81 protein-coding genes are annotated in these 87,505 nt (G+C 40.0%); 41 read left to right on the top strand and 40 right to left on the bottom strand.

The annotated features are described in order from the left end of the window. The first annotated feature begins 85 nt into the window (after positions 1-85). The 9 genes from istA to B3297_RS21835 all read left to right on the top strand — a co-directional run bounded on the left by istA (position 86) and on the right by B3297_RS21835 (position 10,751). Positions 86-1,147 (top strand): IS21 family transposase, encoded by a 1,062-nt coding sequence (gene istA / locus B3297_RS21875; protein WP_286779500.1) that lies wholly within the window; start codon positions 86-88, stop codon positions 1,145-1,147. Further along, the gene (locus tag B3297_RS21870) at positions 1,113-1,880 is read left to right on the top strand and encodes a PDDEXK nuclease domain-containing protein (RefSeq protein WP_286779499.1); all 768 of its coding nucleotides are present in this window, start codon (positions 1,113-1,115) and stop codon (positions 1,878-1,880) included. The genes istA and B3297_RS21870 overlap by 35 nt, the downstream gene beginning before the upstream one ends. Continuing rightward, the gene (locus B3297_RS21865) at positions 1,877-4,300 is read left to right on the top strand and encodes a DEAD/DEAH box helicase (RefSeq protein WP_286779498.1); all 2,424 of its coding nucleotides are present in this window, start codon (positions 1,877-1,879) and stop codon (positions 4,298-4,300) included. The genes B3297_RS21870 and B3297_RS21865 overlap by 4 nt, the downstream gene beginning before the upstream one ends. After that, a complete protein-coding gene (locus B3297_RS21860) occupies positions 4,293-5,339 on the top strand; it encodes a GIY-YIG nuclease family protein (RefSeq protein WP_286779497.1) in 1,047 nt (348 codons plus the stop codon). Before B3297_RS21865 ends, B3297_RS21860 begins: the two co-directional genes overlap by 8 nt. A 264-nt stretch (positions 5,340-5,603) precedes the next feature. Then, entirely contained in the window at positions 5,604-5,972 is a 369-nt protein-coding gene (locus B3297_RS21855; RefSeq protein ID WP_312906389.1) for an AAA family ATPase, read from the top strand. 386 nt (positions 5,973-6,358) lie between these two features. After that, entirely contained in the window at positions 6,359-7,420 is a 1,062-nt protein-coding gene (locus tag B3297_RS21850; protein ID WP_286779496.1) for a hypothetical protein, read from the top strand. A gap of 45 nt (positions 7,421-7,465) precedes the next feature. Next, complete coding sequence (locus B3297_RS21845; RefSeq protein ID WP_286779495.1) at positions 7,466-8,395, top strand: hypothetical protein; 930 nt, start codon at positions 7,466-7,468, stop codon at positions 8,393-8,395. Positions 8,396-9,141: 746 nt separating this feature from the next. After that, complete coding sequence (locus tag B3297_RS21840) at positions 9,142-9,537, top strand: (deoxy)nucleoside triphosphate pyrophosphohydrolase (protein WP_286779494.1); 396 nt, start codon at positions 9,142-9,144, stop codon at positions 9,535-9,537. Positions 9,538-10,328: 791 nt separating this feature from the next. Beyond that, positions 10,329-10,751: a hypothetical protein gene (locus tag B3297_RS21835; protein ID WP_201639329.1), complete on the top strand. Its 423-nt coding sequence runs from the start codon at positions 10,329-10,331 to the stop codon at positions 10,749-10,751. A gap of 309 nt (positions 10,752-11,060) precedes the next feature. On the opposite strand, the gene B3297_RS21830 is transcribed toward B3297_RS21835, so the two are convergent. From B3297_RS21830 to dinB (B3297_RS21805), 6 genes are all read right to left on the bottom strand, one after another. Further along, positions 11,061-11,858, bottom strand: a complete 798-nt coding sequence (locus tag B3297_RS21830) for an SOS response-associated peptidase (RefSeq protein ID WP_115048276.1) — start codon at positions 11,856-11,858, stop codon at positions 11,061-11,063. A gap of 111 nt (positions 11,859-11,969) precedes the next feature. Continuing rightward, on the bottom strand, positions 11,970-12,443 hold the full coding sequence (locus B3297_RS21825) for a hypothetical protein (protein ID WP_115048274.1): 474 nt from the start codon (positions 12,441-12,443) through the stop codon (positions 11,970-11,972). A 459-nt stretch (positions 12,444-12,902) separates the two neighbouring features. Next, positions 12,903-13,328 carry a PD-(D/E)XK nuclease family transposase gene (locus tag B3297_RS21820; RefSeq protein ID WP_286779493.1) on the bottom strand — a complete coding sequence of 142 codons (426 nt, stop codon included), beginning with the start codon at positions 13,326-13,328 and terminating at the stop codon, positions 12,903-12,905. Between the two features lie 7 nt (positions 13,329-13,335). Next, a complete protein-coding gene (locus B3297_RS21815) occupies positions 13,336-13,878 on the bottom strand; it encodes an Rpn family recombination-promoting nuclease/putative transposase (RefSeq protein WP_286779492.1) in 543 nt (180 codons plus the stop codon). 132 nt (positions 13,879-14,010) lie between these two features. Then, a complete protein-coding gene (locus B3297_RS21810) occupies positions 14,011-16,947 on the bottom strand; it encodes a DNA polymerase III subunit alpha (protein ID WP_286779491.1) in 2,937 nt (978 codons plus the stop codon). Then, positions 16,928-18,196 carry a DNA polymerase IV gene (gene dinB, locus B3297_RS21805; protein WP_286779490.1) on the bottom strand — a complete coding sequence of 423 codons (1,269 nt, stop codon included), beginning with the start codon at positions 18,194-18,196 and terminating at the stop codon, positions 16,928-16,930. Before dinB (B3297_RS21805) ends, B3297_RS21810 begins: the two co-directional genes overlap by 20 nt. 126 nt (positions 18,197-18,322) lie before the next feature. Here dinB (B3297_RS21805) and B3297_RS21800 point away from each other — a divergent pair, with 126 nt between their 5' ends. Both B3297_RS21800 and B3297_RS21795 read left to right on the top strand, forming a co-directional pair. After that, positions 18,323-18,478: a hypothetical protein gene (locus B3297_RS21800; protein ID WP_159332907.1), complete on the top strand. Its 156-nt coding sequence runs from the start codon at positions 18,323-18,325 to the stop codon at positions 18,476-18,478. Between the two features lie 498 nt (positions 18,479-18,976). Then, complete coding sequence (locus B3297_RS21795) at positions 18,977-20,134, top strand: zinc-dependent alcohol dehydrogenase (protein ID WP_070568391.1); 1,158 nt, start codon at positions 18,977-18,979, stop codon at positions 20,132-20,134. Between the two features lie 138 nt (positions 20,135-20,272). Here B3297_RS21795 and B3297_RS21790 read toward each other — a convergent pair whose 3' ends face one another. Beyond that, the gene (locus B3297_RS21790) at positions 20,273-20,398 is read right to left on the bottom strand and encodes a hypothetical protein (protein ID WP_256603312.1); all 126 of its coding nucleotides are present in this window, start codon (positions 20,396-20,398) and stop codon (positions 20,273-20,275) included. A 331-nt stretch (positions 20,399-20,729) separates the two neighbouring features. On the opposite strand from B3297_RS21790, the gene B3297_RS21785 reads away from it, so the two are divergent. The 12 genes from B3297_RS21785 (at position 20,730) to B3297_RS21735 (ending at position 38,305) form a co-directional block, all read left to right on the top strand. Continuing rightward, positions 20,730-22,199 carry a hybrid sensor histidine kinase/response regulator gene (locus B3297_RS21785; RefSeq protein ID WP_070568394.1) on the top strand — a complete coding sequence of 490 codons (1,470 nt, stop codon included), beginning with the start codon at positions 20,730-20,732 and terminating at the stop codon, positions 22,197-22,199. Between the two features lie 8 nt (positions 22,200-22,207). After that, positions 22,208-23,740 carry a CHASE3 domain-containing protein gene (locus B3297_RS24750; protein WP_313158401.1) on the top strand — a complete coding sequence of 511 codons (1,533 nt, stop codon included), beginning with the start codon at positions 22,208-22,210 and terminating at the stop codon, positions 23,738-23,740. A gap of 54 nt (positions 23,741-23,794) precedes the next feature. Continuing rightward, positions 23,795-25,792, top strand: coding sequence for a response regulator (locus B3297_RS24745; RefSeq protein WP_313158403.1), 1,998 nt, complete (start codon positions 23,795-23,797; stop codon positions 25,790-25,792). A 7-nt stretch (positions 25,793-25,799) separates the two neighbouring features. Beyond that, on the top strand, positions 25,800-26,171 hold the full coding sequence (locus tag B3297_RS21775) for a response regulator (RefSeq protein ID WP_112374602.1): 372 nt from the start codon (positions 25,800-25,802) through the stop codon (positions 26,169-26,171). Between the two features lie 2 nt (positions 26,172-26,173). After that, positions 26,174-26,401, top strand: coding sequence for a response regulator (locus tag B3297_RS21770; RefSeq protein WP_115048266.1), 228 nt, complete (start codon positions 26,174-26,176; stop codon positions 26,399-26,401). 181 nt (positions 26,402-26,582) lie between these two features. Beyond that, positions 26,583-27,494 (top strand): hypothetical protein, encoded by a 912-nt coding sequence (locus B3297_RS21765; RefSeq protein ID WP_286779489.1) that lies wholly within the window; start codon positions 26,583-26,585, stop codon positions 27,492-27,494. A 523-nt stretch (positions 27,495-28,017) separates the two neighbouring features. Then, the gene (locus B3297_RS21760; RefSeq protein WP_286779488.1) at positions 28,018-29,904 is read left to right on the top strand and encodes a serine hydrolase domain-containing protein; all 1,887 of its coding nucleotides are present in this window, start codon (positions 28,018-28,020) and stop codon (positions 29,902-29,904) included. After that, positions 29,841-31,070, top strand: a complete 1,230-nt coding sequence (locus B3297_RS21755) for a helix-turn-helix domain-containing protein (protein ID WP_286779487.1) — start codon at positions 29,841-29,843, stop codon at positions 31,068-31,070. The genes B3297_RS21760 and B3297_RS21755 overlap by 64 nt, the downstream gene beginning before the upstream one ends. A 91-nt stretch (positions 31,071-31,161) precedes the next feature. Continuing rightward, a complete protein-coding gene (locus B3297_RS21750; RefSeq protein WP_286779486.1) occupies positions 31,162-31,857 on the top strand; it encodes a hypothetical protein in 696 nt (231 codons plus the stop codon). An 18-nt stretch (positions 31,858-31,875) separates the two neighbouring features. Continuing rightward, positions 31,876-32,700: a hypothetical protein gene (locus B3297_RS21745; RefSeq protein WP_286779485.1), complete on the top strand. Its 825-nt coding sequence runs from the start codon at positions 31,876-31,878 to the stop codon at positions 32,698-32,700. A 382-nt stretch (positions 32,701-33,082) separates the two neighbouring features. Beyond that, on the top strand, positions 33,083-33,601 hold the full coding sequence (locus tag B3297_RS21740) for a hypothetical protein (RefSeq protein WP_286779484.1): 519 nt from the start codon (positions 33,083-33,085) through the stop codon (positions 33,599-33,601). 195 nt (positions 33,602-33,796) lie between these two features. Continuing rightward, the gene (locus B3297_RS21735; RefSeq protein WP_286779483.1) at positions 33,797-38,305 is read left to right on the top strand and encodes an AAA domain-containing protein; all 4,509 of its coding nucleotides are present in this window, start codon (positions 33,797-33,799) and stop codon (positions 38,303-38,305) included. A 284-nt stretch (positions 38,306-38,589) separates the two neighbouring features. Here B3297_RS21735 and B3297_RS21730 read toward each other — a convergent pair whose 3' ends face one another. Together B3297_RS21730 and B3297_RS21725 are read right to left on the bottom strand one after the other, a co-directional pair. After that, the gene (locus B3297_RS21730) at positions 38,590-38,985 is read right to left on the bottom strand and encodes a hypothetical protein (RefSeq protein WP_145330423.1); all 396 of its coding nucleotides are present in this window, start codon (positions 38,983-38,985) and stop codon (positions 38,590-38,592) included. 3 nt (positions 38,986-38,988) lie between these two features. Further along, positions 38,989-40,161 carry an FAD-dependent monooxygenase gene (locus tag B3297_RS21725; protein ID WP_286779482.1) on the bottom strand — a complete coding sequence of 391 codons (1,173 nt, stop codon included), beginning with the start codon at positions 40,159-40,161 and terminating at the stop codon, positions 38,989-38,991. A gap of 83 nt (positions 40,162-40,244) precedes the next feature. On the opposite strand from B3297_RS21725, the gene B3297_RS21720 reads away from it, so the two are divergent. Beyond that, positions 40,245-41,198: a helix-turn-helix domain-containing protein gene (locus B3297_RS21720; protein ID WP_286779481.1), complete on the top strand. Its 954-nt coding sequence runs from the start codon at positions 40,245-40,247 to the stop codon at positions 41,196-41,198. 167 nt (positions 41,199-41,365) lie between these two features. Here B3297_RS21720 and B3297_RS21715 read toward each other — a convergent pair whose 3' ends face one another. Next, complete coding sequence (locus B3297_RS21715; protein ID WP_115048250.1) at positions 41,366-41,545, bottom strand: hypothetical protein; 180 nt, start codon at positions 41,543-41,545, stop codon at positions 41,366-41,368. Between the two features lie 627 nt (positions 41,546-42,172). On the opposite strand from B3297_RS21715, the gene B3297_RS21710 reads away from it, so the two are divergent. Beyond that, positions 42,173-42,331: a hypothetical protein gene (locus tag B3297_RS21710; protein WP_286727682.1), complete on the top strand. Its 159-nt coding sequence runs from the start codon at positions 42,173-42,175 to the stop codon at positions 42,329-42,331. 279 nt (positions 42,332-42,610) lie between these two features. On the opposite strand, the gene B3297_RS21705 is transcribed toward B3297_RS21710, so the two are convergent. From B3297_RS21705 to B3297_RS21685, 5 genes are all read right to left on the bottom strand, one after another. Continuing rightward, positions 42,611-43,327: a hypothetical protein gene (locus B3297_RS21705; protein ID WP_286727683.1), complete on the bottom strand. Its 717-nt coding sequence runs from the start codon at positions 43,325-43,327 to the stop codon at positions 42,611-42,613. Positions 43,328-43,355: 28 nt separating this feature from the next. Beyond that, positions 43,356-43,814: a hypothetical protein gene (locus B3297_RS21700; RefSeq protein ID WP_286779480.1), complete on the bottom strand. Its 459-nt coding sequence runs from the start codon at positions 43,812-43,814 to the stop codon at positions 43,356-43,358. A 214-nt stretch (positions 43,815-44,028) separates the two neighbouring features. After that, positions 44,029-44,481 (bottom strand): tetratricopeptide repeat protein, encoded by a 453-nt coding sequence (locus B3297_RS21695; RefSeq protein ID WP_286779479.1) that lies wholly within the window; start codon positions 44,479-44,481, stop codon positions 44,029-44,031. Between the two features lie 137 nt (positions 44,482-44,618). Further along, a complete protein-coding gene (locus B3297_RS21690) occupies positions 44,619-44,876 on the bottom strand; it encodes a hypothetical protein (protein ID WP_070568425.1) in 258 nt (85 codons plus the stop codon). 4 nt (positions 44,877-44,880) lie between these two features. Next, positions 44,881-45,063, bottom strand: coding sequence for a DUF3606 domain-containing protein (locus B3297_RS21685; RefSeq protein ID WP_070568428.1), 183 nt, complete (start codon positions 45,061-45,063; stop codon positions 44,881-44,883). A 92-nt stretch (positions 45,064-45,155) separates the two neighbouring features. Between B3297_RS21685 and B3297_RS21680 the strand changes: the two genes are divergently transcribed. The 3 genes from B3297_RS21680 (at position 45,156) to B3297_RS21670 (ending at position 46,837) form a co-directional block, all read left to right on the top strand. Further along, the gene (locus tag B3297_RS21680) at positions 45,156-45,341 is read left to right on the top strand and encodes a hypothetical protein (protein WP_070568431.1); all 186 of its coding nucleotides are present in this window, start codon (positions 45,156-45,158) and stop codon (positions 45,339-45,341) included. A 29-nt stretch (positions 45,342-45,370) separates the two neighbouring features. Next, positions 45,371-46,144: an Fpg/Nei family DNA glycosylase gene (locus B3297_RS21675; protein ID WP_070568434.1), complete on the top strand. Its 774-nt coding sequence runs from the start codon at positions 45,371-45,373 to the stop codon at positions 46,142-46,144. An 84-nt stretch (positions 46,145-46,228) separates the two neighbouring features. After that, on the top strand, positions 46,229-46,837 hold the full coding sequence (locus B3297_RS21670; RefSeq protein ID WP_147282029.1) for a hypothetical protein: 609 nt from the start codon (positions 46,229-46,231) through the stop codon (positions 46,835-46,837). Positions 46,838-46,904: 67 nt separating this feature from the next. Here the strand turns inward: B3297_RS21670 and B3297_RS21665 are convergent, their stop codons facing one another. Continuing rightward, entirely contained in the window at positions 46,905-47,177 is a 273-nt protein-coding gene (locus B3297_RS21665) for a hypothetical protein (protein WP_286727686.1), read from the bottom strand. 747 nt (positions 47,178-47,924) lie between these two features. Between B3297_RS21665 and B3297_RS21660 the strand changes: the two genes are divergently transcribed. Then, positions 47,925-48,482: a DUF4382 domain-containing protein gene (locus B3297_RS21660; protein WP_286779478.1), complete on the top strand. Its 558-nt coding sequence runs from the start codon at positions 47,925-47,927 to the stop codon at positions 48,480-48,482. Positions 48,483-48,491: 9 nt separating this feature from the next. Here the strand turns inward: B3297_RS21660 and B3297_RS21655 are convergent, their stop codons facing one another. From B3297_RS21655 to B3297_RS21630, 6 genes are all read right to left on the bottom strand, one after another. Next, positions 48,492-48,641: a hypothetical protein gene (locus B3297_RS21655; protein WP_286779477.1), complete on the bottom strand. Its 150-nt coding sequence runs from the start codon at positions 48,639-48,641 to the stop codon at positions 48,492-48,494. A gap of 165 nt (positions 48,642-48,806) precedes the next feature. Continuing rightward, positions 48,807-50,372: an ABC transporter permease/substrate-binding protein gene (locus B3297_RS21650; protein WP_115048239.1), complete on the bottom strand. Its 1,566-nt coding sequence runs from the start codon at positions 50,370-50,372 to the stop codon at positions 48,807-48,809. Then, on the bottom strand, positions 50,369-51,289 hold the full coding sequence (locus B3297_RS21645) for an ABC transporter ATP-binding protein (RefSeq protein WP_070566447.1): 921 nt from the start codon (positions 51,287-51,289) through the stop codon (positions 50,369-50,371). Before B3297_RS21645 ends, B3297_RS21650 begins: the two co-directional genes overlap by 4 nt. A gap of 1 nt (position 51,290) precedes the next feature. Then, on the bottom strand, positions 51,291-52,484 hold the full coding sequence (egtB, locus tag B3297_RS21640) for an ergothioneine biosynthesis protein EgtB (RefSeq protein ID WP_175442001.1): 1,194 nt from the start codon (positions 52,482-52,484) through the stop codon (positions 51,291-51,293). 12 nt (positions 52,485-52,496) lie between these two features. After that, the gene (locus B3297_RS21635) at positions 52,497-53,498 is read right to left on the bottom strand and encodes an L-histidine N(alpha)-methyltransferase (RefSeq protein ID WP_115048238.1); all 1,002 of its coding nucleotides are present in this window, start codon (positions 53,496-53,498) and stop codon (positions 52,497-52,499) included. Positions 53,499-53,731: 233 nt separating this feature from the next. Next, on the bottom strand, positions 53,732-53,968 hold the full coding sequence (locus B3297_RS21630) for a hypothetical protein (RefSeq protein ID WP_070566443.1): 237 nt from the start codon (positions 53,966-53,968) through the stop codon (positions 53,732-53,734). Between the two features lie 375 nt (positions 53,969-54,343). Between B3297_RS21630 and B3297_RS21625 the strand changes: the two genes are divergently transcribed. From B3297_RS21625 to B3297_RS21605, 5 genes are all read left to right on the top strand, one after another. Continuing rightward, entirely contained in the window at positions 54,344-55,429 is a 1,086-nt protein-coding gene (locus B3297_RS21625) for a glycosyltransferase family 4 protein (RefSeq protein WP_201639352.1), read from the top strand. Further along, positions 55,419-56,486: a glycosyltransferase gene (locus B3297_RS21620; RefSeq protein WP_112374591.1), complete on the top strand. Its 1,068-nt coding sequence runs from the start codon at positions 55,419-55,421 to the stop codon at positions 56,484-56,486. Before B3297_RS21625 ends, B3297_RS21620 begins: the two co-directional genes overlap by 11 nt. Position 56,487: 1 nt before the next feature. After that, complete coding sequence (locus tag B3297_RS21615; RefSeq protein ID WP_070566436.1) at positions 56,488-57,318, top strand: glycosyltransferase family 2 protein; 831 nt, start codon at positions 56,488-56,490, stop codon at positions 57,316-57,318. A gap of 233 nt (positions 57,319-57,551) precedes the next feature. After that, a complete protein-coding gene (locus B3297_RS21610) occupies positions 57,552-58,703 on the top strand; it encodes an NAD(P)H:quinone oxidoreductase (protein WP_070566434.1) in 1,152 nt (383 codons plus the stop codon). Positions 58,704-58,881: 178 nt separating this feature from the next. Then, positions 58,882-59,514: a hypothetical protein gene (locus B3297_RS21605; protein ID WP_070566432.1), complete on the top strand. Its 633-nt coding sequence runs from the start codon at positions 58,882-58,884 to the stop codon at positions 59,512-59,514. Between the two features lie 430 nt (positions 59,515-59,944). Here the strand turns inward: B3297_RS21605 and pgl are convergent, their stop codons facing one another. From pgl to B3297_RS21585, 4 genes are all read right to left on the bottom strand, one after another. Further along, positions 59,945-60,655 (bottom strand): 6-phosphogluconolactonase, encoded by a 711-nt coding sequence (gene pgl / locus B3297_RS21600; protein WP_070566430.1) that lies wholly within the window; start codon positions 60,653-60,655, stop codon positions 59,945-59,947. 16 nt (positions 60,656-60,671) lie between these two features. Further along, positions 60,672-62,153: a glucose-6-phosphate dehydrogenase gene (zwf, locus tag B3297_RS21595; protein ID WP_070566428.1), complete on the bottom strand. Its 1,482-nt coding sequence runs from the start codon at positions 62,151-62,153 to the stop codon at positions 60,672-60,674. 9 nt (positions 62,154-62,162) lie between these two features. Next, positions 62,163-63,581, bottom strand: coding sequence for an NADP-dependent phosphogluconate dehydrogenase (gndA, locus tag B3297_RS21590; RefSeq protein ID WP_070566426.1), 1,419 nt, complete (start codon positions 63,579-63,581; stop codon positions 62,163-62,165). A gap of 212 nt (positions 63,582-63,793) precedes the next feature. After that, positions 63,794-64,396, bottom strand: a complete 603-nt coding sequence (locus B3297_RS21585; protein WP_070566424.1) for a DMP19 family protein — start codon at positions 64,394-64,396, stop codon at positions 63,794-63,796. Positions 64,397-64,601: 205 nt separating this feature from the next. On the opposite strand from B3297_RS21585, the gene B3297_RS21580 reads away from it, so the two are divergent. Then, positions 64,602-65,129, top strand: coding sequence for a DUF4468 domain-containing protein (locus B3297_RS21580; RefSeq protein WP_070566421.1), 528 nt, complete (start codon positions 64,602-64,604; stop codon positions 65,127-65,129). A gap of 81 nt (positions 65,130-65,210) precedes the next feature. Here B3297_RS21580 and B3297_RS21575 read toward each other — a convergent pair whose 3' ends face one another. From B3297_RS21575 to B3297_RS21565, 3 genes are all read right to left on the bottom strand, one after another. Continuing rightward, on the bottom strand, positions 65,211-65,957 hold the full coding sequence (locus tag B3297_RS21575) for a hypothetical protein (protein WP_112374589.1): 747 nt from the start codon (positions 65,955-65,957) through the stop codon (positions 65,211-65,213). A 327-nt stretch (positions 65,958-66,284) separates the two neighbouring features. Next, positions 66,285-67,352 carry a DNA polymerase beta superfamily protein gene (locus tag B3297_RS21570; protein WP_286779476.1) on the bottom strand — a complete coding sequence of 356 codons (1,068 nt, stop codon included), beginning with the start codon at positions 67,350-67,352 and terminating at the stop codon, positions 66,285-66,287. Next, positions 67,349-68,095, bottom strand: coding sequence for a nucleotidyltransferase domain-containing protein (locus B3297_RS21565; protein WP_070566414.1), 747 nt, complete (start codon positions 68,093-68,095; stop codon positions 67,349-67,351). The genes B3297_RS21570 and B3297_RS21565 overlap by 4 nt, the downstream gene beginning before the upstream one ends. Positions 68,096-68,513: 418 nt before the next feature. Here B3297_RS21565 and B3297_RS21560 point away from each other — a divergent pair, with 418 nt between their 5' ends. Beyond that, the gene (locus B3297_RS21560; protein ID WP_146753053.1) at positions 68,514-69,122 is read left to right on the top strand and encodes a hypothetical protein; all 609 of its coding nucleotides are present in this window, start codon (positions 68,514-68,516) and stop codon (positions 69,120-69,122) included. 67 nt (positions 69,123-69,189) lie between these two features. Here B3297_RS21560 and B3297_RS21555 read toward each other — a convergent pair whose 3' ends face one another. Beyond that, positions 69,190-69,462 carry a hypothetical protein gene (locus tag B3297_RS21555; RefSeq protein ID WP_070568767.1) on the bottom strand — a complete coding sequence of 91 codons (273 nt, stop codon included), beginning with the start codon at positions 69,460-69,462 and terminating at the stop codon, positions 69,190-69,192. 317 nt (positions 69,463-69,779) lie between these two features. Here B3297_RS21555 and B3297_RS21550 point away from each other — a divergent pair, with 317 nt between their 5' ends. Continuing rightward, positions 69,780-70,064 carry a hypothetical protein gene (locus B3297_RS21550; RefSeq protein WP_070568770.1) on the top strand — a complete coding sequence of 95 codons (285 nt, stop codon included), beginning with the start codon at positions 69,780-69,782 and terminating at the stop codon, positions 70,062-70,064. 158 nt (positions 70,065-70,222) lie between these two features. Then, the gene (locus B3297_RS21545; RefSeq protein WP_112374587.1) at positions 70,223-70,459 is read left to right on the top strand and encodes a hypothetical protein; all 237 of its coding nucleotides are present in this window, start codon (positions 70,223-70,225) and stop codon (positions 70,457-70,459) included. A gap of 655 nt (positions 70,460-71,114) precedes the next feature. Here the strand turns inward: B3297_RS21545 and rsgA are convergent. Further along, positions 71,115-72,167 (bottom strand): ribosome small subunit-dependent GTPase A, encoded by a 1,053-nt coding sequence (rsgA, locus tag B3297_RS21540; RefSeq protein WP_070568773.1) that lies wholly within the window; start codon positions 72,165-72,167, stop codon positions 71,115-71,117. A gap of 311 nt (positions 72,168-72,478) precedes the next feature. Here rsgA and B3297_RS21535 point away from each other — a divergent pair, with 311 nt between their 5' ends. Continuing rightward, the gene (locus B3297_RS21535; RefSeq protein WP_070568776.1) at positions 72,479-73,036 is read left to right on the top strand and encodes a DUF4382 domain-containing protein; all 558 of its coding nucleotides are present in this window, start codon (positions 72,479-72,481) and stop codon (positions 73,034-73,036) included. Positions 73,037-73,045: 9 nt separating this feature from the next. On the opposite strand, the gene B3297_RS21530 is transcribed toward B3297_RS21535, so the two are convergent. Together B3297_RS21530 and dinB (B3297_RS21525) are read right to left on the bottom strand one after the other, a co-directional pair. Next, positions 73,046-75,982, bottom strand: coding sequence for a DNA polymerase III subunit alpha (locus B3297_RS21530; protein ID WP_286779475.1), 2,937 nt, complete (start codon positions 75,980-75,982; stop codon positions 73,046-73,048). Then, complete coding sequence (dinB, locus tag B3297_RS21525) at positions 75,963-77,144, bottom strand: DNA polymerase IV (RefSeq protein ID WP_070568437.1); 1,182 nt, start codon at positions 77,142-77,144, stop codon at positions 75,963-75,965. Before dinB (B3297_RS21525) ends, B3297_RS21530 begins: the two co-directional genes overlap by 20 nt. A gap of 204 nt (positions 77,145-77,348) precedes the next feature. Here dinB (B3297_RS21525) and B3297_RS21520 point away from each other — a divergent pair, with 204 nt between their 5' ends. After that, a complete protein-coding gene (locus tag B3297_RS21520; RefSeq protein ID WP_286779474.1) occupies positions 77,349-77,588 on the top strand; it encodes a hypothetical protein in 240 nt (79 codons plus the stop codon). Positions 77,589-77,641: 53 nt separating this feature from the next. Here the strand turns inward: B3297_RS21520 and B3297_RS21515 are convergent, their stop codons facing one another. After that, positions 77,642-78,577, bottom strand: a complete 936-nt coding sequence (locus B3297_RS21515; protein WP_286779473.1) for an alpha/beta hydrolase — start codon at positions 78,575-78,577, stop codon at positions 77,642-77,644. 405 nt (positions 78,578-78,982) lie between these two features. Between B3297_RS21515 and B3297_RS21510 the strand changes: the two genes are divergently transcribed. Further along, positions 78,983-79,864, top strand: a complete 882-nt coding sequence (locus B3297_RS21510; protein WP_070568443.1) for a DJ-1/PfpI family protein — start codon at positions 78,983-78,985, stop codon at positions 79,862-79,864. A gap of 138 nt (positions 79,865-80,002) precedes the next feature. On the opposite strand, the gene B3297_RS21505 is transcribed toward B3297_RS21510, so the two are convergent. From B3297_RS21505 to B3297_RS21480, 6 genes are all read right to left on the bottom strand, one after another. Then, complete coding sequence (locus tag B3297_RS21505) at positions 80,003-80,794, bottom strand: hypothetical protein (protein ID WP_070568446.1); 792 nt, start codon at positions 80,792-80,794, stop codon at positions 80,003-80,005. A gap of 134 nt (positions 80,795-80,928) precedes the next feature. Beyond that, positions 80,929-81,645: an FAD-binding oxidoreductase gene (locus B3297_RS21500; protein ID WP_286754538.1), complete on the bottom strand. Its 717-nt coding sequence runs from the start codon at positions 81,643-81,645 to the stop codon at positions 80,929-80,931. A gap of 116 nt (positions 81,646-81,761) precedes the next feature. After that, positions 81,762-82,913 (bottom strand): FAD-dependent oxidoreductase, encoded by a 1,152-nt coding sequence (locus B3297_RS21495; protein WP_286779472.1) that lies wholly within the window; start codon positions 82,911-82,913, stop codon positions 81,762-81,764. Positions 82,914-82,948: 35 nt separating this feature from the next. Next, positions 82,949-83,704: a helix-turn-helix domain-containing protein gene (locus B3297_RS21490; protein ID WP_286779471.1), complete on the bottom strand. Its 756-nt coding sequence runs from the start codon at positions 83,702-83,704 to the stop codon at positions 82,949-82,951. A gap of 133 nt (positions 83,705-83,837) precedes the next feature. After that, positions 83,838-84,206: a nuclear transport factor 2 family protein gene (locus B3297_RS21485; protein ID WP_286779470.1), complete on the bottom strand. Its 369-nt coding sequence runs from the start codon at positions 84,204-84,206 to the stop codon at positions 83,838-83,840. A 210-nt stretch (positions 84,207-84,416) separates the two neighbouring features. Next, entirely contained in the window at positions 84,417-87,260 is a 2,844-nt protein-coding gene (locus tag B3297_RS21480; protein ID WP_286779469.1) for a response regulator, read from the bottom strand. Positions 87,261-87,505 lie beyond the last annotated feature (245 nt).

Raw genomic sequence — 87,505 nt, 5'->3', positions numbered from 1 at the left:
ATACCCCCAGCAATTCGCATTAAAATGCCACCACCTTAAACAATTAAGGTTTTACTTGTTGAGAGTATAATAAACTCTCAGCGTTATGTATAAAGTGGCTATGTACAATACGATAAAAACACTTTTGGAACACGGCAAATCTTTGCGGGAGATCTCAAGGGAACTTGGGATGTGCCGCAAGACCGTTTCGCGTATCCAAAAAGCGCTGCTGAATGGAGATTCAGCTCCGAGGCAGCAGTCCCGTTCCAGTGGTCTTGAGGTATTTCATGAACAGATCGAGCATTATCTGGCCAGTGGACTTTCGGCACTGCTGATCCACCAGAAATTGATCCAGCAGCATGGGCTTACCCTGTCTTATTCGAGTGTCGCCCGTTACATTGGTAAATTCAAGCGGGCAGAATGTTTTGTTCCGCTGCACAGCCTTCCTGGTGAAGAGGCACAGGTCGACTTCGGCTACTTTGGTGAGTTCCGCAGGAATGGCCGTGGTGTTAAGGTCTGGGTGTTTAGTATGGTACTCAGCCATAGCAGGCAATCCTATTATAAGGTTGTTACCAGTCAACAGGTCCGGGAGTTCCTGGACTGCCACATCAGTGCTTTTGAATATTTTGGGGGTGTCCCAAAAATGGTCGAGCTGGACAACCTGCGCTCGGGTGTAACCAAGGTAGATCTCTACGAACCCACCCTACAGGCACAGTATGCGGAATTTCTCAGTTATTATCATTGTGCGGGTATTGCCTGCAGACCCCGCCGGCCAACAGACAAAGGTAAAGTAGAGTCTTCCATAAAATATGTCAGGAACAACTTTCTGAAAGCCTTTGAAAGCAAAAGCTATGAGGACCTGATCTGTGGTCTGCGCGTATGGAATGATGAAATATGCAATAAACGTGTCCACGGCACCACCAGGCGCAGGCCTCATGATATCTTTCTTGAATCGGAGAAAGCTGCGCTGCAGCCCCTGCCTTCCAGACGTTTCCAGATACAGGATGTCAGCCACCGCAGGGTAAACCGTATGGGACATGTCGCCTATAAGCAGAATTATTATTCGGTTCCGGCTGACTATATGGGCATGAATGTAAGGCTGGAGAGCACAAACGGTAAACGAAGATGCGAAAGTGTCAACAGCGTTGACACCATCACACACCCCTGATAAATTGTATGAAAAGTTTGTGTCAACAGTGTTGACACAAATACAATGGTCATCTCAATTACACATTCTTAGCAAAACCAAAACCGCAGAGGAAAGCCTCTTCTATCTTCTGCAGACTATTACTCAAAAATTGTCGGTAAGGGAATTGGAACGACAACTAAATACGGCAGCTTTTGAGCGCACGATGTTGTCAAATAAATTAATAGCTTCCACGACATCAGGATTGCCAAAAGACTTATTCCGTGATCCGTATATGTTTGAATTTTTAGATTTACCTGATGGGCATACGGAGAAGGACTTGGAAAAAGCAATAACACTTAATTTACAGCGATTTATATTGGAAGTCGGAAAGGGCTTCACGTACAAGGGGAATCAGTACCGCCTGCAAGTAGGCAATAAAGACTATTATACCGACTTATTATTTTACCATCGAGATTTACAGTGTTTAGTGCTGTTTGAATTAAAGATTGAGGATTTTGCGCCAGAATTTTTAGGTAAACTAAACTTCTATTTAGAAGCCTTGGACAGAGATGTGAAACGACCTCATGAGAAAGCAAGTATAGGAGTTTTGCTTTGCAAAGGAAAAGATAATGAAGTAGTAGAATATGCTATGGCACGCAATACAAGTCCATCTGTGATTGCCGACTACGAAACAAAATTGATAGATAAAAAAGTACTAGCGAAAAAATTGCATCAATTAGCACAACTCTTAGATAAACCGGAAGAAAAATGAATTATTCGATCGAACTGCAACAGGTTATTAATTCTCTAGAATTGAAAAAAGAGAATATTCTTTATTTGACCATTAAGAATGTCTATCTGGACGAGATGCGTGCAGGTACCAAAAATGTGGAATACAGGGATATATCTGATTTCTATCTCAAGCAACTGTACAAAAGAGACAAGGATGGTAATTATGCTACGCCCAAGCCGCTAACGCATATTTTATTGCAAGGCGGATACAATGCTGATAGTCCACGTATCCTGATTGAATTAAAAGGGTGGGTAATCGATAAAGCTGGATACCCCTTAGGACTGGACCCTACTGGCCATGAACTTTATTCGGAAACGATTAACCTGTTGTTGGGAAAGATTGTCTACGACTCGGCTCAGCATGGTGCTACGGTTGCAATTAACACAACATCTCAAGAAAAGAAAGTAAAAGAAAAAATAGAAATTCAACATCCCGAATATGTCAAGCCGATCAATCTGGTTAATGTAACCTATGCACAGACTGGGCAAAGCAAATCGACCAATGAATTGGGTATGCGTGAAATGCAAGCGAAAGCTTATGAGGCTCGCTCTGCTCAGTATATTTTACTGAAGGCGCCGCCCGCTTCAGGTAAATCTCGTGCTTTGATGTTTTTAGCATTGGATAAACTGATTAAACAGGGTATCAAAAAGGTAATCGTTGCTGTACCGGAGCGTTCAATAGGTAACTCTTTTGCTCCTACTGAATTGGCTAAACATGGATTTTACGCCAACTGGGAGCCTAACCAGCGATTTAATTTATGTACAGCCGGAAGCGATAAGAGCAAAGTAAAGGCTTTTCATCTTTTTTTGGAATCTGATGAGCGTATTCTGATCTGTACACATGCCACACTTCGTTTTGCTTTTGAAGGATTGAAGGAGACGGATTTTAACGATTGCATGTTGGCGATAGATGAGTTTCACCATGTTTCAGCCAACGGAGAAAATATTCTCGGCAATGTTTTGCGGAACATTATGTCTAAGTCCAGCGCACATATTGTAGCGATGACAGGCTCTTATTTCCGGGGGGATAGTGTTCCGATACTGTTGCCGGAAGATGAAGCTAAGTTTACGCCGGTTACCTACAATTATTACGATCAGCTGAATGGTTACGAATATCTTCGGTCATTGGGGATAGGGTATCATTTCTACCGAGGCCGCTATTACAAATATGATCCGGAAAAGGGAACGTCGGCATTAGAGGAAATATTGGATGAAAACCTTAAAACCATTATTCATATACCGAGCGTGAATTCAGCTGAATCCTCTAAAGAGAAGTTGGAAGAGGTTAATCATATTATCGACTGTATAGGGGATTTGGAATATCAGGATACGGAAACAGGTGTCTTGTATGTGAAAAGCAAACGGTCTGGTCAGATATTGAAGATAGCTGACCTCGTAAATGACAACCAAAAAGAACGGGATAAAATCGCGGCTTATTTGCGAGGCGTCAGCTCGCCGGATGATATCGATATGATTATTGCGCTAGGAATGGCTAAAGAAGGCTTCGACTGGCCTTATTGTCAACATGCCTTGACGATAGGCTATCGAGGATCATTGACAGAAATTATCCAGATCATTGGGCGCGCGACGCGTGACAGCAGCAACAAATCACACGCACAATTTACTAATTTGATTGCGCAACCGGACGCAGTTGATGACGATGTCAAATTGGCCGTCAACAACATGTTAAAAGCCATTACAGCTTCTTTGTTGATGGAACAGGTGTTAGCCCCCAACTTTAAGTTTAAGCCTATGGATGATGAGGATGAATTGGGCGATGATGAAAATACAATAAAAATTCGTGGCTTTAAGAAACCATCTTCACAACGAGCCAAGGATATTATAGAAAGTTACCTGAATAACCTCAAAGCTAGGATTTTGCAAGATGACACCATGTTGAAAGCGATGCCTGGGAATATAGAGCCGGAAGTGATCAACACGGTTATTATTCCGCGGATTATCCGGGAAGTTTATCCAGATTTGAGCACAGATGATGTAGAGGCGATAAGGCAACATGTTGTTGTGGATTCTGTTATAAAAAATGGTGAAGTTGAAGATCATGGCTCTAAGAAATTTATCCGGATGGCTGGATCGTTTGTCAATATAGATGATATTCATATTGATTTGATTGATACAATTAATCCTTTTCAAAAGGCTTTTGAAATCTTATCCAAGAGTGTGACGAAATCTGTTTTGAGATCCATTCAGGATGCCATTAATATTACCAGAATTGAAATGACAGAGGAGGAAGCGATCGCTTCATGGGATGCGATTAAGCGATGGAAATTGAATACAGGGAAGGCTCCTGATATCAATTCTTATGATCCCAAGGAGCAACGATTAGCCCAGGCTTTGTTATTTTTGCAGGACGCTAAACGGAAAAGGGCACAGCATGGCTAAGACATTAGATGATATTTTTGATGATGACGATTTTGGATTGTTAAATGCGAAGGAACCACATCATCATTATTTGAAAACAGATGAGGATCGTTTAATTGACTCTTTTGAAGAATTGAATATATTTTTCGAAAAAAACAACAGAGAGCCAGCCAGAACATCGATGTCAGAGTACGCATTGTTTGCTCGATTGAAAGAATGGCGGTCGAACCCAGCGAAAAGGAGTTTGTTAAAACCGTTTGACCGGTATAATTTATTGGGAGAAGAGGAAGTTGTTGAAGTCGAATCGATCGACGATATATTGGAAAATGATGATCTAGGCTTGCTTGATTTGGAAGGCGATAGCTCAATATTTGATTTTGTCCACACGCCAAAAAGTGGAAGTAGAGCGGATGCGGAGTATATTGCACAGCGTAAGGCATTGCCGGAAAAAGAATTTCAGCGATACGATCAGATGTTTAAACAGGTGCATCAGGAACTAAAACTAGGGAAACGACGTTTACTGCCATTTTCTGATGCTGAAAGAAATTTAAAAGAAGGGCATTTCTATCTTGTGGATGGTTTGCTTGCTTACTTAGAAGTTTCGGATGCTGAAAAGGTATTGAAAGAAAACCGATCAGGCGATCGGATGAGACTGGAGGGTAGGACGGTAACTATATTCGAAAATGGAACGATTAGTAATATGTTGTTCAGGTCTTTAGGCAAAGCTATTCAGAAGAATGGTAAGATGATCACCGATACGGATGAGAATCAGCAGAATCAATTGTTTCAGAATGCCAATATTGCCCAAGAAGAAGCATTGCAGTCAGGATGGATCTATGTACTGCGATCTAGATCATCCAATCCTGATATTAATGGCTTAAAAAACTTATATAAAGTTGGGTTTTCCAAGTTGCCGGTTAAAGAACGTATTAAAAACGCTAGCAAAGAAGCGACCTATCTGTTCGCTGATGTAGAAATAGTGGCTAGTTATAACTGTTACGGAATTGAGGTACAAGCTTTAGAAACTCTCTTACACCGTTTTTTCGGATCCGTATGTTAAATCTAGACATTTATGATCAGAGTGGAAATCGATTTGTTCCAAGAGAATGGTTTTGCGCTCCGATTGATATTATCGATGAAGCTATCGAACTTGTTCTGAATAACACTATTTTCAATTATAAGTATGATGACACACAGGAGAAAATTGTGTTAAAGTAAATTAAAGATTCAAATTATTACAAAAACTTTACGAATAAAGTTTAATCAGTTATGATAACCAAGATAAACCTAAACAAAGTAGCAATCTACAAACCTAACAGCTTTAATAACTGACAAAAAGATAAACCTAATATATGGTTTAAACGATACAGGAAAAAGTACGTTATCAAATTATTTACACCAACGAACAGACGACAGATTTAAAAATTGTTTGGTTGAAGGATTGGACGACGATCACGAAATACTCGTTTATAATCAAACTTTCATTCAGGAAAACTTTTTTGAAGCTGAAAACTTAAAAGGAATTTTCACACTTTCAAAAGAAAACAAAGAAGCAGTAACAAAGATTGAAAATGCTCTGAAAGAAATTAAAAAACTTGAGGAAGATAAAGTAATCAAAAATGCACAACTAGAAACGGAAAAATCTTCTATAAATCAAAAACAGGAGACCGCTAAAAATACGATTTGGAAATAAAAACTGATTACAGCGGTGGTGACAGGGTTCTTGAATTTTGTTTAGACGGTTACAAAGGTTCAAAAGATGTAAATCGTCAGCAAAAAGTGGACACGTTATTTTAAAATCATAAGGTGGAGTTGCTAACTTAGTCGGCAAATCAAGTTAAGAACAATAAAATATCTTAATTTTGAAATAATGATACTGCATGCAAACAGTATGAGCATTCCCAAATAGAGGATACATTAATTTCTTCTTATGAAGAGCTAAAAGGTAAAACGACAATTCAAAATTATGACTTCACTCCCAATTGGAGCAAAAGACAAAGCGTAAACGGTGGATATTATATTCTATTGTCATCAGACAATAATCGATTCTCAAAAACGTAAGATAGCACGATATATTCATTGGCAGATAAAACTTGGTTATTTGCTTTCAAAAATGATGACAAATGGGAATTTAAGGTTCTAACCGTATTTCCAGATGATATAAATGAGGTAAAAAGTGGCGGAGTGATTGTTTCAGAAGACTTGTTAACTGGAAAGACCTCGTTTGTAAATTATTTGAACAATAAACTAGTTTCAAGAAATGACATTGTAAAAATTTATGCATCTTCGAATAGTAAGCTTGCAAAAGAAAGGCTTAAGAATTGTCGAATGATGTGGTATCAAGTCTGTTTAGACGGTACTGATATATGTTCTTCAGGATGGAAAGAAGTTTGTAGTGATGATATTGTTGATCCAAGTTTTCCTGATTTTCCACCTTTTCCTGATGGATGCGACGGGTGTTCGAGCGGAGGTGGCGGCGGTGGTATCGGGGGAGGTAGCAACGGCGACGGTGGCACTAAACCACCCATTGATCCGAATCAGGACCAAGAAATCATAGATTCTCTACAGGGATATCCTTGTGCTCAATCTATTTTAGCAAATATCCCTAATTTAGAAAATGAAATCTCAAAATGGTTAAATTCTGTATTTAGTAACAATACCGCATTTAACATCACTTTCTCCGATGCTCCGCAATTTGTCGGAACTAAAATTGATGCAGAACACAGTTCTTTTGGTAGTGTAGGCGGTCAAACGCATAAAATAATTATCAACCCAGATGTCCTTAATAAATCTTCAAAAGAGTATATTGCAGCAACGATGTTTCACGAGGCGTTACACGGCTTTTTAAATTATGAACGCACAAGATTAATAACGGAAGGAAAGGGAGACCAATTTGGAATATTATATTCTGGCTGGACAGCAGTCAATGTGAATGGTCAACAAAGATTTGTAAACCAACATAACAGCTTTGGCACCCAGCTGGATAAGCTTGTACAGGCAATACAATCTTTTAATCCTAATTTGAGCAAATATGATGCATTGGCGCTAGCAAAAAATGGAATAGTAAATAATCTCGATGCAGTTGAGTCAAGTGTAAATTCGACTCATAGAGATGGCAAAGCAGGTACTAAATGCGACTAATTTTTAATTGAAAGAAACTAATTAACAAACAAAATGAACATTGCTATGCTTAAAACTAAGTGCCTTATAATTTGGTTGATCCTTATCTCCCTATTGTCCTTCAATAAAGGATTTAGTCAGACCAAATATTTCCTTTTTGAAGAAGATAGCAAAGAGTTTACAGCCTCATCCTTTAGGTTAAACACATATCCGCTATATAAGATTAAGCGTGAAGTACATCTTTTTAATGTAATGAGTAAGGTACAAACGTTTATTGGTAATAAGGGTATATATAATGGACAACATGATTATAATATCATGCTATTTTCCATTCTACCTGATTTAGACGGTTCAGAAGATTGGTATGAAATCAACCTTGATACTGTACACTCTTCGATGATGAACTTTAAAGATATGGAAGAGCTTCATAAAAAAAATACGTTATCGTACTTCAACCCCACTGTGAAGCAAACAACAAAGTATTTTAATGCGTATAAGGTAATTATAAAAAAAGGAGATACTTATTATGCACCAAAATATTGTTTGTTGCAGTTTTATGCAGTCCGCAATCGTCCGCAAGCTTTTACGAATGTCTATGGGACTATCAATACACAAGATTCGGCCTATAGTGTGCTTCAATTCGAAAAAATATTTAAAGGCGCTTATCCTAGTTTACAATTCCCTTTATATCGGATAGGTGAAGACCCGCTCTCCTTTTTAGATTGGTCCCGGGACAGAAGAGAATATCTATCCAAAAAAATTACCTTAGCACAGCATGCAACGGGATATCAGTTTTGGACCTATGTAGATTGGACACAACATGAGTATAATTATGATTTTGAGCGAGGAATTGATCGATTTGTATATGCTCCGGAAAAGGGAATCATCGGAGGCTCATTTGACTTCTATTTTTATTACCACAGAAAAAAGCTACCCATAAAATACACGGATTTTCTAAATAATATCAAGGAGGAAAAGGTGATGATCGCTGAATAATCTTAGGCTTAAAATAGTTCTTAAACTTGATCAACACTTGGTAAATAAGATCAGTATTATCAACGTCTGTAATAGCGCCGAAATATTTCACATCATATGATAGTTCCTAGCATGGCATCCTTTTCATGATAAGGCAATAATTGAGCATCGGCAGATTCCACTTTGCAATTCAATGAGATAAAATCACTCGAACCTCTCCTCAGCTTGAAAATAAAACCAGAATAGACACACATTAATTATTATTTTTGACGACATTACTCCTACTGCACCATGATGAGCTATCTGCATAAAGTTAAACCAGTCGATCAAAAATTCCACGAATGGGTGGACAACATCAACAAAACTGAAAGGATTGATAAATCAATAATTGCGTTCAATTTCGGCCTTTTCGAATCAAAAGAGGGTTAAAATTACTCACAGTGCCAACCACTATAAATTCAAAATATGCTAATTACAAAAGTCACTTTCGATACTAGCACTTATATTTGGTTCTTTTATCGGATTGATTATTTATTGCTTCTATGGTAGACATGGATATAATAGTGTATCAAATAATGAAAAGATTAAAAGAGGCTAAAACCTCTCGCTAATACACATTATTTATTTTTAATTAATAAACTATACAAATATATTATAATAACTGCAAAGAGATGAGTTTATTTATAACAAACGATTAATTTTACGGGAACCCATACCTAGTAAATTTCAATTGGGCTATGCCTGTAAATGATTATCTTTACATCGCTATGCTACAAGTAACCTGTGCAATTATAGAACATGCCGATAAAATATTGATTTGTCAGCGTTCCACTTCGATGAGATTACCTTTAAAATGGGAATTCCCCGGTGGAAAAATCGAACCAGGCGAATCAAAAGAGGACTGTCTTCGCAGAGAAATAAAAGAAGAAATCGATATTGATATAGAGATTAATAAAACACTTTCAACTGTTGAATATCATTATTCTGATTTTTCTATACAGCTGTACCCCTTCGTATGCAGTTTGTTAAATGGTGAAGTCAAAGCATTGGAACATGCGCAAGCCATATGGGTAGATGCGAATCAATTGAGAGACTACGACTGGGCAGAGGCTGATTTACCTATTGTGGATGAATATTTAACACAACGGTATCTCAGGAAGTGAAACCACTTCAATGCGATTATTGACCACGATAACCTTTTCAATAGCTCAACCAAAGTCGAGAGCTAGATCGGCTTATGTGGTGCCAATCCATATTTGGTATTCTTTCTATCAAAATGGGTAAAGGCGTTGAGGTAAGGAACCAGTTCAGCATTCATAAATGCAAAATAGGCAATCTTTTTAAAATTGAGCCAAATTAAGAGCGATGGAACCGAATCTCTAGGTTTGGATACAGCTTTTCCTTCGGATCAATCAGTACGCGCCAGGGTTCAAACCGGGTATCGCAAGTTTCTCTAATGATTTCGATATGTTCTTTGAATTCGGTCATACTATTAGGATTCTAGGCTATTTTAATTAACAAGCCTCCCTTATGACCGCTTAAGGAAGCTTTTTGGCTAGATGTCTGCCTTGGCTAAATGTTAACCGGATTTGGCCTTCGATCTAATATAGAGATAGTAAGTTTGATTCATTTTGAATCTACAATCATAAACTAAATAAAATAATGGAAGGACCGCTATTCCGTAACCCAAAAAAAATATTTATCTTAGCAATTAAGAATTACTGCTAAATAATAAAGAATTCCCTAACCTTGCCTCTTTAAACGCATCCTCACCAATATTAGCAATGAAATAAAAATACGGAGGGTTGATAAAACAGTAAATTTGTTTAACAGGCATGTTTGTAAAAGGAAGTTTAGCCTAATATTTAAAAATAGCTAACCTATTATGGAAATGAATACCGAAACGATCTTCATATCGATGCCCTTGCTTCCGTGCATAATCGTATATTTAATAATGATGTACGGCGGAATACGTGGACTGACAGGTGAAGACTTTGGATTGGAAAAATATCTAGAAAAATCCGGCAATGCGACTAAAAAAAATACCGTCCGAAAAAGGGGCTTATTTTTGTGTTTAGTTGTTAGCTCAATACTTTTCACAGTAACGGATATAGTGATATTGAATAATATTGGTTCACTACAAGATAGCCAACTGGCAAAGGTTCTGTTAGGGATTTCCTTAATTCCGCAATCTATTTTTACGCTAGCATACGGTATATACTACAATAAATCCCTTACTCAAATTATTTTACTTGGAATTGATTTAAAGACCATTAGGCCTTTAACTATAGTTGTAATGTTATGTTTCCATATAACAATTGTTCATGTAGCTTTTTTTCTTGGCGCTACGGGGTATCCAGATGGGCTAGAATATTAAGGGCGTTGCCTGTCATTAAAAATTTGAGCGAAAAGTTCACCCACTTTAGGTATAAAGAACCTACTGGAGATCTATTCCGCGGTACAGTGATTGTACCACTACCCGATCCGTATAAAGACCATGAGAATTTTTGGATTTGGTTTCACCCTTGTTTTCAAACAAGTCAGGATGTAGCAGACTTAAATGATCTTTACAAGTATCTGGATGGATATATATGGGCTAACTTACAATTAAGATTAGACTGCCCGGGGGTAAGAAAAGCAAAAAGCACCTTAGTAAACTAAGGTGCTAGTTATATGTGGCCTTCGATTAAAACAACGAAGTCTGTGCCGTATCACTCCCCAATGGTGGTAATCCTTCCCAGTCAAATTGCTCATAACGGTGTTTACCATCGGGGCGGTTTGGATATCCTCTCAAGGTATAAACTGGATAATGCTTCAACTTTTCATTGGGCATTTCAAATCGAAAAATCGGCGGCATATCTTCTTCGTTAATGTCCTCGATCCATTGACGCTCGAGGTCCTCCGGCAAGAACAAAGGCATACGATGTTTATTGGGCCCGTCATTATGGATATTGGCCATCACTTCATTGGCGGCGCGCGTGAGCATTCCAAAAGACCCTACACGTTCAACCACACCATCTTCATCCACTGTCTCATGCCACTGGTACAAACCTGGTAAATAGAATAGCTCTCTCCCCGCTTCGCCGATAAAATAAGGCACTTTCTTTTTCCAGCCCTTTACCGCACGATGCTCAAAGGTACCACTCACAGGGATAAGGCAACGTTGCTTGCGCAAGCGATACCAATAGGACTTTTTATCCTCCAGGATACGCTCGCTACGCACATTGATCATATTGCGCCTGCGATCGGCCTGCAGCTTGGGATCGTCAATATAGGTAGGCAATACCCCCCACTCCATCTCGGTCAGCGCCAGCTGGCTTGAGTCCTTGTCCTTATACAGGATCGGATATTTGGGAAAGGTAATGGCCTGCACGTTTTCCAGATAGTCATAGTTGTAATCCAATTGACGACGCTCGTCCCGCAATTGGGGAAAGGTCTTTTTGATAATCTCAATATCGGTATGGAGGCTAATATCCCAGCACATAATGGTATCCTTTTTTGTTTGGCTTTGATACGAATATACGCAATTTGTGCTTTAAATACGGATTGCCCTACGACAAGAAAATGGCTGCTTTTTGGTTCGGACCGGATCTGATTAGCGAAGGATCTCGATAGCAAATACTTTCTTTTGGGTCTGCCCATCGCTAATGGTAGCCACTACCCGACCATATTCTAGGGAGAATAAAATATCAATGGGATTCTTTCGCTGAAACCTGGTCTTGGTACGCAGGTAATTGACAATATTTTTCTCGTAGAGCTTGAGCATACGCTTATCCCAATTCTCCTCCTTGATACGATTGAGGAAGATCCGATAGCCTGATCCAGTCTCCAACAAGCTTTCGATCTTATCGGCATCCTGCGGCAACTGCAAGGCTCTTCCCTCCTTTGCTCCCAGTTGATGGGCATGCTGATCGGCGCTTTCCTTATCATCATAAGGCGTGAGCAGGAAGCCTGTCTTTTCCTTGACATCGGGCCACTCAAAGCGCTGCAGCACAAAGTCGGCATAGCCCGACTCGACGAGCTCGCGAAACGAACTTTTGGTGACTTGTTCAAAGGGATTATACAGCATAGACCTAAGATAGGATTTATATCCTAAAAAAGGCCGGAATAAACCAGCCCTCATATTTATAGTTATGATCCCAATAATGGGATAGTCGGTTTCAAAAAAATGCTGGCCTAACAAGTGCAAATCAAGCCAGCAAAAGCAATCTTCTCATTTTTCGAATAAAGGACAACAGAAATATAATATTCGTTTGAAAAAATAAAAAAACCTTGAGGAGGGGGATCTCAAGGTTTTTACTACCTGTTATTAACTAATTTATGAAAGTATGGATATAACAATGGTTGATTTGCTTTCGTTTGATCTTTTATAAAAAGGTTGAGTTCGTATTCCCTGCCTTACAATTATTTTATTTAAATGAGAGCTTATTCAAAATGGTATTGTCTAAGACCAAGACAACCTATAAAAAAGAAAAAGGCCACTTAGACATTATCTCAGTGGCCTTAAAATCTTATATTGTAATCTGTTTTATTTTCCTTTAGCCTTCTCTGCCTCGATCTGCTTTACAAACTCTATAGTGACGTCCGCTAATTCGGCTATCTCCGATATCGAAAACTTATTCGAAGACAAAAGATTTTTTATTACTTCCGCCTTTCCTTCAGCTTTTCCGATAACTTCTCCCTCAGCCATTGCTTTTTCGCGCGCTCGTTTCAATTGCTCCTCCTGACTACTTCGGATACTCTCGGCATCCCATTTATTCCTTAAACTTACGTTGTACATCTCTCGTTCCTCCGGTTTTAGTTTGCTATACTCTGCTAACTGAAATAACTTCTCAAAAATAGGCTTACGCAAATAAGTGGAAAGTCCATTTAGCGAAGACATATTTTTGAGTACATAAAGCCAACGATCTAAATCATTAACTAACTCTGCCTCAGCTTTAACAAAGTTAACCAATTTATCATTAATTTATTTCTCTATTTAGGAATGATAGAGCCCTTCGGGGTTCCACATATATAAAGCCTAGATCGTCATAAAATATTTTACCATGATCTCGATAACATAAACAAATATCGTGCAGAAAATACTTCTCATCCCCCGCATCAGGCATTGCAAATCCATCCATCAGTACAATGATATAAACTTCACTAATTGCATAATTCCAAGCCCTTCGGTTGCCTTTGGGTGCCTGATCCGCTATCAATTTACTGCTGTAATAAAGCATGCGCTTTTTCAAATTATCCTGCGCCGTGCGCTGCACTTCAATAATAAAACGTTCGCCATTGTCTGCCGTGCAGGTCAGATCAAAAATAACGGTACCGATATCCTCTGTATCCCCGACATGCTCATTTTTGTTATAATACAGGTCGGCAATAATCTTGCGTCCTCTAAACAGTTCGTTTAAGAAAGCGATCAGAAGATCTTTATTGGTATCTGATCCGAAAACTTTTTTAAATCCATAATCTGTTGTAATATCGATATATTTCGACTGTTTCAACTCACTCATAATACATTGTTTTTAAATTGGTTAACAATGCAAATATAAGTAAAAAAGCATTTTAATACTAATATTTTTAGCGTAAAAACATTAGTATGTATATGAATTAAAACAACTTCCCCAATGAAGATCATTTCCGTCCTATTCACTCCTCGGATCGGGTTTTAGTGGCATCTTGGCACAGCGGATCACCTCAATAGAAGGGCAACCATATTCCAGAACAATTTTGCCTTCAACCAAATAGATTCCGGCCCCACGGAGCGGATATTTGGCTAAGGTCTGTGGGAAATGGACGGTATCAAAAAATCGTCCCTCGGCATCGAGGAAAGTACCAAATTTCATCAGGTCGCCACGCTTGGTCTTCACAAATTTCTCACAGACAAAATCCCCCACCACACGGACTATCTTTCCTTCATGCAGATGGAGTTCCCGAGCGGGCATATCGCCCCGGTAATCGCTTTTGGTAAGATCAAATAGCGTACCCGTTACGCAAAAGCCAATCAGCTCCATCTCGTCATAATAATCCTCCAGGATATCTTCTTCCAAAGGGGGAAGAATAGGCTTGCGACTTTCGGTCTCAAAGAGCGCCATACCTGCTGCGACAGGCTTATGCTTGCTCATCATCAGGTGAGCTGCCCACAGCAATTGCTTTTTCCCCGTCCCCGTAAAGCGCAAGGCACCTACACGAATTAGGATAACAACCTGCTCAATACCCGTCTGTGTCCGTTTGACAAAGTTTTCCAGGCTCGTGTACTTGCCATTGGCTTCGCGCTCCTCAATAATGCGATGGGCCAGTTTACCTTCCAAATTGAGCAGGCAGTCAAAACCCAGGTAAATATCCTTACCCTGAATGGAGGTATTAAAGACCGACTGATTGACACACGGCAGGCAGATATTGCCCCCTGAAATTCGTGCTTCATTGACATAGACCTTACGATTGTAAAACCCACCATAATTGTTGAGCACCGCAACCATAAACTCCAAAGGATAGTAGGTCTTGAGGAAAAGACTCTGATAACTCTCTACGGCAAAGGATGCTGAATGCGCCTTGTTAAAGGAATAACCGGCAAAGCTTTCCATCTGCCGCCAGATTTCACGGCTAATCTTTTCGTCGTAGCCCTTCTCCTTACAGTTGGAAAAGAACTTATCCTCAATTTCGATCAGGTGGTCTTTGCTCCGGTATTTGCCCGACATCATCCGCCGGAGCACATCGGCATCGGCCATATCGAGCCCGCCATAGGCATTGGCGATCTTCATCACATCTTCCTGATAAACCATCACGCCGTAGGTCTCTTCGAGCTGCTCCTTAAATACGGGGTGTGGATAGACGACCGTCGTGGGGTCGTGATGCCGACGGATGTACTCGCCCATCATGCCCGAACTGGCCACGCCGGGCCGAATGATGGATGACGCAGCCACTAAAGTCAGGTAATCATCGCAACGTAACTTGGTGAGCAGCTGCCGCATAGCCGGACTCTCGATATAGAAGCAGCCGATGGTATTGGCCGATTTGAGCTGGGCGGCAATATGGACATCCTGAAAAAAACGCTTGGGGTTATCGGTATCAATGACCACGCCCAAGTTTTCCCGCACAATGGTACGGCAATCTTTGATATGGCCGATGCCACGTTGCGAAAGGATATCGAACTTTTCAAAACCGATATCTTCGGCCACGTACATATCAAACTGCATGGTAGGCAATCCCTTGGGCGGATTGTCCATCGCCGAATAACAGGTTAATGGTTCCTCTGAGATCAGCACGCCACTGGCGTGTATGGTGCGTTGATTGGGGAAATCGGCCATGCGGTTGTACACGCTTAATATGGTGTTGGTTACTTCATTCTTGTTGAGCATATGCTCGGGTTCATGCACGAGACGGTCGATCTCGGCCTTGGGCAGTCCATACACCTTACCCAGCTCGCGCAAGATGCTGCGGGAGCGAAAGGTGCTCATGGCCCCCATCAATGCCGTATGTCCTGTCTGATAACGGTTAAAGATATAATCGTACATCTCGTCGCGCTCATTCCAGCTAAAGTCCACATCAAAATCAGGAGGACTCTTGCGCTTGGGATTGAGAAAACGCTCAAAGGGAAGTTTGAGTGCTATGGGGTCAACATCGGTGATCCCTAAGCAGTAAGCAACAGCAGAATTGGCCCCCGACCCGCGGCCTACGTAGTGAAAATTGCGGCCACGCGCGTAGCGGCAGATATCGTCCGTAATCAGGAAATAACTGGAGAAACGCAGGTTTTCGATAATCTCAAGCTCGCGCTGAATGCGTTCGGTTGCGACCCGATCATTGCGGCCATAGCGCCTGGTAAAGCCATCCATGCAGTACTTGTGCAGGAGCTGCTTATCGTTGTAGCGGTTACCGGTAAAGGTTGCTTTATTCTTGACACTGGTAAAATCAAAGCTGAAAGAACACTGGCCCAGTATACGGTTGGTGTTGGCCAGCAATTGGGGCAAGTCGGCAAATAAGCGCATCAGCTTCACACGAGGAATAAATACCTCGTCCTCAGCAGCTATCTGCTCATCGCCGAGCTGCGAGATCAGCAAGTTGTTATCAATCGCCCTCAACTGCCGATGTAAGGTATAATCGGCCTTTCGGAAACTGACTGGTGCGAGTATCACACAGCGATCGAGCACCTTGCGGTCCATCAGTTGGGCGCGGGTACGCTCGCTGGGCCGGATGCCAATGTATTCAAAATCCCGCAATGGAAAGCTATCGAGCTTGCTAAAGGGATAGATCACAAAGACCTGCTCGAAGTCAGGCGATCGCTCCGGTGTAGGGCGATTTTCCATGTTGAGCTTGGTGCGGTATTCATTGATCTCACGAAAGCCCTGTTCGTTTTTGGCAATGGCGACAAAACAAAGCTGATCGCCGTTGCGGAATTCCATTCCCGCCAGTAAATTCAGTCCGGCAGCGCGGCCCAGTTTAATGAAGTCCAGCGATCCCGAGCTGTTATTAATATCGGTAAGCACGGCAGTGTCATAACCGCCGGCCAGCATGCCCGAAATAAGATCCTGCAGGCTGAGCGTGCCAAAACGCAGGCTATAATAACTATGTAGATTTAAGAGCATGCTCCCCTCCTTTCTCTGGCAGCGGTGCACAGATGGCCTTCATCAGAAATTCGGCCCCATAGCGTTTTCGGATCTTGTCCATGGCCTGCATCAGGTTGACCTCCTCGGCGCTATCGTCAAAGAGATCGGTCTGATAGGAACCGTATATTAGGCCCGAGAACTTGATCCCGATAAGCCGTATCAGCATCCTGCGGCTATAGAGTTTCTTTAAGAGTGCAAGTACCACATCGGTAAGCTTTCGATCCGAATTGGTATAACCGATTTGCAACTGTTGGGTATGGGTATCGAAGTTGCTGTAACGGATCTTGAGGGTAACGCAGCTCGTCAGCTTCTGCTCTTTGCGCAGATCGAAAGCGAGCATATCGACCATACTGATCAGCGTTCGGCGAAGGACATCCATATCGATAGTATCCTGCTGGAAGGTGTTCTCCTTGGACATGGACTTTTGCTCCCGAAAAGGTACCACCAGCGAATCGTCCAGGCCATTCGCTTTACGCCAGATGTTGATCCCGTTTTCCCCGAGGACCTTCTGCATGGTGAACACTTCCATCTGCTGTAAGGTTCCGATTTTGGAGATCCCCATATTTCGGAGCAGGGTAAAGGACTTCTCGCCTACCATGGGAATTTTACGGATGGATAGTGGTGCGAGGAAACCTTTTTCGGCACCATTTTGCACCTGCTTTTCACCACAGGGTTTGGCCGTACCGGTGGCAATCTTGGAGACGGTCTTGTTGACCGACAGGCCAAAGCTAATGGGCAATCCAGTCTCTCGGATAATACGCTGGCGGAGTTCCTGGGTCCATTTCCAACAACCAAAAAAGCGGTCCATACCGGAGACATCAAGGTAATGTTCGTCTATACTGGCTTTTTCGACAATAGGCGTTTCTTCCTCGATAATTTGTGTAACTATACCCGAATAATGACTGTACCGATCGTGATCGCCCCGTACGACCACCGCCTCTGGACACATGCGCAGCGCCAGCCGCATTGGCATAGCGGAATGCACCCCAAACTTGCGGGCCTCATAGGAACAAGATGCAACTACCCCACGGTCACTACTTCCTCCTATGAGCACAGGTACTCCGATGAGCTTGCTGTTCTGCAAACGCTCGACAGATACAAAAAATGTATCGAGATCACAATGTACTATACTCCTCTCCATGTTTTTTTCAATTGTATCAAAGGCCCTGTATTGTCGCCTTTGATTTTTGGTAATTGCCGCATTCAAAATTACTAATATTATTAGCAAACAATCAACAGCGAGAAATGATTTAATTTTTATCACATTCATTGTCAGCGATATAATTTATAGTAAAGGATTGGCTTAAACTTCACTTACTTATGGCGGAAATGCGGTGCGCATGCCTATAAGCCCATGAAAGGAAATCTGGAGCAACTGCTCGCTCAAACCTGCACAACTCCACTTTGGGAGGACGATTTATTGTCAATAGACGATGCGCGATTATTGGTGGGTACAGAAAGCGTACAAGATGATTGGATCGTGCTGGTAAAGCAGAAAAGGGAAAAATAAAAAGCCTCCCTTGTTAATCGTTAAGGGAGGTAATGCTTATTAGATGCCCGCCTTGGTTACATGTTAACGGGCTTCGGCGGCTTTGAGCTAAAGCAAAAGACCTTACCTAATTACCTTATCATTGCTGTTATTGATTAGCCTTAGTATTGTTGCGAGCGGAAAGAACTCAAAAAAACAATAGAGCAATTCGAAGACTCTTCGACAGAGATTGATTCTAGTGAATTTAAAAATAATATCACTCCGCCATACAACCTATTCTATTTAATCTTCATCACCTTCATTTAATGAATTATTCTTTCACCGTGAACATCACCGAACACCTAATGGTTTGACACATATTGATGTTGCATATACGTTATCTTTTGAGAAAAATACCCTTCATTGAGATGTGAATAGTTGTGTGCTATTATTTTTTGAACAAAAGTTGTTTTGGATGTGTTCCTTTAAAACACAGATTAATAATTTGTTTAAATGTACACACATTCTAAAATATAAATTATGAAAGCAGCAGTATTCCATAAGCCCGGCGATATCAGGGTCGATAATGTACCTGACCCAGCTATACTTGACCCAAGAGACGTCATTCTAAAAGTAACCGCGACCGCAATATGTGGCTCCGATCTACATATTCTAAGCGGTGCAGTCCCGCAGAAGGAAAACCTGATCATGGGACACGAATTTATGGGCATCGTAGAGGAAGTGGGCTCAGAAATCACCAATCTAAAAAAAGGCGACCGTGTAGTAGTCCCCTTTCCGATCGCTTGCGGAAAATGTTTTTTCTGTACGCATGAAGCATCTCCTGCCTGCGAGAATTCAAACTTTAAACACTATGGTCCCAACGGGGATTTGATGGATCAAAAAGGTGGTGCACTCTTTGGCTATACTGATCTTTACGGAGGATATTCTGGCGGTCAGGCTGAATATGTACGTGTTCCTTATGCCGATATCAGTCCTCGGATTATTCCCGAACACCTGACTGATGAACAGGCTTTGTTTTTAACAGACATTTTTCCTACCGGATGGTCTGCGATTGATTGGGCAAATCTGAAAGGCGGTGAAACTGTTGCAATCTTTGGTTCGGGTCCTGTCGGCCTGATGGCTCAAAAAGCAGCATGGCTTAATGGTGCTGGTCGAGTTATCGCTATAGACCCACTGGACTATCGATTGGAGAAAGCGAAAGCAGTCAATAACGTTGAAATCCTAAACCCACATAAAGTAGATGTTATTCAGGCAATTCGTGAAATGACTAACGGAAGAGGAGCCGACGTGTGCGTAGATGCAGTAGGCTTTGAGCCCGAACGAAATTTTATGGATAAAGTAAAAGCAACGATAAATTTTGAAAAAGGGTCGATAAAAGTATTGGAAATGTGCTTTGAAGCGGTCAGACGAATGGGAACAGTATCGATCATGGGCGTATATGGTTCCCCATACGATAATTTCCCACTATTCAGGATTTTTGATAAAGGTATCACCATTAAGCAGGGTCAAGCCCCTGTTCTTAACTATATTGACAAGCTTGTGAACCTCGTCAGCGAAAATAAAGTAGTTCTCGATGATATTATCACCCACACCATTCCGCTTACTGAAGCGGAGCATGGCTATAAAATCTTCAATGAGAAAGAAGACGATTGCGTTAAAGTAGTTTTGAAACCCTAAGATAAATTTGCGAGGAAAAATCACGAAAAACGAGCAGGCTTGCTGTAAACATTAAATGATTTTTCCTCGCGGTTTATCGTTCGGTTAATGCTGCTAGGCCTTTTCGCAAATCGCTAAAATAGCTTCGCAAGTATTCCTTCAAAAGTTACCAAAATATTTTATCCATATTTTTGCTGTGCTTTGGTCTACTTTCTCTTCAAGCGTGTAAGCTGTAATCCCCCCTTTAAAATTAACTGCAGCACTTTCGATCTGGGACCACCCCATCTGCAACTATTTTTTGTAAATCAATCATACGCTTTAAGACGATAGTAAATACTATATCAGATAATTAGAGTTTATTTCTATGCATTATTGAAGCTACAATAGTTCATTTATTTTTAAGTAATACCGCAAAGCTAGTTTTGGTAGACTTGTATCGATTTTCTATATTACCCCAATTTATAAACGGCTAAATCTATATTTGCTGTCGGCTTTTATAATTTATCAAAAATTTTCCCTTTAGGACAGAGTTGAATTCGTTGATACAAATAAACTGTGTATATTTAACATTTACTTATACAATCTCAAACTACCGTTAAACATAAATGCAGAAACCATGATTTTAATTGTAGATGACCAAGAAGAAAACATATTTTCATTAAAGAAGCTCTTAGAATCAAAAAATTTTTTAGTGGATACTGCCCTCTCTGGTGAGGAAGCGCTAAAAAAATCCCTGAAAACCGACTACGTACTCATTATTCTGGATGTCCAGATGCCGGATATGGATGGATTTGAAGTTGCAGCAACCCTACGTGGCCTCAATAAAACAAAAAATATCCCGATAATATTCCTATCGGCAGTCAGCAAGGACAAAAAATTCATTACGCAGGGATATGCTTCCGGTGGTCATGATTACGTCACTAAACCTGTCGATCCGGATATCCTGAATCTGAAAGTCAAAACTTTCTATGATCTCCATGAAAAGACAGTCGCTCTCAATAAAATGCAGGAACAGCTTCTATCTGAAATCGAAGAACGCAAAAAAGCCCAGCGTGCCCTTGAAAAACAGGTTGACCAGCTCCACCTGACACTCGAATCCTTACCGCAGCTGGCTTTCACTGCAAATTTTGATGGGGGCATAAAATTTGTCAATTCCCAATGGTACCGATTTGCTCGGTCCGCTGAATCTTTTCCGCCTACACATCCCGATGACGAGGAGATCAAAATGCTATGGACTGACGCTGTGTCACACAGAACGGTTTATGAAAAAGAAGTCCGCATCAAAGAGCTTAGCGCAGAAAATTACAAATATTTTCTTCTTCGCATAGCACCGATACGCGAGCAGGAATCGGGCCCAATTTGGGTGGGAACCCTGACGGACATTGACCACAGAAAACAATTGGAAAAAAAGAAAGACGAATTCTTGAGCATTGCCAGCCACGAACTAAAGACACCTCTGACCAGTATTAAGGGTTATGTGCAATTTATGATGCGTCTGATCGGCTTAAACGACATTTCTTCTATCCAAAAACATCTCCTTACCCTAGATGGACATGTAGATAAATTACAGGAGCTGATAAAAGACCTGCTCGATATTTCTAAAATTGATAGCGGCCAGCTAAATTTAAGAAAAGAGGATTTTGTAATTGAAAACCTGATTGAAGAGACTATATCCTCAATGAGACAGATGAATGCCGATGTTGATTTTTATTTTCATTACGATCCCAATCTTATCAACCACATGATAAAAGCTGATAAGAGGCGTATAGAGCAAGTCTTGATCAATTTTCTCAGTAATGCGATAAAATATTCAGTCAATAGGCCCTGTATAACAATAGACATACAATATGAATCTGACTCAGTTAGTGTATTTGTCACCGATTGCGGTATAGGTATCCCGGAAAACAGGCAAAAACACGTGTTTGATAAGTTTTACCGTGTGGAAGAATCGTCCGTAAACTTTCAGGGTCTGGGGATTGGTCTTTATATCTGCGCTGAAATAATTAAGCAGCACAATGGAACTATCGGTGTACGCAGTGCCCCCTCAGGAGGATCTACTTTTTATTTTTCTTTACCTTTAAATTGAACCAGGCAATGCCAAAACGTTTTTTAAGAGATCTGCAGATCGGCTTTGGATTTTCACTGGCCCTGTTATTGACCAGTTCGACAGCATCATATCTAAGTATCCGTAATCAGATCCATAATAGTCAAATGGTTGATCACAGTAGACGTGTCATTGCACGCTCGAACAGAATTTTGATCGACCTACAAAATGCCGAGACTGGACAGCGGGGGTTTCTGCTCACCGGAAGAGAACATTTTCTGGAACCCTATTATAGCAGTTCCCGCTCCCTCCCTCAGTCAATTGCCACCGCCCGTGACCTGGTATCGGACAATCTCCCGCAGCAAAAAATAATAGATAGCATCGGCCAGCTGGTCGAGTCCCGATTGAATAAACTGGCCGGACTGGTTAACATAAAAAAGGCCCGGGGTACGGTGACCTTAGCGGACATGGAGGAGGGCAAGAAATATATGGACAGATGCCGTGCGCTTCTCGCCAGACTTGTGGACAATGAGGAGAAATTGCTCGACAGTAGGTCCGGAAGGCTCAATACGGCATCAACATTGACTTCACTTTTTGTGATCATCGCTGCGATTTTTTCGCTGTTCATTACCATATTTTCTTATATAAGGCTTAGAAGGGACCTGGCGAAACGGGTACAGCTCGAACAAGACCTTAAGAAAAAAGATAGGGAGATCACCCAAAGACTCGTCGCAACACAACGTATTGCGGGACAGATTGCTGCCGGAAACTATTCGGTTAAAATCAATGACCAGGAGCATGATGAACTAGGAAGTTTAGCCGGTTCACTAAACAATATGGCAGATTCGTTAAAACAATCTTTCGATGAACTTAGCGACAATGAATGGCGCCAGACCGGGCTCGCCTTGCTAAACGAAGTTTTAGTCGGCAACAAAGTGAAAGAAGATCTAGTTTCCGATGCATTGCAAATCTTAGTCACTTATGGGGAATGTGCCAACGGCTCCCTTTATATCCTTGAGCATACGCAGCTAGCACTGATAGGAGCCTACGGCCATGAAGATTCGATGCGGCAATTTATCGCACCCGGAGAAGGCGCTGTCGGTCAGGCGTTTGTGGACGGCAAAGTACGGATCATAGAAAATCCATATCCTTCGAAAAATGTGGTCAGTTTTACTGCAGGATATTTACCCCTGCATTCGATCTTATTACTTCCAATTTTTGATGGTCACACCTGCATTGGTGTTATTGAACTTGGTTCTTTCAGGAAATTCGAGGAACCCCAGATGCCATTTTATAGAGAAGCGGGCCGTCATATTGGTGCAGCGATTGTTGCAGCTCAGGCGCGGCTGAAAGTACAGCAGCTGCTTGAAGAAACGCAATCGCAGACAGAGGAACTTCAGGCACAGCATGCCGAGCTGGAAAATCTCAATGCAAATCTTGAAATCCATACCCAAAAACTCCAGACGTCCGAAGAAGAACTACGCGTACAACAGGAAGAACTGCTGCAAGCCAATAAAGAACTGGAGCAACGCTCTGCAATGCTAGAAGAAAAAAATATACTGATAGCAGACCGAAATCAGTAAATTCAGAAAAAAGCGGAAGAACTGGCGCGGAGCACGAAATATAAGTCAGAATTTTTGGCAAATATGTCACATGAGCTGCGTACACCGCTCAATTCAATTTTGCTTCTATCACGCCTAATGTCGGATAATCCCGAAAAGAACCTGACAACCGAACAGATTGAATCGGCCGAGGTGATCCAATTATCGGGAAAAAACCTATTGACCCTTATCGACGAAATTCTCGATCTTTCAAAAATTGAGTCCGGTAAAATGGAACTCGATTATCAGCAGGTTGCAATTTCGGATCTGACAAAAGACCTGGACAATCTATTTTCTCCGATTATAAGGGAAAAAGCACTCTCATTTACAATAAAATTGGCAGACAACCTGCCAAAGACAATACGTACTGACCGCCAGCGACTGGACCAGATCCTACGGAATCTATTATCGAATGCCATCAAGTTTACGAAAGAGGGACAAGTCATACTTTCCGTCTTCCCAAGCGAGGCACAAGATGGACAGATTGCTTTTGCCGTAACTGACACCGGTATAGGAATTGCACCGGACAAACAGGACGTCATTTTTGAAGCTTTTCAGCAGGCTGACGGATCCACACGGCGTAAATTTGGCGGGACAGGTCTTGGGCTTTCGATCAGCCGTGAACTCTCGCGTCTGTTGGGCGGAGAGATCCGTTTAAGTAGCCAGGAAAAAAAAGGAAGTACCTTTACCCTTTTAATTCCCGAAAATCTGGAAGAAAATACTATTACGACAACGGGAGAGCTTATACAGTCCATTGCGGAAAACATCGAAAAAACACAGGACATCATAATGTCCAGTAATCCGCATACCGTTGACATTATCCCGCCGGATGTTGATGATGACCGGAATGATATAAAAGAGGACGATAAAGTGATATTGATCGTGGAAGATGATGTTAATTTTGCTAAAGCGCTGCTTAGGTATACCCGGCAGCAAAAGTATAAAGGGGTAGTCATCGTGCGTGGAGACCAGGCAGCTGATGCAGCGATAAGGTATAAGCCTACGGCGATTTTATTGGATATTCAATTACCTGTAAAAGATGGGTGGCAGGTTATGGCAGAGATTAAAAACAATCCAATTACACGTCCGATTCCAGTCCATGTTATGTCATCTTTTGAAGTTAAACGGGAAAGTCTGCTCCAAGGGGCTATCGATTTTATGGATAAACCTATTGCGCTGGAACAAATGGCGCAGATGTTTATAAAAATTGAGGAAGCACTTGCCCGGAATCCGAAAAAGGTGCTTATTGTAGAGGAAAATTCAAAACATGCAGCAGCACTTGCTAACTTTTTGGAAAGCTATGATATCATTTCTGAAATAAAGACTACCGTTACAGAAAGCGTCGACAGTCTCTATTCTGATAAAGCAGATTGCGTTATACTGGACATGGGCGTTCCGGGCAATATGGGATATGACACATTAGACTCGATACGACAAAAACCCGGTTTAGAAAATATACCTATCATTGTATTCACAGGGAAGAATCTTTCGAAATCTGAAGAGCTAAAATTGAAGCAATATGCCGATTCGATTGTCATCAAAACGGCAAATTCCTACCAGCGAATACTGGACGAAGTTGGACTGTTTTTGCATTTAGTAGGAAACCATCCTGGTGAAGAATGGTCAAAAAAATCGTCTTTAGGAACCATCAGAGAAGTACTGCAAAATAAAAAAGTTCTTATCGTCGATGACGATATACGCACTATTTATTATCTCTCTCAAGCGCTTGAAAGGTATCAGATTAATGTTGTTTCTGCAATGGACGGAAAGGAAGGTCTAGACAAAATTGAAGAACACGATGATATTTCTGTTATTCTTATGGATATGGTGATGCCCGAAATGGATGGGTATGAAACGATTAAAATGATTCGTCAAAATCCCCATTATAGTGAAATACCGATAATCGCCATAACAGCAAAAAACATGATCGGTGACAGGGAAAGGTGTATCATAGCCGGGGCCTCTGATTATATTTCAAAGCCCGTGGACACCGATCAATTGCTTTCATTATTACGTGTATGGTTATACAACTGATTAAAATATGGACAATAAAAAATTGATTCTGATCATCGATGATGAACCTTATAATATTTTTGCCCTAAAATTTGTTCTTAAGTCAAAAGGTTATGCTGTACTAAGCAGTGCTTCCTTAGCAGAAGGGCTTGAAATACTCCATCAGCATAAAAATATCAATATCGTGCTGATGGATATGATGATGCCTGAAATAGATGGATATGAAGGCATTGCCAGGATCAAGGGATCCAGCGAAATATTTAACGATGTTACCATAATTGCGGTTACTGCTCAGGCCATGTCCGGTGACCGGGAAAAATGCCTAAGTGCTGGCGCAGATGGTTATATTTCTAAACCTATAGATATCGACGAACTTATTCCGCTGATCGAAAAATTTTAAGAATGGAAAAGAAGAAAATATTATTGTTTGACGATGACAAACAATTGCTGGAGATGATTTCTATGATATTGGAGAGCTTCGGATATTCAGTAGCTGTGTCCTCTACCTCCCACGACGTGATAGAAAAGGTTACTGAGACAAAGCCTGACTTAATTTTAATGGATAACTGGATACCCTCCATTGGAGGAATTGAAGCATTATCTCCAATATATTTTGCATCAAACATATAGGCAGATATTTTCATTTTATTCAGACTTATCTCATAGATAACTTCATTGGAAAAATAAGGATTATCTACAGGAACAAGTGAATTTTCTTCAGTCAATGCAAAGTCTAAAACCCATTTATTTCTTCAAACGCAAATTAATTAAATATATTTAGTATATTAGGCTATTGAACCAATTGATTTAAATGATGCGCTATTACCTTATTTTAATTACCGCCCTGCTGCTGACTGGTTGTAAGAAAGATATCGATCCTACCAAAGGTAAGGAGGTATTAAAAGCGGGGTTTGTGTATGTAAACCCTGAAGGTCAACAGCTAAAAGACCCGATTATTATTGTTCCTCCCAAACTATCTGCTATGCCCGCCAATATAAGTTACACCCATTATGAAGGAGCAACTTTCAAAAGTAATATAAAAGTGGTAAAAGATAATATAGAACGGGATTTTACGGAAACTCCCGTTGTAAAATGGGTATTATATGATTTGGAGAATAAGAAGATTGTAAAAACGGAATCGAAGGCAGATATTAATCTTGATATCGCTAGCGTGGGTAAATACCGCCTAACCCAATATATTTTCAAAAATGAGGTAGAAAGTGAAACAATGGATATGGCAGTAGACTCAGCGTCCAAAACGGTAGAAGTCACAGCCTTAAAGTCCATTAATTCAATTGTGGTTGATAAGCTCTCATCGCGTAGTCCATATCTGACTTATTCTTTTAAAGAAGACGAAACCTTTGATGCTGTTGTCTCGTTATATAATTCTTTGGAAGACGCTGAGAATGACAAAAAACCAATTTCAGAGACAGAAATAAATAAAGCGTTGAAATTGGGTGCATCTCAGATAGCATTCAACAATACCGATCCTATCTTTATCCCAACATTTGATTTTCCAGAAAAGGATGATTTTTACCTGCAATTGACCTACATGCAGAATGGCAAAAAACTCAGGATACTCGATAATCACTTTGGCACAATTTTCAAATATTACAAAACAGGGTATCTAACAGCGGATAAATCAGCCCTTCAGGAAGAAAGAAAATTAAAATTTGGGGATATGACACTTACAATTAACTCTTCATTCACGTTTCAACGATAGCGGGGCGATAAAATCAAATTTTCAAATTCATAATGTGTATTTTTGTTCATAATGGGTATTTTTGTCTAATCATAGATCAGATTTTATTTTATCTTCTGAAAGATACTCTTTTGCTTTGTCCCGCTTGGTGGACATATCACACCATATATCAGCTATTTTGTCCTGTACATCTGAACCTTCCTGCATCCACATTCCAATACCGATATGACCTGCATAAATACATTCAAATCGAAAACGAAGAATGGGCCGATTTTATTGAACTAAATCTTGAGAAACAGAGCAATACATGATGAGAAAGGCTATTGCAGCCATCTCTTTGACCATTATGGATTAACCAACCTCGCCTAAAGGCTCCTTTAAAGAAGATCTATTAATGAACCAATTAAATAACATAAGGCAACTGACGGCATAAAGGATATGTAGTAGAGTTAAATACTATTAAGATATCCATTGGATTATCCATTTGGATATAAACGGACAATCTATGTAAAGATAACTGCTAATTTGCAAGAAAGAAAAGCGTATGATCAACTTAAAAACTTTTTATCTCGCAATGCTCATTGTGGCAGTTAATTTTAATGCATCAGCACAGGTAAGCAATGCTACAAAGTCTGACAACAATACTAGCCAATTGTATAGTCGTTTAGATAATGTCATTCAGAAGGAACATATACCCGGTCTACTAGTTGCTATTGTAAAAAAAGACAGTATACTGTACTCGGGTGGACTGGGCTATGCTGAACTTAAACAACGTAGGCAAGTAGAACATCAAACGCAATTTCACTTCGCTTCCGTCACCAAATTTTTTGTGGCAATGGGTATACAACAATTAGTGGCTAACGGTAAGCTAAAAATCAATGACCGTATTCGTGATATAGCACCCGAGATACCATTTGACAATCATTGGGAAGCGACAGATCCGGTACGGGTAGTTCATCTACTCGAACATACTTCCGGTTTTGAAGATGTTCAACTCAACAGCATGGTAGATATCAGCAAAAAAAAGCCAGTTGTTGATATCGAGGCCTTAAAAGCTGTTAGCAATTCGCTCACGGTACGCTGGAGACCGGGAACCATGATGTCCTATTCCAATCCGGGCTATAATGTACTCGGTTATATAATTGAAAAAGTTTCGGGCATGCCTTGGGATAAGTATTTAGAAGAACATATTTTTTTGCCATTAAAAATGCAAAACAGCTTATTTGATCTTGATGGAAATCATAGACCCAGCTTTGCCACAGGTTATAACTTTCAAAAGGGCGAATACAGACCAATGCCATTCTATCGTCCCATCGGGAATGGGGCCGGTAGCGCTTTGGTATCCACTGCTGAAGACATGGCAAAATTTATGCTTTATCTGCTCAATGGTAATACCGACAGCAGGTTGCTAGACAATGCTGGACTGAAGGAAATGGAAACCATTCACAGTACCTTAGCGAGCCGCGCTGGATTACAAACGGGATATGCCCTCGGCAATGATCTATTTCCAAATAATAAAAAAGTCAGCTTACGGGGCCACAACGGTAAAGGGGAAGGCTTTGTATCCTGGCTGTTCTTTAACCGCGAAGCTGGTATAGCCTATGCAATAGCAGCCAATAGTGTTGTCAATCTTTGGCCAGTATCACAGGCTATTGAAGAATTTTTGACAAAAGACATTTCTCCTCCGAAATCAATCAGTCTACCGATAGATGAACAAAAAATTAAACTGCTACTCGGATACTATCAATTTATGAATCCTAAAAATGAACGCTGGGAATTTTACAGACGTATCTTTGGCGGCATCGAATTAACGGCGGTCAGCAAGGATAGACTCGTCGTAAAAAAAGAAAACGGACAGCTCGATTCTCTTGTCCACGTTGGCAATGGCATCTTCCGACTAAAAGATGATATTCTTCCTGCTTTTGTATTAGCTCGAGATCCCGATGGGCAGCCTTTTTTTCAAGGGTATGGCAGTAGTTTCTATCGCAAAGTACCTCGAGCTTCTGTTCTAATCCAAAAGTTGCCTATCTACCTTGGACTTATGGCTATTTTAATTTATCTCATCTATAGCACCATCGGAATATTTCTTACGCTCTTTAGAAAAATGAAACTGATAGACCTAGGCATTCCTTTATTGCCAATAATAGGAACATGCTGTTTTCTCGCTGCTTATCGTCTCATGGGACAAACAGACGCCAGCCATAAAGAATTATTTACCTCTTTTAATGGAACTAGTTTTTTCATTTTTCTAGGCATGCTTCTATTTGCTATTTTGGTTGCCCTCAGCAGCTTGCTGCTTTATTACCGTTGGTCTAGACTGAACCCATTATGGCTTCGTCTGTTTTTGGCCTTCAATAATTTCTTTTTATGCTATCTCGTCGCCCTTCTATCCATCAATGGTTGGATCGGGGTACCTATATGGATGATGTAGCTCCATTTGATCAATTATGTTTAAATTCACGTTACAATGATAACTTACTACTGCCCATGATCAATATACTGTATACCTTTCATGCTTTTTCAGCTGGTGCATTTCTACTGCTCGGCACCTTGATATTTTTGGGTGTCAACCACAATTTTTCGCGCGCAGACCGGTGGCTTGGAACATGGTATTATTTGATGGCATGTTTATTTACTCAGCTTTTTCTGGAAGGTTTTCATATCGAGAGCGAAGGATTGATTCATACGCTGGAACTCCCGCGATGGGCTGCACTCCCCTGCTTCTACCTGGCCGTTCACTACATGGTCAAGCCAACAGCAAAAATTCGGTATTTGGGACTACATTTTGTTCCCTTCCTCGCTTTCCTTTTCTTCTCCATCATCTATTTAATACCCGGACTTTTTAATAGTCACATCCATCCACCTCAATTACCGCAATGGATCATCTTTGCTATCAAATATTTCTTTTTTGCACAATGTATCTTTTATTGGATTGCCTGTTATAGCCTCTTCAAAATACACCAGAAAAACATTCGCCAGCTATCTTCCTATACGGAAAAAATAAATATGGCCTGGTTGAAGTATCTATTGATCGCGCTGCTATTGATGATTGTTGCCCGTCTGCTGGCTATGGTACATGTAGTTTTTAGCGCAGTGGCCCCAATTTTATATTTTATGGGCACCGTGGCACTTGGGTACGCAACGCTAACACAAGGATCAATTTACACAATTGAGTCTACAGAAAACCTCATCAACGAAACGGAGCATAAAAAGGCTAAAGCCGAAGAGCGGCTGACAGTACAACAGGTAGACGCATTAAAAGAAAAATTACTACAGAAAACAACAGCTGAAAAGCTATATCTCGATCCGACATTAACACTATCATCCCTCGCGGAGCATATCGGAATCAATCCGCATGATCTTTCCTATATCATAAACAATGGACTGGAGAAAAATTTTTACCAGTTTATAAACGAACTTCGAACGGAGGAAGCAAAAATACTTTTATTATCCGAAGAGGCCAAACATCTCGATATGTTTGGAATCGCAATAAGGGCCGGCTTCAATTCAAGAACAACTTTTTATAGCAGCTTCAAAAAAGTGACCGGTGTCACACCCACAGAATATATGAAAGTCCATCGGAAACAATCAACTTAAAGGGAAACAATGAAGTTTGTTCGATTGCATCCATTCGGACGGTTAGCCTATCAAAAAGACCTACTCTTGTATCATATCAACAAAAAAAATTATGATACAATACACCAAACCAAGCGGGTACTCGAGAGCGATCCGCCAATTTTCCAAAGCAACATATGGTCTTCTAGTGGGAGCATGTTGCCTTTTTGCTTCGATTGAAACATTTTCGCAGACCAACCCTTCCGATGGCCCTCAACAACAACAGTTGGTTCCGCTAAAATCATTTCAAGGCTACTACCAGCTACCCAATAAAGTAGCTTTCATTGCTTTCGAGGAGCACGATAATAATCTGTATGCCACACAGCTGTGGGATCAGAAAAAAACATATCAGCTGGTCCGTAAAGATGACACGCATTTTGAATCCAAAAACGAAGGATATGCCATAGAATTTTTAAAGAATAGTTCCGGCGATTTTGGCCAAACCAAGATCCTGGGCAGAATTGTCTGTGAGCGCGTGCCATTTGACCCGAATAAAATTGCGACTCTAACCGCATCTCAACTGAAACAGCTTGCCGGATCTTACCTCAAGGTAAATGACAGCAACTTTAAGATTCAAATAGATCCCTCCTCAACAGGCTTAATGCTTTCTCAATTGTGGGATAACAAAACAATTTCATTTACCCCACGTTCGGAATTTTTCTTTCTCAATGATGATGGTACCTTTCCATTGACATTTTCTGTTGCCAATGGAAAGATAGAGCAGATGCAGTGTTTCGAAAATGATGTTTGGATAAAGACTGACCAATAATCCTATTCAAAAAATAATATGAACAGATTTATTGCCAGCTTATTCCTGCTGCTGGGTATAGCTCAGCTTAGCGCCCAACAGGTAGGAGATGAACAGTTTCATTATCCCATCACCGATCCGCACCACCGGATCGGTGATGGACCACTACTCCTATTTGACGAGGCACATAACAATCCGGTTACTTTGAGAGGTGCTTATGCCCCTTTTTCAAATCTCCTACAAGCTGACGGATATCGTCTCCGAAGTGCTAAAGAAAAAATCTCTTATGATCAATTAAAGGAAGTGAAAATCTATATCAGCATAAATGCCTTATATAATCCGGAAAATTGGAAATTACCCACCTACTCTGCCTTTACCGATCGGGAGATAGAAACGCTTCGTCAATGGGTATCTGATGGTGGAAGTCTATTTCTAGTCACCGATCACATGCCTTGTGGCGGCTCTGTACAAACGCTTGGCGCAGCATTTGGCATTCATATCGTAAACGGTTTTGCCTTACCTAAGAATGGACGTCCCGAAATCTTTTCAAAAGATAGAGAAACACTGTTATCCAACGAAATAACCACTGGATCAGGTAGAGAAATAGACAGTATTATGTGCTGGGGTGGAACAGGGTTTATCATCCCAACGAACGCACATATTATTTCTCTGTTGAACGAAGAATATGAAATTTATCTACCTAATGATGCTAATCAGATAAGAAGGCCTATTCCAGACAATATCCCCCGATTGTCGGGCAAAGGGTTTGCAAACGGTGCTTACCTGCAGTTCGGGAAAGGGAGAATTGTGGTATTCGGAGATGGCGCTCCTTTTTTCGGCACAACTCCATGGCATCAAAAGTGAAAAAAGAGGAATGAACCATCCGGCCGCAGCGCAGAATGCCCAGTTTTTGCTCAATATCGTTCATTGGCTCGACCAATGAACGATATATAAAATCGGAAAAGGAAAAACACCCGATTTAGCTCTTCCGTTTTTTCTTCGTTGGCTAATATAATTTGTGCCCCATGTGATTCAGTACGGACAAATGCCAGATTATCTCCTAACGGTACAATTTCATCAACCTTGAACTGCACATTAAGTTTTATAGCTTTAATCGCTTTTTACTAAATGTTGATGCCAATAACTTCAACTTCCTATTTTTGTTGAAACAGCTTACACAAACACCGTTTCAAATAGAATCAGTTCTTATACAAGGTATTGGTTGCGATGATTGTATCTGCGATCAGTGTTTTTCAATGACAAATGCTTTAAGTTCCGCCATTTTTCCATCTTCGAATCACCAAATGTCGCAATAATCGAAGTTTTCATATTCCCCGGCTTTATTTTTCAACTTGATTTCCCCGGTCACCATAACATAATCGCCCTCCTCAATAGACTTTTCCAATTTGAAATAGCCGGACTGACGGGAACCCCAGCAGAAGCCATCAATGTCTCCCGGATTAACGAGTGCCCTGTACAAATGGAAGCTGTTGTTATGGGCATGCATAAATTGGCGGAAGACGAACCTTTACAGCATGGGAAGATTATCACGTTTGAACTAAAGATAAACAGGGTATTTTTGGATAAATCAATTACTATGGATAATCATCCAAATCGGGTTGATCCAGATAAATGGAAACCTCTTATTATGAGCTTTCAGGAGTTTTATACACTTGGCGATAAAGTACACGAATCGACTCTCGCAGAAATTCCTGAAAATTTATACAACACCTACGATAGGAAATCAACTCAAGCAGAAGATTAATGACTAAGAAATGATAACAAAGGATGAAATTTTAAATCTCGAAAACACACGTTATGGAGCCATCAAAAATAAAGCTTTCACAATGAATGCGATGGAGACTTTTTAATGAACCTTCAAGTATTACATCAGCAATTCCATCCCATTGCTGATTATACCGAATATTTGTATATTAGGATAAATACAAATATTATAATTATGTCATCCAAGATTTTCCTGCAATCATTACAAAGTAAATTAAAGGGCGGCAATGCCCGCTCTATTCATTTAAATGCATTGCCAGGAAGGCTGGCCACCCGGTTAGACCTGCAGCAGCTTGACCTCATTGAGGATGGTCTCGCCAAATCATTTTTGGATACCTTGTTGACCAAAGCAAACTTTGAGTTTAAGATTTCATTTGATACGATAGACCTCAATGAAAAAGATGCGGAAACTCAAAAGAAACTGACCTTAATTTCTAAACGACTGAACTCCATCATCATAGAAAATGAAGATTATTTTAAAGAACATGGGATGAAGACCCTCGGATTCGGCTATCCTATTCTTATAAAAAGATCCTCAAAAGACCCTTCTAAGATCATAAAAGCCCCATTATTCATTTGGCAACTAGAGGCCGTTAAATCTAAAAACAAAGTCAATGAATGGTCGTTTTTGCGAAATAAAGTGGTTCAAGCGAATGGAAAAATAGTGGATTCAGATATTCACCCGATTAGTATCAATGAAGTCCTCCTTTCTTTTATCAAAAGTGAAGATGACATCACACTCCCCAGTCTAACCAATGATGCTTTAGAAGACGCACTGATTGATAGCAACGAATTAGTGAACGCTTGTGCTGAAGTACTGGAAGCACTCAATTCAAATAGTAAAGAGCAGATACTTGAGGTGCTAAGCAAAAACTTTGAAACAGCTATCAATGTATTACCCGAAGCTTCCCAGATAGATGCTATCGCCAATAACAAAGCCTACATTCATTTCGGCGGTGTTTTTGGCTTGTTCAGAGCGCAAAAAGAAAGTATTATCACCGACATTTCACGCTTATTGGATCGCTTCGATACCTTTGAATTTGATGAGCTTAAAGTGGAAAATCTATCGACAACTCCTTTCAGCGCTGTAGATACAGACCCAAGCCAACAGGCTATAATAAGTGCTCTTGGAAATGAACCGAATCAAATAATACAAGGCCCTCCAGGGACGGGAAAAAGTCAATCATTAACTGCACTGATCACAAATGCACTTGCCAATGGACTGAAATGTCTTGTTGTCTGCGAAAAGAAAACAGCGCTTGATGTCATTAAAGCAAATATCGAACGTACGAATCCTCAGATCGGCGCGCTAGTAGGTGTAATTGATGATGTAAACGATGCGCGTGAAGCGATCGTAGATTCCGTCAGAGATCGTCAGGTCGGAGTTCCGTTTCACATCTCAGTAAGACAAGCTCAAAACCAATATGATGTGATAAAATCAAAACTCAAGGAATCAGCCGAACTTATCAACGCACAGCATGCTGCATTAGCTCAAACGGTCTACGGCGATAAGAGTTGGCCGCAGATCGTCGGACGAAATTTGGCCTTATTAAAAAACTTTAATCAAGTACCGCTCAAGAATATTATACCGAAAGAGGATTTTAATTTTGCTCAGGATCATACAGAACTGGAAAGGACACTTGCTGTTTTAAAGCATAGCCATAATTTATTTAAGCAATCGCATCAGGTCCATTCCATATTTAGACCATTGACAGACGATCTATTTTTAGATCAACAGGTTGGGCCATCACGTGTAAGAATTGAGGATTTTATTGCATACGCTCATAAACAGTTACCAACTATTGAACAGCTTATTGCCGAACTTCAAGTGAGTGGAAAGCAGTGGGCTGATGATTTTTTTAGCGGCATCCCCACAATAATGCAGCAGGATTTTAAGTCCTATATGGCATTTTGTATTGGAGATTCAGTGAAAGAAGAGGTATTACCATCCACTTTTCCTCAGGAACAGCGCATCAATGAAATTGTCTTAGGACTACAAACAGTAGGGATAAAAGCGCAACAATTTTTCAAGCAATATGAAGATGCTCTGCAACAACATTATAGCAGCTATCATTCATCGCTAAGCAATGCAATATCAACTTATCTTGCCTACGCTGAAACAAGCATTGCTCAATATGGCAATAACTTATTAAATAATAGTAGTGGTGCAAAATTTAAAACAAGTTTATTAAGTATATTCTCGGGAAAGCATAAACAGATAAAACAAACGAGAATCGAATTAAAGAATCGTATCGCGCAGGTAAGATCAGCCCATGTTCAGAAAAATTATATTGAACATCAATATAACGATCATTTGGAAACAACTGATTTATCTATTTATCTAAACAATATCGAGGAACTCCGACAAAAGACAGCCGCTTGGAAAGAGCAATACCCACCTACGATCAGTAACTATCTGTCCAATATTAATGATCATCATTTTCATGCTGAACTGAGTAAACTAAAAGCGCAAATAGCTCCCCTACTTCAAAAATTGGATAGCATAGAGCAAATGCTAATCGCTGATTATAATATCGTTCCAACAACTCCTGTTACTGATATCAATGGGGTGATAAAGGCAGTACCTTACCTAACTGAAAGAGTAACTTTTCAATTAAGGCATTTCAATAATTTTCGTGACTATTACACGGCACGCGCACATGTCTATCGAAGTCTACAAAACTCGTTTGACGATATTGAAAGTAACCAATTAACAGGAAATATGACGAATGGTTTATTTTTACCGTATACAAGTCTTCAGGCTGCACTGGACATATGTCATACGGTTAAGCATACCATCACAACGTTCAATGAACATATGAGTGATTTCCGTATCTATCATGAATGGAAATCATTTTTCCTTTCACAGGACGAAGCGCAACAAAAGCTTATTTCCAGAATCAGCATACATCTTAAAGATCATTGGGCTGATGCATTTGAATGCTGGTATCTATATTGGATACTCACGACAAATGAGCCACAAGAACTGCCAAAAAGTGATTACCAACTACAACAATATCAACAGCAAAAACAAGAGTTTAACCATGCGCAGCTAAACAGTATAATTGCCTTATGGACAGAAAAACAGACTGATGCTGTAGGACAGTTCAAAGCTCGAGGGCAAAATATAAATAGTCTCTTTAATAAGAAAGGGGCAAAGGGAATGCGTCGCAATTCACTCCGCACTATTGTGAACAGAGAATTTGAACTATTTACAGATTTTTTTCCAGTATTATTGGTCAATCCTTCGGTTTGCAGTTCCATCTTGCCGCTACAGGAAGGAATTTTTGATGTGGTCATATTCGATGAGGCCAGTCAGCTGCGTCTCGAAGATACGTACGCGGCCCTGATCCGGGGAAAAGCTAAAATCGTTTCCGGTGATAAGCACCAGATGGCTCCCTCCTCTTACTTCGAAGGAAGTGGAGCGCTACTTGATCCGATTGATGATGAGACAGAAGATGCCGAAGATGAATTTTCAGATCGGACTGCGCTACAAGCGGCTCAGCTTAATCTTGCGGATAGCGAGTCGTTACTAGCTTATGCTGTAGACAAGGGGTTTGTGGAGTCTTATTTAAAAGTCCATTACCGCTCGAAGCACCCTTATCTCATAGACTTTTCCAATCATGCGTTTTACGGGAATAGGTTGATGCCTGTTCCGGCGAAAGTGCATTACACGCCTATCGAATACTTACAGATTGACGGATTGTATGAAGGACAAGTAAATAAGCAAGAGGCATTGAAAGTGGTCGAATTGTTACAACAGATCATGAAGGATGCGAAAGATAGTATCCCAAGCGTGGGTGTTGCTACATTCAATATTTACCAACGCAACTTGATCCTGGAGGAGCTGAGTGCAGTTCGTCAGAACGATTCTGTATTTGACAGCTTAATGGCGCAGGCAGGAGATTCATTCTTTGTTAAAAACCTCGAAAACATTCAAGGCGACGAACGGGATATTATCATTCTCTCAACGACATTTGGACGGAAAGCTAACGGTTCGTTTAGTCAAAACTTTGGTCCGATTATACAGGGTAAAGGACATCGCATGTTGAATGTAATCATTACTCGAGCGCGGTCAAAGGTATATGTATGTACTTCTTTCCCGCAGGAATATGTTGGTCAGTACCCAAATCTTATCCAACAGAAGGGCAATAAAGGCCGTGGAATTCTGTACGCTTACTTTACCTATGCGAAAGCAGTAAGTGAGGGAAATGACGAATTGCGAAAGGGCATTCTACAGCTGTTGAGTCAGTATTGTACAGATAAACTCTATGAACCTGCGGAATTTAGCTTAGGGTCTGAGTCTCCGTTTGAGGATGAAGTATTTGAACGACTTACACAGCATATCGGTGCAGACCGTTTAGAACAGCAGCATTCCGTGGGCGGTTTTAGGATTGATATCGTTGTAAAATCAAAAATAAGCCACAAACCACTCATCGCAATAGAGTGTGATGGTGCGAAATACCATAACAGTCCTGAAGCTTACGCTTGGGATAGCTTCCGCCAGGAGCAACTTGAAAGACATGGTTTTATATTCCATAGGATATGGTCCATTAAATGGTGGGATGATGCCAATGGAGAATTGAAGCGACTACTTGACTTTATCCATCAACAGGATGAGGAAGAGGCAAATTTGAACAACCACGTGCATGTGGCAACGAAAATCAATATAAATGATAATTAGCGAATCGCCATTGATAGAACCGATAATTCGCAGGTAACCAGCACAAATAATGTTATCTCATTGGTTTCCGACTCCTATTAAAGGTTATCGAGGCAACAATCGTAACCACAATAACCTTTAAAAGGGAACTATTCACACCAAATGACGAAGTCTGATCTCACGTTCAGGCTTGATAACTTAAAAGATGCATATTAATTATCACTTTTGATGACATTACTCCTACAGCACTAAATCTAGTTTCGCCAGAAAATCAGGTGGTCAATTTGCAACTAAGAATCGCATGGTCATTTGATACGAAATTTACATATAATAGAAGTTACTCGATATCCTAAAAATACACAGGGTAAAATACCTAAAATCAGCAATACCCAAAACCATATAGGATTTTCAGCCGACAACCATAGCCAACCCACGACCAGTATTATTAAACCACCAACTATAAGATTTTCTCTTGGCTTGCCCCCTATCCTCGTAGTAGCCATTCCACCCAACACACAACTAAACCAAACGCAAAAAAGTTTGATGATAAATTGGGAAAAATTGGTGGCAGCGATTTCCTTACTGGTAAATATTTCTAAAGATGACGTGAACAGCAAGCCTTGCATTTTTGCAAAAACAGAACTCATTAATCCTATCGTTCCGAATCCAACTATGACGGAAAATATCTTTCTAAAATTCATTATCTAATTGATTTTAAAATTTAACTGGTCTTTCGTTAATACAATTGGATCAATCATTATTTTTTGCACATCAGCCTCAGAGGCGGCTCTGAATGAATGGACAAAACTGTTTAATTTTTCTTTACTATCAGGAATAAATGATGCTGAATTATTTTTTGCATTAGCCTGAAATTTCTGAATTATTGGCTGCATCATGGTATCATAATTGCAACAAGCCGTTTTTAAATCATTCGGATTTTGATGAATAAAATGAGCTAGCGCCTTTGCCCCATAAATTGATAAAGATGCTCCCATTCCCGATAGCGCAGTGGGACAATACCCCGCATCTCCCAATAAAACCACATTACGATTTACTAAAGTGGATGAATTTATCATCCCCATTTTATCAATAAACATTAGACCGTTATCCGCGAAGCGACCTAACAAATGCTGTATATCTTCATTATACCCAGCAAAAGATGTTTTGAGTATTTCATTAGCTTTATTTTGAACAGATGGTAAATCTCCTGTATTATGTAAATAGCACTGAATGGCTATTTCATCGGAAGCAATGGGATAAATAGACAGCATCTTATTCACATCAATATAGATATTGAATTTGCCAACCTCATAAGAATGATGCTCTCTCAATCGTCCACCCATATAAACAAATTTAAAATCCTCTAGCGTACTTTCCGGAAAATAAATTTGTCTTGTTGTAGAGCGTAACCCTTCTGAAACGATAAGGAGATCGGTCTCCAACACGGTTCCGTTGTTGAGTAATATTTGGACTTTGTCTTCATCATGCATTACGTTTTCAACAGAAGATGAGAAATGAATACTCACTTCATTTTTTACGTCGTTGTATAAAACGTGATGCAATCCGCCTCGCGTTATCAGTACGGAACGTTCAATATTCTCGTTCATTTTCTCATAGCTAAGACTTTGTATAATTGAGTCGTCTGATTCCCTGAAATTTACAAATTCAGAGGGTGACGATGCTTGTTGTAATTGTTCTGCTAATCCTAATTCTTCAATAATACGAACGCCAAAACTCTTAAGCGAAATAAGAAATCCGGATTTACTGAATGATGCCGCTCTTTCCAAAACAGTCACGTTATGCCCTTGTTTGCTCAACAGTTTTGCAACAGTCAATCCAGCGATTCCTCCTCCTGAAATAATAATATTTTTTTTCATTTTTTTCATTTTTATACAGCAAATATCTTTCTATATTTACAGATAAAATAGCCCAAATTAAACTAATAATAGTCCAAAAAATTATGTTTGATGAAAAGCGTAAAATGAGAAAACTTGCTAAAAAACTTGGCATCTCCTTATCTTCCATTGAAAATGAGATAAAATTTTTGAATTTCAACGAATTGAACATTGTGGACTTGATGCCCGAGATGTTAATAATGGTTCGCTCTTTAATTGCCAGCAAGACTTTTGCTTATAAAAGAAAACCAATCAGGACAATAGAAAAAGGACTACTCATTTCGTTTCAAAATATTCTTATTGACAAAAAATCGGCAAATGCCATTAGTAAAAGATCTTTGAACAATCAGCCTCATGTCCGTATTATACCTTCACATTTGGAAAGTGAAGTGTTATTTCCTAAAGATGTCCACGTACAGCAAATCAGCATTTTAGTTGAGCTGGAATACCTGAAACATTTTGTAGGAAATGATGCAGATAAATTGTCTTATCTTTTTGATATAGAAAAAACCTTTTGGATAGAAGAATTTTTGTCACCTGAAATGACTGATCTAGTTGCTCAATTAGCTGACCTTTCAATAGAAAACATTTTACCGCAAGCTTTTTATCGGTTAAAAGCACTTGAACTTATTTATCTGCTTTTCAGCAATTTATTAAAAAGGAAAAAAACAGATTATTTCCATCTTAACAACGCAGAAATTGATGCGGTTTATTTGGTTCGGAATACGATAGCATCAAATCTGGAAAAATCTCTATCTAAAGATGAACTGGTAAAAATAGGTGGAATGAATGAGCTAAAACTAAGAAGGATTTTTACACAAGTTTTTGGAAAAGGAATGTACGAATATTACAATCATCTTCGTATGCAAAAAGCAGCAAGACTATTAAAGCAGGAAAATCTTTCAGTTTCAGAAGTTGGCTATCAAGTAGGATTTAGCAATCTGAGTTATTTCGGAAGGTTGTTTGAAAAACACTTTGGATTAAAACCAAAGAAGTGGCAGGATAAAAATAGAATGTAAAAACCTTATATCACACTTTATTATTGGTTATTATTCTCTCCGAACACCATCTTTAGTTGGCCTAATAACAATAAGTACCCGCAAAACGGGTTACATCAGCTATCGAGGATGTGCAGGTATGGGGCTGGATGTGATGTAGGTTCGAAACAACGAGTGATTTTCTTTACTTAAAAATAAATATGATCTCCTTCGGTGGCTGCTTGTGTGAGCATTCCAAAGGAACCTACGCGGTCAGCTACGTCATCCTCATCCACCGCCTTATGCCGCTCGTACAAACCTGGTAAATATAACAGTTCGCTCCCTTCTGCACCGATAAAATAAGGAACTTTCTTTTTCCAGCCTTTCACCGCGCGATGCTCAAAGGTTAGGATATCGGAGTGATTCTTATGGATATGATGATGCCGGATATGGATGGTTATATTCCGAAGCCGATAGACTTTGAAAAGCTCACTGGGCAGATCTCCATCCTGACAGCGAGTAGCTGATAGAAGTTTATTATTGTAAGATTCGGCGGTGACTATAATGTTGTTAGGCTCGAGATAACAATGTTCGGCAGTTACTGCAAGATTTTATGCTGAAATGCGAACCGCACTGGATCAGCAGTATTTTTGGTTTCGGTTTTATCGATCAACTGCTGCCGATGACCTTCAACGGTGCGTTTAGTCAGCAGGAACACTAAAATGCAAAAATGGTGAACTTAAAAACTTTATCATTAATTCCAGTGCACTTATAAAAGAGGATGAATTTATTCATTAGATGTGTTTTACCAAAGATGTGACAGAAGCTGGTATGGCAGAATACTCCGTCAGCATGGCTCAGAGATCAAGGTGAAAAGTATGAAAGATAAGGCTTCCACCTTCTATTTTGATCTTCCAGTGCATACGCTAGCGGGTTAAAATTGCTGGCTGACCAATATTTACCAATCGATAAACCAATATGCGATAGCTGTGGTTCTTTCTAAAATATTTAGAACCATGATATATACGGTTTATGCAGATCAGCAGTATCAAGACAGGAAGATCCCACTGTTAGCAGTATTTATAATTGTAAAAAAAGATAACAAAAATAAAGGTATAAAGAAGTTTTGTGGCACTGAAAGATATGTGATCACCACCAATGCTGGCGAAAAGTAAGCAGGCAGAGGCTCCGCCGCGTCGGATAAGCCATGCCTAAGATCTAACCGCCCCAGGGTACGAAAAGCAAAAAGAAATACTCATTGATAATTGGTAATTCATGTATTAAAGCAACGCACCTGCAATTGATTCTCAAAAATATCCTAGGCTGTAAGAGGTTTTTTGTTACGACCTAGCGTAAGTTTAAAAACTCTTCAGGCTCATTGTTTCTGAGCTCGACTTAGCCTTTGAAAATGTAGTCTCCAATACTTACCTGCGAAAAAAATATGGAGGAGATGCTTATAATATTAAACGTATGATTTTTTTTTCTTCATCAACGGAATAATTCAATTTTCTATCGAAAAACTGCTCAAAGATTTCCGAGACGTTGATATAAGGGTCTTCTACATCGCTTACACTTCCGCCTGAACGCCGAGACATTCCCTGATTTATAATAGTTTTAATAAACGGAGTCTTTCTTAAGGATCTTGGTGCTTCATTGTCGGTACTATAAGCCAACAAAAGATGCCCTTTCCGATCAAAGACACTATTGACCGTATAAAATGAACTCGCATCGATGTATTTTTTCTCTTCCTGACAATAAACTTTCGAGCTTTCACTGTTACTGATGAAGGTAACGCTTCCCTGAAAAAATGGGTTAACAGTAGTTTCAGAATTGAGCTGATATTGTTGTTCCGCTAGTGCAGAAATAAAGCATACCGTGCCAGCTCCCGCCTTTAAAAATACATTCTTATCCCTAATAAAACTTTTACTGAAAGCGAAAACACCTCCATTGCCCAACTCATAAACTTTACCGTTTGACTCTATTCCAATAATATACCCCCGGGCAACAAATTCTTTTTGCCACCAGCCAAAAGTTTTTCCGATAAAAAATAATGGCAGCAGAAAAGGTAGCACTATTAAAAATCGACTGCTTTTTTTGGACAATTTATTGCGCTCTGCTTGTTCTGTATTTTCCACTCCCATCCCATCAAGATTGCCTGTCTTCCCTTCCATTTATCTAATTTTAATCCTAGAAATAATATTATTCCACGCCTTTAAAAGACATAATAACGCCAGAATATTTATCGTGATCCGCACCAATATAAGATAAATCAATACCGGATAAATTTTTATTGTTCAGGGCTTCTTTAAATAGCGTATAATTCATTTTTTCGATCCTATTGTTCCAGTCTTCATCCGATGTTGACTTAATTGATTCCAAATCTTTCATTTCAAACATCGCACGATCCGATATTTTTTTAGAACGTTGGACAAAAATTGTATCTCCTTCTATCTTAAGAATTTTTACCCAACCTGCTGGTAAACCTTGGATGTTATTTCCTTCAGCATCGGTAAAGAAACTTGCTCCATATAGTTGTCCTGCTTGTAATTGTTGAGCCGATTTAACAAGACTCTCTTTTTCATTCCGATATTTTTTGCCATCTATGTTCAGTTTAATACCGTAAATAATAGAGCCGATAATTGCTATCGATGCTATCATCAAATACCCTTTCCAAAGTTTGAAATAGGGAATTTCTAGTGTCTTCTTAAATTTCTTTACCTCCTCTTTTTATTTCTAAGAATTTCGATTATCATATTGAGGACAACAGCCTACTGACCGACGAGCAGGTACAAAAATACATCGGAATGATTCAACACGGAGAGCTAAAATGGAGAAAAGATGATAATAGATAATTTCGAGTTTATGGGTGCGTTTAATTCTGCTTTTTTAAACGTTTTGTCGGTTTCTTTTTTTGTGGCTTTGCAGGTGTCTTAATTTTTTTCTGTACGGTCTCCATTCGTTTTCTCCACCTGATGATCTGAGATTCTTCATATACAGGGAGGCCTTTATCGTTGAGAAGCCCCATAGATTTAGCTAAACTAAGACTGAGGCGTGCGGACTTACTGTTTGCTTTCTTCCAGGTCTGTTGATCGTCTTTAAAATCCTTCTCATAGGCAGCGATAGCCTGCTTAATAATGGCTAGCTCCTTCTTATATTCTTTGAGCTTTCGATAAAGAATCATTAATCTGTTATATGCCCCTGCTTGTAGTGGGTCTTTACTTATGACCAAGTTGTAGCTTTTTATGGCATCTTCGGTTTTACCTTCGAGCTCCTGCAATCGTGCATCTTTTAACAGCTCATTTTTGGATTTCTTAATACCAGTCATATTTATTTTTATCTTTCAATACTATTCATACCTGTGCATGGTCAATACTTTAAGGGGCAAATTCCCGCTAATAAATAGTAGAGTCCTTGTAACCGGAATATCATAATTAAACTTGAGAAAAGTAATGAACAGATTAGCTAGCTCAAAGTTTCATCTCGGTTTCGGTCTACTTCTAGTAAAAGAAGAAGTTTGGCAATAGCGGGTTCCCTCCATTCTTCCGCAAGATCGCCCTCTATAAAACCAAAATCTTCATCTAGGATCATCTGGCAGCCATCCATCGTAATTCTGGCATATGGTCCGTTTTGCCCCTCCTGTCCTACTTCAAAATCACAATATTTTTCTACTCCTATGTTATTTGTCACCGGAATTCCAGTGAACGTTGCTATAGCTGCCATATTTTCATTTTTTATTTTTCAAATAATTTATAAGATCCTCACGACCATTACCAACGTTTTTAATTGCCTCTTCGACTTGCTGCCGGGTTACGCCAAGTTCTTTTGCCAAATAATCGACCTCATAAGATTCACCGCCAGCTACCTGATTGCGATCCCTTGCATCTTTTTTATTTTTATTGTCTGTCATAATAAAGTTTTTGGAATAGAACAACCGCCAACCAATAGAGTTTGAAAACTATCACTATTCTGATGTTGTTCTAAATACAAAAAGGAGGAATTATGCCTTGGTATAATGGAGATTATCCACCATCATATAAAAATCAACCGGTCAACATCCGGGAGAAAGCGACTGAAATCGCAAATGCTTTGCTTGAGGAAGGCGCCGAAGAAGGAATTGCCATAGCAACCGGCCTAAAAAAAGCGAGGGAGCATTTTAAAAAGGTAAAAGAGGAAAATAGAAAGTAAGGAAGCACAAATTATTAAAATCGACGACTATGCCAGAACTACCAGACCTACAGGCCTTCAGCAAAAATCTCACAAAAATGCTTAAAGGTAAAGTGCTTGAAAAAGCTGCCATTCACAACAAACAAAAGACCAAAGTCAGCCTGAATGATCTGCAAACTCTTGAAGGCAAAAAACTCATCAAAGTTTATCGGGAAGGTAAAAGGCTTTTTTTTGATTTTGGCAAAGATGCTATCTTGTCGATTCATCTCATGTTGCATGGCAAACTGATATATTCGGAGGACGAAAACCCAAAGTATGCATTAGTTTCCATGAAGTTTAAGGATGGTGGAACGCTATCCATTACCGACTTTCAGAAGATGGCACATATAGAATTGAATCCTGAACATGCAAAGGTGATGGATGCACTTTCTGAAAAGCTAAATCCAAAATTACTTTTCGGATTGCTGCAATCAAGCAAGGCCAAAATTAAAACTCTCCTGATGGACCAAAATGTCATTGGTGGTATTGGAAATGCCTACGCTGACGAAATCCTGTATGAAGCAGGGATATCACCACTTTCAATTTCAAACAAAATTCCCGAAAAGCAGGTACAACATCTTGCCAAAGCAATTAAGGAAGTACTGGAAAATGCCGAACAGCAGATTCTAAAAGAGCATCCTGAAATCATTAACGGTGAGATAAGGGACTTCATGAAAGTCCATAACAAAAATGCGAAGGTTGATGGTAAGGGTCATGAAATATTGCAAACCAAAATTAGCGGCAGAACTACTTATTACACAGAGCAACAAAAAGTTTTCGAATAGCACAGGATACGACTAAAGAATTACTTATCTCAGTGAAGTTTTTTGGCACAGATCTGGTACGGAAATAGGAACAACTAATTGCATATGAATAATCTATATATTATCTTCTTTTTTTTAGTTCTCCAGGGCTGCACAATGCGTAAAAGTACAATGACACCGGTACAAAATGATAAGTCCAAAATATACAATGACAGCTCAATGCAACAAGACTATGTTTCCATTTTAGAAACAATTTTGTCTGACGATTCAGCTGGTATCAAACTGCAACGTGAAGGAGAACGAAGGGCGTTCATTCATAACAAGTTTATGAGAGATTCTATCTCATCATTGCATGACAGGAATTATGTTTTTTACAACGTCGATCCACAGAAGCTGATGAAAATACTGGATAACCAGCTCACAGATTCGCTGGATATGCTTAATCAGATGAACGAAAGGAAGGCAATCATCCCAATTCCAGACGCGATCAAAGCAGCGTACACTGTTGATGACGCCGATAAATACAGGATGGACCGCAACCAAAGCATTTATTACTTTCATCTTCCCATTATCGGGTATAACCGCAAAAAAGCATACGTGCCGGTCGACTATGTATGCGGCCCTTTATGTGGAAACGGTGATGCATTTCTGCTTGAAAAAGTGAATGGTAAATGGGTAATCATACAACGATTTTTTAACCTCTGGATCTCTTAAAAAAATGTAGTCACAATAATCTTTAAACAGAAGATATTCACGCCAAATAACCAAGCGGACTTATAGCCTAATGGACCTTATCACTTTCTATAAATACACTTCCCGACAAATAGCACTCGGGAACATTGGCTAATACATAATCAATGCCGAGAATATTAGGACGAGCCGTACTTCCATGCCCACAATACAAACTCCTGATCCAGGTATCTACGTCATCTACCCATATCGCCTTCCAGGTAATATTTTGTGGATCCTGGACAGTGACAGGTGAAATTAGCACATTATACCCCATCGCTCGCAGCGCGGTTAATACGACTCGATTTACTTTGACAAATTTCATCTTCGAAAGCTATATACGGTTGTCTTTACTTTGGAACAGAAACACAACCCATATGGTTCAAAAGTCATTAACTTTTTGTGCTTAGCAGCACATCCTAATAAGTACTAAATCTAACTGATCGCTTGCATCGGATCCATTCCCGAATCAAGAGACTCGTGGTGGTTACTCCTTTTTATATATAACTATTCAAACTGTCCTGTATAAGTTTTGCGACCAATTGCAGATTTTGGTCGTCAACATATTTCAAGGAAAAAGTCTCAACGTTGGGTGTACAGCTCGCCTACAATCATCATTTAAAATCATGGCAGATAACGAAGAACGTTAAAACAAAATAGCTGTTAGGGGCTAATCGAAAGATTAGTCTTTTTTTTGCTAAAAAATGAACTATTATAAATGGATATCGTTATCTGATAGGTTAAGTTAGTTTGTTTTAGTAGTTATTAAGGTCGGTAATTCATGTCGCCGGCCTTTTTTCTAAAGTTGGAATTTCCCCTGATTCAATCAATTCTATTGTTATATCCTCTACCTCCCTGTCGCAATTTTCGTAGATTCTTATTACAGGGTGCCACCTTTGTTCTGGTCGATCTCTAAGAAAAAGGGCAGCTCGGCAATTGTCGATTCGTGATAACAGTGGTTACACGATCATCTCTTCTGTTGAAAAGACAATGTATATATGGGTTCACGTAGCGGGCTGTTAAAAAAAACAAACGATGACTGCTCCGCTTGTGTTCAACTTAAAAAACAATTATGACCCTGATTTCCAATAGAAAAAACACGAAGTTAACCGCCCGCAGGGTTTCTACCCTCTTGCACCTTATGGCTGTGGTCCTCCTCATATTTTTAGGTAGCTGCCATGAGGACGATAGCCCCGCACCTGAGCAGGCGCACTTAAAAGTGAAGGTGAAAACTCAAGGTGATCAGTATGATGCAGTCCATCTCGAGATCCAGCAGCTATGGACCCGCACGTCTGCAGGTGGAGGAAAGGTCGTAGCAAATAAAAGGGTAAACATCCTGAAAATTCAAACGGATAGCATCATCGCGGGTGGACATGTCCCCCATGGCAGCCTACAGGAAGTTATGCTAAAAGTAGCCCCTACAGGGAATGAAATAGTCATAGATGACCTTTCCTATGCTTTAGAGATGCCACAAGGAGAAATTATCGCGGTGAATATCGCAGCCGACAGTAAGCTTTTTCCAAATGAAAACCATACATTAATGCTTCATATCAATCTATCAGATTTCATTCAGGAGACGGCAGAAGGTAAATTTATAATAAATCCTAACCTCCCTGCAGTACTGGATTAAAGCGGCAGGTTACTCACTCCTCGAATCGGGTTTTAGTGGCTTTTTAGCGCAGCGGATCACCTCAATGGAAGGGATTCCGTAGTCCAGGACAATTTTGCCTTCAACCAAATAGATACCGACCCGACGGAGCGCAGGTGCAGAATTGGTATTATGTCTCATCCAGCTTGGCATTAAATCGGGGCTACGCTGTTTTTTGTCTTTCCTTATATAACAGCAAGCAAGCAAATTTGGGCTTTGTAAACCAACGATATGAGGTGTAATCCTACAGGAGAAATGCTTCGGAACATCATTTTTTGACTTTCTGATTTAATTTTTATACCCCTTTTAGTAATATTTTTTCAAATCACTAATTCTTTCAATATGGAGTTCTCTGGCCTGAGACCGCCGCATCATTAACGCATAAGCATTATTAAATCCTAAAGGTTTTAACCACTTGATGCCATACAGCTTCTGAAACTCATTGTTTACGTAATTATAGGTATCGGAAGGACTTTTGGATACGCTTCCTAATACCTGCTGATTTGGTTTTAACAACACCAAAAGGCCTGTTCCCGTGTACTCTACATAGCAATCAATGGCATCGCTCATCAAAGCATCAAAACATATTTTGGTCCCACCCAACCCCGTCTTTGTATCTACTTTATAATCGGTATGGCCTTCGATCAGAATTTTGTATATCGCAGCCAAAATATATTGTTCTGCAAAAATTTTTGAACCTACCTTTATCGTACCGGCGCTCCCAGAACCAGTTGGCTTATAAAGATTGTTGTGCAGCAGAAAGTCCTTTGCAATATGTTCTGGCGTCTGCTTCAAAAAATCTGCTTTATAATTGAGCTCCGTCATGACCGAATCATTGAACTTATCTGCCAGCAGGTTCATTGTCTCTTCCAGCTTGGGGAATTTCTGAAGGGTTGCCGTCTTGATGATCGGTGAAGCAAAATAAGGTGGGAAAATCTTCTTGTCATCTGCCAGCACAAACAGGTCGTATGCCTTGATCCGCCCATCGGTGGAGTATCCGCTAATGAGATCAAGATCTTTTTCATAAGCGGCTTTATACATAATTGCATCGCTGACAACAAGTGGGTTGACCTGAAGATCATAGATACTGCGAAGTCCCAGATCACCGTCCTGACGTCCCATAAACTCTGGTGTGAAACCTGCCTTGATGCGACTGTCATTGGACCTCATAGCCATATAAAGCATACTTAAAAAGCACATTGCGGTGAATATGCCCAATATAATATAGGTTTGTCGACTTTTGATATTTACCAGGGAATATTGGATTAGTGCAATGCCTTTGTCCAAGAGGATTGCTAATAATGCTGCAGGAATAGCGCCGGCCAAGATCATGTTGGAGTTGTTAAGGGATATACCGCCAAAAATAAATTCACCCAAGCCCCCGGCGGCAACAAATGATGCCAAGGTTGCTACGCCAACATTGATCACTGCCGCTGTACGTACGCCCGCGATAATCACTGGCATGGCAAGTGGAAGTTCTACTTTGAGGAGCAGTTGCCAATCGGTCATACCCATCGCTTTCGCTGCCTCTACGATACTGGAACCAACTCCTGTAATGCCGGTAAAGGAATTCCGGATAATGGGTAAGAGAGCGTAGATAAATAGTGCAACAATGGCGGGAATGGCTCCGATACCCAGAACCGGAATAAGAAAACCCAACAATGCAATACTCGGTACAGTTTGCAAAACACCTGCGAAACCTAAAATAATAGCAGCAAATTTTCTCTTTCTCGAGATCAGTACCCCTAGAGGCACTCCGATAAGAATGGCAAATACCAAAGATAAAAATGTAAGCCCGAGATGTTGGCCAATCTGGGTCAATAGCTTGTCCTGTTGTTCGAGAATAAATTGCCAAAAACTTTGCGCCGTCATACCACTTGTTGTTTTCGATAGTTGTTAAATGCGCCCACTAGCGTTTCATAGGCTTGCGCCGTATCTGTATGCATACTCAGAACCTGGGTGGCATGCCATAAATCTGTGCTCAATGTAAATCCATAACGCGAGATAAAAGGATCTATCGCCGTAATCCCTTGTAGTTCTTGTAAGGTAGTCACTTTATACTCCAATAGTAGGCGATTTTCGGCGAAGAAATTGGCTACAAATTCATTTGCAGGTCTATATAACAGTTCTTTTGGCGTTCCGATCTGCACGATTTTCCCCTTGTCCATTAAGCAGATCCGCTGTCCAAGTTCGAAAGCCTCAGACACATCGTGCGTAACGAGGATGATCGTCTTACTGCGTATCTCCTCCAAGGATCTGAATTCTGCGTGGATATCTGCTTTGGTTATATTATCCAGTGCTCCGAATGGCTCGTCCATTAATAGAATAGGTGAATCGGCGATCAGTGCCCTAGCAATGCCTACGCGCTGTTGTTGCCCTCCACTCAGTTCATGGGGATAACCTTGTTGGATCTCCTCGCCCAAGTTTAATTTGTGAAGTAGCTCCGCAGTACGCATGCTTATTTTCTTTTTTTCCCATTTCAACAATTCTGGAACTACAGCAATATTGCGTGCAACGGTATAGTGCGGAAAAAGGCCGGCATGCTGCATGACAAAACCAATTTGCCTACGTAAATCATGGATGCCTCTTTCTCTGATATCTTTGCCAGCAATAAAGATCTGGCCTTTATCGGGTTCGATAAGCCTATTGATCATTTTTAGGGTTGTCGTCTTTCCACAACCGCTAGTTCCTAGCAGAACAAGAACTTCGCCTTGATTGGCCTGAAGGGAAATCTGATCGACTGCGGCCTTTCCATTAAAGAATTTTGAAATGGAGACGATATCTATCATATTATCTCGCGAGTCTAATACCTGTAAATTGCCACTGCAGTGCCGTCTGAAAAAAGTTTCGGTACGTTTTGCGGCTATGATCTTTAGGTGTTGCAATGGAGGCTCCACGCAAGACCATCTGGTTAACCATAAATTTTCCGTTATATTCACCCACGGCGCCAGCCTCCTTTTTAAATCCGGGATAAGGAAGATATGCAGAATTGGTCCACTCCCACCGCTGTCCCCAATTGAGATGATCTGCCGCAACCTCCCACTCTGCCTCTGTCGGAAGCCGCATTCCCCTCCAGGCTGCAAATGCGGAAGCTTCATAAAAGTTGACATGGCAAACTGCATCTTCCAAGTCTATTTCCATCAACCCCGCTAAGGTATAATTCATCCATTGTCCATCCATCAAATGCCAATATAAGGGAGCCTGAGCCTGATGCTGTTTTACCCAGTCCCAACCTTCGGAATGCCAATACCGGAAATCGTCGTACCCACCATCTTCCATGAAAGCAATGTATTCCTTATTTGTCACCAAATCACTCGCGATTTCAAAGTCATTCAAATAGACCTTATGTCTTCCTTTCTCATTATCAAAACAGAAACCTGAACCTTCATATCCGATTTCATAAATCCCAGCACCAAATTGGACATACGTTGATTCGGCAGCCGCATAACTGACAGGAGCTTTTGTACTGCCGTAGGCAGGAAAAAGGGGATTGTGCCCCAGTATATATTTGATATCCGTAAGCAGCAATTCTTGATGTTGCTGTTCGTGATTTAATCCTAGCACAAAGATGTCAAGGAGATCATTTGTCAAAAACCCACCATCCAAAAACTCAATCATGGACTTGTCCACACATTTGCGATATCTATAGATGTCTGCAACGGAAGGTCTGCTCAGATTTCCTCGATCTGTACGAATCACCCGAGCTCCTATTGTTTCATAGTAACTATTGAACACAAAATTGTATTCAGCGTCGAATGGCTGATAGTTTGGCAAATGCGGAAGTAAAATAAATGTTTCGAAAAACCAGGTGGTATGTCCAAGATGCCATTTCGGAGGACTAACCTCTCCTATGGGCTGAACAACATAATCCTCAGTTTCCAATGGTTGGCAAATTTCTTCGGAATAAGCCCGTATAGCAAGATAGCTATCGATCCATTTTTGCTTTTCGGACATTTCGATAAGCGCATTTTGTATATTTTTCATAAATAAAACTTATTAGGACACCCTCCATACCGAATCAACAAACCATCCTTTGCTGTCTTCAACATTTGCGATCAGCTGAAATCCTGCTATAGAAGCCATTCGCTGTATTTCCTCAGGAGCATATTTCTGAGAAATTTCCATGTCAATTAATTCATTTTCCTTAAAAAAAATAGACTCGCCTTTGATATGGACATGTTGATTGGTTAGACTGACCAAGAAACTGCGGCAGGCTCCGGAGATTGGATCGTAGGATTGATAATGCTGAAAATATTGGGTATCAAAATCAGCTTCAAGTTCCCGGTTGATGCGATTCAGTAAATTGATGTTGAAGGCCGACGTGATTCCGGTTTTATCGTTATAGGCAGAAAGAACGGTGTGTGGATTTTTTTTGAGATCAAAACCGATTATAATAATATCACCGGGGCTTAGTTTACGGCGGATTTCGGCACAAAAAAAGTGGGCTTCGTCCATATCCATATTGCCGATATTACCACCTAAAAATAAAACTACTTTTCGCCGTTCGGAAATTTTCATCGCCTGGTCAAGCATTTCAAAGTACTCTCCCTCCAACGGTACGATGTCTAAAGTTGGAATGTCACGATGTAATTTTTCGCCTAATACCGCAAGAATATTGCCCGATATATCGATAGGCATGTAGGAGTACGTGTTATGATGTGCACTGAGATGGGTTAACAGATGACTTGATTTAAGGGCATCACCTGCCCCCAGCTCTATCAGGTCGAAATCGGATTCATCAGTTGTGATGAAATCTGCTAACTCAGCAGTTTTTGTGCGAAATATTTCAAGCTCGCAGTTGGTCAGATAATATTCGGGCATATGCATGATATCCTGAAAAAGTCGATCGCCAATGGGATCATAAAAATACTTTGAAGATAATTTCTTCGGATAAGTATTTAAACCTTCTACCACTTCCTTGTGAAAAACCCCTTCATACTTTTCGATCTCAGGTGAAGCACTAATTACTGGTAGAACATTATTTAATTGTAAACTCATAACTCTATGGTATTTGCGGTCTTTGTTACAGAAATATAACAGGAAAAATGAGCGAATAGTTTCGGAATAATCCAATCTGTGAAAATGGTCGAAACAGCAAATGGCCAGCCTGGATTAAGGCGGCGACGTTATGCTGATTTACAATTGAATTTTTCGATTCGGAGGAAATCCTACTATTTAAAAAAGGCTGATCATAAGATCAGCCTCTAAAACACTCATCACAATAAAACATACTAATCGTGCCCTTCAGTCTTAACAATCTTGTTGTAAATACCTAATAATAAAAACGGCGCCGCCCACTGGCCGACAAACAGTGCATTATTGTCGTCTTTTGTTTTGCAACATTTTAATGCTGCTGAAATTCCCATCGCTGCCAGCGAAGCTGCTAAAAATAAAATCGATGGAATTTTAGAAGTTTGGTTTTCTACCTCTCTTGTTACTTTGTCTTCATTTCCTGTTGTAAGTGCCATAATATATATACTTTGGTTTATTATTGAACTATTTTCAAGAGGAAATGGTTTAAATTTAAACAAAAAAAGGTCGAGACTCTGATTCTCGACCTTAACATGATACGTAATATTGATAATGGAGGACTAAAATAACCATTTGGTACATAGCTTTGTTTAGAATAAAGTGCTAAAAGGAGGAAGCTTAATCCCTATTGTTTTATAGGTTTTTACAAGAGTTTGGCATATCAACCTAGATAGCGTCGAAATAGTCAATTCAATAGTAGCTGGTTTTAGGGATCCTAAAAATAATTGTTACTAACGGTGAACGAATTTCACTTGGTGCTGTTCTAATCAGCATGGTTACGTCACGTGCATCACATATACAATCAATATATTATGAAAATAGCAGTGCTAGCTCATTTAAAACATCCCATCCGCAAACCATTTATGGGCGGGTTGGAAGCCTTTACATACGAAGTAACTAAACTTTTACTGCAAAGGGGACACGAGGTTACCTTGTTTGCCAGTGAGCATTCCGATCCTTCTCTAAATGTGCATGCTATCCTTAGCGATGTAGATTACGATATGGAGACATTAAGTAGATTTCGCTCGCATGAATTGAGTGAAGATTTTATATCGACACATCACGCCTATCTGGAGCTGATGCAGGAGATAGACCAATATGATTTTGATGTTATATTTAACAATAGCCTAAATTACGTACCCATTACAATGGCGACCTTAGCGGAAACACCGATGGTAACAGTATTGCATACACCTCCTATTTTTGAGATGAAAAAAGCTATTATGGCAGCAAACAGATACAACAAAATGACTTATGTATCTGTCTCGCAAACAAATGCATCAATGTGGGAGCCCTATATACCCAATTGTAAGGTCATACACAATGGAATTGATTTGAATAAATGGAGCTATATAGCAAATAACTCTGGAGAGTATGCATTATGGTTTGGCAGAATTCATCCCGATAAAGGAACCCATTTCGCAATAGCAGCTGCAAAATTGGCCGGAAGACCTATCAAAATCGCAGGCTCGGTCGCAGACAAACATTATTTCGAAACTTTTGTCAAACCGCTTCTCGATGAAAACGCTGAATGGGTAGAGCATTGCACACACGAACAACTTAATGAACTAATCGGAAATGCGGCAGTAAGTGTGATTACCCCCTGCTGGGAAGAACCTTTCGGTTTGGTTGTTGCTGAAAGCTTAGCATGCGGAACGCCAGTCGCTGGCTTTGCGAGAGGAGCGCTACCAAAAATTGTGACAAAAGAAACTGGATGTCTTACAGCGTCCTGCTCAGTGACAGAATTGGCTAATTGCATAAACGACGCAGCACAGCTTAGTCGCAAAGCATGCCGAGTGCATGCTGAATCATCATTGGATATACAGCATATGGTATCTTCCTACGAAAATATATTTGCTCAAGTAATCAAAAAATGTGCAGATAAATATGTCTTATAAATATGCTTTTTACATTCACCACCATGGGTCTGGTCATCTTACTCGAGCCTTAGCTATAGCTGCGCAACTACCCGCTGATGAAGTGGTTTTCCTCGGTAGTTCATTAGAAACTTATAAAGATTTAATACCAAAAGGTATTCGTTCAATCGAATTGCCATTTGATATTCCCGCCAATAGCGATCGGGATTGGGCTGCTAGTGACCTGAGTTTTTTACATTATGCTCCCGTGAATGTGAAGGGTATAATAAATAGAAATTACCTTATAACAGAATTTTTTGCAAAGCACAACCACTGTTTACTAATCGTTGATGTTTCGGTCGAGATAACTTTACTTGCGCGTCTCTGTGGGATACCAACAGTAGTCGTAAGACAACATGGCAACCGCTCCGACTTAGCACACTTAATGGCTTATGAAAGCGCTTCTTTTGTGTTGGCACCATACGCAAAATCAATGGCTCAAGATATTGAAAGCGATTTTGCGCATAAAACATTTTATTCAGGTGGCTTCTCCAAATATAGCGGCATGTCGGTTGAGAACAATACGAGTGCGGACGATCAAATAGCGATGTTCTTTGGACGAGGTGGCACATGTTTCGATTGGAAGCTCATCGCTCAAATTCGGAAAGATTTACCTGAAACATCCAGCCTACATATACTCGGCACAATACCAGATTATCACGCTATTAGTGGAGTCAGCTATTATGGCAATTCAAAAACTGCATACGATATATTAAAAAATTGCGGCATCGTGATAAGCAATGCGGGACACAACTGCGTGATGGAACTGGGCGACTTAAGAAAAAAAGTTATTTGCGTACCTGCGGAAAGGCCTTTTGAAGAGCAAAAAATAAAAGCCAAGCTACTGCAAAATGCTGGTGTAGCGACGATAATAGAAGAGCAAGCTTTACATCAGGTCAATTGGTCCCACATCATTGAAAACGCAAAAAAATTAAAGGTCGAAGCATGGGAAAAATTGATGAACCCAAAAGCGACCATCGAAATTGCTGCGCGCCTTAAGAAATTGCATTCAAATCTATTTAAAACTTTATATAAATAATATGTACTCTACCGCTTCCATTTCTGTATTGACGATCGTACATAAACGCCATGACGCGCTAATAAACCTGATGAATGGGCTCGCAAAAAATTCTATTCTACCCACAGAGCTGATCATTGTCTATATCAATGAACGTGCCTACCCACTCAAAGACGAATATCCCTTTAAGATAAAGTCCTTGGAAATAGATACAACAGGTGAATTAAATTTGGCCAAAGCAAGAAATACGGCTATAAAAAGTTCGAGTTCTTTATTTAATATCTTTTTAGACGTAGATTGTATTCCGGCAGATGATTTAATAGAACAGTATCTGCCCTATTCAACAAAAAATATTTTAATAAGCGGCCGGGTAAGGTATTTAAAAAAAGGCTTTGCAGATAAACTTGGATGGATGTCGCAGTTGATGCAAAACAGCAGGCCGGATCCTGTCAGGAAAGATGTAGATCAATTTAGTTATGAACTTTTTTGGTCCCTCAATTTTGCGTGTACCAAAGAGACTTTCCATAAAATTGGAGGATTTGATCAAAATTATATTGGATATGGAGCTGAAGATACCGATTTTGGTTTCAGTGCGAGGAATAATGGGGTTGCTCATATCACGATCGACGCATTGGCCTACCACCAATATCATCCAAGTTATAATCCCCCTTTAAACCACTTCAAACCAATTGTCATCAACGCTAATCAATTTTTCCTAAAATGGAGAGTTTGGCCAATGATGGGATGGTTAACTAAATTTAATGAGTGCGGATATATATCCTTCAAAAACAATAAAATAACCATTGTTCGAGAGCCTTCAAAACAAGAAATTGCGGCCAGCCTCATTGAATAGGAAACAGGTCAAGGTTATTCTCGGACATTTAAAGAACCGTCCTTGTCAACTATTATCGGATTATAATTCGCAACAAATTAAAAAAAATATTGATAACATATTTTCAACATATTTAAATTTCCCCAAAATGCATTTAAATCCTACGATATCCACATTTAACCATGTCGTTTTGCATACACTTTTTGGCAAAGTTAAAAAAAGTACTTTGATTAATTTTGACCAAATACTTAGAAATGAAAAACTTTATAAAGTTATTACTGCTTTTAATGGTTATGATGACTACTTTATCAACTCAATCCATGGCACAAAAGAAAGATGTAAATGTCTTGGTCCTTATTTACTCCGATAACGGTGGGACTTTAGAATTAGCAAAAGAATTTGCTAAAGGCTTAGAAAAAAACTCAAATGTTCGATCAGTAATTAAACAAGTAAAGCATTCGGACAATCCAATTTTAAAAACTATCCCAGTTGTTAGTATGGAGGAACTTTCATCATATGATGGTATCGCGTTTGGCTCTCCGGTGTATTTTGGAAATATTAGTACCGGCATGAGCGAATTTTTCTCCAAAACAACAGATCTATGGGCGAAACACGCACTTGAAGGAATGCCTGCCAGCGTATTTATGTCTGCGGGTACCGGAGCAGGACGTGAACTTGCCTTACAGTCGTTTTGGAATACTCTTGCGGTTCATGGAATGATACTTGTTTCAAATGGCATACGCTCAAATGACAAAATTGACAGATCAATTGCTCAGGGCAATTCTGTTTTAGGAACCACGAGCTTGGTAGGTATAAAAAATGTGCCACGTCCGAGCTCCGATGAACGCCTTCTTGCCGAAGATCAGGGGGAAAACTTCGGGAAGGTTGCAAAGGCCTTACAAGGAACATTTCACAAAGAATCCGCTCCTATTGAACAAAAAAACAATAATGATATAAATCAGGAACTGATCAATAAAAAAATTATCCTGCCTGATGTTCCAAAACCTGCTGGAAATTATCAGCCATTTGTACGTACCGGAAACCTGGTATTTATTAATCAATATGCATTAAAGGATGGGAAATTACAATACCCCGGAAAACTCGGTAAAGACGTGGATGAAAGGCAGGTTAAGGAAGCGACACGTACCACAATGCTCAATGTTTTGGGAGTATTAAAAAATGCTGTGGGAGGCGATCTTAACCGCATAAAAAAATGTGTTCAGTTAACTGGGTACTTTAATGTAACTGATGACTATACCAAACATGCTGACCTCATGAACGCTGCATCAGATTTGGTTGTAGAAGTATTTGGTGAAAAAGGAAAACACGCCAGGGCAACGGTGGGAGCCTCGTCACTCCCAGGAAATACTTCAGTCGAAATACAGGCTATATTCGAAATTGAATAGATTCCATCGGTGTCCCTGAAAAATGCTTTCCGATACGATCTAGTCAAATTAAAATCTCTATCTCCTGTGCTTTGGCGTTAATAGAGATTAATAAAATATACTTCATACGGAGACACTTATCTAATTTGATTTATAAATAAAAACCCGTACATTCAACGGAAATTAACCTCTTTCCATTATGCAAAGTAACAATTGGTTCAACCGGTTTAAATACATCCAGCGAAAAAGGGTATTTTGGTTAATTACGCTATTAACTATTTTTCATCATACAAGCTTCGCGCAAAAAGATCCGCAGCTCAGGGAAGCACTGTCTATCATGACAAAAGCATCTATTTCTGGAGATATCGAAGGTATTATAAGTCAAACATCGCCCCGCATAATTGAAAGCATGGGCGGGATAGATCAGGCAACAAAACTGACCAAGGAACTCTATTCATCTCTTATAAAATATGGGGTTAAAATTGATTCCACGATCAATTATGTCGATATAGATGTCTCAAAAATTGATGGGATAGCCTACTGCTTTATTCCTCAGGTATTGGTAATGTCTATGCCTGAAAAAGGCAAAATGGCTATTACTTCGGCTTACTTATTAGCGTTAAAAGAGGACGAAACCAAAAAATGGACTTTTATTAATTTCAATAAAATGGATCAGGAAAAGATCAATTTGTTTCTTCCTGAATTTAACGGCAAGATTTCTCTTCCTCCGGGTCTAGAAAAAAAAACCTTAGTCGTGAAGAAAGAAGAGGTAGCTAAAACTGTCGATCATCTAATGAAACTTATAGATGAATCTGTCAAAGAAAATAAATAGTTTTAAGTCATTTCCCGTCAATCTTCGGAAATTCACTAAAACCTGCTATGATTTTTTTGTTTCACCTCAGGTCCCAATTGCTAAGGGAAATGTACTGTAGACTACTCCAGAAAATTCATCTTATACTCAGCTAAAATCTGCGTATTTTTAGGATTAATAAAATTCCTTTCATCGCACGAAAAGAGGAATCAAAAAGACCTTTCCGCAATTGCGGAAAGGTCTTTTTGATAATCTCAATATCGAAATGGAGGTTAATATTCCTCCATATAATGGAATCCTATGTTGTTTGGCGTTATGATCCTCCTTCTACTCATACTTTTTGTTGCGATTTTATAGGAATCTAACGTGTTCCTAAATCTTTCGCATGCATACTGCCTACCCCCAAAATACAATTGAAAATAAAGGGCATTCGGATGAAAAGACAATTCAATTAAACTCCAGCTTCTTTATCAGTAAAAATCTGGACTCCTGCTTTTTTTTCAATTAACTGTAACGGATATAGTTCAGGATTATATACACCATGAAGAACTTGATTCAAAGCGTTTTTCTTGGATTTGCCAAATGTAACAATTAGAATATTTTCAGCTTTATTGATGATAGGTTCAGTCAACGTAATTCTAAACATTTCCTGTGGCTTTAGATAGTAGGCATCAACCCATTTTCCTTTTTCTTGTAGGATCTTTTCACCTGGAAACAGAGAGGCAGTGTGGCCATCATCCCCCATTCCTAATAGGATGAAATCAAAAATACCGTCAGCTCCCAAAACATTTCTGATTTGCGCTTCGTATTCTTTAGCGTAATTTTCAGGCTCAATTCCCTCTTTATACATGGGGAAAATCTGATTTTTATTGACTGGAACTTTATTCAAAAGTACTTCCAAAGTCATCTTAAAATTACTTTTCTCATCTTCAAGAGAAACCCATCTTTCATCTACCCAAAAAAAATGGATTTTCTCCCAAATTATTTTATCGGCATATTCAGGAGTAGCTAATAAACTAAAAATAGCTTTCGGTGAAGAGCCACCACTCAACGCAACCACAAATTTATCATGCTTCTGGATTGCTTTTTTCGAAAGCTCAACAAATGTATCTGCTGCTTCTTTATATAAAGCATCCAGATTATCAAATATCGTAATATTCATTTTCTTTTAATAGATTTTAAACCCACTGATGTCCCTGCCGCTCTACCAGTGCATCACTGTCATCAGGCCCCCAGTTTCCTGAAGCATAATTTGGGAAAGAGGGGTCTTTGGTTTTTTCCCAGGTTTCCTGAATTGTTTTTATCACATCCCACGCTTCTTCTACCTGATCAGAGCGCATAAACAGTGTAAGGTCTCCGACAAGTGCTTCCAATAATAGAGTTTCATAAGCTTCGGGAGTATCGGTCTGACAGGCAAAATTATCGAAAATCATTTCCACAGGTTTAAGCGCTAAGGACAAGCCTGGTTTTTTAGACATAAACTGCAATCTGATGTCCATTTGTGGCTGGATATTAATAATCAATCGGTTAGCCGACAGAAGCGAGGTGCTTTCTGAAAACATAGAATTGGGAAGTGGCTTAAACTGAATCGTTATATAAGAATGCTTTTCTTTCATCTTCTTCCCGGTACGAACATAAAAAGGAACATCCTCCCATCTTTCATTATCCAGATAAAACTTGATAGCGACAAATGTTTCGGTATTGGAATCAGGAGCAATTCCCTCCTCCTGGCGATAGCCATTTACTTTCAGCCCATTTACTTTGCCTCGTCCGTACTGTCCTCTTACCGCATAATGATCTACTTTTTCAGGAGAAATCCTACGGATGGATTTTAAAACATCAACTTTACGATCCCTGATCTCACCCGATCCAAGTGAAGCCGGAGGTTCCATAGCAACCATACAAAGAATTTGCAAAAGATGGTTCTGAATCATATCGCGCAAAGCTCCTGTCTGCTCATAAAAACTGGCTCTTGTTTCCACTCCGACTTCTTCGGCAACCGTAATCTGCACCGATTCTATATGTCTGTGGTTCCAAAGAGGTTCAAAAATTGAATTTCCGAATCTGAACGCCAAAATATTCTGTACTGTTTCTTTACCTAAATAATGATCGATACGATAAATCTGTTCTTCCTGGAAAGTTTGTGAAAGAAGATTATTTAGCTCAATGGCAGATTCTTTATTGTGACCAAAAGGTTTTTCGATAATAATTCGATCTGTTGCAGGATCAGATGCTATTGATGTATTTTTAAGATGATTTGAAATTACAGATACAAAGTTTGGTGCAATCGACAAATAGAAAAGTCTGTTTCCTCTCATTCCGTACACCTTATCAAAATTCTCCAGTTTCTGATATAAATTCTGATAAGAGCTTTCTTCATCAAGCTGATGCTGAAAATAGCTGATGTGAGCCTGAAAACCAGCCCAATCTTCCTTGGTTACGGTCTTCCTGGAAAAACTCTCCAGATTTTCTTTAATATAAGCGCTGAATTTTTCATCCGTATTTTCGGCTCTTCCTAAAGCTAGAATATTAAAACCTTTGGGCATTCTGCCATCGATGTATAAATTGTAGAAGGCTGGAAAAAGCTTTCTTTTTGCCAAATCCCCTGTTGCACCAAAAATAACGATCGTTGTTGGATGCAGGATTGTATTGTCACTCATTGTTAGGATCTAGTTATTTGGGGTTTGCCATGAAGTATGAAAGACTCCTTCTCTGTCCGTTCTTTGGTAAGTGTGCGCACCAAAATAATCACGCTGAGCCTGAAGCAGGTTTACAGGTAAAGATGCTGTGGTGTATGCTTCGAAATACCCTAGAGCCGACTGAATTCCTAAACTTGGAATTCCGTTTGATACAGCAAAAGCAGCCGTTTTTCTTAATGACGGAATTTTATCTTTTACAATTTCTGAAATTTCCTGATCCAATAAAATATTAGATAAGTTCTCGTACTTTGAATAAGCCAGATAAAATTTCTCCAATAAAACCGAACGGATGATACACCCACCTCTCCAGATTTTAACAACATCTTTTAACGGAATTTCAAACTGATATTCCTCAGAAGCTTTTACCAATAATGCCAAACCTTGAGCATAACTGATTAAAGTAGATAAATACAAAGCATCCCCCACCTCTTTTATAAACAATTCTGTATTTTCTGGAGTTTTCACTTCTTCTTTAGCATATATTTGAGAAGCTTTTGCTCGCTCATCTTTGTAAGCGGATAAAATTCTTGATGTTACGGCAATATCGATGGTTGGAATAGAGACCCCAATTTCCATACCCTCCTGGGAGGTCCATTTTCCGGTTCCTTTTGCTCCTGCTTTATCTAAAATCTTGTCGACAAGAAAACCGTCTGTTACATCATCTTTTTGCTGGAAGATATCTCTTGTTATTTCAATAAGGAAAGAATTCATCTCGCCTTCATTCCATCTTTTAAAAACTTCATACAATTGTTCATTCGTAAGATTAGCTCCTTTTCTCAGTAAATCATATGCTTCACTGATTAATTGCATGATGGCATATTCAATACCGTTGTGAACCATTTTAACATAATTCCCAGCAGCTCCTTTCCCCATATAAGCGGTACAGGGCTCCCCATTTACTTTTGCTGAAATAACTTCCAGCATAGGCTTCACCAAATTGAAAACTTCCAAATCTCCCCCTGGCATAATACTCGGTCCTCTTCTGGCGCCCTGCTCTCCTCCAGAAACTCCCATTCCCATAAAATGAAGGTTTTTAGAAGCTAAATCGGCTATACGTCTCTCGGTATCTTTGAAATAAGAATTTCCCGCATCAACGACAATATCTTTTGGACTCAGCAGCGGGGTTATGCTTTCAAGAACAGCATCAACCGGTTTGCCTGCTGGTACCATCAAAATAACTTTTCGCGGACTTTCTAAATTCAATACAAATTCCTCTAGTGAAACAGTTCCAACAACCTGTGTACCTGAAGCCACTCCTTTACGAAGTTCGATTACCTTTTCTTCATCTAAATCGAATCCTACGACAGAAAAACCATTATCGGCAATGTTGTAAAGCAGATTTCTTCCCATTACACCCAGACCAATGACCCCGTAATTATACTTTTCCATTCTTACTTAAAGTTTATGTTATAAATTCAAAATTACTGAAATGCATGCCAGTAAAAAAATTATCTAAAATTTTCTTTCCATTGTGACATTTTTATCATCAACTGGAAAATGTCATTAATCAATACGGTGATAAGGGCATCGTTCAACATATAAACTATCGAGGTCCAAATTCTCTAATTTTAATTTTACTTTTGGCTATATGTAAATACATGCTAATCAGTAAACTCTTTCTTTTTCTTTCGGATGTAGTCAACCAGAATTTTTTGCAAGTTTTTAGCGTCATTAAGTTTGTAGAACTCCTCGTCAAATTTGTTTAGCGGATTGTTTTCATAAGATTTACTAAAACCTTCTACCGTACCATCCTGATCTTCGGTTATTTTCGATTTCTCCTTTTCAAATGTGCTGTTTGCCCGCTCGGTCAGATCAGCAAATTGAGTAGCGCCAACTAATTTCAGCGCTTCTGGCAACGCAGCAGCAAATTGACCGCTTGAATTAAAATAAAACTGGTTATAACCACCATTATTTACTTCTCCTTCTAATTGGCTGATCATATAAATTGCTTGTCTGGACTTGTTCCAGGACAAGACGATTTCATATTCTTTGTCATATGCCGGCGATAACTTACGAAAGAGGTTATCATAAACGACTTCCAATAAGATGTCATCCGAAGTCGTATCAATAATCTGCTCGGTTAATGGATTCTGAATTGATGGCTTATTATTATTTTGCTTAGTATGTCCAGAACAGCCAAATAAATTTAAAATAATTATTATAATTCCAATGGTAATAGTTGGTGTTCGCATTGATTTTATCATCTTTAAATCTTTTTAGTATCCAAATATATACATTGATTTGCAAACAATTTCCTCAGTGGTATAGTTATAAAATGGTTCGACATCCTCTGTATGCACTTTTCAATTGGATTTTCTTTTACAATGAAGTACATTGCAGAAACATTGATGCGACTAAAGAATTATTTTGTAAAATTGGCTAAGTTAATTCTCTTTAAAACAATTTAATATGAAAAATTATATCATTACCGGAATATTTTTGCTTCTGTTCACAAATTTGGCGTTTCCACAATATTTCACCCTAGCTCCAACAGGTTTCGTTTCTAAAGAGAATCTAGATTATACCGTAGTAGAAGTTCCTGGCGTTAAACAGCAAGAACTTTACAATAATGTATTAAAGTCGATCAATAGCTTGTATTCCAATCCCAAAGAAGGCCTGACTTTGGTTCCCGGGCAGGCGATAACTTTAGCAGCTTACCAACAAAGAGGACTTAAAACATCGGGTATTGCTTACTATGATGTCGATTATACCTTGTCTTTTTTGTTTAAAGATGGAAAAATAAGAATCAATAGTCCAACTTTCAGTGCTCAAATTATGAATTACAACGGTACTTGGAATAAAATGAACGTGAAAAAATTTTATTTCAAAGGCAACGGTAGCCCCAAAAATGAGAAAAAACATCAATTCGTAAACGCGTACTTTAATGGGCTGATCAAATCCATTCTTGAAAAATCAACCAATATTGATAATTGGTAATATCGATGTATTTCTTCTCTTCTTGATAATAAACTTGCGAACTTTCATTCCATTTTTCCAGTTTTAATTCTAGAAATAATATTATTCAACGCCTTTAAAAGACATAATAACGCCAGAATATTTATCATGATCTGCACCAATATAAGATAAATCAATACCGGATAAATTTTTATTGTTTACAGCTTCTTTAAATAGCGTATAATTCATTTTTTCGATCCTATTATTCCAGTCTTCATCCGATGTTGGCTTAATTGATTCCAAATCTTTCATTTCAAACATCGCACGATCCGATATTTTTTTAGACCGTTGGACAAAGATTGTATCTCCTTCTATCTTTAGAATCTTAACCCAACCTGCTGGTAAACCTTGGATGTTATTTCCTTCAGCATCGGTAAAGAAACTTGCTCCATATAGTTGTCCTGCCTGTAATTGTTGAGCCGACTTAGCAAGACTTTCTTTTTCATTCCGATATTTCTTGCCATCCATGTTCAGTTTAATACCGTAAATAATAGAGCCGATAATTGCTATCGATGCTATAATCAAATACCCTTTCCAAAGTTTGAAATAGGGAATTTCTAGTGTCTTCTTAAATTTCTTTACCTCTTCTTTTATTTCAGGCGAATAATTTCTTGCGTGGATGACCTGCCCGTACTGATTGACTAAACGAGACATTTTTACCAGACCTCCTCCAACCGGAAACCCTAAAAATTTGGTCGCAGGTGTAATGATACTAAGATTGAAATTCTGCGGTATGGTCTCATTTTTTAATGTTGCAGTGATATTTTTACTTCCTAAAACGTACTCGTAACGTGTATAAATGAACAGCATAAATGGAATGAATTATAACTATAAAGGTTCGAAATTAAGAAAAAATTCCTCCTGTAAGAATCCTGTGTCAATTAACTAATTAGTACAGAAACAGATAAATTTATTTGATATCCTACGCGTACCTTGTTCTAAATACAAAAATGAGGAATTATGCCTTGGTATAATGGAGATTATCCACCATCATATAAAAATCAACCGGTCACCGTCCGGGAGAAAGCAACCGAAATCGCAAATGCTTTGCTTAAAATCCAAAGTATGCATTAGTTTCCATGAAGTTTAAGGATGGTGGAACGCTATCCATTACTGACTTCTCCTTGACATGAAGAATTAAATCTTAACATGATACAGACGCTTACGCATATCAACCAATTGATGCTTCAGCTTAACCTGATCTGGCGCTACCGGAAATAAACTGTGCAAGCAGAGCTCTTCAACTTCCTGAAAGAGCTTTTGCGACCAGACAAAAAGTTCCTCATAGCTATAGGCGCCATTCTTGATGCGCAGGAGCTCTTCCCTATTGGGACGTTGTATCTGTAATTTCTTTTTGGATACAATCTCCTTTGCCTGTTGCAATAAACGTATGGTATGCATCATATTTTTCGCATCATAACCCTGCCCATGATCCATTGTCCCCTCAAAACGTGCCTCATTGCGTGCTGACACCCAGCTGAAATATTCATTATACGCCTTGCAATAAGATGAATAAGATTCGTAATTAACACAGAGGTACGCACAAAGTGCCTGACCCTTTGCGATAGAACTGCACGACACCTCATTGCTATCCAGGTTAGCCACGACGCCTTTATAACCCAAAGTCTGAGTCTGATCATAATATAGGGCATACATTCCCTTTGCATGTTCAATCTTTGCTAAACCACAGTTTTCCTGCTTCCAATGCCGCCTGCTCAGCCACGCGCTTAACGGTAAACTACCATTACCGGCTATGATAAAACAGAACTCCAGCAAATTTTTACGTTCGTGATCCATCGGATTGTTGATTTTCTTATTCAACCCTTTTGCCTTACGCACCTGTACCATAGCATATTGCGCAAAAGTCATAACGGCCTCCCGCGTAATAAATTCCTGCATTTTAAATTGCTCCATTATTGGATCTCGGTATACGATGCAATCGGCAGGACTAGCCAATAGCTCCAATACAGTCGGATTACTCTTTGACAGGAGCTCGACGAAGCGACCTAGCTCATAATACACTTCATCATTGCTCGCATTAGCCACTTGGGCAGTATATTGACCACCCAAGTAATCTTCCAGAGGCAGATAAAATACCCCTTTGATATCCGTATCGGAAGATGCGGTGGCCAAACCATATGCCCGGCTGCCGACAACGGCCTCAAACAGGATCAGCCCGTTCTTTCGAAGTTCGTCTATAGTCATCTTAATATAGTTTTAAAGTAATTCTCTAGTCCTTCCTTATCCAATACGGATACGGGAACCTGTTCTACTTGGCTCTCTAAATGTATTAACTTTGTTTCGATATAACTCCTTATGGTAGCTGAACAGCTGAATACAAAACCTTCATCGACTTGGCTTTTCAACTTCTGTAACTGCATGACTTCGACTTTAACAACATTGGGCAATAATACGGATAGTTCGGCCAATGTCATCGGCGCATAACTGCGATAGGTCATACTCCAGTCTGCCGCTAGTAAAGATCTGAGGATATAAAATAAGCTCTTGAGCTTCATCGTTTCTCGCCGAAGATCTTTCACTTTGCTTCGGACAATCCCAAGATAATGATGGGCGTGCCTACGTGCGTCAAAATAATTTTCGATCATTGTCCTAAAACTTGTTTTGAATCCGTTAAACTCGTGATAGACCACTGGTGACTGAATCCATTCAAATGGGCTCACATTGCTCTTATACATTAAGATGAGTACTTTAAACAGATCCCAGCCTGCGATATCAAGGTCATCGGTTATCGGAAACCGCATTTCGGTAGGAAGCGGAAACAAAAGACTATAGTCCTCTGCTTTTCTTACATAAATAAACCGAACATCGTAATCACTGTCGATTGACGGAAATCCCCAACCTCGACTTCCTGATTCACAGGCGAAAAGTATACGTACTCCTTCGCTCGCTTCTATTTCCATGAGCTTCTTGATGATATGTGCTTTCATTTCTTCATGCTTTTTTAAATTTTCATTAACACAAAGATCGATTGCGCTACTGAAGCCTTTTTGCGCATTTTAAAAAAAGAGCATAAAAACAATGGAAGACCTCTTATTATCAGGTAGATAATTTTCTTGAAAAAATTGAAGCTTACACAGAAATATAGAAGTACGCAGATAGAATGCGTATTACAGTGTTAAACGAAACTATTATCCCCCATCTCATGCCACTGATATAAGCTATTCATAAAGAACAGCTCATAATCTTCTTCGTTGACAAAATAAAGGATTTGCCTCTTCTGCACCCAGTTGTAGCATTACTGAAGTCTGGGATGGCGCAAAAGATGGAAAGCGGCATTAGACCAAAAACTGAAAATGAAGTTTTTTGGCACAGATCTAGTACGGAAATAGGAACAACTAATTGCATATGAATTATCTATATATTATCTTCTTTTTTTTAGTTTTCCAGGGCTGTACAATGCGTAAAAGTACAATGACACCTGTCCAAAATAATAAATCCAAAATATACAATGACAGCTCAGTGCAAAAAGACTATGTTTCCATTTTAGAAACAATTTTGTCTGACGATTCGGCCGGTATCAAACTGCAACGTGAAGGAGAACGAAGGGCGTTCATTCATAATAAGTTTATGAGAGATTCTATCTCATCATTGCATGACAGGAATTATGTTTTTTACAACGTCGATCCACAGAAGCTGATGAAAATACTGGATAACCAGCTCAAAGACTCGCTGGATATGCTTAATCAGATGAACGAAAGGAAGGCAATCATCCCGATTCCAGCCGCTATCAAAGCAGCGTACAATGTCGATGACGCCGATAAATACAGGATGAACCGTAATCAAAGCATTTATTACCTTCATCTTCCCATTATGGGGTATAACCGCAAAAAAGAATACGTGCCGGTTGACTATGTATGCGGTCCTTTATGTGGAAACGGTGATGCATTTCTTCTTGAAAAAGTGAATGGTAAATGGGTAATCGTACAACGATTCTTTAACCTCTGGATCTCTTAAAAAAACGTAGCCACAATAATCTTTAAACAGAAGATATTCACTCCAAATAACGAAGCGGATTTATAGACTAATAGACCTTATCACTTTCTATAAATACACTTCCTGACAAATAGCACTCGGGAACGTTTGCCAGTACATAATCAATGTCAAGAATATTTGGACGAGCCGTACTTCCCTGCCCACAATACAAGTTCCTAATCCAGGTATCGACGTTCTCTACCCACATCGCCTTCCAAGTAATATTTTGTGGATCCTGAACTTCAACAGGTGAAATCAGCACATTATACCCCATCGCTCGCAGCGCGGTTAATACGACTCGATTTACTTTGACAAATTTCATCTTCAAAAGCTATATACGGTTCTCTTTACTTTGGAACAGTAATGCAGCCCATATAGTTCAAAAAGTCGTTAACTTTGTGCTTAGTCAAAGATCCTACAGCTGACCCCGAACCAAACCGATCGCTTGCAATGGATCACCCCAGCATCAAGGGACTCGCGATCTTATTGAAGAAATGTAATATTTATTTCATAAAATTAGCAAGAAAAAATAAATCACGACTTGTAAACGTTATATTACTGTAAAACTTATAAAAGGGTACCAATGCCATAGCGGTTCTCTTTGTAATATAAATTTCTCACCCTTAAAAAGATAACATCATGAACGGAATCATATTTCAAGGAAAAAGTCTCAATATTGGGTGTACAGCAACATTCCTGTTCGAACCCGAAGTAGGTGTAGAAAATATTCCGGCAATAGCAGAACTTAGCACTGGTGAAAAAGCATATGCTGAAATACTTAGAGATAATACAACACTGATAACAGTACGAGTAGGTGAATATTTAAATGAAAAAGGAAAGAGAGCCAATGAAACGGCTTGGATGCTCACCTATAATCATCATTTAAAATCATGGCAGATAACGAAGAACCTTAACACAAAATAGCGTATTTTATTTCTTAGGAATACCAAAGTAACGACATAAAAGTCTTTAGTGCAATGTCTTGAATGGAAGGTCGAGATGCTGAGTCTCGGTCTTTTTTGTATAAAACTAAACTATTCATCCCTGAAAGTAGTTCATTAATAAACCAAAGTATACATATTATGGCACTTACAACAGGAAATGAAGACAAAGTAACAAAAGAAGTAGAACAGCAAACTTCTAAAATTCCCTCAATTTTATTCTTGGCGGCATCACTTGCAGCGATGGGAATTTCAGCAGCATTAAAATGTTGCAAAACAAAAGATGATAATACAGCTTTGTTCGTCGGTCAATGGGCGGCACCGTTTTTATTATTGGGAATTTACAATAAGATCGTTAAGACTGAAGGACACGATTAATAGGTTTTATTTTTTATGGTTGATTTTAAAGGCTGGTCTTAGGATCAGCCTTTTTTATTTTTTTCAAACTAAAAGTAATTCGACATTGTATTATAAGTACTTTTCAAAAATATAGGTTAATAATAATTAGAGCCTTGGGTTCCCCCCTCAAGGCTTTTTCCATTTTTATCAAACCAAGCTGTTAACAGAATTGTCCATTTAGCGTCAATCGTTATGTATCAGTTCAGTTAGATTGATTTAATTGTATGGTCAGGTTTTAGGCCTGGCCATATTAAACGTATTTTCCGGTCCTTTATGGATCTGTCTATAATTTAGTTAGGGGCTAATCGAAAGATTAGTCCTTTTTTTGCTAAAAAATGAACTATTATAAATGAATATCGTTATCTGATAGGTTAAATTAGTTTGTTTTAGTAGTTATAAAGGTCGGTAATTCATGTCGCCGGCCTTTTTAATAAAGTAGTACTTTCCCCTGATTCAATCGATTCTGTTATTATATCCGCTACATGAAATGTTTCCCCGAAAATTAGTAGTTTCCGGGGGGTAGAATTGTATAGTATAAACTGAATTCGTGACTACCAAGGTTTGATATCTGCATCTTAAATTATACAGATGTTCAACATTGTTAAGGAACATCTGTATAAAATTGAAAAATTGATTAGCGTTTCTTTATTCGCTTCGCCTCCTCCCCGATTTTTGAGAAGGATTTATCTCTTTTGCGCCTGTCGTGTTCAGATACGGAGAAATGCCATGATTCCCTTCTCAATTTTAAGTAGCTTTCGTATACACGAGGTTCTAAAAGACCATTGTCTACCGCATTCTTAACTGCACATCCAGGTTCGGAAAGATGAGCACAATTGTCAAAGCGACAGGAGCCAGCAAATCCAGAGAAATCAAATACGTCTTCCAATGTTTCGGGAGTTTCTAACGCTAAACCGAATTCTCTTACACCGGGCGTGTCAATCAAAACGCCGGAACCATCCATCAAGACCATTTCTCTCCGGGTTGAAGTGTGCCTACCTTTCCCTGTGGCGTTACTTGTTTCGGAGGTGAGCAACACTGTGCGTTCGCATAACGCATTGACTAAAGAACTTTTTCCTACACCAGAGGAGCCTATACATACTATTGTTTCCCCAGGCAGGATAGATTCACGTACAAGAACAATTGACTCTGTGGAATGAATGCTTGTGTAAAATACTTGCACGTTGCTGGTAAGGTGTTTTAACGACTCATCTATATCCTGTCGATTAAAATCCAAATCAGATTTAGTGAGTATGAGCACCGGTTGAATATTTTCTTCCAATACCTGGGCCATAAACCGTTCCGTTCGACGGGGATTAAAATTGGCATCCAAGCTCTGAACAATAAAAGCTTTGTCTATATGAGATGCTATTGCCTGTTTATCCGAAGTGGTACCACTCTTTCTTCTGTACAATGTGTGGGTACGTGATAGGATATCGACAATTATTCCTTTGTTGTCGTCAAAAGGTTGAAAGATAACCCAGTCCCCCGTGCAGGGTAGCTCAAACGCTGACTTTCCAAAGAGCAGATTGCCCGCCAGCTCGCAAAATAGCAAGCCGTTCTCGGACATGATCTCGTAGTTAGTTTTGTTCACAGCCGAAACACGACCATGAAAAAGATTAGAATATGTAGATTCTTGTTTAAGCTGAAATAGGTCACTATTCCAACCAAATAATGCGAGGTTATTCATTTATTATTAATTTAGAATGATGAATTAAATTGCTGATTATTGGTCATCCGAATGACTCACAGGTATACCACTGGTAACATGCTTATTACCAGCGAAACGCAAGAAGCAAGACACCCGGAATCAGGCAATCATTCCAATCGCTAAACTATAATATGTGAATAGTTGTTTTTGCATGAACTACAAAGATATGAAAAGTTAAATTGAATAGTAAGAGAAAAATGGACAATGTGTATATGGCTCACGTAGCGGGCTGTTTTTACAAAAAAGCAAACGATGACCGCTCCTCATGTGTTCAATTATAAAAAACAATTATGCCCCTGATTTCCAATAGAAAAAATACAAAGTTAACCGCCCGCAGGGTTTCTGTGCTGTTGCATCTTATGGGCCTGGTCCTCCTCATACTTTTAGGTAGCTGCCATGAGGATGATAGCCCCGCACCCGAGCAGGCGCACTTAAAAGTAACGGTAAAAACTGAAGGTGATCAGTATGATGCAGTCCATCTCGAGATCCAGAAGTTATGGACCCGCACGTCTGCAGGTGGAGGAAAAATCGAGGCAAATAAAAGGGTAAACATCCTCCGAATTCAAAAGGATAGCATCATCGCGGGTGGACATGTGCCCCATGGCAGCCTACAGGAAGTTATGCTAAAAGTTGCCCCTAAAGGAAATGAAATAGTCATAGATGACCTTCCCTATGCTTTAGAGATGCCGCAAGGACAAATTATCGCGGTGAATATCGCTGCCGACAATAAGCTTTCTCCGAATGAAAACCATACGCTAATGCTTCATATCAATCTATCAGATTTCATCCAAGAGACTGCAGAAGGTAAATTTGTGATTAATCCCAACCTCACCGCAGTACTGGATTAAAGCGGCAGGTTACTCGCTTCTAGGGTCTGGCTTTAACGGCATTTTAGCACAGCGGATCACCTCAATGGAAGGGCAACCATATTCTACGACAACTTTGCCTTCAACCAAATAGATTCCCGTCCCATGGAGCGAATATTTGACCAGGCTCTGTGGGAAATGGACGGTATCAAAAAAGCGCCCCTCGGCATCGAGGAAAGTACCGAATTTCATCAGGTCGCCACGCTCGGTCTTCACAAATTTCTCACAGACAAAATCCCCTACAACGCGGACTATTTTTCCTTCAAACAAGTGGAGTTCTCTGGCTGGCATATCGCCCCGGTAATTGCTTTTGGTAAGATCAAAAAGCGTCCCTGTGACACAGAAGCCTATCAGCTCCATTTCGTCGTAATAGTCCTCCAAGATATCTTCTTCCAAGGGTGGCAGTATAGGCTTGCGACTCTCAGTCTCAAAGAGCGCCATACCCGTTGCAACAGGCTTATGCTTGCTCATCATCAGATGCGAAGCCCACAGCAATTGCTTTTTTCCCGTCCCCGTAAAGCGCAAGGCTCCAACACGGATCAAGATAACAACCTGCTCAATACCCGTCTGTGTGCGCTTAACAAAATTTTCCAGACTCGTATAGGTGCTATTCGCTTCGCGCTCTTCGATAATGCGATGGGCCAGTTTACCCTCCAAGTTGAGCAGGCAGTCAAAACCCAGATAAATATCCTTACCCTGAATGGAGGTATTAAAAACGGACTGATTGACACAGGGCAGGCAGATATTGCCGCCTGAAATTCGTGCTTCATTGACATAGACTTTACGATTGTAAAACCCACCATAATTGTTGAGTACCGCAACCATAAACTCCAAAGGATAATAGGTCTTCAGGAAAAGACTCTGATAACTCTCTACGGCAAAGGATGCGGAATGCGCCTTGTTAAAGGAATAGCCCGCAAAACTTTCCATCTGCCGCCAGATCTCGCGGCTCGTCTTTTCGGGGTATCCCTTGGCCTTGCAGTTGGAAAAGAATTTATCCTCGATTTCGATCAGGTGGTCTTTGCTCCGGTATTTGCCCGACATCATGCGCCGCAGCACATCGGCATCGGCCATATCGAGTCCACCGTAGGCATTGGCGATCTTCATCACATCTTCCTGATAGACCATCACGCCATAGGTCTCTTCGAGCTGTTCCTTAAACACGGGGTGCGGATAGACGACCGTCGTGGGGTCGTGATGCCGGCGGATATATTCGCCCATCATACCCGAACTGGCCACACCAGGCCGAATAATGGAGGACGCTGCCACCAACGTCAGGTAATCATCGCAACGCAGTTTAGTGAGCAGCTGCCGCATGGCCGGGCTCTCGATATAAAAACAGCCGATGGTATTGGCTGATTTTAATTGCGTCGCAATATGGGCATCCTGAAAAAAACGCTTGGGGTTGTCGGTATCGATCACCACACCCAAGTTTTCCCGCACAATGGTCCGGCAATCTTTGATATGGCCGATACCTCGCTGGGAAAGGATATCGAACTTTTCAAAACCGATATCTTCGGCCACATACATATCAAACTGCATGGTCGGCAATCCCTTGGGCGGATTGTCCATCGCCGAATAACAGGTGAGCGGTTCCTCCGAAATGAGCACGCCGCTGGCATGGATGGTCCGCTGATTGGGAAAATCGGCCATGCGGTTGTAAACGCTCAGAATTGTATTAGTCACCTCATTTTTGTTGAGCATATGATCGGGCTCATGCACCAGGCGGTCGATCTCGGCCTTGGGTAGCCCATATACCTTACCCAGCTCGCGCAGGATGCTGCGGGAGCGAAAGGTGCTCATGGCGCCCATCAGGGCTGTATGTCCTGTCTGATAACGGTTGAAAATATAGTCGTACATCTCGTCGCGTTCATTCCAACTAAAATCTATATCAAAATCAGGCGGACTCTTGCGCTTGGGATTGAGAAAACGCTCAAAGGGAAGCTTAAGTGCAATGGGGTCAACATCGGTGATCCCCAAGCAATAAGCAACAGCAGAATTGGCCCCCGATCCACGGCCTACATAGTGAAAATTGCGCCCACGTGCGTAGCGGCAGATATCGTCGGTAATGAGAAAATAACTGGAGAAACGCAGGTTTTCGATAATCTCGAGCTCGCGCTGGATGCGTTCGGTTGCCACCCGGTCGTTACGACCATAGCGTCTGGAAAAGCCATCCATGCAGTACTTGTACAGGAGCTGCTTATCGTTGTAGCGATTACCGGTAAAGGTTGCTTTATTTTTAACACTGGTGAAATCGAAACTGAAAGAACACTGGCCCAGTATACGGTTGGTGTTGGCCAGCAATTGGGGCAAGTCGGTAAATAAGCGCATAAGCTTGACCCGAGGGATAAATACCTCGTCCTCGGCAGCGATCTGCCCTTTGTTAAGCTGCGAAATTAACAAGTTGTTACCAATCGCCCTTAATTGCCGATGTAAGGTGTAGTCGGTTTTGCGGAAACTGACGGGTGCGATTATCACACAGCGATCAAGTACCTTGTGGTCCATCAGCTGGGCGCGGGTCCGCTCACTGGGTCGAACGCCGATGTATTCGAAGTCCCGCAATGGAAAGGCATTGAGCCTGCTAAAGGGATAGATGACAAAGACCTCCTCAAATTCGGGCGCACGCTCCGGTATAGCGCGGTTTTCCATATTGAGCTTAGTTCGATACTCATTGATCTCACGGAAGCCACACTCATTTTTGGCGATGGCTACAAAACAAAGCTGATCGTCGTTGCGGAACTCCATCCCTGCGAGTAGGTTCAGTCCGGCTGCGCGCCCCAGTTTGATAAAATCCAGTGATCCCGAACTGTTGTTGATATCGGTAAGCACGGCGGTATCATAACCGCCAGCAAGCATGCCCGACACGAGATCCTGCAGGCTGAGGGTACCAAAACGTAGGCTATAATAGCTATGTAGATTTAAGAGCATGCTCCCCTCCTTTCTCCGGCAGCGGCGCACAGATGGCCTTCATCAGAAATTCGGCCCCATAGCGTTTTCGGATCTTGTCCATGGCTTGCATGAGGTTAACCTCTTCGGCGCTATCGTCAAAGAGATCGGTCTGGTAAGAACCGTATATCAGGCCTGAGAACTTGATCCCAATAAGCCGTATCAGCATCCTGCGGCTATAGAGTTTTTTGAATAGCGAAAGCACCACATCGGTAAGCTTTCGATCCGAATTGGTATAGCCAATCTGCAACTGCTGCGTATGGGTATCGAAGTTGCTGTAACGGATCTTGAGAGTGACGCAGCTGGTTAGTTTCTGCTCTTTGCGCAGATCGAAAGCGAGTGTATCGACCATGCTGATCAGCGTGCGACGTAGTACATCCATATCGATAGTATCCTGCTGAAAGGTATTTTCTTTGGACATGGACTTTTGCTCCCGAAAAGGCAACACCAGGGAATCATCAAGCCCATTGGCTTTGCGCCAGATGTTGATCCCATTTTCCCCGAGGACCTTCTGCATGGTGAACACCTCCATTTGCTGTAGGGTTCCGATCTTGGAAATCCCCATATTTCGGAGCAAGGTAAAGGACTTCTCGCCTACCATGGGAATCTTGCGGATGGATAGCGGTGCGAGGAAACCTTTTTCGGTACCATTTTGTACCTGCTTTTCGCCACAGGGTTTGGCCGTACCGGTGGCGATCTTAGAGACGGTTTTGTTGACCGACAGGCCAAAGCTAATGGGTAGCCCAGTCTCTCGGATAATACGCTGGCGGAGCTCCTGGGTCCATTTCCAACAACCAAAAAAGCGGTCCATACCGGAGACATCGAGATAATGTTCGTCTATACTGGCTTTTTCGACAATAGGCGTTTCTTCTTCGATAATCTGTGTAACGATACCGGAATAGTGGCTGTATCGATCGTGATCGCCCCGGACTACAACGGCTTCGGGACACATGCGTAGTGCCAGCCGCATCGGCATAGCGGAATGCACGCCAAACTTACGGGCTTCATAGGAACAAGACGCAACTACCCCGCGGTCACTACTTCCTCCTATGAGCACGGGTACTCCGATGAGCTTGCGGTTCTGCAAGCGCTCGACAGATACAAAAAATGTATCGAGATCACAATGTACTATACTCCTCTCCATGTTTTTTCAATTGTATAAAAAAGCCGTCCTTCGGCCTCTCTTAATTTGGTAGTTGCTCAGTTCAAAATTACTAATATTATTAGCAAACAATCAAGAAGGTCAATGGTTTAATTTTTATCACATTCATTGTCAGCGATATAATTTATAGTCGGTCGTTGGCTTAAAAAAGATGGCGGATGTGCTGTTTATTACAAAACGGGACCTATGAACGAAAAGATACTCAGCTATTTAAAGCGTGAAGGATTCATGTACTTATGGCGAAAATTTGGCGAGCACGCCTATAAACCCATGAAAGGAAATCTTGAACAACTGCTCGCGCAAACCAGCACAACACCACTTTGGGAAGACGATTTATTGTCGATAGATGATGCCCTGTTATTGGTCGGCACAGAAAGTGTACAGGACGATTGGATCGTGCTGGTAAAGAAGAAAAGGGGAAAATAAAAAGCCTTGATTCCTACATCGGATCCATCCTCGAATCAAGGGACTCGAGGTAGTTATTCCTTTTTATAGCTATTAAAATTGTCCTGTATGAGTTTTGCAACCAATTGCGGATTTTGGTAGTAAATACCATGTGAATATTTCGGGAGCAGGACAAGCATGCTATGGTCATTGTCTTTTAACAATGCTGCATAGTGCTGGATTCGCAATTCATCGTATTCTTTCCACCATGCCTTAAAATTGATACCCAGATTTAGTTTACGGTCCAGCTCTTCATCCGGCAGTTCAATATTTTTGTTGTAGGATATGATCACTGTAGCAGCAATTTCTTTTTTCAATGGCGGCAATGTTCGGTATTCATGAAAGTATCCTTTTGAAATGGACGTTAGCGCTCGAGCAGCATCAATATGTGCTCCCGCACTGGAATTTTTATTTTTGGACATCTGCTCCATAATAATCTTTGTAATCTGCTGATAGCTCGTTTTACTCTGCGAGACCACTTTAGCATGTTCATCCTCTTGCTCGGTTAACATAAAATCCGTCGGGTCCGAAAATACCAGTCCGCGTACTTCATCGGGATACTGGGCTGCAAACAGACGGATGTAAGGGCCTCCCATGGAATGCCCCACTAACAAGTAAGGGGGCTGAATGGCCAAGGTTTGCAAAAGGCCATGTAAGCGCGCCACCACCTGGCTATCTGTCACAATACGGGAGTCGGGTTCGGAACTACCAATACCACTTCTTTCGTACTGAATACTCGCGATATGGTTGGGCAAAAGGGGTAAAATCGGATCAAATGTACCGCCGCCCAATCCGGCTTCGAACACCAAAATAGGTTCCCCCGCTTTGCGGTTGGCAAGATTGCTGGTTTTATAGGCCATTTTTTTTCCCTCAACCATAACCGATTGACTCGTATTAGACTGCGCCGATACAGCTTTCGTAAAAGCTGTGCCTAAAAACAGCAACAGCATTGCTTTGAATAGTTCTTTCATATACAATAAGTATATGGAGGTAAACATCCGTTACACTGGAGCTAATATTTTTTTTACTCCTGCCAAATGAAACGTATACCTTGATGCCGGATATCGATCTGTTGGATTGTATTGAAGAGACGGCAAATTGGAAAATATGTTCCCTCATGTACAAAAAGAAAAAGCCCGCTTGAACAGCGTCCAAGCTACCTTAAAACCTGATATGGTTAGTTACTTTAGCGATGAAATATTTTTGAGTACATAAAGCCAAGTTCCTCGTAAAATATTTTGCCCTGATTACAAATATTTTTTAGGCGAAACAGCATGGGTTTTGATATTGTTATCTCTTAAAGATTAATAAATGTGGAAAGTTTGACCTTCGAAGCTTATCAATAGCACGAATGTCGAACCAAAAAAAATATTACTATGTCATTATTTTCAAACGATTTGAGCAAAGAACCCGTATTTGACGGGATTGGTTACGAACCTTCTTTTTTTTCAAGAAAGACAATGGTTACGACCAAGACAAATTACAGCAAAAAAAAGTACAGCGATGTCAACAAGGACACCCGAAAAAAGATTCTTGTGCTTTGCACAGAAGAACGGTATATGACCATGAAAAATGGAAAGAAATTTTCAACAGGCAATCATCCGGTCGAAACACTCGTTCCCATTCTTCATTTCGAACAGGCTGGATTTGAGGTTGACTTCTACACACCAACCGGTGCTCCTGTAAAATTCGAAATGTGGGCTATGCCGTACGAAGATGAAAACATCGGTAACATCCTCGACAAGTATAATACACAATTTTCAAACCCGCACAACCTACGGGATTTTATAGCTGATACGAACAAAGGATATGTTGACTACGTGGCCGTTTTTATTCCAGGTGGACATGGCGCAATGCTCGGGCTACCTGAAAATAATGATGTAAAAGAACTTATCAAATGGGCAGTAACTGAAGATAAATATCTCTTGGCAATCTGCCATGGCCCGGCAGCGCTCTTAAGCGCTGCAGATTGCGGAGACGCTGAATTTCCCTTTAAGGGGTATAAGATCAATTCGTTTCCCGATGAAATGGATAAGACTTTGCCAGAAAGTGGTTACCAGCCGGGCGAGATGCCCTGGTTTTATGGCGAAAAACTCAAACAACTTGGGGTAGAAATTTTGAATAAAAAAATTGCCGGCGATTGTCACGTTGACAGAAAATTGATTACTGGGGATAGCCCATTGGCGGCCGATAAATTCGGAAAACTCTGCGCAGATGAACTTCTCGCCCATGAAAAATCAAAAGTGGAAAATGGATAGGCGATTTTTTTCAAATAAAAGGCTCCCTTATTAACCGATAAGGGAGCCTTTTTTTGGCTAGATCTCCGCTTGAGCCAATGTTAAACCGGCTTTGGGCTTTGCTCTAATTTAAAGTTAGGTATATTTCTGAATTTCTGCCTATTCTTTCGTTAATAAAAGGGCTATATCCTGTTTTGCAAGCACATGGCCTTTATCGACAATATTGCTCTTGACATATAGAAAACACTGATTATTATGATCGAGTTTGCCAACTATCACCTCAATAGATTTTATATTCAGTTCTCCCATCTCTGCAGGATCCACTTTATTCGGATCTAAAATTAATTGTCCGTCTTTCTTAAATTCTTCGAGTTGCCAGGAGTAACCTGCCCAAGGTCCAGCAACCAGTGTTGTCCGTTTAGCATCCATAATGATCTGCCCTTTGTATTCCAAGCCCAGGCTATCAACCCTGACCCGCTGGTCTTTTAAATTGATGACCACATATTTTAAGTAATCGCCGAAGTCTTTAGGTTCGAAATGGATGCTATTGTCCTTTCGAACGATCTTGAGCTCCATAGCCCCTATTTTATCTATTTTGATAGCCTGGGAGAACTCCATAAAAGTAGCATACTCCGCTTCGCTAATCCCTAGATTTTTGTGATATGGTATAGGCTCTCCGGGTTTTAATTCCTTCATTGTTTTGAAAAACCAATCTTCATTGGCTTTCAAGGCTTGTTTCATTTTCTCAACAATTGCAAGCTGCGATGCATTAGGTCGAGGAATTCCCAACACCGCTGCGGTATAGTTACCTTCAGGAAGTTGTCCGTCAACAAAGTGAATAGCCAACGCATTGCTGTCCACTCCTGATTGCTTTTGTGCAGAAACATGGAAGGAAAATAGGAATGCCGCTAGCACCCAATACAAGCGAAAATACTGGTATAGAAATGTCATGTTCAACGTGTTTGAACGATAAAATTACGGTTTAATGCTGACAATCCTTCATCTTCATCGCCCACAGTTCACCTTTATTTACCAAGCTGGACCAGCCCAGGCGGCTAATGATGTGTATGATAATTCAAAGCTATTTATAATCCCTTTTTACCGGCTAACCAGTAGCCGTGTAAATAAACGGTACCATTGGTGTTTTCTCTAATAATTTTTCTGAAGAGTTGAGCCGATTTTGCATTACCTGTCAACACGAACTTAGCTTCTTGCCAATCTGGAGTATCGATCACCGGCAGTTTGCCTACCCACTCCTGCTTGTTGGACAAAAAGTTTTTGGAAAATATCAGGCAGTTTTCCAAACCCAATAATTTTGGAACATCTTTGTTCTCTTCCTCTAATTCAAAAATAAACATAAACTGATGCTTGTTCTTCTTTAACACTGGAAGAAAAGAACAAGCAAGTGCTAACGAAGTTTCATCGCCAAAAATGACAAATCTTTGCGTTGTTTTATCATAGTACCTACTTAACGCTCTTGGCTTATACATCACAATTTGATCGCCCACTTTCAAATCCGCCATAAGACGACTTCCACAACCTTTACCATTCAAATAAACGACGAATTCAAACAAGCCCTTTTCAGTATCTGCATGGGAAACGGTATATCTTCGAGCCTCTGTATCATTAATTCTGAAGTCTATGAACGAACCGACCGTAAATTGTACATTTTTTAAATCCCCTTTGAAACAAATCCTCTTCACAGATTTTGATAAAGAGACTGTTTCGACAACTTCGATCAAAGGCAGCTTGGGCGTTAAGAATTCTAAGGTATCAAATAACCACTTTGGTGCACTTGGCATAGTATTTATATTTTGTTCAAAGCAAAGTACAGCAGAACCGATCGTATAAAATAGAACGGAAAAGAGTAGGTATTGGATTAATCGTGGTTTTTGCCCACGAAATGGCCGAGCGTGGTTTACCTCCGCTCGTTAAACATCGCCAGCAAATTGTCAAGTCCACCTTCCGCGTGTAATATTTCGGTGTTTTCCAACGTATCTTTGGTAACTTCGGCCGCCCTTGCCTGCATTTGTTTTTCATACTGTGAAATTGCCGTCTGAATATCCGGAAAATGATCGCTGGTCAAATTTTCGGCCAGCTCAAAAGCATCCTGCATTGCCTGGTTTACACCCTCACCGGCATAGGGCGGTATACGATGTGCCGCATCGCCAAGCATGGTCAAGTTGGGTAATGTGGGCCAAGTCTCGTCCAATGGAAAATAATATTGCGGGCGTGGCATAAACCAAATTTCATTACTTGCAAAAAGTTCATGCCATTGTTCGCTCCAGGAGGAGAACGCGACTTTAAACCAATCAAATACCTGTTGCTTGTTGTTAAAGTCAATGCCGCTTTCCTGCACCCAATTTTCAGGGACTTTACAACCGGTATAAAACGATAAACTGCCCTCTCCTTTTGCACTTAAGATAATGGATTGTCCGTTTCCAAGCGCAAAGACTTTTCCGCCTTTTGTGATTTCCCAAAGTTTCGGTGCGTTTCTTTCAGCCTCGTAGACATTTCCCTCAACAATCGTGATGCCAGAATAAATCGGCTTAATATCGGTTAAATAAGGGCGAATTTTTGAATTTGCACCATCCGCTGCGACGACAAGGTCAGCGTAAAAAGATTTTCCGTTTTTGAAATGCAGAAGCCAGCCATGATCCTGTTCTTCCATTGAAACAAACTGACTGTCCCAGACAATGGTACCCTCATGCAATGCGTTTATTAAAATATCACGCAAAGGGGCACGATCAATTTCAGGACGATCTTCCTGATCCTTATGTGGAAGCTCGTGCTCATCCATTTTGATGATGGCCTGCTTGTCCAACACCCTTAAACGTCCAGCCTCGGGTCGAAAGCTAGCTTTAAATTCATTCATCAAATTTGCCCTGCGAAGAGCTTCCAATCCACTTTCTTCGTGCAGGTCCAGTGTGGCTCCCTGCTGGCGAACTTCTTTATTGCTATCACGTTCATATACGGTTACATTTGCTCCTTTTAATTGTAAGAGTTTGGCTAATGTGAGTCCGCCTGGACCACCGCCAACGACTGCCACTTTTTTGTCTTGTAATTTCATATCCAGTACAATTTAATTTTTTTGACTGAACAAAATTAGGTGGATCTGAGCGTTGAAAATTGTATAAAACGCTCATTTTGGTTCTTCAACAGTTCTTTTGGTGAAACACCAGCAAGTTTCTTGACTTCTTTAATAAAATGGGATTGATCGGCAAAGTTTTGTTGTGGAAACAATTTGCCTTCTTTGATGTGCTGAAAGGAAGCACGGAAGCGGATAATATTGCAATATGCTTTTGCCGTAAGTCCGAACTGCTGATCGAAATAACGGTTGATCTGCTGCCGACTCCAAAACGATTGTGCTGCAAGTTCTTTGATTGTAATCGCCCCGTTTGATGTATAAATAAGGTCGAACAGTGTTCGTTTCCTGTTGTCAACTTCACGTGGCAAAAGTGACTGTATTTTTTTTGTCGTTTTCGCACAGAATAAATCAAAGTCATTCAGGTCGTCGGCACTAAAGTTCCAAAAATTAGGAGGCAACAGAGTTGCCCTGTCCACCAAGTTGGCGATGCTGGTCTGAAAAACAGATTGGATTGCAAGCGGGTTAAAACTGATGGCGTAAGTCTGTCGCAAAGGCGCAATGGTCGCCCGCCCTGACTTAGTTTGGACGCCCAAAAGCGTCATGTGGAAAGGCTCTGTTGCAGATTGCGTAAAAAATAGATCAACTCTTCCGTCAGGCAGTACAACAACCTCTTTATCACAATCCGATTGATTTTGTAAAAGCCAAAAGCTGTCAACAAAATCCGCTAACGGTCTGTCAGGTTTTACTGCCTGATATATTAATTCATTTTCCATTGCTTTAGTGAGTTTGTGCGCAATAGCCTTCCCCGCTAAATTCACTATGGCACATCCGGTGAAAAGCCCCACACGTTCAATCAAAATTACGGATTATTGTATAACCACACACGAAATAGATCAAATACCAAGCCTATTCGGATGACGATAGCGGCGATCCGTGTTTTTCAATGACAAATGCTTTAAGCTCTGCCATTTTTCCATCTTCGAATCGCCAAATGTCGCAATAATCGAAATGCTCATATTTTCCGGCCTTATTTCTCAACCGAATTTCTCCGGTCACCATAACAGAATCGCCTTCCTCAATCGATTTTTCCACATTAAAAACTGGTGGTTCCTGATAGAACTCTTTCATATAAGCACGGACTTCTTCTTTTCCATGGAGGATACGATCCCCTACAAAGACCCATTTCGTGTCTGCAGTACAATAAGCTAAGAAGCTTTCATAATCTCCCTTTGCTATAAATTCATTGGCTATCTGTAATATTCTTATATTTTTCATTTTTATCAATTTGTTTTGAATCATTAATTTTTGTCGGTCTACAAGCATTAGATCTTGTGATGGATCAGTATGATACCCCGTTAGTTTATAAAACCACACAGAGGAACATGTTGTTTTAAACGATGAAATAAGATATATTCAATGCTACGACGAACTGTAGAGATTAGGATTTAAGTAGGACATTCGATAATTGTGAATTAGATTTATTCTTTACTCATTGTCGTCGTTTATCAACCATTTTCTCAAAAGCTCCAGCACCGTTTTCTTAACAAAAGGCTTCACTGCAAAATCGTCCATTCCACACGAAATGCATCGTTCTTTTTCTTCCTTAATATTGCTTGCAGTCAATGCTATAATTGGTGTATGCATCCTACCGTCCTCATTTTTCCTAATCAATTCAGTTAACTCATATCCATTCATTTCAGGCATCTGTATATCCATGAATACCAAATCAGGCCTATTGTCCTTAAACAATTCAAATCCCGCGAAACCATCGACAGCCTCTATGATTTCAGCATTGGGAAGAACATTCTGTACAATGGTTCTGGTGAGCAACATACTAAATTTATTATCTTCAATAATTAAAATCTTGTATTTGCCTTCCAAAAAGAGCGTTTCTTTTTCAGCATATTTGATAGATCCTTCATTCAGCTGTAGCGCAGCAACTAATGTTGAATACAGTTGATCTACTTTAACTGGTTTGTTAATACAATGAATAATATTGCTGCTTTCAGCAATAAGGGCTGGGTTGGTTTCAAGCACTGATAACATTAAAACTACGGGCTGTCCAACTCCTCTGTAAAGTAACTTTTCCCTGATTTTTTTTACAGTATCGATACCGTTCATAATAGGTAGATCATTGTCGATAATAATCGCATCATACCGTTCTCCTTTAGTCAACAATTGAAGAACTTCAAATCCGTTATCGGCCAACGAGACATTAACTTTCTTCATCTGCAACATCAATGCAATATTTGCTCGTTCGGCATCTCGCCGGGCGACTATCATAATATGTAAAGATTCTAAAAGTTTCCATTCATATACATCCCCTTTTAGAGATCTCAATGTTATTTCAAAATAAAATTTGCTACCTTTTCCGTGTTCACTTTCCAATTGTAATTTACTGTCCATCATTTTTAGCAATTGGTTGGAAATGCTAAGTCCTAGCCCTGTTCCTCCAAATCTTTTACTTATTGACGCGTCTTCTTGAGAAAATGCTTCAAATATCTTTTGCTGTTTATCCGGTTTAATACCGATTCCGCTGTCCGTAACACAGAAGCGAAGCGTCGTGGAATTTTCGTCCGAAGATAGTACATCAACATGTAGCGCAACACTTCCCTTTTCCGTAAATTTTATTGCATTACTTAAAAGATTCATGAGCACCTGTTTGAGACGAAGTGAGTCAACCCAAACATAATGTGGTAGTGATTCTGATAAATTTACCCGAAAATCTAATTTTTTGGCTTTCCACTGAAAATCAATCAAACTTGCCACCTGAGCAAACATCTCATACAGATCATTTTTTTCAACAGAAAGCTCCAATTTGCCAGCTTCAATTTTAGAGAAATCAAGTATATCGTTTATGATACTCAAAAGAAGATTAGCAGACTGATCAACAATGGAAAGATACTCTTTTTGTGTATCGTCTAGTTTTGTTCGACTCATCAAATCCGTAAACCCTATAATCCCATTAAGAGGTGTACGAATTTCATGACTCATATTGGCGAGAAACTCTGACTTCGCCACGCTACCTTGGTCAGCAAGCTTTTTAGCTTTCTCTAACTCTTCTCTTTGAAGTACAATCTTCGTGATGTCTGTGGCAATGCCAAGATAACCTATGATCTGACCAGAAATATCACGCATTGCAGTAACGGCAAGAGATACATAAAGTTGCGTAAAATCCTTTTTTATATAAATCCACTCTCTTTGCTCGTATCCGTAGCGCTCCGCTATTTCGACGAACACTCTAAATTCACTAATCGGATAGCCAAATTCAATTTCAAGTTCCTTCGCGCGATCTCTAACTTCTCTACTGCTATGAAATAATGTCGGCGTAATTTTACCGATCACTTCTTCACTTTTATACCCCAATAAATTTTCTGCGCCCCGGTTGAAAAGGGTTATCACCCCTTCTGCGTCAGTTGCTATGATAGCAACGGCAGTAGTGGCATTCAAAACATCTTCAAGCATTTTCTTAGAACGTATCGATTCCGCTTCAGAGCGTTTACGCTTATCGATATCCTGAAAAGTGCCATATAGTCGAACACATTTACCCTTTTTAAAAGCTGCTTTGCCTAATGCTCTAACCCACAACCTTGTACCCTGATAGGTATCAATCTCCAATTCAAGATCCCATGATGCTCCCGTAGATATTGCGCAATTTATAGCCTGAACAATTTTCATTTTATGTTGAGGATCCTTGTAAAACTCTATTGCTGTTTCAATAGATGGACAATAATCCTTTGGAACCCCATGAATAATCTTGGTCATTTCAGACCAATCGATATAATCATCAACTAAGTCATACTCCCAGCTCCCTACTCTGGCAACCTGACTGGTCATGTCTAGTGTAGACTTCACATATTCCAACTTACTAGTTAACTGGAGATGCCGGTTTTTCTCTTGAAGTAAATTAAAAACTTCTATACACAATAATGAAAGAAGAGTCCGTTGACTATCCGTAAGCTTGTTGGGGCGTCTATCCATAACGCTTAAAAAACCAACTATTTTTCCGTCGTAACCGATTAATGGTGCCTCATAATAATATAGTATACCAAAATTTTGGAAAATAACTGAATTGCGCTGCGATTGAGGCTCAGTGCTAACGTCTGGAATTTCTAGCGTGCCGTTGACATCAAACACATAATCGAAAAATACCTTATCGATACTTACATTGCCATCGACATCATGAAAATAAGTCTGTACAAAATTTTGACTGTTATCAAATAAAGTCAACACTGCAATTTCCGTATTACATATTAATTTAGCTTTAAGGAGCACTCCAAAAAGATCTTTTTTAATCATATCAGCGACCAGCTTATAATTATTATCCATGATAAGAGGATGGCTGTTATCGTTTTTGGGGTATCTTTGATTGTGCATAAAGTTGTAATATGCTATAGAAATTTAGTTTATGACAAAACAACAATTTTATTTGAATAGTTTTTTAATAAAAAAAGAATTAATTCAAATTAAAATATGTTAGATAAACAACCTTAAATCGAGAACTTAAGGTTGTTACTATCTGTTATTAACCTTATTTATGAAAAGTATTGTTATAACAAGGGACGTTTCTCTTT

It is taken from the genome of Sphingobacterium sp. UBA3519 (genome assembly GCF_002377215.1).
Taxonomy (GTDB): Bacteria; Bacteroidota; Bacteroidia; order Sphingobacteriales; family Sphingobacteriaceae; genus Sphingobacterium; species Sphingobacterium multivorum.
This window is presented reverse-complemented; position numbering and strand designations above follow the sequence as displayed.

Bases quoted from the DNA above. Each gene is read 5' to 3' on its own strand.
- B3297_RS21735 (WP_286779483.1), top strand. From the start codon at position 33,797: ATGTCATCCAAGATTTTCCTGCAATCATTACAAAGTAAATTAAAGGGC.
- B3297_RS21790 (WP_256603312.1), bottom strand. From the start codon at position 20,398: ATGGGGTGGTCCCAGATCGAAAGTGCTGCAGTTAATTTTAAAGGGGGG.
- B3297_RS21755 (WP_286779487.1), top strand. From the start codon at position 29,841: ATGCTATCTCGTCGCCCTTCTATCCATCAATGGTTGGATCGGGGTACC.
- B3297_RS21625 (WP_201639352.1), top strand. From the start codon at position 54,344: ATGAAAATAGCAGTGCTAGCTCATTTAAAACATCCCATCCGCAAACCA.
- B3297_RS21585 (WP_070566424.1), bottom strand. From the start codon at position 64,396: ATGATAAAATCAATGCGAACACCAACTATTACCATTGGAATTATAATA.
- B3297_RS21530 (WP_286779475.1), bottom strand. From the start codon at position 75,982: ATGCTCTTAAATCTACATAGCTATTATAGCCTACGTTTTGGTACCCTC.
- B3297_RS21520 (WP_286779474.1), top strand. From the start codon at position 77,349: ATGAACGAAAAGATACTCAGCTATTTAAAGCGTGAAGGATTCATGTAC.
- B3297_RS21510 (WP_070568443.1), top strand. From the start codon at position 78,983: ATGTCATTATTTTCAAACGATTTGAGCAAAGAACCCGTATTTGACGGG.
- B3297_RS21650 (WP_115048239.1), bottom strand. From the start codon at position 50,372: ATGACGGCGCAAAGTTTTTGGCAATTTATTCTCGAACAACAGGACAAG.
- B3297_RS21500 (WP_286754538.1), bottom strand. From the start codon at position 81,645: ATGCCAAGTGCACCAAAGTGGTTATTTGATACCTTAGAATTCTTAACG.
- B3297_RS21745 (WP_286779485.1), top strand. From the start codon at position 31,876: ATGAACAGATTTATTGCCAGCTTATTCCTGCTGCTGGGTATAGCTCAG.
- B3297_RS21495 (WP_286779472.1), bottom strand. From the start codon at position 82,913: ATGAAATTACAAGACAAAAAAGTGGCAGTCGTTGGCGGTGGTCCAGGC.
- B3297_RS21700 (WP_286779480.1), bottom strand. From the start codon at position 43,814: ATGATAGCATCGATAGCAATTATCGGCTCTATTATTTACGGTATTAAA.
- B3297_RS21810 (WP_286779491.1), bottom strand. From the start codon at position 16,947: ATGCTCTTAAATCTACATAGTTATTATAGCCTGCGTTTTGGCACGCTC.
- B3297_RS21570 (WP_286779476.1), bottom strand. From the start codon at position 67,352: ATGACTATAGACGAACTTCGAAAGAACGGGCTGATCCTGTTTGAGGCC.
- B3297_RS21610 (WP_070566434.1), top strand. From the start codon at position 57,552: ATGAAAAACTTTATAAAGTTATTACTGCTTTTAATGGTTATGATGACT.
- B3297_RS21860 (WP_286779497.1), top strand. From the start codon at position 4,293: ATGGCTAAGACATTAGATGATATTTTTGATGATGACGATTTTGGATTG.
- B3297_RS21835 (WP_201639329.1), top strand. From the start codon at position 10,329: ATGATGTACGGCGGAATACGTGGACTGACAGGTGAAGACTTTGGATTG.
- B3297_RS21750 (WP_286779486.1), top strand. From the start codon at position 31,162: ATGATACAATACACCAAACCAAGCGGGTACTCGAGAGCGATCCGCCAA.
- B3297_RS21680 (WP_070568431.1), top strand. From the start codon at position 45,156: ATGCCTTGGTATAATGGAGATTATCCACCATCATATAAAAATCAACCG.
- B3297_RS21830 (WP_115048276.1), bottom strand. From the start codon at position 11,858: ATGTGCTGGGATATTAGCCTCCATACCGATATTGAGATTATCAAAAAG.
- B3297_RS21865 (WP_286779498.1), top strand. From the start codon at position 1,877: ATGAATTATTCGATCGAACTGCAACAGGTTATTAATTCTCTAGAATTG.
- B3297_RS21800 (WP_159332907.1), top strand. From the start codon at position 18,323: ATGAAAGGAAATCTGGAGCAACTGCTCGCTCAAACCTGCACAACTCCA.
- B3297_RS21770 (WP_115048266.1), top strand. From the start codon at position 26,174: ATGGAAAAGAAGAAAATATTATTGTTTGACGATGACAAACAATTGCTG.
- egtB (WP_175442001.1), bottom strand. From the start codon at position 52,484: ATGAAAAATATACAAAATGCGCTTATCGAAATGTCCGAAAAGCAAAAA.
- B3297_RS21505 (WP_070568446.1), bottom strand. From the start codon at position 80,794: ATGACATTTCTATACCAGTATTTTCGCTTGTATTGGGTGCTAGCGGCA.
- B3297_RS24750 (WP_313158401.1), top strand. From the start codon at position 22,208: ATGCCAAAACGTTTTTTAAGAGATCTGCAGATCGGCTTTGGATTTTCA.
- B3297_RS21840 (WP_286779494.1), top strand. From the start codon at position 9,142: ATGCTACAAGTAACCTGTGCAATTATAGAACATGCCGATAAAATATTG.
- B3297_RS21645 (WP_070566447.1), bottom strand. From the start codon at position 51,289: ATGATAGATATCGTCTCCATTTCAAAATTCTTTAATGGAAAGGCCGCA.
- B3297_RS21825 (WP_115048274.1), bottom strand. From the start codon at position 12,443: ATGCTGTATAATCCCTTTGAACAAGTCACCAAAAGTTCGTTTCGCGAG.
- B3297_RS21535 (WP_070568776.1), top strand. From the start codon at position 72,479: ATGCCCCTGATTTCCAATAGAAAAAATACAAAGTTAACCGCCCGCAGG.
- B3297_RS21710 (WP_286727682.1), top strand. From the start codon at position 42,173: ATGATATATACGGTTTATGCAGATCAGCAGTATCAAGACAGGAAGATC.
- rsgA (WP_070568773.1), bottom strand. From the start codon at position 72,167: ATGAATAACCTCGCATTATTTGGTTGGAATAGTGACCTATTTCAGCTT.
- B3297_RS21730 (WP_145330423.1), bottom strand. From the start codon at position 38,985: ATGAATTTTAGAAAGATATTTTCCGTCATAGTTGGATTCGGAACGATA.
- istA (WP_286779500.1), top strand. From the start codon at position 86: ATGTATAAAGTGGCTATGTACAATACGATAAAAACACTTTTGGAACAC.
- B3297_RS21845 (WP_286779495.1), top strand. From the start codon at position 7,466: ATGCTTAAAACTAAGTGCCTTATAATTTGGTTGATCCTTATCTCCCTA.
- B3297_RS21545 (WP_112374587.1), top strand. From the start codon at position 70,223: ATGGCACTTACAACAGGAAATGAAGACAAAGTAACAAAAGAAGTAGAA.
- B3297_RS21560 (WP_146753053.1), top strand. From the start codon at position 68,514: ATGAATTATCTATATATTATCTTCTTTTTTTTAGTTTTCCAGGGCTGT.
- B3297_RS21815 (WP_286779492.1), bottom strand. From the start codon at position 13,878: ATGAGTGAGTTGAAACAGTCGAAATATATCGATATTACAACAGATTAT.
- B3297_RS21705 (WP_286727683.1), bottom strand. From the start codon at position 43,327: ATGGAAGGGAAGACAGGCAATCTTGATGGGATGGGAGTGGAAAATACA.
- B3297_RS21720 (WP_286779481.1), top strand. From the start codon at position 40,245: ATGTTTGATGAAAAGCGTAAAATGAGAAAACTTGCTAAAAAACTTGGC.
- B3297_RS21490 (WP_286779471.1), bottom strand. From the start codon at position 83,704: ATGGAAAATGAATTAATATATCAGGCAGTAAAACCTGACAGACCGTTA.
- B3297_RS21675 (WP_070568434.1), top strand. From the start codon at position 45,371: ATGCCAGAACTACCAGACCTACAGGCCTTCAGCAAAAATCTCACAAAA.
- B3297_RS21515 (WP_286779473.1), bottom strand. From the start codon at position 78,577: ATGAAAGAACTATTCAAAGCAATGCTGTTGCTGTTTTTAGGCACAGCT.
- zwf (WP_070566428.1), bottom strand. From the start codon at position 62,153: ATGAGTGACAATACAATCCTGCATCCAACAACGATCGTTATTTTTGGT.
- B3297_RS21660 (WP_286779478.1), top strand. From the start codon at position 47,925: ATGACCCTGATTTCCAATAGAAAAAACACGAAGTTAACCGCCCGCAGG.
- gndA (WP_070566426.1), bottom strand. From the start codon at position 63,581: ATGGAAAAGTATAATTACGGGGTCATTGGTCTGGGTGTAATGGGAAGA.
- B3297_RS21575 (WP_112374589.1), bottom strand. From the start codon at position 65,957: ATGCTGTTCATTTATACACGTTACGAGTACGTTTTAGGAAGTAAAAAT.
- B3297_RS21565 (WP_070566414.1), bottom strand. From the start codon at position 68,095: ATGAAAGCACATATCATCAAGAAGCTCATGGAAATAGAAGCGAGCGAA.
- B3297_RS21480 (WP_286779469.1), bottom strand. From the start codon at position 87,260: ATGGATAATAATTATAAGCTGGTCGCTGATATGATTAAAAAAGATCTT.
- B3297_RS21795 (WP_070568391.1), top strand. From the start codon at position 18,977: ATGAAAGCAGCAGTATTCCATAAGCCCGGCGATATCAGGGTCGATAAT.
- B3297_RS21555 (WP_070568767.1), bottom strand. From the start codon at position 69,462: ATGAAATTTGTCAAAGTAAATCGAGTCGTATTAACCGCGCTGCGAGCG.
- B3297_RS21485 (WP_286779470.1), bottom strand. From the start codon at position 84,206: ATGAAAAATATAAGAATATTACAGATAGCCAATGAATTTATAGCAAAG.
- B3297_RS21630 (WP_070566443.1), bottom strand. From the start codon at position 53,968: ATGGCACTTACAACAGGAAATGAAGACAAAGTAACAAGAGAGGTAGAA.
- B3297_RS21775 (WP_112374602.1), top strand. From the start codon at position 25,800: ATGGACAATAAAAAATTGATTCTGATCATCGATGATGAACCTTATAAT.
- B3297_RS21620 (WP_112374591.1), top strand. From the start codon at position 55,419: ATGTCTTATAAATATGCTTTTTACATTCACCACCATGGGTCTGGTCAT.
- B3297_RS21785 (WP_070568394.1), top strand. From the start codon at position 20,730: ATGATTTTAATTGTAGATGACCAAGAAGAAAACATATTTTCATTAAAG.
- B3297_RS21550 (WP_070568770.1), top strand. From the start codon at position 69,780: ATGAACGGAATCATATTTCAAGGAAAAAGTCTCAATATTGGGTGTACA.
- dinB (WP_070568437.1), bottom strand. From the start codon at position 77,144: ATGGAGAGGAGTATAGTACATTGTGATCTCGATACATTTTTTGTATCT.
- B3297_RS21665 (WP_286727686.1), bottom strand. From the start codon at position 47,177: ATGAAATTTGTCAAAGTAAATCGAGTCGTATTAACCGCGCTGCGAGCG.
- B3297_RS21670 (WP_147282029.1), top strand. From the start codon at position 46,229: ATGAATAATCTATATATTATCTTCTTTTTTTTAGTTCTCCAGGGCTGC.
- B3297_RS21635 (WP_115048238.1), bottom strand. From the start codon at position 53,498: ATGAGTTTACAATTAAATAATGTTCTACCAGTAATTAGTGCTTCACCT.
- B3297_RS21655 (WP_286779477.1), bottom strand. From the start codon at position 48,641: ATGAGACATAATACCAATTCTGCACCTGCGCTCCGTCGGGTCGGTATC.
- B3297_RS21725 (WP_286779482.1), bottom strand. From the start codon at position 40,161: ATGAAAAAAAATATTATTATTTCAGGAGGAGGAATCGCTGGATTGACT.
- B3297_RS21605 (WP_070566432.1), top strand. From the start codon at position 58,882: ATGCAAAGTAACAATTGGTTCAACCGGTTTAAATACATCCAGCGAAAA.
- B3297_RS21690 (WP_070568425.1), bottom strand. From the start codon at position 44,876: ATGGCAGCTATAGCAACGTTCACTGGAATTCCGGTGACAAATAACATA.
- B3297_RS21765 (WP_286779489.1), top strand. From the start codon at position 26,583: ATGATGCGCTATTACCTTATTTTAATTACCGCCCTGCTGCTGACTGGT.
- B3297_RS21580 (WP_070566421.1), top strand. From the start codon at position 64,602: ATGAAAAATTATATCATTACCGGAATATTTTTGCTTCTGTTCACAAAT.
- B3297_RS21685 (WP_070568428.1), bottom strand. From the start codon at position 45,063: ATGACAGACAATAAAAATAAAAAAGATGCAAGGGATCGCAATCAGGTA.
- B3297_RS21695 (WP_286779479.1), bottom strand. From the start codon at position 44,481: ATGACTGGTATTAAGAAATCCAAAAATGAGCTGTTAAAAGATGCACGA.
- B3297_RS21760 (WP_286779488.1), top strand. From the start codon at position 28,018: ATGATCAACTTAAAAACTTTTTATCTCGCAATGCTCATTGTGGCAGTT.
- pgl (WP_070566430.1), bottom strand. From the start codon at position 60,655: ATGAATATTACGATATTTGATAATCTGGATGCTTTATATAAAGAAGCA.
- B3297_RS21615 (WP_070566436.1), top strand. From the start codon at position 56,488: ATGTACTCTACCGCTTCCATTTCTGTATTGACGATCGTACATAAACGC.